Origin of the sequence: Chryseobacterium kimseyorum (genome assembly GCF_025971945.1) — a bacterium.
In the GTDB taxonomy this organism is placed as follows: domain Bacteria; phylum Bacteroidota; class Bacteroidia; order Flavobacteriales; family Weeksellaceae; genus Chryseobacterium; species Chryseobacterium kimseyorum.
In genome coordinates this window covers 343,562-458,904 of record NZ_JAPDHW010000002.1, presented here as the reverse complement: position 1 = coordinate 458,904, position 115,343 = coordinate 343,562, and the positions used below count along the sequence as shown (strand labels likewise).

Sequence of the window (115,343 nt, the reverse complement as noted above, 5' to 3'; positions counted from 1 at the left end):
AAACAATCTGGAATGACAATGCTTTTGTATGTGGGAATTCCAGGTGGCAATATCGTTATTGGGAATTTAACCCCGATGAAATAATGGTTTTATCTGTAAATTATTTAACTGGAAAAAATAGAGCAAAATTCAAAATATGGACAGGAAATTCTTCATCAGACGAATTTACAATGAATTATGACAAGCAAATCGTAAAAAATCAAAGAAATTATTTTGAAGTAAAATAAGAAAATCCGCAGAAAAAATCTGCGGATCTACTTTATATCAAGCCGTTCCACTTGGCTCTTATAACTTTTTACCTGGCTCTTTGCTTCCTAATCATTCAGCTTCAAAACAGCCATAAATGCTGATTGCGGCACCTCTACTCTACCAATCTGCTTCATTTTCTTCTTCCCTTCTTTTTGCTTTTCAAGTAGCTTTCTCTTTCTTGAAATATCACCACCATAACATTTTGCGGTAACGTCTTTTCTCAAAGCTTTGATGGTTTCTCTGGCGATAACTTTCGCTCCCAAAGCGGCCTGAACAGCGATATCAAACTGCTGTCTCGGGATCAGTTCACGCAGTTTCTCACACATTTTTTTTCCGATGTAATATGCATTTGAATCGTGAATCAATGAAGATAACGCATCTACCATATCTCCGTTGATCAGAATATCCATTTTTACCAGTTTGGAAGAACGCATTCCAATCGGTGAATAATCGAATGATGCATACCCTTTAGAAATAGATTTCAGACGGTCATAAAAGTCGAAAACAACCTCAGCCAATGGCATATTGAAAGTCAGTTCCACTCGGTCTGCCGTCAGATAACTTTGGTTAACGATCTCACCTCTTTTCTCAATACAAAGCGTCATTACAGGACCTACGAAATCAGATTTTGTAATGATTGATGCTTTGATGTATGGTTCTTCCACTCTGTCTAAAAGATTGGGATCAATCATTTCAGACGGGTTATTAATTAAAATGGTAGTTTCAGGATCTTTCTTGGAATATCCGTGGTACGACACGTTGGGAACTGTCGTGATCACATTCATATCAAATTCTCTCTCAAGCCTTTCCTGAACGATTTCCATGTGAAGCATTCCTAAGAATCCGCAACGGAAACCAAAACCAAGTGCTGCAGAACTTTCAGGTTCGAAAACCAGAGAAGCATCATTCAGTCTTAATTTTTCAAGTGAAAATCTCAATTCCTCAAAATCTTCAGATTCTATCGGGTAAATTCCGGCAAAAACCATTGGTTTTACTTCCTCAAAACCATCAATCGGAGCTTCAGCAGGATTCACAAAAGAAGTAATGGTATCTCCCACTTTTACCTCACGGGCATCTTTAATTCCGGAAATAATGTATCCCACATCGCCACATTCAATTGTTTTCTTCGGTACCTGCTTCAGTTTCAAAGTTCCTACTTCGTCAGCACCATACTCTTTTCCGGTAGCGAAGAATTTGATTTTCTCATTTTTAGAAATACTTCCGTTCACCACTTTGAAATACGCTTCAATTCCTCTGAACGGATTGTAAACCGAATCAAAAATCAGTGCCTGAAGCGGCGCTTTCGGATCTCCCACAGGAGCAGGAATTCTTGCAACGATCTGTTCCAGCAATTCGTGCACTCCTTCACCGGTTTTTCCCGAAACACGAAGAACATCCTCGTATTTACATCCGATAAGTCCCATAATTTCGTCGGTAACTTCTTCAGGGTTTGCAGACGGAAGGTCAATTTTATTCAGAATCGGAATAATTTCCAGATCATTTTCCAAAGCTAAATATAAATTACTAATCGTTTGTGCCTGAATACTTTGCGCAGCATCAACGATTAGAAGTGCACCTTCACAAGCCGCAATCGAACGGGAAACTTCGTAAGAAAAATCTACGTGTCCCGGTGTATCGATAAGGTTTAAAATATATTTTTCGCCATTAAGCTCATAATCCATCTGGATGGCGTGAGATTTTATCGTGATCCCACGTTCTTTTTCCAGATCCATATCATCAAGCGTCTGAGATTGTAATTCTCTCTGAGTCACCGTGTTGGTGTACTCCAAAAGACGGTCTGCCAAAGTAGATTTACCGTGGTCAATATGGGCGATTATGCAAAAATTTCGTATGTTTTTCATTTAAGAACTATGTAATTTGCAAAGATAAAAAAAAGAGAGACAAATCGCCTCTCTTAATTTTGCCGTATGAATTTATTTTATCGTTCCTTTTGATAATGTTGAAAATCTCAAATAAATCTCTAGTTTTATTCATTTGAAAAATCATATTCACCAGTTAATGGGTCAATATATATTTCTGTCAGTTCTCCTTTTTTCAGTTTTCTCTGTTGGATGCTCCTTTCAAAAACACTGATCAAACCAACTGCTGCACCTGTATGCATTCCCACTGCGCCTGGAGCAACACCGATAAATACACCTGAGCCACTGGCAGGAAGGACATATCCTCTGTTGCTTAACAGGTAAAATCCTTTTTCATTTTTTAATACTTCCATAAATCCTGAGAAAGTATGTTTATAAATTTTCCCATTTTCAATGTATACAAACATTTCATGTGCTGAAATCTTATCTTTTTTACCGTTTTCATCTTTCACAGCTCTTGTAACTTCATTTTTGCTGTTTCTTTCAAAAACATATTTTCCCTGTAATGGAATCTGACGGAGAAAAGACTGATGGTCTAAATAAATTCCATCTTTAAAATCATTGTTTAGATAAACTTCAGAATTATTTTTCACATAAGATTCGTAGTCAGCAAGAGCATCGAGGGAAACGGAGTTTTCACCTGGCTTTTTCATGTAGGTTTTCTTCACAAACATCGCAAAAACTATAGGAATATTTTTTACTACTGCATCTGAAATATTTTTACTCTTAAAGCTGTAGACCGTATCTCTTTTATACAAAAATGAATACCGGTCACCCTCCTTCAGAAAGGTTTGGGCAGAAAACTCTACGTCAGCCTCAGTTTCTTTACCGGAAGTTTCACCTGTTTTGGCTTTTAATGTTTTTAAAACTAAAACCAATTCCTTTTTTCCTCCTTTATGATTGCTGTCTGTGTACCATTTGCTTAAAAAATCATTTACAGTTCCAGGAAAAATAATTTCCTTTACTTTTTGGTCATCGCCAAAAGGCATTTCTCCTATTTTTTTATCATCTCTCTGATCAATTACTTCCAAAGATTTATAGATATTTCCTTTAGGATTTGAGAGATTTCCGCGCTCCTTAATCATCTCTTCATTTTGGGCAAAAGAAATCATTGAAAGGAAAACAAATGTGATTTGAATGATTTTTTTCATTACTTAAGGTTTATCCAAAAATAAGAATTAAATTAATTCATAATTTTTTTAATAGTACGATTCTTAGATTTATTTTAATCCATCAGTGATGTTTAGAAAAAATCACAAACATTTTTGTCATTCTGAAAGAATTTCAGCGCAGAATTTCCAATTTAACCTAACAGCGTTGTTCAGATCCCTTCGGGATGACAAACAGAGCGGATAGTGCGCGAAATAGAAAACTTATAGAAGATGACATTTAATTCAACGGAAAAATTAGTTTTAACCGAATAAAATTTCAAAATATTCTTCTAATCATTTAACATAAAATCTTTACCTTTTCATTCCAAAATTTCACATTAAGTTTAAACTTATTTTTAAAATGAAAAAAGCGCTTCTACTTCTTTTAATTATACCTTTTACTCAAATAAAATCTCAGTGGATAGAGAAAGCTCCGGAAAATCCTGAAGAATTTGTCAATCCTTTGATCGGAACGCTTTCAAAACCTTCACTTTCTAACGGAAACACCTATCCCGCTGTTGCCGTTCCCCACGGAATGAATCTGTGGACACCTCAGACAGGAAAAAACGGAAACGGTTGGCAATACACTTACGACGCCGACAAAATCAGAGGAATCAAACAGACGCACCAGCCTTCCCCATGGATGAACGATTATGGAATGTTTTCGATTATGCCTGTGACAGGTAAAATGCGTTTTAATGAAGAAGAAAGAGCAAGCTGGTTTTCACATAAATCTGAGGTTTCAAAACCGTATTACTACAGTGTCTATCTTGCCGATCACAATGTAAGTGCCGAATTGACACCTACAGAAAGAGCAGCCCAAATGCGTTTAACTTATCCGGAATCCGGTGATTCGTGGTTTGTAGTGGACGCTTTTGATAAAGGTTCCAGCATTAGCATTATTCCGTCCCAGAATAAAATTGTCGGCTACTCCACACGGTATTCCCGTGGAAAACTGGTAGGTTTTAAAAACTACTTTGTCATTTATGCCGATAAACCATTCACCAAATATTCCACCTGGAAAGACAAAGATTTTGTAAAAGATGCGCTTCAAATTACCGGAGATCATTGTGGCGCAGTAGTCGGTTTTGCTACAAAAACGGGTGAAAAAGTGAACCTGAGAATTGCTTCTTCGTTTATCAGTTTAGAGCAGGCTGAATTAAATTTACAGAGAGAAGTCAGTAAAGATTCATTCGACCAAACTTTAAATAAAGCAAAAACAGCGTGGAATCAAAAATTAAAAAGGGTGGAAATCGCCGGTGGAACGGTTGATCAGATGCGGACTTTCTACTCTTCACTCTACCGGATGCTTTGTTTTCCGCACAAAATGTATGAAGTCGATAAAGACGGAAAAATTGTGCATTACAGTCCGTATTCAGGAAAAACAGAAGCCGGATATCGCTTTGCAGGAACCGGTTTCTGGGACACATTCAGAGCACTCTACCCTTTTCTGAATCTTGTTTATCCCGACATCAATCTTGAAATGCAGAAAGGATTGATCAGTGATTACAGAGAAGGCGGCTGGCTGCCCGAATGGTCGAGTCCCTCCTATTCTGATATTATGATTGGAAACAATTCCGCTTCTGTGGTGGCAGATGCTTATCTCAAAGGTCTGAGAGGTTATGATATCGAAACGTTGTATCAGGCTTTGCTTCACGGTGCCAATAATGAAGGTCCGCAGGCAACAGGAAGACTTGGAATTGAATATTATAAAAAACTGGGTTACGTTCCTTACGATGTAAAGATTAATGAGAATGCTGCACGGACTTTAGAATACGCCTACGATGATTTTGCTATTGCACAGCTCGGAAAAGCCTTGGGTAAACCGCAATCTGAATGGAAAGAATATTACAGACGCTCACAGAATTTTCAGAAAGTGATCGATCCAGAAACAAAATTAGCGCGCGGAAGAAATCAGGATAGAAGTTTTCAGACACCTTTTAATCCTTTTAAATGGGGAGATGCTTTTACAGAAGGAAATTCGTGGCATTACACATGGTCGGTGTTTCAGGATATTGACGGACTGGCAAAACTGATGGGCGGAAGAAAAGAATTCTCGAAAAATTTAGATAAAATATTTGAACTGCCTCCGGTTTATGATGATTCTTATTATGGCTCCACCATTCATGAAATTCAGGAAATGGTGAATGCGAATATGGGACAGTATGCCCACGGAAATCAGCCTGCACAGCACATTATTTACCTCTACAATTATTCAGGTGAACCCTGGAAAACACAGTATTGGGTTCGGGAAACGATGAACCGCCTTTATCAGCCAACACCAGACGGATATTGCGGAGATGAAGACAACGGACAGACCTCGGCTTGGTATATTTTCTCTGCACTTGGGTTTTATCCGGTAACTCCTGCGACAGATCAGTATGTTTTGGGTGCTCCACTTTTTAAAAATGCAAAAATTCATTTGGAAAACGGAAAAACCATTGAAATTAAAGCGGACAAGAACAGCGAAGAAAACCGCTACGTCAATGCGCTGAAATTTAACGGAAAGAAATATTCAAAAAACTGGCTCAGTCATGAAGAACTCATGAAGGGTGCCACCTTGAAATTTGAGATGAGTTCACAGCCTAATAAACAGCGTGGAATTGATGAGAAAGATTTTCCTTATTCGTATTCGACTGATCAAAAATAATATAACAAAAAAAATTGCCTCACAATCGAGGCAATTTTTATTATTCTGTGAAGACAAAATCTCCTGTGAGCGGATCTATGTATATTCTTGTTACAGTCCCGTTTTTAAACCCATATCCTTTTGCCATTTTTCTGCCGGATCCGGATCCAGAATCGATGGCAACTCCGATAGCCGCTCCTACCATACCTCCGGCCATTGCTCCTACCAAAGCACCGGTTCCCATTTTTTCGGGATACATCTGAGCTCTCGAAGCCATAATATAACTTCCGAATTTATCTTTTTTAACTTCTTTAAATACCGTAGCCGTTCCTATATACTGAACTCCGTTATCTACATAACAGAAAACTTCAGCCATCGAAATACTGAGATCCTGCGCGTTATTGATCTTCTTTACTTCACCTTTCTTATTTTTTACTAAGGTATGATTGGGGTCAGGAGTCTGCTCAAAAAAACTTTTATTATTAAAATATACACCATCCTTTAAAACATTTCCCTTCAGTGATTTATTATTATTTGCTAAGTATGCACCGTAATTCTCCAGTTCTTTTTCAGGAATGTAATAAGATAAGACAGGCCTCGTGTAGCAGTTTTTGATAAATTCTGTGATGATATCAGAAGTCGTCTGCGCCAGATTTTTTGCAACTTTGGAATCACTGTTCAATTCCACAAATACATTGTCAAAACGGTCTATGAAATAATACTTATCATTTCTCTTCAGAAAACCTGAGATTTTTATTTTTGCTTTTGCATAAGTCATATTATCGTTAGGAGCCTGCTCATTATAGATTTTTACATCTTCGAGAAGTATCATGATATCGTTATTACCTGTGGTCTTATTATCTTCTGAAAATCTTTTCGAGAAAAAATCGGTTACATTCTCATCCACAAGTTTTACTTCAACAGTTCCCCGCTTATTGGTAATTGAGCCCACACTTTTGTCCTGACGAATGTCTTTTACAGTGAGGGATTTTGTACGTGAATTCTTGTCTTTTAAACTCTGTTTAAAATCGATGATAACCGTTTCCTGTGCAGAAAAAAGTACAGTGACAAAAAGGAATAAAATTATTTTCTTCATTTTAAATGTGATTAAACTTATGATTATACCTGATTTATTTTTTCATAAAATCCTGCGGCAAAATATAATTTCCGGTCAAAGGATCGAGAATTACTTCGGAACCTGCCATCGCACTTCTCTTCTTTGCGGCATTTGCATCAATTGCTGATATGGCAACATTGGCGACCATACTTCCGATCAAACCGCCAATGCCACCACCAAACATAATCATTGGAGAATTAGATTCAGGATAAAGCTCCTCTTTTTTAGCTTCAATGAATAATCCCTGCTCATCTCTGAAAATCTCAACATATCCTACAGGAATTACCTTAAACGGAATTCCGTTGTGTACAAATGCATAAAAGTTTCTGATAGACTCTTTTTTTTCTCCGTTAACCGCCTTCGTCACAACGCCTTTTTTGTCGGTTTCAATGGTAAAACCTGCTTCAGGATTGTGGGTAAAAAAGCTGTAATAATCTTTATAAACACCTTCTTTAAGTCCGTCAGCCTTTAAAATTTCAAGTTTATCTTTCAGAATGGTTGTGTAATCTGAAAGTTCACCTTCAGAGACGGGAAATTCCCACTGTCTGGCTTCGTATGATTTTTTCAGGAGATCGGTGAAGGTAAGCGTCAGCTTTTTAGAAAGATTTTGTGCTAAATAAGGCGTTGTACGCGACGATACGGTGGTAACAGTATCCTTTTTATACAGAAAATGATATCCATCGTCTTTCTTTATAAACGTACTTGCACGGATTTCAAGTTTACCAATAGAGTATTTTTCTTTTGTCTCTTCACTTAAAGCAATATTTTCAAGAAGCAGAACCAGCTCTTCATTTCCTCTCACAGGATTGTACTTGTAAAACCAGTTTTTAAAATCTGTATCGGCGTTATTTTCGAAAACCATATTAACCTGATCTTTGTGAAACTGTACTGCTCCAATTTCGGCAGACGCTCTCTGATCTATAACGGTAAAACTTTTATATGTCTTTTTACTGTCCTTAATCGATTTCGACAGATTTATTGTTTCTGTCTTCTGAGCAGTCACCATAATTGTAGCTAAAAGAAAAAACAGGATTTTTTTCATGACGGAATTTTTACAAAAATATAGAATCGCTTTGTAAAATCCTGCTAATATCTCTCTATCTCTGAAATTAAACGACCCTCACAATAAATTGTAAGGGTCGTCCAACATTAAAAAAATAAACTATTATGGGTTTTGTCTGGGTTTTGAGCCCTTATTATTCCCGTTGTGAGGTTTTTTCTCATTCATCTTATCTCTCATCATTACCTCAGACTGAAACAACTTCAAAACTTTCTGGCACGGAATGACGGTTTGCATCTTTTCCGCATATTTTTTTTTATTATCTAATAATTTCTGTCCTAAATCAAAACTCTGCTGAAGTCTCACCTTTGCCTCTTCTTCACTGAGTTTTTCAGGATCAAAATTTGAATCAAACTGATTCTGTATTTTTTTCTGATTATCTAAATACTCATTATATACTGTCGTAAACTCAGTCTTATCTTCCGGTGCAATCTGAAGAATATCAATAACCATATTATTTCTGAATTCTTTCAGGAGTTCTTTCCTTTGTTCAGGAGAAAAACTGTTAATGACTTCTTTCCTCTTTTCACGACTCATATTTTTCCAATCATAATTCTTGATTTGCGCATTGAGCCCAAAACCCGATATTATAAAAAGTATAAATATTATTTTTTTCATCTTTATTTTAATTATATAAGTCTAAATAAACATCCTGACTTGAATTATTGGCCAATTCTGCAATTTCAGAACTTGTAAGTGACTCAATATATTCATTCATCTGAGCTTCTGGTTTTGTAGAAACCGGTTTCAAAGTCTGTGGCTTTGTATCGGTTTTCTCAGGAATGTTGGCGACTGTTCTTATCTGTGTATTGATCTGCTGATTGTCAATTGTTTGATTGCTGCTTTCAACAGAAGTTAAATCTGATTGTAAGGTCTCATAAGCAATCTCACTTTCTTTTTTAGGTGCAGATGTACTGGCAAGATTTTCCGTTGCTCCCGCGTTGATATTTGAATCAGAAAAAGAATTATACAAAAATGTTGATCCAAAAATCAATGCCAGCGAAGCGGCTGCTGCATAACCCCAGTTTAATTTAAATATCGGAGCTTTCTTATCTGCTTTGATCTCGCTTAACACCTTATTTTGAATGTTCTCAAACATCTTATCCGGAACCTGATAAATGTTTTTACGTTCTAATATTTCCAAATCAAAACCATTCACTCTTTCCATCACGTTTTTTTGAATATTCTCAAAAATATGATCGTGAACTTGATAAATGTTTTTGCGTTCTAAATTATCCAGATCAAAATCATTCACCTGCCCCAATACTCTATCCTGAATATTTTCAAACATATTTTCAGGAACTTTGTAAATGTTCTTGCGTTCTAATTTATCTAGATCAAAATCTTTCATGTCGTTGGTTCTAAAAAATTATCTTTCGTAATTTTCTTTAATATATTCTTCTATTTTCTGCTTGGCATAGTGATAATTTGTTTTTAACGTTCCCACCGACATATCCACAATTTTAGATATTTCTTCATAGGGCAAATCATCATAATACCGCATCATAAATACCAGGTTCTGCTTCTCAGGCAGGCTTTGTATGGCTTTCTGCAGGAATATCTGTATTTCCTCAGCATCACTGTGCGTATTGTCAGCCACCAAGTTTTGCATATAATATTCCGGATCTTCATCCGTTTTCTGCATTTTCTTCAGTTTATTAATCTGTTGCAGAGCTTCATTGGTCGCAATTCTGTACAGCCATGTGTATAGCTGACTATCATTTTTGAACTGGTGAAAATTCTGATAAGCTTTGATGAATGTCTCCTGCAATGTGTCCTGAGCAAGGTCACCGTCAACAATGATTCTTCTGATATGCCAATACAATCTACTCTGATAAGCATCCATCAGCACACGAACTCCCTTCTCCTGAGTTCGGGGGTTTTGCATTAGCGCAATAATCTCTGCGTCTTTAATCTTCATAAGATGCTTTCATTGTTTTGGATTACAAAAGTATTTAAAAGTTAAATTACTTATTCAATTTTGAGTCCAAATGTTTTAATAATTAATTTAATACATATTATCAACAGCGAGCTCTTGCTTAAAAAACCTACAATGTGTAATCTTCAGCTTCTTTCCCCAGTCAACCTAAAATCTTATCTTTGTTTTATGCAAGTTGTTATTATCGGTTCCGGAAATGTAGCCTATCATTTGGCTAAAGCCTTTACGCAGAAAAATATTCCTTTGGCTCAAATATTTGGGAGAAATAAGGAAGCTTTAGGCAAAATATCTGAGGAATTACACATTCCTTTTTCCAGTGATTTTCTGGAAGATGCAGATGTATATATCATTTGCGTAAGTGACAGCTCTGTAGAAAATGTGTCTGAATTAATCACTAAAAAAGATTGTCTCGTTGCTCATACATCGGGTTCTTTACCCAAAGAAATATTGGCTGGAAACTACAGAAAATCAAGCTTTTATCCTTTGCAGACTTTTTCAAGGACTAAAGAACTGGATTATTCAAAAATTCCATTCTTTATTGAAACTGAAAATTTTGATGACCAAAAACTGTTAACTGATTTGGCATCTCTAATTTCAGAAAACGTAATGGAGAGCAGTCATGAAAAAAGAAAATACATTCACCTTACTGCAGTTTTTGCATGCAATTTTGTAAATCATCTTTTTTCGAAGGCAAAAGAAATTTCAGATGCTCAGGAAATTCCGTTTGATTATTTTTTGCCCTTAATTGATGAAACGGTGAAGAAAATTCATGAAATTGAACCGAAAGCAGCACAGACCGGGCCCGCTGTGAGAAACGATCAAAGAGTCTTAGAACTTCATGAGCAGTTGCTGAAAGACGAAAGTCTTGAGATTTATAAAACAATGAATCATTCTATAAAAAAAATGTATGATTTAGAATAAAAACACGGCAATTTGTTATCTTTGAGGAAATCACATCATAAAATGAAAACAAATTTCGTCCCTTCGCTGATCATCGGTATCGCAGTAATTATTACCGCATTTATTTTAGGTTCAAGTTTTAAAAACAGAAATGTAAAACAGGACACCATATCTGTCACGGGTCTGGGATCCAAAGATTTCATGTCTGATGAAATACGGTGGGGAGGAAGTTTTGATGCCTCGGCGATGGATGCAAAAGATGCGTACAACATAATTCTGCAGGATAAAGAAAAAGTAAAAGCTTTTTTCCAGAGCAAGGGTTTCAAAAATGGTGAATTTTCTTTTGGAGGTGTTAACTTTTCGAAATCTTACCGCACCGTGACAAGCAGAGATTCTGAAGGAGTCGAAAAATCTGAAGAGATTTTTGATGGTTACAAAGCCACACAAAGTATTTCTTTCACGGCAAGGAAAAATCCGGATCTGATGAGAAAAATAGAAACCGTAATGGATAAAACGGCAGAACTCATCAACAGTGGAGTACAGTTTGAGCCTGGAACGCCGCAATATACTTATTCTGATCTTGCTTCGCTGAAGCATAACCTTATAGAAGCCGGTGCAAAAGATGCCATGCAGAGAGCCGAAAAAATTGTTAATACTGCAGACGGAAGTCTTGGCAAACTGAAAGATGCTTCAATGGGCGTATTTCAAATTACAGCAAAAGGCTCAACCGATGAAGACAGCTATGGTGGAAACTTTGATACCTCAAGCAAAGCAAAATCTGCAAGAATCACGGTAAGGCTGACTTACAATTTAGATTAAATGATATTCAATACATGAGTTATAAAGAAAAATTAAAAGATATAAAGGCCTTTGTTTTTGATGTAGACGGAGTTTTTACTGATGGAAGCGTTTACTTAATGCCTGGCGGAAACATGAGCAGAGTGATGAATGTTTTGGATGGTTATGCCGTTGTAAAAGCTTTGAAAAACAATTATCTGATTGGCGTGATCACTGGAGGAAATGATGAAATGGTAAGACACCGGATCAATTATCTCGGAATTGAAGATTACTACGCAAAATCACATGATAAAATGATCGATTATGCTGATTTTAAAGCTAAATACAATCTCAAAAATGAGGAAATTCTGACGATGGGAGACGACCTTCCGGATATTCACATGATGCAGAACTCAGCGATATCTACCTGCCCGGAAAATGCAGTTCCGGAAATCAAAAATATTGCAGATTATATTTCACAAAAGCAGGGTGGAAGCGGTGCAGTACGCGATGTGATTGAACAGGTGATGAAAGTCCAGGGAAAATGGCATGATGACAATACACAATCTGTTTAAATTAAATATGAAAATACTTTTAGCATCACAATCTCCACGAAGAAGAGAATTGCTTAGCAGTTTAGGATTTGATTTTGAAGTCGTAAAAATTGACTGCGAAGAGATTTTGCCAGAAAATATAGCAATAAAAGATGCTGCAGCATATCTGTCTGAATTAAAAGCAGATGCATTCAGAAAATTAGAAAAGGATGAAGTTTTACTGACTGCAGATACTGTTGTAGCTATTGATAATCAGATTTTAGGTAAACCGAAAGATGAGGCTGACGCGAAAAATATGCTGCAGAAACTTTCGGGAAAAACACATCAGGTGTATACGGGAATTTCTGTTAAAACATTAGATAAAACCATTACAGAAACAGATGTTGCTGATGTAGAAATGGAAGAAATTTCAGATGATGAAATTGATTTTTATGTAAAAAACTACAGACCTTTCGACAAAGCTGGAAGCTACGGCATCCAGGAATGGCTCGGAATGGCAAAAATTAAAAACATGAACGGCAGCTTCTACACCATTATGGGACTTCCTACCCATTTGGTTTACAAAATTTTAAATGAAATATAAATAATTTCCCCACAAAATTTTATTATTTTTACAGAATCATCAATCTGATCGGATAATAAAAAGCAGATTAGAGAGTTATATTGAATAATGAAAAAGAATATTATATTCCTTTTGGCAGCGATTATCGTTGTTTCATGCAGTACAAAGGTAAAAAAGCCTGAAGCAAGATCTAAATTTCTGAAAGGTTTTTCCACATATTACAATACCCTTTTTAATGCAAAAGATGCATTGAACAGTGAATTTACAGACAGAGACAAAGCTCATAAAGATAATTTTTATGCGCCTTATATTCCTATTTTAACCTACGAAGACCAGCCTGTAGGAAGCGACCTGGGACAATCATCTGCTTTCGCAGAAAACTCTATGAAAATGGCGGAAGTTAACCGTCCTTCTCAGTCTGGCAGCAAAAGTGCACCGGGAATGCCTCCCAATGGGCCAAACGGAATGTCTGGAATGCCTCAGGATCCTAACAATCTGCAAGGAGGGAATAAAGGAGCTACAATACTTGAAATTGCTGAAGCAAAAGCCTTAAAGGCAATCGGGAAATATTCGGTTATCAGAAAAGGTGAGGAGCAGAATAAAACCATATTTGATGCGTATATTATTTTGGTGCAATCCCGAATTTATCAGGGAAAATCAAGACAGGCTCTCGATGCACTGAACTATGTTTTCACTCACATGAAGGAAGATAAAAGACTTCCTTTAGCGCGGGTTTATGAAGGTTTAGCCTATGCACAGCTTAAAGATTACTACAAATCTGATCAGGTTTTTGCAAAACTTAAAAGTGACGGAATCAGTAAAAATCATGATAAGCTTCTAAGTATTTACTACTCAGAATCACTTCTGGATGCCGGAAAAAAAGAAGAAGCCATCAAAGAACTTGACCGTGCATTTGAACTGAACGGAAACAGAAAACTGAAAAGCAGAATTGCCTTTCTGAGAGGTCAGGTTTTATCTGAATTAGGAAGAAACGAACCGGCCCGTGAAAGTTTTGCGGCAGCTTACAAATATGCCAATGATTTTGAATTTGAAGTGAAATCTCAAATAGAAATTGCTAAAACCTTTAACGGAAAAGGTAATTACGACGGCGCAAGAAAATATCTTGAGGATATCAGCAAAAAAGGTACTTACGCTTCAAGAAAAAATGAATTTTACTATGCACTGGGTCTGATGGCCAGCAAGGCCGGAAAACCAGATGAAGGACAGGAATATTTCAGAAGATCACTTTTGGAAAAAGTTTCAGATCCGCAGGTGAGAGGCTTAACGTATTATGAAATCGGAAGAAGATATTTAGATAAAAATGATTACATCGGCGCAGGTGCCTATTACGATTCTGCATTGGTTACAATGACCTATGAACCTTCAAAGATACTCTTAAAAGATCAGTCTGAAAACATTAAGAAAATCTCCAAAAACTATTATTTAATTAGAAAAAATGACAGTATTCTGACGATTGCTAAGATGTCTGATGCACAGAAAACTGATTATTTTGCCAAACATATCGAAAAACTGAAAGCTAAAGAGGCCAAAGATGAACTCGAAAGACTGCGTGCCGAAAGGAACAAAGGTTTTGATACAGGAGATTATAATGCAAACTCTCTTTTTGCCAACAGCTCAAATTCTTTTGAAGATTTTGGAACAGCCACTAAGGGTTTTTATTATGAAAATACAGGAACTGTAAGCAAAGGTACATCAACATTTAAGCAGGTTTGGGGTGACCGGGCTTTGGTAGATAACTGGCGATATTCAAAGAAAATGGCATCTATTGAAGATCTGAAAAATGAAGCTCTGGGAGTTAATACAGCACCCAACCCAAGACGTTTTGAGCCGGCTTATTATATCGAGCAGATCCCAAATGATGAGGGAAGACTGTCACAACTGAAAAAAGACAGAGATACTGCATCCTTAGGTTTGGGAATTATGTATCAGAACTATTTTACCAATACTCCTTTAGCCACAAAAACGCTCTATGATTTGGTTGATGTAAAACCTGAAGAAAAAGTAATGTTGCAGGCTTTATACGAGATTTTTGCAATGAATTACGAGAAAAATCCGCAGTCTTCTGCTAAAGCAAAACAGATCCTGCTGTCAGACTATCCTTACAGTTCTTATGCAGAATTTGCAAGAAATCCTAAAAATAATACGTTTGTAAAGTCATCTCCAGACACAGAAAATGATTATAAGATGGCCTATGCTTTATTTGAATCTGAAAAATTTACAGAGAGCCAAAACATGATTGATCAGGCAATTCAGAAAAATCCAAAAGACGCACTTGTTCCCAAATTATCTCTTCTGAATGCTTTTAATGCTGGAAAATCGAGTGGGAAAGAAGTAATGATCCTCCAGCTGGAACAGATTGTGCTCAATTACGGAAAAACTCCTGAAGGCGAGAAAGCTAAAGAAATGCTGAATTATCTGAAAAGCGAGATTGCATTTCAGTCGACAGATAACAAAGGGAATGTAATACCTCAAAACCCCGGAAATAATAGCGTTCCACAAACTCCTACAGGCTTTGGACAGCCTAGGCAAAATATGGGACAATCACAAAATATAACGGCACCCGGGAACCAGAATAATCCGCTTCCCAACAGTTCACAACCCGTAAACAATGCCATACAGACTGGTGTACCTAAAAAGCCCAGTATGAATAATCAACAGCTTCAGCCGGCAGTACAAGTCCCGGCACAGACTAAATAAAAAAAAGCGAAGATTAATCTTCGCTTTTTTTCTTTTTCACTCCGTGAAATTCTTTTAAATAAAAAGGTTCAAAGTAGGCAATATCTTCAAAGTCATTGCTTTTGATTTTTTCTAAACTTTTCTTAACTAAATATTTTGCAGAAGGGTAGAGGTCTTCACTAAACTCAGCATTTGGAAGCTGAAGAATCTCCTTAGCTTTTGCTGCTCCGTCGCCTACAAAAAGTACTTTTTTATCTGCAAATTCCTGAAAAGAACTTTCATCTAAAACTTTTGCTTCCGTAGGACTTAACTCTTCTCCTGAAACTCCGTCATAAACGGCAGTATAAACCTCCATTCGTCTTGCATCGACCAAAGGGATAATCAGATCGTAGTTTTGCCCTAAAAACGGCTCTTTCATACTTTCCATAGAATTTACCGCCATCAAGGGAATATTTAAGCCGTAACAAAAACCTTTCGCAGAGGCCGCGCCAATTCTCAAGCCTGTATATGAGCCCGGACCTTTGCCCAGACAGATTGCGTCCAGATCTTTTAACGAAATTTCTGCTCCCTCCAATGCCCATTCAACAAAAGAGTGAAGACTCTCTGACTGTTTATAATTTTCCGAAACTTCTTCACATACACAAAGCAACTTTTCATCATCCGAAATAGCGACTGAGCAGTTTTTTGAAGAGGTTTCGAGGTATAGTATTTTCATTTTTTCAATTCAATTTTAAAAGCAAATGAAATTGCTGAATTTGATGATGTAAATTTATAGCTTTATTTCCACACTTTGCCGGCTCCACAATTTCCATTGAAACTTGTTTTTAATCCAAATTTCGAGAAGCGATAAATTCATTTCAAAAAGTTCACTTTTATAAAACCCTGTCACTTTAATTTTTCTTCGGACGCTGAATGTATTTTTAAATTTTTTGATTTCTGAAACTCCTGTTTGTTTGATTTCTTTATAAACAACTTTTTTAGAAGAAAAATCTTTTTTAAAATCATCCAGATTCTGAATCCAGCCGTTAGAATGAGCGAAAGAAACATCCTTTTCAAAGAAATCTAAAATCTTAGAGTCATTATTCTGCATTAAAGAATCCAATCTATTTGCTTGAGAAAGCAATTGCTTTTCCTGCCTTGAATATTGTTGAGAATATCCAAAAACAAAAAACAGCTGAAAAAAGAAATAAAGAATACTCATTTTCAAATTTTCAAATTAAAAAATTTTCAACTTACCCTTTTCTATAGATCGTTCTCGGTTCACTCTGAGCGCTCGGATAGATCGTCATATCTGAAACCGTGACATGCTGCGGTGCATTTACACAGTAGGCAATTGCATCGGCGATATCTTGAGCCTTTAGAGCTTCGTATCCGGCATAGACTGTCGCTGCTCTTTCCTGATCACCTTTAAATCTGATCAGAGAAAAATCTGTCTCTACAGCGCCCGGCTGGATATTGGTCACTCTGATTCCGAATTCTGTGAGCTCAATTCTCATTCCTTCAGAAATAACGTCGACTGCTTTTTTAGTCGCACAGTACACCACACCATTGGCATAGGTCTGCCTTGCAGCCACAGAACTGATGTTGATAATCTGCCCCGAACTTCTTTCCTTCATCATAGGGATCAGCGTTTTTGAGACATATAAAAGTCCTTTCACATTTCCATCGATCATCGAGTCCCAGTCATGTGTACTTCCTGCCGATAACGGCTCTAAACCGTGCGCATTTCCTGCATTGTTGATGAGAACGTCAATATTTTTCCATTCTTCAGGAAGCGAAGCAATTGCTGTTTCAACTTCTTCTAAATTTCTAACATCAAACTTTAAACTAAATATTTCGGTATAAGCTGATAATTCTGTTTTCACAGATTCTAAAACCTCAGATCTTCTTCCGCAGATAATGATCCTGTTTCCCTGTTTTGCAAAAAGTTCTGCAGTGGCTTTTCCAATTCCGGAAGTGGCTCCGGTGATGAGTATTGTTTTCATAATCTTTTTTTGCTTTTGGCTAATAGCTTTTGGCTATTGGCTATCAATTGCTAATAGCCAGCTGCCATTAGCCATTCGCTAATTTGCATCGAATGCCTGAAAAGCATCCGGTATATGTTCTATTTCTAAATTTCCTTTTTGGTCTGGAAGGACGGAAATAATGTCAAATCTTACTTCCTGATCGCTGTTAAATTTTTCCATGAAATGATTGGCTGCCGTGACGATCAGTTTTATTTTCCCTTTTGTAACAGCTTCCTGCGGGAGAATAAAAAAATCGGTTGATCTGGCTTTCACTTCTGTTACAATAATTACATTATCTTTTTCAGAAATAATATCAATTTCAGCTTTCTGATAACGGAAATTCCGCACCAAAATTCTGTAGCCGTTTTTTATTAAATAATCCGCGGCTAAATCTTCTGCCTGCTTGCCAAGTTCATTGTGATCTGCCATTATTTTGTATGGGAATTAAGGTTTGAAAATATTGGTTTTACATGAAATGAAGGATGCGACGCTCTCAAATGATACTACTAAATTCCGTTACTTTCTGAATTGATACGCCCACCAGATCAAAACGATCTGCAACGGAAGTCTCAAAACGGTGAGCCAAAAATATTTGTGATGAATCAGATAAAACTTTCTTGCCATCTCTATATTTGCAGGAAAAACTGCAATAAATAATGCGATACAAAGGTACGCTCCAAGCTTTTGAGTTTCCGGAAATAGAAGGAGAGTTCCACACAAAATTTCTACCGCGCCACTGATGTACACCATCTGCAGATGCATCGGAATGTAGTCTGGCATAATTTTCATGAAAATCTGTGGCTTTACAAAGTGTATAATTCCGGCCAGAATCAGAGAAAATGCTAGTATAAATTTTGAGTAAAACATTATTTTATTTAAAGGTTAATGATACATTTTTTCCGGCTTTAAGAGAAACTTCTGCTCCTAAGATCAAAGGAATATTATTGTGAATATGCCCATTCGGAAAAGCAAAAACAGTAGGGAAGCTATATTTTGAAATTCTGTCTGAAATTAATTTGTAAGCAAACTCATCAAAACTTTCCTCGTACTGCTTATTTTCTTTTTCGTCACCCATATTCGTCATTCCACCGATGATTAAACCACTTATTTTTGTGAAGACTCCTGCCATTTCCAGGCTCATCATCATTCTGTCTAGCGCATAGAAATTTTCGCCAATATCTTCTATAAATAAAATTTTATCTTTAAAGTCAAAAGAATATTTGGTTCCTAAAAGCGCATAAACTAAGGCTAAATTTCCGCCAACCAGTTCACCTTCTACATTTCCTTCTTTGTTATAATGATTTGATTTCAAAGTGTATTTTAAAGGTTTACCTTTAAGAATATTAAACGTTAAGTCATAACTTTCATCAGTCACTCCGAAACTTGAAGTTTTAACAGTTTGTCCGTGAATAGAGGCAAAACCCTTTTTCAGTAAATAACTTTGGATCACTGTATTATCAGAATATCCAATGTACCACTTTGGATTTTTGCTAAATTGTTTTAAATTTAAGTTTTCAATTAAATGCTGACAGCCATAACCACCTCTTGACGCCCAGATTGCAGAAATTTCAGGATCATTCAAAGCCCAATTAATATCTTTCGTTCTCTGTTCTTCAGTTCCGGCATAATTGTATCCGTTCGAATATTTGGTGTAAAGATTTTCGCCCAAAACAGGTTCAAAACCTTTGCTTTTTATCAAATTTATTCCCTTTTCAAGCTGAGAAGGTTCCACTGCTCCGGCAGGAGAAATAACGGCAATTTTATCGCCTTTCTTAAGTGATTTTGGAAATATTTTTTTCATCTGTATTTTTGTTGTTTTTTATAAATCATCTGCAATCGCTAAAACGTTGTGAATACTTATTTCTTTAAGTCACTGCGATTGTAATTGATGTTTTTAATTGAATTAAATTGATCAGTGACTTTTCTTATATTTTAATTCTTTCTTTTCTGCTTCTTCCAGCTTTTTATCAAATTGATTAAATTTTTTGAAACTTTGGAGGAAAATAAAAAAACTAAATAAAATCAAAACGCATCCTACTCCTCGTCTGATATTATTGGCTAATTTTTGAGTTAATCTGTCATGAAACTGTTTGGCCAGAAAGATCTTCATAAAATCAATCATCAGATAGGTAGCAAGAACTAATCCGAGGTAAAGAATCATATTTCCTGTATCAGGATATTGATTTCTTACTCCTATGACGGTTACCAGCCAAAAAAGGACAACTCCCACATTCAAAAGATTTAAAAGAAAACCGTTGAGGAAGGTTCTAAAATAATTCTGACTGATAATTTTTTCTTCTCCAGGCAAATGCATTTTGGTTTTGGTGACCAACATAACAATACCGTAGGAAAGAATAAGAATGGATGTGATTCTATAAAAACCAGGGTGTTTATCGATAAGATTAACGATGTCTGCACTCGCGTAATATGCTGCTATAATGCACAATAAATCTGCTGTGATGACACCAAAATCTAGTGCTAAAGCATGTCTGGGACCTCTTGTAAAACTGGTTTCAATTAAGAGGAAAAAAATAGGACCAATGAAAACCAAGCTTAACATAAAGCCCAGACCCACGGCCGATAATACAAGTTCAAACATTCAAATTGTTTCTATCCCAAATTTAAAAATTATATTTCTATTTGCCCGCAAAAATGATTTTTTTAAGCAGAAATTGTATTTTAAAAACTTTTTTAAACTAAAAAGACTGCCACATAGGACAGTCTTTTATTAATTCTATATTGAAATTTAATCAACAATCTTAAAATCCAGTTGCTTTTGAATTAAATTGGCTTTCACTACTTTAATCTGAACTTCTTCACCCAACTGAAATCTTCTGCCTGTTCTTGAACCGTAAACTGCATGTGTAGACTTATCATACGTGTAAGAATCATCCATCAGATCACGTAATTTAATCAGACCTTCAGCGCCGTTTTCAGGAATTTGTACCCAGAAACCAAACTCAGCCACTCCGGAAATAACACCTGTGAAGGTTTCTCCCAAATGCTTTTCCATGAATTTTACCTGCATAAATTTGATCGAGTCTCTTTCTGCATCGGCTGCCAAACGTTCTCTTGCACTGCAATGCTTTGCTTTTTCTTCCAGTTCATTTCTATCCGGAGATTTTCCGCCATCCAGATAATGCTGAAGTAATCTGTGCGCCAATAAATCGGGATAACGACGGATAGGAGAGGTAAAGTGCGAATAATAGTCGAACCCAAGACCATAATGACCAATCGGTTCGGTAGAGTAAACTGCTTTACTCATACTTCGCATCGCCAAAGTTTCAATCATGTTTTCTTCCCCTTTTCCTTTAACTTCAGAAAGTAAATTATTCAGAGATTCGGCAACTTTTTTGGTGTTGGCCAAATCCATTTTATATCCGAAAGTTGAAACAAAATCTCTCAAAGCCTCTAATTTTGCAGGATCCGGATCATCGTGAACTCTATAAATAAAGGTATTTCCGTTAGGTCTTCCTTTTTTAAGCGAAACAAATTCGGAAACTTTTCTGTTCGCCAAAAGCATGAATTCTTCAATTAAATGATTTGAGTCTTTGCTGACTTTAAAATAAACCCCAATCGGCTCGCTTTTTTCATTTAAATTAAATCGAACTTCGCTTCTGTCAAAAGTAATCGCACCATTTTTTATTCTCTGGTCACGCATAATTTTTGCCAGTCTGTCAAGCGTTAGAATTTCTTCTGTTAAATCGCCTTCCTGAGTCTCGATTCTTTCCTGAGCTTCTTCGTAGGTGAATCTTCTGTCTGAATGAATCGCAGTTCTACCGAACCATTCTTTTACCACTTCCGCTTTATCGTTCATCTCAAAAACTGCAGAAAATGTAAATTTATCTTCGTTTGGACGTAAAGAACAGACATCATTACTCAAAACCTCAGGTAACATCGGCACCACACGGTCCACCAAATACACAGAAGTTGCTCTTTCATACGCTTCATCATCCAGCATCGTTCCCGGAACTACATAGTGAGAAACGTCGGCGATATGTACCCCGATTTCCCAGTTTCCGTTTTCCAGTTTTTGTATTGACAGGGCATCATCAAAGTCTTTTGCATCTTTCGGATCAATTGTGAATGTGCAGATTTTACGCATATCTCTACGCTTTGCAACTTCTTCATCCGTCACTCTTCGGTCGATTTTATCGGCATCTGATTCCACTTCTTCAGGGAAATTGTATGGTAAGCCATATTCTGCCAATATAGAGTGAATCTCTGTTTCGTGCTCGCCTGGTGCGCCGAGAACTTTTATAATTTCACCGTCAGGATTTTTGTCTCCCGCTTTCCATTCCAGCATTTTTACAACGACTTTATCGCCGTTTTCTGCACCGTTAATTTTACCTTTTGGTATAAAAATATCAGTGTTAATTGTTTTTTTGTCACAAACTACAAATCCGAATTCCTTGTGGGGTACCAATTGGAAAGTTCCTACAAACTCTGTACGGTTTCTTTCTAAAACTTCAAGCACAGAGCCTTCCATTTTTTTACCTTTAAAATTGTAGGTTACGATCAGTACTTTATCTCCCTGTAAAGCGTCTTTCACGTTTTTAGCATGAACGAAAACATCGTCTTTCAAATTCTCAACAGTAACATAGGCATTTCCACTTTGATTAAAGTCGATCACACCCGTCAAAGTTCCTTCAATATTAAGATTAATGCTGAATTTACCTTTCTCAGTTTCCTTGATTCTCTGATTCGCCAAAAGCTTGTGCAAAGATTGGATCACCAACTCACGCTGTCTCGGATTTTTATAATCAATTCCGTCTGAAATCTGTTTGTAGTTATAAATTTTTGTTTGGTTCTGATTCATGAAACGGAGAATTAATCTTCCTATTTCCATGAGTTTTGAGTCATTTTTCTGACTTATGTATTTATTTTTTTTTGGCATTTTATTCTTTTAAATTTTTAATATAATTATCAAATTTCTCTGATAATTCTTCATTATTTGGTAATAGCTTTTGATAATTTTTTGGAAGCTTTTCTGAGGTTGAATACGTAGCAATTCCTATTGGCAAATTGCTTGATTTCAATGAATATTCTACGATGGTACGGTCTTTACTTTTGCAAATAATAATCCCAATAGCTTCATTCTCGTGGGACAATTTTACTTTGTCATTCAGAAGATTCAGATAAAATTCCATCTTACCTTTATATTCCGGTAAAAATTCCCCTACTTTCAATTCTATCGCAACAAGACTTTGTAGCCTCCGATGAAACAGCAATAGGTCAATGAAATATTCTTTGTCAGACACAGCAACTTTATACTGGTTTCCGATGAAAGAAAAATCACTGCCGAGCTCAAGTAGAAATCCTCGGATATTTTGAATTAATTTAATTTCTAATTCTTTTTCAGAATGTTCTTCTTCAATCCCCAGAAAATCAAAAATATATTCGTCTTTGACTGAGAGAATTGCTTGATTTTTTATCTTCTCAGGTAAAGTCTCATCAAAATTGGTTTGGTTGACAAGATATTTTTCAAATGTTTTATTTTCAATCTGGTGAATGAGAACATTTTTTGTCCAACCAAATTTTCTGGTGGAAAGAATATAAAACTCTCTTTCTTTTGGATCCTTACATTTTTTTAAAATTGTAATATGTTTAGTCCAGCTAATTTCTCGTACCAATGGTACGAGATTTATATCTGACTGATATTCAGAATAAAACTGAGCCATCAACCACAAATTTCCAACCGAAAAACCTCCAACTCCAGGAAATTCTTTTTGCAATTCATTAGATAATGTAGCTACAACAGATTTTCCCCAGTTTTCTGTCTGGCTCTCCGATATTGATTTCCCAATCTCCCAATACAGGCTGATCAAGGCAACATTCACCGCCTTCATCGCTTCGTACTGTGCATTTCTTACTTTAGTTTTAATTTCAGAAATGAATTTTATTTGAGAATTTTCTAACATTGATGTTCTACACTCTACAGTTATGGAATCACTTTTATACGGTAAATTACTCTGTAGTTTTTATTTTTTTAAATGAAATTTTCGCTTAAAATGAAAATTTTAGTTGTATAAATTTAATACAAAAAAGGAGAAGTGGGAGGAAAACCTTTCAATAAATATCTAAATTATTTTCAGGCATTAGAATGGAATAAACAGATTGGTAATTTCTGTCTGATGATGCAAATATAAGAAATAAAAAATAAATAAGGCTTGCAAACTGAATTACAAGCCTTTATGTTTTAGCAGAATGCTATTTTATCAACTCTTGTCTGGTGTCTTCCACCTTCAAAATCTGTAGAAAGAAATCTGTTTGCAATTTCAATAGCAACTTCCTTAGAAATAAATCGCGCAGGGATAGAAATCATATTTGCATCATTATGCTGTCTTGCCAGTTCAGCAATTTCTGGCATCCAACACAATGCACATCTGATTTTCTGATGCTTGTTGGCAGTAATCTGCACTCCGTTTCCACTTCCGCAGATTAAAATTCCCAGTTCATTTTCGCCATTCTCTACTGATGTCGCAGCAGGATGCACAAAATCCGGATAATCAACGCTGTCTGTAGAAAAAGTTCCAAAATCCTGAACTTCAAAGTTTTCTTCCAAATGTTTTTTCAGAATTTCTTTATACTCAAAACCTGCATGGTCTGCGGCAATAGCTATTTTTCTTTTCATTTCTACTGTATATCTATTGTTATTAAAATCTTCATACAAAGTTACGTTAAATCCGAAATAATCTTCTCTGTTCAGTACGATTTATATCAATATTTAAGATTAGACAAAAAGATAAAATTTTAACAGCCTTATTAGGAGGTAAGCATTCATCTTTAAATTTTCAACTGCAGAAATCGTTTTTCACTCATTTGAAATGATTAAAAAATTGTTTCCCTTCAAACTCAGATGATCGAAAATGCAAAATTTTCATTTGTCAAAAAAACGAATTTAATCTATATCTAATATAATACATTGATTTTCCGTGTATTACAATTAGTTTAAAAAAGAAATATACAGTTACTCACAAAATGTGATTTATCTACTCATAAAGTGTGAAAAGCATTGTGAATAACTGTGGAAAACTTTTTTAAACTAAATATTTCCTAATCCAATTAAAACATTACTAAAAGTTGCCTCCAAATATATCGGCTAAAACTTCAAAAAACTTTCCTGTCAGAAATCTGGCATTTCTCCATAATCAAGAAACTAATATTTACCATTGTTCAAAAGTTACTAATATTTGTGAGTAAGTCTAAAATTTATCAGACGTTCAACCATTTACGTTGTTAATTAAATATGAATTGAATTCAAACTGTATGTTATGAAGTTTTAACAGGAAAGTTATCCCCGAAACTCACAACACTCAACAACAACTATCATTCTTTTTTTTATATATAAAGAAATTAATGTTGATTAGTGTGTGGTGGGTTTGTGGGAAGTTTTTTGAAAACTTTTGTCTCTTTGAATCTTTTGCAAAAGTTTAAAATCTTACATTTGTGAAACAAAAATTTAGAAAATATTGACGAATCCAAATGAATTCAGATCAGAAAAAAACTAATTCAGAAAAACGGTTTCAAAAAAGAAAAAATATTAAATCAGCATATGAAAACAATCAGTGATTTCAATTTTAAAGATAAAAAAGCTCTTGTACGAGTTGACTTTAATGTACCTCAGGATGACCAGCTAAAAGTTACAGACAATACAAGAATTTCTGCAGTAAAACCAACGGTTGAGAAAATCCTTAAAGACGGTGGTTCTGTAATTTTAATGACTCACCTGGGAAGACCAAAAGGAGAAGTTAAAGATGAATTTTCTTTAAAGCACATTGTTGAGGAAGTTTCAAACGTTCTTGGTCATCAGATTAAATTTGTAGAAGAATCAATAGGAGAGAAGGCTGAACAGGCTGCAGCAGATCTTCAGCCGGGAGAGATTCTACTGTTAGAAAATTTACGTTTTCATAATGAAGAAGAGAAGGGCGACGAAGCCTTTGCCGAGAAGCTTTCTAAATTAGGTGATGCCTATGTGAATGATGCTTTTGGTACAGCACACAGAGCACATGCTTCAACTGCAGTTATCGCTAATTATTTTACTTCAACTAAATTTTTCGGTTTACTAATGGCTAATGAACTGAAAGCTATAGATAAAGTTTTAAAAAGCGGTGAAAAGCCTGTTACAGCGATATTGGGAGGCTCTAAAGTTTCAACTAAAATTACCATTATAGAAAATATCTTACCTGCAGTTGATAATTTAATCATCGGTGGAGGTATGGCTTTTACATTCATTAAAGCTCTTGGAGGTAAAATTGGAAATTCATTAGTAGAAGAAGATAAATTGCCATTAGCATTGGAAATTTTAGGAAAAGCGAAGGAGCACAATGTAAAAGTGTATCTTCCTTCAGATACTGTGATTGCTGATAGTTTCAGTAACGAAGCAGAAAGAAAAGAAGCAGATATCTATGAAATTCCTGAAGGTTGGATGGGAATGGATGCTGGTCCAAAATCTCGTGAGCAGTTCAATGATGTTTTATTAAACTCAAGAACAATACTTTGGAACGGTCCAATCGGTGTATTTGAAATGTCTAATTTCTCAGCTGGTACAGTAGCTTTGGGTGAAAGCATTGCAGAAGCAACTAAATTGGGAGCTTTCTCATTAGTAGGAGGTGGGGACAGTGTAGCTTTCGTTAAACAGTTTGGCTATGCTGATAAGGTAAGTTATGTTTCTACTGGCGGTGGAGCAATGTTGGAGAGTTTGGAAGGCTTGGAACTTCCAGGTATTGCTGCAATTAACAAGTAAAATTTTCTACATTAAAATATATAAGACCTCTGATTTTTCAGAGGTTTTTGTGTTACTGATAGTCCTGTATTTTTGCTCTGAAATATCCTTTAGCATAGTATTCAACAGGTTTCGAAAATGTCTTTTCATCGACACATTTGAATTCTACAAAACCGTAATTACTGTCGTTTTTTTTATAATTTTCCCCATTTAAGATCAATCGACTAAAGCTGAATTTAAGATCCGGGCTGTTGAAACTTGAAGGTCCTGCATCCGAAAATGAAGTATATTTAATTTTGTATTTTTTTTTAAAAACTGAAATACTGAATCCATTTCCGGTTTAGCCATCCGAGTTAACCACATTAATTTTGAGTGTATCAGATTTCAAGTAATGTGCACTGCAAATTCTGTTCTTTGCAAACGAATTGTTTGGAATGTCTAGTGTATCCTTGAGGTCGATTTTTTCATCTGCCAGAAATATGATATTATTTGTTTTAGTCTGTAGAGTATTGCTATCAAATAGAATTGAAAATTCTTTTTCAAATAACATCTTTTTCAAATTTACATTACGTTGTATGTCTGAACTTATTTCGAAGGTTTGCCATTGCTCTGTTTCCATATTCTCGTTTTCATTTTTTAAATTACTGCATGAAATAATGAAAATACTTAGGGCCATAACTAGAGAATTAGTTTTCATTCAAAAATGAATTTTCACAATTAATATCATTTATCACTCAGTATAAAAATAATAAAATTGTAGGTTACTCCGGTTAAATTTTTCAAAAGGTTAAAAAAATGGCTTTCACAATTACCGAAAAAATGTAAAATCTAAAATTTTCCTAGGCTAACGTTGTATTTTTGATTTGAGTTTAAAAATGCTGTGTTTTTGTGATAATTACTTTTGAGAAATTCATTTTTTCCGAAAATTGGTGTTTCTGATAATGAATTTATTTCAGTTAAAAATTTTATGTGGAGTTTATAATTTTTAATTTTCAACTGATGATATTTTTCATCGACAAAAATAATATCATTAAGTTAGATTCAAGTAAATCATAATTTCACACAAATTGAAAAATTGAAACTCAAATGAATATAAAAATTTTAGTATTTCAAATTAGTACTATGATCAAACGGAAAATAAAAAATGAAAAACTCAGAAATATTTCTGAGTTTTTTGCTTTTTATGACGAAATGTGTGAAAATTGGCTTTCAGAAATGGTTTAAAAATCCATTTTCTACTTTTTTTCGATAATGTATATCAAACTTGAAAATTCATTGGAAAATAATGCTTTTACGTTAGAAATCGTTCCATAGAAGGTTGCTTTAAGCCAAAAAAGTGGTGATTTCTTATATTTTTCGCTCAGCATTGAGATGTAATACGAGTCTAAAACCAAAGGTTTGATTTTCCTCATTTTCCAATTGGGTTTCCTTGAAATTAAATTTTCCATTCCTCTTTTTGAGAAATGATATACATGTCTCGGAACATCATATGCTGCCCAATATTCTTTATAATGTTTTGCATCGTACGAAGTAGGGTTGGGGACGGCGATAATCAGCAGTCCTTTTTCTTTTAATTTTTTATTGAAAATTTCAAGCATCTCATCCTGATTTTCTACGTGCTCGAATACATGCCAAAGTGTAATGGCGTCTAAGCTATAATCTTCAATCGTATTGATATCATCAAGAATAGTAGCTTTAAAAATCTTTGACCTTGCTGCTTTTCTTGCATCAGAGTCGGGTTCAAATCCGTACGTGTTGAAATCATTCTCTATATATTTTACAAATTCTCCGGCTCCACAGCCGTAATCTAAAACTCGTGAACCTTTCTTGATCCTGTCTAAAAGAATTGTTTTTTTATACTGTAAATTGAATGACTGTAAGAATTTATATAATTTTTCTTTCAGACTTCCAGAATCCTGATGGTGCGAAATATAGTCTTCACTTTCATAATATTTTGAAATATTAGATGGAATGGGAGTAGTTTTAAAAACTCCTTTTGTATCTGTCTCTTCAATTTCAAATATTTCCTGAGAAAGAAAATGATCTTTTATTTTCATTTTTTCTTATTGTATTTTAAAAATAAAGGTATTCAGAAAGGTTTTAAAGCCTCTAAATACCCTTGTTTATTGTAGATGTTTCACGTGAAACATATTTGATTTATCGCCCTAAATACACCATTAAAACGTTAATATCGGCAGGTGAAACACCGCTTATTCTGCCAGCCTGTGCTAACGTTTTTGGACGGACTTTGTTCATTTTTTGCTTTGCTTCAGAAGAAAGGCTTGCTATCTTAATATAATCAAAATCTTCAGGAATCTTTACATTTTCAAGTCTGTTTAACTTGGCAACATTTTCTTTCTCCTTCTCAATGTACCCTTTATACTTGATATTTACTTCTGCCTGTTCCCTCACTTCATCACTGAATTGCGATGTGAATTCTTTGATCGAATCGATTTCATCCAGTTTATCCAATGTAATATTAGGTCTGGTTAAGAATTGAGAAGCTCTGTACGCCTGATCTACAGGATTACTTTCAATACTTTCTAAAATAGGATTAATAATACCAGGTTTTAAAGAAGTTTCTCGAAGATAGGTTTCAAGTTCCTGACTTTTAGTGATTTTCTCTTCAACTTTCTTTAATCTTTCTTCTTTTGCCAAACCTAGATTGTATGCTTTTTCTGTTAATCTGATATCTGCATTATCCTGTCTCAAAAGCAATCTGTATTCAGCTCTTGAGGTAAACATTCTATATGGTTCTTCAGTACCTTTTGTAATCAAATCATCGATTAGTACACCAATATATGCTTCATCTCTATTTAAGATAAATTCATCCTTTTCGTGAACCTTATTGTGAGCATTGATCCCTGCCATCAATCCCTGTCCGGCTGCTTCTTCATAACCTGTTGTACCATTAATCTGGCCGGCAAAATATAAATTATCAACCAGTTTCGTCTCTAAAGTATGCTTTAGCTGAGTAGGAGGGAAGTAGTCATATTCAATAGCATAGCCTGGTCTGAATACCTTTACATTTTCAAATCCTGGAATATGTTTCATAGCTTTGATCTGTACATCTTCAGGTAGAGAAGAACTGAAACCGTTTACGTAGATTTCGACTGTTCTCCAGCCTTCAGGTTCTACGAAAAGCTGGTGTCTGGTACGCTCAGCAAAACGGTTGATCTTATCTTCAATACTTGGACAGTATCTTGGTCCTAAACTTTGAATAGTTCCGTTGAACATTGGGCTTCTATCAAAACCTTCACGTAAGATGTCATGAACTGCTTCGTTGGTGTAAACAATATGACAGCTTAATTGTTTGGTTAATTTAGGACTGTCTAAATAACTGAATTTTTGAGGATTTTCATCCCCTTTCTGTTCTTCCATTTTAGAATAGTCAAGGCTTCTTCCATCTACTCTCGGTGGAGTTCCTGTCTTCATTCTGCCTGCTTCAAAGCCTAGAGAAACCAATTGCTCGGTTATTCCGAAGGCTCTAGGTTCGCCCATTCTTCCCCCGCCCAATTGTTTATCTCCGACGTGGATTAAACCGTTCAGGAAAGTACCGTTGGTAAGGACTACAGCGTTTGCTCTGATCTCAATTCCAAGAGAAGTTACTACACCAACTGCTTTATTATTTTCTATAATTAAGCTCTTCACCATATCCTGAAAGAAATCGAGATTGGGAGTATTTTCTAATGCATAACGCCATTCTTCTGCGAACAGCATTCTGTCATTCTGTGTTCGTGGCGACCACATTGCAGGACCTTTAGAAAGATTCAGCATTTTAAACTGTATCGCAGATTTGTCTGCAATAATTCCGGAGTAACCTCCCATTGCATCGATTTCTCTTACGATCTGTCCTTTGGCAATTCCACCCATTGCCGGGTTGCAGCTCATCTGTCCGATGGTCTGCATATTCATTGTAACCAATAAAGTTCTGGAACCTAAATTGGCAGCAGCAGCAGCAGCTTCGCAACCAGCGTGACCTGCACCTACTACAATTACATCATATATTTCTGAAATCATTTTAATTGCTTGTTTAAGCCTTAAATTTTTAAATTCTGTGTAAATGTTTCACGTGAAACATTGTATCGAAATAGGGCTTTAAATCGCCTCTATACCGAAGTTTTAGCCCCGATGGCAGCATTTGTTTGAGCTCTTTTTTCTTTGAAAAAGAAAAAAGCGAGTGCGGACAGCGGGAAATAGCTCCTAATTATATCTTGCAATATAAAAGTCTTCTTTATTTCGCATTTCCTTTTCTTGTTCTTCAGACTTATCTTTATAACCACATAAATGCAGAATACCGTGAGCCAAGACTCTTCTTAATTCTTCTTCGTAGTTTTTGGATAGGGTAAAAGCGTTGTCTGAAATACGCTGCAAAGATACGAAAATCTCTCCGCTTATCGTTTTGCCTTTTACAGAATCGAAAGTGATGATGTCTGTATAATAATCGTGCTGCAGATAATCCTGATTGATTTTGAGTAAATACTCATCATCGCAGAAGATATAATTGATGTCGCCTAATTTTTTTTCTTCTGAAAGAATGATTTCCTCCAGCCATTTTATGTAATCTGTATTTACAGATTCTGCCAGGTTTTCGTAAAAGAACTGTATCATTGTTTTAAAACCAGTGTCCTAGAATAACACTGAATATACCTTTTTGATTATTTTTAAGTGAATGGCTGAAGTTGAATTTAATCTGCCCGAAAGGAGATTTGTAACCAGCCGTCATTCCTAAAGAACTGTAATTTACTTTTACCGCGTCTTCGAAACTGATGTCATCCGAAAGATTGGCAAAAGAGAAATTTCCGCTCAGGAAGAAGTTTTTATTAAATTTAAACTGAATATCATTTGAAATCAATGCAACATTGTTGCTGTTCAACTGAGCAAAGTAGAAGCCGTTGAAAGTTTTGAAATTGATTACATTCTGTTCGAAAATTCCACCCAATCTGTACTGATAGAATGATGGAAGATTATCACCGATCGTTATTCCACCATACAGATTAAGATGATAGCTGAACTGTCTTGAGAGAGGAATGTTAATTCTAATATCAGCTTTGACCTGAACCACTCTTTTCTCTACTTCAGATTTCAGGAGATCGATAACTTTTCCTTCAGCGTTTAGATAGAATCCTCGGCGGGGAAAGTCTTTATCATCCTGAGTATCGCTTTTCAGAAACACATACGGATTGATGAAACGATTGTATCTTTTGTTGGTGCCATTCATTTCGGCTTCAAAATAATCATGGCTTAAGCCTGCTCCTACAGCATACTTATCTTTCCAAATGGATTGAATATAGACTTCATTTCTCAGCCACTGCCATTTATCGATGTTGATGTTGTCGTTTCCTTTTAAATCAAAACTCATCCCGGAAGAGTAAAAACCGAACCCAGGAATGTAGCCGTTATCGACAAAATAATTCAGATAAAATCTGGGTTTGTCGCCCACGACAAAATCTAGTGAGAGATTTGAATTTTTAAACAGTAATCGTTTCGCAGAATAATTCAGCAGTAATCCTGTTTTGAAAATCTCGTCATAGTGTAATCCAAATTTTAAGAAATGCCTGGCATCATCTTCGGTTACGTATAATTTGAGGTAATTGATATTATTTTCTGTCGCAATATCATAGTTGATGAAGCGGTAGTTATTAGTGGCAACTAATTTGTCAATTCCTTTATTCACACTTCCATAGGTCTGCATCGAAGGAAGACGAAGTCCCATCTTTCCTAAAACATAGTTTTTACCGTATATTTTGCTTCCAATTAAGTCAATGCTGTCAATCTTATAGACGTTGGAATAAATCGGATTTACGGGCTGTCTGAGACGGTCAAAAGAACGTTTTGGCAGATTATCCATAATATCTGCATATTTCAGACCTTCCACGAACCCGCTGTCAAGAATTTTCTTCTTATCATCATAGCTCGTAGCAGTCATTCCTTTTAAATTCGGTTTGATATTGATGTCGGTAAATTTGTATTGGCGTCTGGTATCTTTCTGAATTCCGAAGTCAATAACCTGATTTAGGATTGAAATAATATTATTTAAATCTTCTCTTTTTGAAAGATCCTGATTTAAATCTACACCTATGACGATATCAATACCTTTATCTTTTAAAGGTTTTGAAGGATAGTTAACCGTCATTGCGCCATCAATGTAAATGCTGTCACCTATTTTTACAGGATCCATAAGTGAGGGAAACGCCGAGCTCGCCATAATCGACTGCACCAAATCTCCTTTTTCGAAGATCTGCATATTGCCACTTTCTAAATTCGTAGCGACACACATAAAAGGAATTGGCAGCTTTGAAAAATCTTCAATCGTTGAAACATTTTTAAAAAGTTCTTTCAAAAGATAGACATTCTTCTGTCCTGAACTGATAGAGGAGGGGAGATTAATTTTCCCGTTTTTTAAAGGAATTGATAAAAGATATTTGTCAACTGATTTATTGTAGAATGTACTTTCGGTACGTGATTTCGGATCTCTGATTAAAGAATAGAAATCGGTGTCCATCACAATTTTCTCAATGTCTTTTCCCGTGTATCCGGAAGCGTATAATCCACCGACAATTGCTCCCATACTTGTTCCTGAAACATAGTCTATTTTTACGCCTAAAGAATCTAAGACTTTTAAAACTCCCACATGGGCAAATCCTTTCGCTCCACCTCCGGCTAAAGAAAGTCCGATCTTTGGATTTTTTGGGATGACCAAATCCTTTTTCACCTGCGAATGAACGATAAGCAATTGAAAAGCAAATAAAAGAACGAGGAGTTTCTTCATAATTAATCTTTTATATAGATCCGTTTCACACGAGGAGAAATTGAGGTTAAAACTTCGTAAGTAATCGTTTTGCAGTATTCTGCAAATTCTTTAAGACTTGGTTTGGCGTTAAAAACCGTGACGGTATCGCCTTCTTTTACATTTGGAATATCATCAACTTTAATCATCATCATATCCATACAGATGTTTCCAACAATCGGGGCAAGCGTTTTGTTGATGCCTACGTTTCCGATTTGGTTACCGATTAATCTTGGAATTCCGTCAGCATATCCTACAGGAATAGTTGCGATTTTCGTTAGATGGTCTGTCTTATATTTTCGGCTGTAGCCTACAGATTCACCATTTTCAACCAATGAAATCTGTGAGATCACGGTCTTAAAACTGACTGTCGACTGAAGTTGCTTTTGAATGTCAGCGTTCGCAGACTCTCCCAACATTCCAATGCCGATTCTTACCATATCGTAATGATGGCTGCTGTAGTTGGTAATTCCTGATGAATTTAGAATATGCCTGAGCGGTTGGTAGCCCAAATTTTTAATTAAATATCCTGAATTTTTTTCAAATATTTCCAACTGTTTTAATGTAAATTCTTTCTCCGAAGGAACATCTGCTGATGACAAATGACTGAAAATACTCTGAACCTTTAGATTTTTATATTCTAAACTCTGGCTGAGCTGATCTAATTCATATTCTTTAAAACCAAGACGGTGCATTCCTGTTTCCAGTTTAATGTGGATGGGATATTTTTTATCATATCCGGATTTTTGAACGGCCTCGTAAAACAATTCCAGAACTCTGAAACTGTAAATTTCCGGCTCAAGATTATACTGAATTATTGCATCATAACTGTGCTGCTCAGGATTCATTACTACGATAGGAGTGGTAATTCCTTTTTTACGGAGTTCAACTCCTTCGTCTGCGTATGCAACCCCAAGATAATTAATGTGATGATGCTGTAAAAACTCTGAAATCTCATAACTTCCTAATCCGTAAGCATTGGCTTTTACCATTGCCATCATTTTGGTGGAAGGTTTCAGGAGAGACTTATGGTAGTTAATGTTATGAAGAATTGCATTCAGGTTCACTTCTAAAACCGTGTCGTGTTTTCTGAGTTCTAAGAGATCTTTCAGTTTTTCAATTTCAAATTTTCTCGCACCTTTCAATAAGATAATTTGATTTTCTATTTCTATAAGATATTTATTATCAATTAATTCTTGAGTATCAATGAAAGTGAACGTTTTAGATTTAAACAAATCTTTAAACTTGGTAATTTCTTCTCCAATCAAAAAGACATTATCAAAATGCTGTTCGTTGACCAGTTCTGATACTTCTTCATACAGCTCTTTCGAATTGGTATTTACACCAATAATATCTGTCAGAACCAATGATTTTTTTGACTTCTTGTATTCATTGAGAAACTGAAGTGCGGTTTTCAAAGAATCCAGATCAAGATTGAAGGAATCATTGATGACAATATTATTTTTAATGCCTTCAATTGCTTCAAGTCGCATTTCTACGGCTTTCAGAGCGTTGATTTTATCAACAATCTTATCATTGCTGATGCCGAGTTCTTTCAGAACGGTTATAAGTGCCAAAGCATTCGTTAAAGTGGCTTCATCACGTTGATGGACAGGGAAGGTAATTTCCTCATCAAAATAGGTAACAACAACATCTTCGTTTTTTGAAATGTTGTTTTTAAAGGTGACATCATTATGCTGATTAAATCCGTAGGATATTAATTTTTTACTTGAATATATTTCACGTATTTTTCTGTTTACCAATATATTATCACCGTTAAAGATTATCACCTTTGAGTCTTTAAAAAGTTTTATTTTCTCATCAATTAAATCTTCTTCAGAATAAAAATTCGCGGCATGAGCGGTTCCAATGTGGGTGAGTAAGCCAATCTGCGGATGAAAAATATTTTCCAAAACGTCCATTTCATTGGGCATCGAAATTCCGACTTCAAATATCCCTAATTGGTGACTTTCATTGATCTGAAGCAGAGAAAGCGGAAGACCAATCTGAGAATTGAAACTTTTCGGACTTTTCACTGTAGGAAATTCATTCCACAGACATTGATAAAGCCATTCTTTAAGAATGGTTTTACCATTACTCCCGGTGATTCCGACTGATTTTAAATTTGAATTTTCGAAATGATGTTGAGCTAATTTCTGTAGAAATTCCACAGAATTTTTCACAATAATCCAGGTAATATTTTCAAACTGCGGATATTGATGTTCAGAGATAATAACGGTTATTCCACGGTCGACCGCCGATTCTATGAATTTTTCACCTGAATTTTTTTGAGTATTAATTGCAATAAAAGCAGCATTTTTAGTCGAATAAATAATTCTGCTGTCAAAAGCTATGTTTTTGATTAATAGATTTTTATCTCCAATAACCTGCGCATTGGTGATCTCTGCAATTTGTTGTACTGTATAATTCATTGGTGCCCTGTCTGCTCTGTTTTATATCTGATGTGTTTGATTCGTAATGTTTTAATTAGTTAATTGCAAAGCATTAGTTTATTTAAAATTTTGATTTTTAAGCGCAAGACAACTTCGATGAACACAGCATCAAAAATCAGCAATTTTTTATTGAGGAAGACTCTTACTCTTGATATTAACCTAAACTTTTAATTCAGCCTAAATTACTCATTATTTCTCTTAGAAAGCACTTCTTCGATAAAAACACGACGGCTTACTGCTTCATAGCTTTCTGTTTCGCCGAGTTCCACCAGATTATTTCCCTGAGAAATCCTCATGGAGTAGTTGGCAAGATTTCCTGTTCTTTTACAGATGGCATGCACCTTTGTGACATATTCTGCCGTTGCCATTAGATTAGGAATCGGGCCGAAAGGCCTTCCTAAAAAATCCATATCCAAACCTGCAATGACAACCCGAATTCCACTGTTTGCCAATTGATTAGCAACTTCTACGATGCTTTCGTCAAAAAACTGAGCTTCATCTATTCCTACCACATCGCAGTTTGAACCCAAAAGAATAATTTCATCAGGATTTTCTACTGCTGTACTTCGGATTTTATTTTTATTATGCGAAACAACATCTTCATCAGAATATCTTGTATCTGTTTTGGGTTTAAAAATTTCCACATTCTGCCCCGCCATTTCAGCCCTTCTCAGTCTCCGGATTAACTCTTCGGTTTTTCCGGAAAACATGGAGCCACAAATAACTTCCATCCAACCGCTTTGTTTGGAATGATTAATTGTATTTTCTAAAAACATTTGTTATTTTAGCCGTAATATTTTAAGACCAAAAGTAAGCAATTTTAATAAGATTCTTCTATGCAGAACATCCAAGATTTACAGGAAAAGATTTTTTTTGAATCTAAGAATATCATCAGTATTCTAGACAAAATAAACGACGTTGACGAGCTACTTACAAAGCAAAATCTTATCGATGAGCTTGCAGACCGAATTTCATTTTTAAAGCTGTTAAAAACCAAGGTAGAATACTACAGTGGTGATGATTTACAGTTTTTACAACCGTTATCCGGTTCACTTTTAGCGGATACGCCTACAGAATCTCAGGAATATTCTCACGAAGTAATGGAGGAAGAAGCAATTTTCAACAATGAACTGAATGAAATTGAGGGAAGTGAAAACAATCTGCCCAATGAAGTTATGGAGGAAGAGGCGATTTTTAACAATCAATTAAATGAGATTGTCGAAAATGAATACCATGAAAATATGGTCAATCAAGCAGAAGAAGAGAAAACTGAAGCTTCAGAGGACGATTTAAATAAAGAAGAAGAAAAAGAAGAAGTTTACAATACAGAAATTGTTGAAGAAAATACTGCTTTTAATGAGCAGCTAAACGAAATAGAAGAGGAAGAATCTTCAGAAGAGGTTTCACAGGTTCTGAGCTTTGTGGATGAAGACAGAATTCTTGAAAATTCTGTTCCGGAAGATGAGAATGATATCGATGAAGAAATATTTGACCAAAAAGTAACTGAAGAAGAGGCAATATTTAATAATCAGCTGAATGAAATTGATGAGTTTGAAAATGAAATTTCAGACGAAACTGTTTCCAATAATTTTGAGGAAGAAGAGCAAATTCTAAAAAATTATGAGTCTGCACAGACTTCTGATGCTTCTGCTGAAAAGATTCCCAGTATGTTTGAACCTGAGGAGCTTGATAATGAAATTTTAATTGAAGGATCTGAAAATGAATCAGTTTCTGATGATTTTAAATATGATGAAGATGAAATGATCACTGAAAATTCAAATGTTGAAAGTATTCTGACGGAAATTAAAAAAGATACTGAAACGAATGAAGCAGAAGCGGTAATCAATGAAGATGCAGACCGCCGAAAAATTGTCGAAATCGACAAGCCTGTCAATGAATCTGAAAAACCTGCCTCTGATGAGAGTTTTGAAAATCTCGAAGCCTACCGACAGGAGAAAAAGATAAGATTGGCCAATATCAGAGGATTAAAAAATATTCAGACTCTTTTCGATGACGATCCTTTGGAGAGAGAAGTTCCTCAGGAAAAACCGGCTCCAGTTGTAAAAGAAGAGACAGGAAGCCTGTTGAAAACAAATATTCCTACCGATTATATGGAAGCGGACAAGCAAAAACCTGAATTCAGACTGGATCTGAATGACAGAATGGCTTTTACCAAACTACTGTTCGGAGGAAGTCAGACTGACCTTAACCAAGCCGTTACTGAGCTGAACAGATGCAGAAATCTGGAAGAAGCAAAAGAATATCTAAGTGAACTGTACTACGACAGAAAATGGAATAAAGTAGACGAGTACGCACAACGACTTTGGATATTGGTAGAAAATAAATTCTTATAATTTTGAGTGGAATCCTATATTTCGTTCCCACACCCGTTGGGAACTTAGAAGACATGACTTTCAGAGCGGTAAAAGTGCTGAAAGAAGTCGATTATATTCTGTGTGAAGACACAAGAACTTCGGGAGTGCTTTTAAAGCATTACGAAATTTCAAAACCTTTAAAATCTTATCACCTCCATAATGAGCACACCGCGACGGAGAAAGTAATTACAGATCTTCAGAGCGGCCAGAATATTGCCATTATTACTGATGCAGGAACTCCAGGAATTTCTGATCCAGGCTATTTACTGGCGAAAGCCGGTTCAGATCACAATATTGAAATGATTTGTCTACCAGGTGCAACGGCTTTAATTCCGGCTTTGGTAGTTTCAGGACTGCCGAATAATGAATTTCTCTTTGCAGGTTTTCTTCCTCCCAAAAAGGGTAGACAGACAAAGCTGAAACAGCTGGCAGAAGAGAAGAAGACCATCGTTCTGTACGAAAGTCCGCATAAGATTAATACAACCTTAGAACAGATTAAAGAATTCTTTGGCGAGGAGACGAGAGCAAGTTTAAGCCGTGAAATCTCAAAAAAATTCGAAGAAACTAAAAGAGGAACAATCAATGAATTAATTGAATTCTCTAAAAGCAAAACTTTAAAAGGAGAAATCGTACTTATTGTGAATAATTCTTTGAAATAATGAATTTCCTGAAACTCTTTTTTCTGATGATTCCCGTTTGTTTCAGTGCTCAGATAAGCTATGAGGGAAAGATTGGGGATTATTCGGTAGAAATGGTTTTGAACCTGAACGATGAATCTGCGGATGGAGTATATGTCTATTCGACATACAATAATCCTATATCCATCGATGGAAATTATGTCAAGAAGAATTTGACGTTATTTGAATCTGAAGGTGATCGCAAAACAGCAAAATTTGTCTTTGAAGATTTTGATGAAAATAAAAACGAAATCTCAGGAAATTGGATTAATCTTAAGAAAGAAAATACTTCATTAGAAGTTTATCTAAAGAAAAAAGACAATCAGAACGAGATTTTGCAAGTTGAAAGTACAAGACAGTTTTACTTTAAAACTTTAAAAGAAACCAATGAAAATCCGGTTTTAATTTTTGAAAAGAGATCTGGAAATCTGGTTCAAAAGATGGAATTGGGAGAATGTATGCTGGGAAGTACTGGTGATATTTCAATCGGAGATTTTAATTTTGACGGTTACGATGATTTTTCGAGCTGTTTGCAGACTTATGCAGGACCCAATACTTCAAAAAGTTATTTCTTATTTGATCCGATAAAAAAAAGATTTTTTGAAAGTGATTTTACGGGCGTCTCGCTGGAATTTGATGCGAAAACGAAGCGAATTAAAGAAATAAACCAATGCTGTGCAGGCGCATCTGTTGTTGAAAATATTTATAAGGTTCAGAATAACCAAATGAAACTTATTGAAGAGCATTGCTATAAATATGACGAGAAGCGTAAAAAGCTGATTGAAAAGAAACCCAAAGACTGTTACTGACAAAAAGTGTATTTTTGCAAAAAAATAAAATAAATTCATAACAATAATGAAACTATTAGAAGGAAAAGTAGCGCTAATTACCGGAGCTACAAGAGGAATCGGAAAAGGGATTGCTGAAATTTTTGCTCAACAGGGAGCAAAAGTGGCATTTACCTACGCAGGTTCTGTAGAAAAAGCTAAAGAATTAGAAACTGCTTTGAGTTCTGTAACTCAAATTAAAGGATATCAGTCTGATGCATCAGATTACGACGCTGCTCAGAAATTAGTGGAAGAAGTACTTGCTGAGTTCGGAAAAATTGATATTTTGGTGAATAATGCGGGAATCACAAAAGATAACCTGTTGATGAGAATGTCTAAAGATGATTGGGACACAATTATTAAGGTTAATTTAGATTCTGTATTCAACCTTACCAAGGCGGTAATAAAGCCGATGATGAAGGCGAAATCAGGCTCTATCATTAATATGACTTCAGTAGTTGGAGTAAAAGGAAATGCCGGACAGGCCAACTATGCAGCTTCTAAAGCCGGAGTTATTGGTTTCACAAAGTCTGTAGCGCTTGAACTAGGTTCTAGAAACATCCGTTGTAACGCGATTGCTCCAGGATTTATTGAAACTGAAATGACAGCGGCATTGGACGAAAAAACAGTTCAGAACTGGAGAGACGGAATTCCGTTGAAAAGAGGCGGACAGCCAGAAGACGTTGCCAATGCATGTGTTTTCTTCGGCAGTGAGATGTCTTCTTACATTTCCGGTCAGGTTCTAAACGTTGACGGCGGAATGCTTACTTAAACAAGAAAATTTATCATACAATATAATCCCTTTCATCACTGTGATGAAAGGGATTTTTTTATTCAAAATCAATATAATTTCGCAACCAGATCTGCAGGTCTTTTTCGGGCGAAATGCCCAGCTTTTTTCTGAAATTATAACGGTTGTTTTCAATTGTTTTTACCGCTTTAAAGGTGTAATCTGCAATTTCTTTGGTATTAAATCCTAAGTAAATGTAGGCAGCAAAAGTGAGTTCTGAAACTTTGAACTGAGAATTGATCTCCAGCATTTTATTTCTAAAATGTGGATAAACATCCTGAAATCTGATGAAAAAATCGGGACTGTTTTCTTTAGCTAATTTCCTGACTTCTTCAAAGGCTTCGTTGAGCTGTAATTTCAAAGTGTCCTTCTCCTTTTCATTCATTGCTTTTTCAGATTCCAGCTGTTTGGTAATTTCTAAAGCTTTCTGATTTTTGGTTTTTGACTTTTGAAGTAGATAAATGATAAAAGCAGTAATCAAAACAAGGAGAGAAACAATGAACCACGTCATTGTCTGACTCTTCTTCACTTCATTCTCATGCTGTGCTTTTTCCTCTTTCATTACCTCATTCAGCACAAAATCACGTTCTTTTTTCTTCTGGGCATCCAGTTTATTATGTGCTGTGAGATACAAATCCTGGTAGTGCTTTGCTTCAGATGCTTTGCCTTCAGAAATATACAGTTCTGATATTTTTTTAAATAACTCGCTCTGGATATCCGGAAAATTATTCTGCTCAAAATTGGTGAGTGCTATATCGTAATACTGATGCGATTTTTCGTAATCTTTTTCGTGGGTGTAAAGATTTCCTAAACCAATAAGCGCTTCAATCTTACAGGGATGTTTTTTATCGCTAAAAATTGCCAGCGACTGGTTATAATAATACTGTGCAGAATCTACCTTATTCTGGTTTAAATGATAATTTCCGAAACCCAGACATGAACAGCCATTTTCTACATAAGCATTTTTGAATTTTACCATTCTTAAAATTTCTCTTTCCTTTTTAAGATAAAAATACATCGAGTCCGGCATATTGATATTCTGAAAAAGATAACTTAGATTAGAGTAGACCGCGCCTTCTGTAAGAGAATCTGTGATGTTTTTCTCCGTTTTGCTGTCTAAAATATTCAGTGTTTTTCTATAACTTTTTGAAGAAAGAGTGTATAATTCCAACAACAGATAATTTCCTCCCAGCAATGCTGAAATTCTGGCAGACTGTGTTTTGTCCTTGGCTAAATAAACGCCGTATTGTTGCGCTTTTTTAGCATGATGGATGCTTTCTTTAAATTCTGCGTTATCGTAATAATAGGTAGCTAAATAATAGTTACCGTAGGAAAGTCCTTTATCGTATTTCAAACTTTCAGATTCATCAATAATCTGTTTTGAAAATTTGAAAACACCATCCGTTTTTCCATCCAGATATAACTGGTTGGTTGTGGCAATTAACTGATCAATCTTTTGTGGAGTAACTATATTTTGAGCGTGGAACTTCACACTCCACAAAAGGAGCATCAGTAGAAGGAGATATTGTAAGGATTTTTTGAAACCCATTTGTGCTTAACGGTATTAATTTAAATGGTTATAATTTATTTTCAAGTCCGTATTACTAAAACCAAGCCATACTCGTAAGTTATTCGCCATCAATATAATTTTTGATCCAAAATTGAAGATCCTGGTCAGGGGAGAGGTCAAGTTTTTTTCTAAAATTATAGCGGTTATTCTCTATCGTTTTTACAGCTTTAAAGGTATAATCAGCAATTTCTTTTGTAGTAAAGCCTAAATAAATGTAAGACGCAAAAGTAAGCTCGGTTACTTTAAAGTTTGGATTTATTTTAAGCATTTTTGGAGTAAACTGAGGATAAATTTCCTGAAAGCGGATAAAAAACTCGGGACTGTTTTCCTTTGCCAGACTCATCACTTCATCAAAACTCTCGTTAATTTGAGATTTCAGAACATCTTTTTCCTTTTCCTGAACTGCATTTTCTACTTTAAGTTGATCTGTGATTTCATTCGACTGCACATTTTTCTTTTTATTTTTTCTCAGGAAAAATATCACAATAGCTGTAATGATCAGTAAAAGTGAAATAATTAAAGCAGTGTATTTTTTATTTTTATCTTTTTCAAATTCATTTTTCCTGGCTTCCTCTTTCATCACTTCATTGATGACGAAATCTCTTTCTTTCCTGCGATCCTCCTCCATCTCGACGTTTGCCTTCTGATAGAGATCCTGGTAATATTTTCCTTTTACGGTGTTGCCTTCCTGAATATAGGCTTCAGAGATTTTCTTGTACAGATCATTGACTAACTGTGGATAATTATTTTTTTTGAAACCATTTAGAGCTTCATTATATAATTGATATGCTTTTTTGTAATTTTTATTTTTAATTTCGAGATCAGCTAGGCCTGAAATTGCATCGAATTTACACTCATTGTCTTCATTTTGAAAGAATGCAACTGATTGATTTAAATAAATTTTTGCCGAGTCTAGCTGATTGGTTTTTAAATAGTAATGTCCAAAGTCATTGGAAGCACATCCGTTTTCTGCATATTGTTTCCCATTGTTGATTTTTGACAGACTGCTTTTCTCTTTCTTAAGATAGTAATACATTGAATCGTTAAGACTCATATTGTTATAAAGTATTGCCAGATAAGAGTAAGAAGTGCTCTCGGAAAGATAGTATAGGGTATTTTTTTTAGCGACGGTCTGTAGAATTTTTAATGACTGATGATAATTTTCAGCAGATAAAGAATACAGTTCGAGACTCAGATAATTGTCTGCCAATAAACCGTAAGTTCTGGAATGATGCATGATATCATGCTTCAGATAGTCTTTATAGTGTTGAGCTTTTTTAATGTAGTTGATGCTTTCACGGTATTTTCCAACGTTGTACAGACATGCTGCTAGATAATAGTAGCCACAGCTCAGTCCCATTTGGTTTTTGGCTTTTTCAGAAAGGGATATCAGTTTGTGTGATGAAGCCAGAAACTTTTCTGTGTTTCCCGCAAGATAAAGATTCTCTGTCTCATTGATTAATTCAGAAATTTTTTTGTCTTGTACATCAGTTTTTTGTGCAAACAGCAGAATGCAGCTTACGAGTGCTGCGAGTAAATATATTTTTGAGGACTTTATAAAATCCATATTTCTAAGAACTAATGTTGATTAAAAAAGATTCATTTTCATCAATTACCAAACGCTGTAAGGCGTGATAATCTTTCTGGGTATCATTAAATTTTTGCTTCTAACAGGGGGATTGCCGATTATTATTTCTTTATTTATAACAATTTAGTGTTTAATTAAATATTTGAAAGCAGGCTTTCTCAAACTTAAAAAATCTTAAAAAATCTTTTTTATTGGACTTAGTAAAATCGTTAAATATGATGACCATTATCAAATATTAAAGCATATTTATTTATTAATTTTATAGATGATCCCATATAAAGATAAGTTTTTTTTATTCAAATGTGATGATTATTACATTAAATATGATGTGAAGAGATCAATTTTAAATAAAATATATTCAATGATAATTCAATATTTTCAACAAAAATAAAAAGCTTTGCACTCAATTGTGCAAAGCTTTAATAAAAAAATGAACGAAAAATTGTAATCTTTTATTTCCAATAGTTCCAAACGGAACCATCAAAAACGGCTAAACTTCTACTTATAGTATCATAGCACATCATCCCTGGATATGGGCTTTTTACCGTAAGATGAGGATTCATAATCCTTGGGAGAATCATGGCTTTGTTCGGTGATTCCAAAACCAAAACGCCTTTTGCCGAGCTGGTTTCAGAGCCAATAATAACGCCCTGCTGAGCATCTGTATCGTTACTGGTATTGGCAGTAATCAAAGAAGAACTTCCTACATCGCTGAGAGAAACCCATGCGTTTTTCTCAAACATCTTTACTTTGTTATCCGATTTATCGAACAAAAAAGTTCCGTTGTTGACGGCAACGGTCGTGGCCAATGCACTGTTTAAATTATCCACCGCGGGCAAAATAATTCCTTTTGTGTTATTGTTCTCTGTCTGAATAGTACTTCCTGATAAAAATGGACTGTTGAAGTCCAGTATAGTAGAATTACCTTCAACATTATCTTTTCCGCCGATTGAGACCTGCGCGTTGGCAGAAACAGCGAATAACACTAGCGTGGTATATATTATTTTTTTCATTAGATTTAATTTTAAAAGGTGATTATTGGGTGTCGTTACAGGATTTCTTGATGCAGTTCCAGCTGTTTCCATTATATAATTTTACGCACGGTGTACTCATATCATAAATCAGCATTCCTGCTTTGGGATCAGAGATAGCAGCTTCGTTGGCAACTCTGGTGATGACAAAACCTTTCTGTCTGGATTCTAAAGTAACAAAGCCATTAGGTATGCTTTCCGGCCAGCCAGATTTCTTTTCCTGAACGGTAATCCCGAGTTTTGTAGGGTTTCCTGCTACTGTGAAATCTCCAGGTTTGGTACATACCGCATCGATAGGACCACCGCATTGTTGAGAATTAATATAAATTGAAGTAAATCTAACAACGCAGCCACCCCAAGTTATTTTCACATTGTACTGACCGTCATACGACGCATTGTAGTTGGCAATATGATAATCTTTTGTAGTTGCAACCATAGTTCCTGAAGGGTTTGTCCATTCATAAGTAGCACCTGCATAATCTGGTGCCGAAAGGGTATATGGCGAGTTCACGCAAGGGTTCACAGTATTGGAAACACTCATAGATCCCGGAGTCTGAATAATGATAGACGTTCTTATGGAATTCCCACAGCTGGTCACAACAAGTTCGTAGGTTTGATTAGGCGTTAGTCCGGTAATCTGAAATGATGTTGGTGCATTATTACTGAAGGTGATTAACGCTGAATCTGGTTCTGACTGTAATTTGTACTGAACAGTCAATGGCGCGGCACCGGCAATTTCAAAATAAGCAGTACCTGCGGAAAGAGGTACTCCCTGAGCGTTTTCGCAGACAATTCCTACTTTTTTTACAATCTGTGGGCCTGTCGACTGATTGGTAATAACAATTGAATTAGCATTTTCTATGTAGTATTTAAATGAAGTACATGTAGAAATTCTCAATCTTGTCTTATAAGTTCCAGGCGCAATATTGGCGAATGTTCCGGAAGTGTTTTCTGCAATAACCGTGTTGCTGCTGTTAAGTAATTCAACAACATTATTGAAAACGCCTGTATAGATAATCGTACTTGAAATACTTCCTCCACCTGAGCAGAACGATGTTCCTGTCGAATTCAGAGACTGCTGTAAAATCTGTGAAGACGGCGGAGATACATTAAAGTTTAGGTCGATAGGAGCGCCTGAACATCCACTGTTGATTCTGATAGTATACGGCCCAGGAATCACATTAGTCCAGACAAATAATGTGTTGTTGTGAATTTTTGCAGGGACACCAACATTGCTCGGTCCGGAAATAATAGTCACGACAGCATTTTCTCTGTTCGGAATATATCCGTTAATGGTCAGTGCAATCTGTGTTGCCCCGGTTAATGTTAAACTTCCTGAATTATCGTCAAAACATCTGTATTTGGTATAGGCTACAGAAACTGTAGGCGTTGTTTGGCTTCCTGTGTTAGGATTTGCCACCGTTCTGGTGTCTGTGTATCCGCAGGCATCTGTATATCTTACCGTGTAGTTGCCCATTGGCAGGTTAGCTGCAGCCCAGTTGTTTGTTTGCCAATCGTCATTTGCCGTGTAAGTATAGACTACCGTATTTGCAGCGTTTCTGATCTCTACCTGTACAGGATATTTCAAGAAAGTTGTAGATGAACCTTTTATTGACATTGTTTCTGAAGCTCCACAACCGGAGTTAGTACTTGCAACAGTAAAGGCTGGTGTAGCACCAGATACAGATTCATAACAAGATATTGACTCCTCTCCACATGGTGTTGTGATCCGTATTACATATCTTTTAGTATTGTTAATAGGAAGTACATATCCGGTGTTTGATGTTATAATCTGAGAAAAGATGGGTGCAGTAGCTGGTACACTTGTAGGACAGGCATTAGAAGGTCGTTCCCACATTTCTACTTTTATACCGCCAGAACCAGCGTAGGTGCTTAAATTTAATAAAGATCCATTGGCCGCATAGAACTGTATCGCAGACATTCCTGCAGATTGGTTACATACCTGATCATTGGCAACGTTCCAGCTCATGCTTGCGATTTTCTGCAGAGCAGGCTGTATATCTCTTGTCAGCGTTGTGGTCTGCCCACACTCATCTTTCACCCTGATCTGGTATTTTCCGAATGCAGTGATATTGGTAATCGTACTTATGGAAACATAAGTGCCTAAAGTGTCAGGAAAACTAGGGTCATTGCTTTGCACTACTTTATAGGTGTAAGTTTTCCCCGGAACAGGAGTAACGCTGATACTTAAAGTTCCACCTATGGTAAAAGTACTGTCACAAAGATCTGAAATGGTAATTTCTGGAAGAGGGATCGGAGTATAATTATTGGCAATCTGAAAAGGGTGTGTTTCGTTGAAAGATCCCTGTCCCGTCACATTTATTTGGTAGTTACCTGCATCCAGAGATGTGAATGTCCCACTGGTACTTCCGCTGCCAATGTTATTTCCGCTATTGTCTTTCAGTTGGAAAAGCGGCTGGGTAACTCCTGATGTTGTTACAGTAACGGCGCCGTTTCCTGGGCACTGCGCGGGTGTAGGGCTGATGTTGACCGATTGGGCAAACCATAGAAACGACAGGAAGCACAAAGCTACTGTCAGCATTTTTTGAAAATAATTCATATTTGATATTTATTTGTGTTTAATTTTTAAAATCAGTGATCTGAAAAGATAAATTGGACTTAGGAAAAAACAGGAGGTGGTCGAGACCGATAATCAGGGTGGTAATCGGAAGTGGCAATTCTCTTAAAATCTGAATTTTTTAAAGTTTTAAATGTTCTTTTTAAATCTGACTTTAAATTCAAGGTCTTTGAGAGTACTGCATTGTGTTTTAAAAGCGAAATGGAAATCATCGCACAGTACGACTCGTCATTTATTAAAAAAAACTCTTCTGATTTTGAATGAGGGTTGAACTTTACCGTGTTCTGTATTTTTTTTATCTCTGTTTTCTTCTCGGCGATGGTTCGTTCTACCGTCTTTGCAGCGTTTTTGGAAGGCTTAAAAGTATGATCATCACCGTTAAATTTTTCTTCTGCAATTCTATTTTCGATGGCAGTGTGAGGAAGTTTGCAGACTGAAGAATCAGCAATTAAGGCTGTGCTTTTTTCAGCATCGTAGATCATTGCACCTTCATTAATATAAATCTGTGCAAAAGAAAAATTGATTATGAAAGCAAAGGCACACAGAAAAATCTTTCTCCAGAATGTAGAGAAGTCAAATGTTATTTTTTCTTTTGTTTGTGTTTTGCTCATCTATGAGTTGGGATAAATCTCCCTCAGATCATTTTAATTAAGTTTTTTAAGTCTGATCAAAATTAAATTCTTACAAAAATTATGTTAAGTCTCTAAATAAAACCTCCCAATACTTAAGTACCGGGAGGTTAATTTTTATTTCCAATAATTCCAGACAGATCCATCAAAAACAGCAAGGCTCTTGCTCACCGTATCATAACACATCATTCCAGGATAAGGACTTTTAACATTTAGATGCGGATTTGCGATCTGAGGCAGAATCATCGCTTTATTCGTACTTTCCAAAACCAGGACGCCTTTCGCTAGACTGTTATCAGCACCAATAATGGCGCCTTGCAAACCGGTAGATTCTTCCGAACTGTTTGCTGTAATCTGTGTAGAATTTCCTGCATCGCTCAGATTGACCCACGAACTGTTTTGATACATCTTTACCTTACTGTCTGACTTATCGAACACAAAAGTTCCGTTGTTGTCTGACGTTGGTGATGTAAGGGCAGCATTGGTGTTGTTTACGCTAGGTAAGATAATTCCTTTTGTGTTGCCGGTAGTATCATTGAAATCTAAAATAGTACTGTTTCCATTCACGGTTTCCTTTCCGATCGCAACCTGTGCAATTGATAAATTGGCGATGAATGTAAAAGCAAGTATGATAAGTGTTTTTTTCATTGTTTTAAGTTTAAAATAGTTTAAAAATAGATTCAGATTACAACGTATCGTTACAGCTTCTGCTCAGACATTTCCAGATGGTTCCGTTGTAAAGTTTTACACACTGCGCATCTTTATCGTAGATCAGCATTCCAGGCTTAGGGTCTGCAATAAGAGTAGAATTCTGAACTCTCGTGATGACAAATCCTTTTTCTTTAGATTCCATGGCAATAAAACCGTTGGGAATGCTTTCCGGCCAGCCGGCTTTTCTTTGCTGTACAGTGATACCAATCTTGGTAGGATTGCTGACCGTCTGGAGATTTGCCGGTTTTGTACAGTAACTGACACATTCTTCACCTGATATTTTTGAAATGGTATAAGATCCTGTATATTCAGTATCATAAAATTCAAAAACAATCTTTGACACAGATAATCCGTTGAAATTAAAAACTACAGTACCTTCACGAGTATTACTTAAACTCTCAAAACCTACATTCGTCGGGTAAAATCGATTACCATTCCTTGATATATTTGCAGGATTATAAATGGTGTAGTTTGATGGGCTGATATTGATTAAATTATTGGAGGCATCATATGCATTAACAATAATATTGTCCCCAAGATCAACATCGCTCAGCGTAAAGCTTAACTTCTTCATAGGAGCATCAAACTGCAGCGTTGAAACAATTCTTTCAGCATAAGAAATACCGGTAACTACATTTTTGCTGTGTCCGATATGTATTCCTGTTTCACCTGTATAATGCACATCAGAAATTCGATTCGGACTGAATAATGCAGGATCTAACGTAGTTGTGTGAGTAAGATAAAGTCTGTTACTGCCGATTTTGATTTGGTTATTTGCAAAAACAGATTGCGAAGTAGGCGTTCCCGTGTAAGGTGCAACAGAAGTATTGTTGTAAGGTTGAAGATTGGCTGTGACAACAGAACATCCCGAACAGTTTCCTATTGATACTACCACTGGATTGGATGCAGGGCTAAAGCAACCTCCTTCTGCAGAAAAGTAATAAGCGTAATAAGTTCCAGCTCCAGCCGCTGCAACCTGTGTTGCAGTAAGCTGAGGTCCTGAATGCGAATTATTGGTATACCAAATCAATTCTGTGGTGTTAGGAACGGTTCCTGTATGGGCGTTATTCAGATTAACGGTTGTTGCCGGACAGGTGTTTGATAAATTAGAGTTTACCGGCGGTGCAGTAGTTCCGGAAGCACATACAATTTTAAATGTTACAGAACCGGTTTTACAACTGCTGTCGTATGTAGCATCAGGATCCTGATCACAGATTTTATAATAGTAAACAGGAGTTGTCCCAACCACAAATGTATTATAAGCAGGAACAGTTATCGTCCCGTCATCATTTACAGTTGCGTTTGCTGGAGTCCAAAGATCTCCTACAAATCTCACATTGGGATTCGCCAGAGTAAATGCACTTCCATTAAAACTGTCATTGGTAAAAATAGAAGGTAACGTAATTGGCTGGCCTTTCAGGATAGGAAATGCTGTAAGATCATCATCCTGTACACAGATAGGAACATATACGGTAATCTCTTTCGTAGATGAATAACATCCTGTAGATGAACGGAAAGCAGCATACACTTTTACAGTGCCGGCTACTGCGGTGGTGGTCAGTATTCGGTTGGCATCAGTAGCAGGCGTGCCCGTATGCCAGGTAAGATTAGTTCCGGCGGGAGCAGCAGGACTTGTTGTCAATGTAGATAAATTAGCCGTTGCACTGCCACACGGTATACTGAATGCACTGTTTACAGATGAATAATTAGCTGATGCATTGATTACAGGGGCAGATACCGAAGGAGTACATGTCTGAGCTATAGCGGTAAATGCTCCTAAAAGCGAAAAGAAAATCGCTGTCAGAATTTTTTTCATTGTATGTGTTTTTAAGTTTTGAGGCTGAGAAACAAAAATGTTATTCAGCATAAATAATTATTCTGTAGAGTCAGAGAAATCTGATTTAACAAAATGCAACTGAAGGTGGAGGTCTCACAGAAAATTCCGTAGAATAAAAGTTTCTACGATGTTCTGCAGAATACAATGAGGTAAGACAATAATTTTCATCATCAAAACTTGCAGGAATTGAATCTGATTTATTTAAAGTGATAAAATGGTGTTGATAATGGTGAGGAGAAATTCCTACTTCTCCACTGGAAAAAATAGAACGGAATACACTTTCAGATTCGGTATTCCCAATATCATAAGCACTCACCGCTTTCGTAATATTTGATGCAAGAATTTTAGCAGAGTTTTTGTGCGACTCTAACTCGCTCTTTTGCGGAGTGATTTTTTTTATGTCTGAAACTTCGGGTTGCGATAGATTTTCTTCAATAATTTCGAAATTTCCTGCAATAAAATCCATTCCCGAAATTTCGGTTTCCGAGTCAATATAGATTGTTGCATGGGTTTCTACCTGAATACTGTCGGTTGAAATTTTATTGATGGTGATTTCTTCATTTTCAGTACGAATTGATTCTAAATGATCACTTGTAATCTGAGCTTGAAACTGCTGTAAAAAACACAAAAGAAAAACTCCGAATACTTTTTTCCAATAGGTTAAAATATTCGGAGATGAACTTCTTCCGTCATTTGTGTTTTTGTGTTTCATTTGATGATGCAAATAGACACAAAAACCTGAAAAACACCAAAAAAACTGCCCCTCAACAAGCCCTCTAATTAATTAGGTATTTGTTATTCAATAAGTTATAAAAGTTTATTTTATTATTGATTTAAGTTGAAGCAATGATATTTAATCATTAAAAACCTGATTTTCCTGCTCCTGAACCCTGATAAATGTCGTCCTTTTTGACAATTCTTTGAGCGTTGAAGCGCCCACATAAGTGCATGTTGATCTCACTCCGCCCAAAATATCCTTTACGGTTTCAGATACATTTCCTTTGTATTTTATCTTTACGGTTTTGCCTTCCGAGGCACGGTATTCGGCTACACCTCCGGCGTGTTTATCCATTGCTGTTTTAGAACTCATACCATAAAAAAGTTTAAATTTCTTACCGTCTTCTTCAATCATTTCGCCACCACTTTCTTCATGTCCGGCAAGCATTCCTCCGAGCATTACAAAATCTGCTCCGCCACCGAAAGCTTTGGCAACATCACCCGGAACTTTGCAGCCACCGTCTGCGATGATATGACCTTTCAAACCGTGAGCAGCATCAGAACATTCAATAATGGCAGAAAGTTGGGGATAACCAACACCTGTTTTCACTCTTGTCGTACAGACTGATCCCGGCCCGATTCCTACTTTGATAATGTCTGCACCTACCAAAAGCAATTCTTCCACCATTTCACCGGTCACTACATTGCCTGCAATAATGATTTTATCAGGAAAATCCTGTCTTGCTTTCTTTACAAACTGCACAAAGTGTTCTGAATATCCGTTGGCGACATCAATACACAAAAATTCAATCTGCGGATGCTTATCAAGAATTTTTTTAATTTTTTCCTCGTCAGCTTTCCCTGTTCCGGTACTTAATGCAATGTACTGATGAATGCTTGTGTGCTGATTTTCAATGAATTCTGACCACTCTTCTACGGTGTAATGTTTGTGTACCGCAGTGATAATTTTGTCTTTTGCCAGCTCTACAGCCATTTCAAAAGTGCCCACCGTATCCATATTGGCAGCGATAATTGGGGTTCCTTTCCATTTTTTTTGGGTGTGAAGAAAGGTAAATTCTCTTTCCAGATCAACTTCTGAGCGGGATTTTAAGGTTGAACGCTTCGGTCTGAACATTACGTCTTTAAAACCCAGCTTTATATCATTTTCTATTCGCATTTTGGTGAAATTTATTTTTATTTAAATATTAAAATTAATAATTTACCTTAAATATACTACTTTTGGTCAGATGGATTTCCCTGTTACTTTTCAGATTTTTGGCAAAACAATTCTGGCACATCCCGTGTTCGAAACGTTGGGAATTTTCCTTGGAATGCGTTTTTATTTTTATTTAAAAAGAAAATCCTCCGAAAAACTGTCTTTCAACACTTCTGCAGCGGTTTTGATCGGTGCAACAGCAGGCGCTCTGATCGGCTCAAAAATCATCGGAAATCTTGAAAATCCTCATGTTTTTTTCAGTGATTTTAACTTTAAAAGATTCTGGACCAATAATACCATCGTCGGCGGTTTAGCGTTCGGCTTAATTGGGGTGGAACTGGCAAAAAAGATTGTCGGTCATAAAGAAAGTACAGGAAATTTAATTGTTTATCCTTTGATTTTAGCCATGATCATCGGCAGAATCGGCTGTTTTCTGACAGGAGTTCACGAAGAAACCTATGGCTTACCAACAACCTCAATTTTCGGAATGCATCTCGGTGATGAATATCTGAGACATCCTGTAGCTCTGTATGAAATTGCATTTCTACTTTTTCTTTGGTTTGAACTGAAGATGATTGCCCGGAAAAACAAATATGTTTCCGGATTTCTGTTTAAAATGTTTATGCTGAGTTATTTTTCATTCAGATTTCTTTTAGATTTTATTAAACCTAAAATTGACATTATCGGAAATCTCGGAACGATTCAACTGGTCTGTCTTTTAATGATTATTTATTATATTTATGTATTAAAAACGGAGAGAAATTTAATTAAACCTAAAAACACAGTTACATTATGAAAATGCTGACACTCTTGGAAGTTGGTGGTTTAGAAGGATTGGTTGCCATGATCATTCTGATGATTCTTGCTGTAGCTTTCGTTGTATCATTGGTGGTTGCCGTTTTCGCAAAACTTATTTACGAAAGTAAAGACGGACGAAAATTTTCTAAAAGTAAATTTTGGACAACCGTACTTATTTCAATGTTGATTTGCGGATTGATAAGCGGAGCTGTTTGTGGAGGAATGTAAAAAATTTAAATGGAAATCATCTTTGGAATTTTGATGCTTCTTTTGATGGGAGGAGCCATCGTTTTTTTCATATCTTTTGTCATTGCAAAAATTACAGAAGGTATTTTTCATTGGAGAAAGCAAGAATTTTCTTCAAAGCAGTTTTGGCAGACTATTGCAATAGCAGCCCTTCTTATTCTGATTATAAGCGGAATGGTCTGTGGCGGAGTACTTTAAAGAATAAATTATGCCTGTAAGAAATTATACCTATTACGATTATACAATAAGCCTTTGTCCCGAATGTCTGAAAAGGGTAGGAGCAAAGATTATCATTGAAGATGAAGCGGTTTTTATGACCAAAAGATGTCCGGATCATGGCTTTTTCAAAACGATGATTGCCTCGGATGTTGATTATTATAAAAATATCAGAAACTACAATAAAGCATCAGAAATGCCCGTTCACTTCGGAACTGACGTGGAATATGGCTGCCCTTACGACTGCGGATTGTGTGTAGATCATGAGCAGCACAGCTGTCTGTCGATTGTTGAGGTTACCGACCGGTGTAATCTGACATGTCCGACCTGTTACGCAATGTCTTCACCACATTACGGAAGTCACCGTAGTTTGGAGCAGATCGAAGCGATGTTTGATACGATTGTCAGAAATGAAGGCGAGCCAGATGTCGTGCAGATCAGCGGTGGTGAGCCAACAATACATCCTGAATTTTTTAAAATAATGGATATCGCCAAAACGAAACCCATTAAACATTTGATGCTCAATACCAACGGAATTCGTATCGCAAATGATCCCGGTTTTGCAGAAAAGCTGGCGACTTACGCTCCGGAATTTGAAATTTATCTTCAGTTTGATTCTTTTAAGCCTGAAGTTCTGGAAGATTTCAGAGGAAAAGATCTCACGAATGTCCGAATGAAAGCTTTGGAGAAATTGAATGAGTTAAATCTTTCCACGACGCTCGTGATTGTTCTTCAGAAAGGAAAAAATATTGATGAGATTGGGAAGCTGATTGATTTTGCTTTAAAACAGAAATGCGTCCGCGGAATTACCTTCCAACCCGTTGAGGTCGCCGGAAGAAACCGTGAAGATTCAGCGCACGAAAAAATTACGTTAACTGAAGTCCGGCAGGGAATCTTAAATCAGTTTCCGCTGCTGAATGGTGATGATATCATTCCTGTTCCATGTAATCCCGATTCTTTGGCCATGGGTTATATTTTAAAGCTCGAAGGTGAGACGATTCCTCTAACAAGATACATTAATCCTGCTGATCTTCTGAATAACGAAACGAAAAACACTATTGTTTACGAACAGGATCAAGGGTTACAGATGCAGCTTTTGGATATTTTCAGTACCGGTATTTCTGTGGATAAAGTTCAGCCTAAAGTAAACCAGTTATTGTGTTGTCTGCCAGAAGTTTCGGCTCCGAATTTGGATTATGATAATCTTTTCAGAATCATTATTATGAATTTTATGGATGCTCACGACTTTGATGTCCGGGCAATTAAAAAATCATGTGTTCACATTGTGAATAAAGATTTAAAAATGATTCCGTTTGAGACGATGAATTTATTTTACCGCGATGATAAAATTAAATATCTGGAGGAATTGAGGAAAGAGGATAAAATTCTATTCTAAATTCCACAGAACAATAACTTAAAGTAAAATGTTCCCACAGATTTCACCGATTTTTATATTGTGATGAATCAGAAACGACATAGGAAACTGAAGCGTTAAGAAAATTAAAATTTAATCCGTGAAAAAATTCCCACTGTTCGAAGCGCGGTAGAAATTTTGAATCGAAGAAAAAATATTCAATCGCGCAAGTTTTGGGAATTTTAGGATTAAATTTTAATTTTTAGCATTAGAGTTCCAAGTCTTGAATTTTTGTTTCTTTTGTTTCAAGACAAAAGAATAATTCTTTTAATCAAACTTCATCACCTCATTCAGCGTATTCATATATTCATAAGCCGTCATATCAAATTTAACGGGAACAATCGAGATATATCCGTTAGCCAAAGCGGTTTCGTCAGCATCTTCAGACTCATCCATATTGTTGAAATAACCTGTTAACCAGTAATATTTTTTACCGTGCGGATTGATTCTTTCGTCAAAACTTTCTTCCCATTTTGCGTTGGCCTGCTTACAGATTTTCACACCTTTGATCTCTTCTTTCGAAAGTTTAGGGATATTCACATTCAGCACAACACCTTTAGGCATTGGGTTTTCTAAAGTTTTTCTTACAATATTCTGAATATATTCCTTTGCCTGCGTAAAATCTGCTTCCCAACTGAAATCTAAAAGAGAAAAACCAATCGAAGGAAGTCCTTCCACACCGCCTTCCACAGCTGCAGACATCGTTCCTGAATAAATTACATTAATTGAAGAATTCGCACCGTGATTAATTCCTGAAACCACAATATCCGGTCTTCTAGGAAGAATTTTATCTAAAGCCATCTTCACACAGTCTACGGGAGTACCGCTGCACGAATAATCTTTTTGAGGTCCGTCAAGCTGTACTTCTTCAAAACTTAGAGTAGAGTTAATGGTAATGGCATGACCTTTTCCACTTTGGGGAGAGTTGGGAGCAACCACGATTACTTCTCCGATTTCGTTCATAAATTCTACAAGATTTCTGATACCGGGAGCTGTAATTCCATCATCATTGGTTACCAGAATAAGTGGTTTTTCCATATATTATTTTTAATTTGAACAAATTTACTAAAATGGAAATTGATTTTTGAGAGGGTGGGGTGAAGGTTTTGTTAAAATTATTGAGATACTTTTTATTTATTGAGGATATAATTGTAAGTTGTTAAACATTAAAAAAAATTTTAATCTAATAATTTGATTATCTTTTTTTCTACAAACAAACCAATCCATCATTAATCAATGAACTCACTTTTTTTATAGTTAATTTTTATCATTACATTTAATACAACTGGAAATGTAAATGTAACGATCCAAATAATTGTATTTATGGGTAAAATTTTTAGGATATGATTTAGGTAAAAAAATACAAAACAATATATAATGCAAAAAATAGAAAAGAGTCTTTTTGCTTGACTTTCAGAATACCGACCGTAATGATCTCTGATGTTTTCATGAAACAAAATATTGTCTTGATCTTCTTTCGATGGTATGAGCAGAAATAATAAAAAAAAGTTTTGAACTAAGTAAATACTACTCATCCCAAAAAGAAAATATTGAATAACAATCTTAAATGAATCAGAAAGACCATTCTGATCATCAAAACTAATATAATCCATCAAACCTATAAAATCATCTACACCTATTACAAATACTACAATTGTACTCCAAATACTTAAAATTAAACGGTTTAATTTAGAAAGTTTTACCAAAAACAATCCATTAATGACAGATATTAATAAAAACAATATAGTAACTGTTGTTATTATTGATGAGTACCAAGATTCAAAGTTCAGCAATTGCTTATATGATAGCCAATATATAAAAGAAACTGAAAGCAGAAGGGTTACTCCTTCGGTTAGTTTAGGGATTATTATTTTTTTATGGGAAGTAATTAGAATTACTAAATAGAAAAAACATAAAACATACGGTAATCGCTTAATTCTTTCTTCAAAATGATAAGCATTATTTCCCTGATCAGGAAAGAAAACTATTAAACTTATAAAATAGGCACATAATAAAATGTAAAAGATTGATTTACTTTTATTTGAAATAAGTAGGTATAATTTCTATCTGATGAGTATAGGCAGTAATAGAGATCATGATTGTAGCAATTAAACATATAATTCCTATTATTTTGATTCCGGTATTTAAAAGCTGCTTCAAAATTGTTTTATTTTCTAATAATTTCAAATTGGGATGAGCCTTTAGGCTTATGTATTAAGATTCCCCATCCGCTAACTCTTCCTTTTTCACTTTTACTTAATAATGCTGACCAATTTTTATATTGTCCGGATGCTATATTTAATGTTGCTAATCTTCCGTTGGCAAACAGCTCCAATGTATAATTTTCTAATGGAAGCATATCTCCTTTTGCTCTTAATATATTTTCTTTCTTTCTTGTGAGTTATAATACTCTAAATCTTCTCCATAAGTAGCAACAATTAATTCCTGATCTTTTTTTAATCCCAATTGTAGATATTCGTCAACCTTTCCCTCATTTAATAAAAGTCTTTGTTCCTCAAAGAATGCTACAACTTCTTTTTTCAACTCGTCTTGATTTACCTTTGATAAATCTTCACTTTCACTCCATCCTTTTAACTTATAGGGTAAGTCCTTAATTTCTAAATCCCATTCCTGTTCCCAAAAAGGGACTTTTTTGGTGGCGTTATAATATTCAAAGCACTACTTCCATAATCTATTTCATTGGTATACCCTAAAGGAGCTTCAGGGTCCTTGTTAAGCGAGACAAAGTAAATGTGCCATCTCGAATCTTTATTAAATATAATATCTTTAGGATCCAACAAACCATCCTGACTGTCAGACAATGGCAGATATCTAATTTTTAGTTTATGTGTTCCATTGTTTAAAAGATAAGTGTTTAAATCTGTACTACGATTCATATTATTTTCATAAAAACGATCGATCAATATATCATCGAGATAAAGTTCATATGGTGTTTTGGCATTCACATGCACGGCATAAGTTATGTGTTTATTTTTCTCAATTTGGGTTTTATTTTGAATGATTAATTTATTATCGTTAGATTTATTTGAGCAACTATAACTAGCTATCGTTGACAAAAATAATACTGTGCAGGTTAATATATTTATTGTATTATTCATCATCTGTATATTTCATTCTGGATCATGCCAAATTTTTTTCTGATGTCACAGATTCTCCCTATCGGCGGGTTTCCATTATTTGATAACTTTTCAAGACAAAAACAAAATGCTCTCATTTTAACATTTAATGAATTTTTACCTGACTGCTTTTAAACAAGTTACTTGTAATTCAGCAACTTACCAAGCTTTTAATTCAGAACTTCCTGTTGGGATATAGAGAAATAAAGGATCCCCACCCTCCACTTCTTTATCTGAAGCATTTTCACCTTTCATGTATAAGGCTGGATGATGATTTTTTTGCCAAAGCGCAACAATTTTGTTATTGGCATAAAACTGCATGTAATATTCTTCAATCGGTAAAAAGGTTCGGTTTTTCAAATTATTATCAACTATTCCAAAACGATTAGATTGCTGATCTTTTTTAATGTCTTCGAGGCTTGTGTAGGTAGTATTATAAACTAAAGCTGAAGGATGGCTTGATAATTTATTATATGCAGCAACATCTGATTTTTCACAAATTTCTTTCACTTGTTTGTAGTTACTCATTACTAAATCTTCAATATTTTTTATTTTGCTCAAATCTGCAGCTGAAGCGAGCTCTTTGCTGTAATCAAAAGGAACAACAGCTTCAAAATCAACGCTTTGTTCATAGTAAGGAAGTTTTTGAGCCTCCAAATGCTGTGGCAAAGTAAATTCTGCAATTTTCTTGTAATCCTTTAATCCACTTTCTTTTGTTGGAGCATTGAAAATATTGATTTGTACATGTGCATATTTGGTAAGAAACTGTTCACCGTCTTTTGGATATATTTTAATTTTTAACGTTTGCTTACCACTACTCGTAATCATAGCGTTTAAAGGGATTATCGTGCTTTCCCCATTATTTTCGACCAGTCGGTAATCGACATTGTTTTCCATTTCTACCACCAGTTTGCATCCGTGTTTATTCATTTGCAATGAATACATTGGCGTTGATGAATAATTGTGAACTTGGCTAATAATTTCTTCCGTTACATTTCCTTTTCCACTTGAAGTTGATGTTTCTATTTTTTGTTTATTTTCTTTTTCTTGGCATGACGTGATTAGCATCATTAAAACTAAATATATGCTTGTCTAAATCATTTTTTGCTTTTATAATGTAAAATTTATCTTTTAAAAAATCAGGTTCGCGTTTTATTGATTCGTAAGGTTTGTCTTCACATCCATTTTCCAAATACTCGCTTTTGCGGTAACAAAAATTTCGCAGGTAGAATTTCCTCTTTCGTTAATAGTGGTTTCAATGGGATAGACTGATTTTGAAATTCTGTCGGAAATAATTTCATTAATAAGATCCGGGCTGTGCTGGTTGTAGAAATGTTATCTTTATCAAAACGAATAAAACCAGTGCCATCGATGATTTGTAAATCAGCAACCACTTCATAGTCGATGCGTTTGTAGGGTTTTGCTTCATTTCCGGAAAAGTATTTTACAGAAACACCGTATTTTCGGGGCTTAAGACCTTTAGAATTGATCTTTATGCTGTTGAGCCGGTGCTGCAACTCTTTTTTGGAGAGCGTAATTTCTTTCATTTGTGTAATTTGTGTTTAAACAAAAATATAAATTATCCCGGCAAAATGAAATAGTTTAACTGCAGAATTTAATGAAGTCTGCTATTAAAAAATACTTAAAACTGCTTGATATTTCTAAATAAGGTATTACTTTTGATAGTTTGTAACAGCCTCATGGTTTTATAGACTAATTGGCAAACAATTTTTAGAAAATAATATTATACCTTAAAGATTTATGTGGAAAAATTTTAAACTGAATAAATTTTTACTCCTCATTCCATTAACAAGTCTTATGTTTTGTTTCAACTCGCCGAAGAATGACGATGAGAAAATGCAGACGATAATGGTGAGCGTTAAAAACACACTCTCATACCTACATTACAGCCCAAAACCAATCAATGATGCTTACTCAAAAGATGTTTATAAACATTATTTTGAAATGATCGATCCTGGGAAAAGATATTTTCTGCAGTCTGATATGACAGAATTTGCGAAGCATGAAACCAAGCTTGATGATTATCTGAACATGGGAGATTTATCATTCTACAAACTGACGGTTGACAGACTGTACCAGAGAGTAGATGAAATTGATAAGATTACTCAGGAAATCTTCAGCAAGCCAATTAATCTGGAAGAAGATGAAACTTTAACTTTAGAGGCTAAGCTTAAAAATGTACCTAAGGATAAGCAGGAGCAGTATAACGAGTGGAAAAAATTCATCAAATACAACATTCTTCAGGAAATTGAGTCGATGAACAGCAAAGAAGAAGCTCAGAAAGAAAAGAAAGATTCTGTACAGAAATTTAAACTGAAAGACACCATAAAACTTGAAATGCTTTCTCCTCAGCAAAAAATGACAAAGGCTACGGATGAAGTAAAAGATTTGGTAAAAGAAACTTTTACAAGATTTAAGAAAAGAAAGAAGATGGATTGGTTCACGGTGTATATGAATGCGTATACAGAAGTTTTCGATCCGCATACCAACTATTATTCTCCAAAAGATAAAGAAGATTTCGATACTCAGTTCAAAGGAAAGGTAATCGGAATCGGTGCAATTATTCAGGAGAAAAAAGGAAATCTTTTCCTTGGAGCATTAACGATAGGTGCACCGGCATGGAAATCTAAGAAACTTTCGGAAGGTGATAAAATTCTTAAAGTAAGATCCAAACCGAAAGAAGATGCCGTAAATGTTGTTGGAATGCTTTCTGACGAGGCGGTTAGATTGATCAGAGGTGAAAAAGGAACTCCGGTGACCCTTACTGTTCAGAAAAAAGATAAAACCATCATTGAAGTAACGATGATTCGTGAAGAGGTGGCTATTGAAGATACTTTCGCAAGAAGTATTATCGTCAACTCTCCAAATGGAAAAAAATATGGTTTCATCAATTTACCGAGCTTTAATGCAGATTTCGAAGATGAAAAAGGAAGAAATGCTTCTGATGATATCAAAAATGAAATCGTAAAACTAAAGGCTGAAGGAATTGAAGGAATTGTTTTAGACCTAAGAAATAATGGTGGGGGTTCATTAACCGAAGTAGGAGACATCATGGGATTGTTCATGAATGCCGGTCCTTACGTTCAGGTGAAAGACGGAAACGGAAAAATCCAGACTTTGAAAAATAAGCAGGAAACACCAATCTGGACTGGTCCTTTAGTTATTATGCAGAATGAACTGTCTGCTTCAGCTTCAGAGATTTTAGCGGGTGCAATGCAGGATTACGGAAGAGGAATCATTGTAGGTTCGCCACAGTCTTTCGGAAAAGGTACGGTACAGACTTTTGTTGATCTGAACAGATTCCTCAATACCGAAGATGATTTCGGATCGTTAAAATTAACAATCCAAAAATTCTACAGAATCAGCGGTGAATCTAACCAGAGAAAAGGGATTGTTTCAGATATCAGAATGGAGGATTTCTTTACCTACGCTGAAGTTGGTGAAAGATATGACGATTTTGCTCTGGCTTGGGACAAAATTCCTAGTTCAAATTATCAGAAACTGAGCTACTTCGATGTTAAAGCTTTAGAGAAATCCAGCAACGACAGAATGGCAAATAATAAAAACTATCAGTTATTGTTAGAGTCTGCAAAATGGAGAGAACAACTGGATAAGGAAGAGACGATCACTTTGAATATGACTAAATTCAATGAGTTAATGAAGCAGAGAAAAGCCCAGATCGAGAAATTCAAAGCATTAACTAAATTTGAAAATGGCCTGAAATTCTCAATGTATCCTGCAGAAATCGAAAGAGAGAAAAAAGATGAAGCATTCAAGAAAAAATCTGAAATGTGGATTAAAAATCTGAAGAAAGATACTTACCTACAGGAAGCGATGAACATCATTGCAGAAATGAAAGCGAAAGTATAAGATCAATAAAATTTTAAAAAGAAGCGGCGCCAATCATCGATTAGCGCCGCTTCTTTTATTTTAGAAAAGAAAATTATTTAATCTCGATACAACCCACTCTTCCGCCGGCATTTCCGGTAGGCTGAGTCTGGTAGTCATCTTTTCCTGCGTGGATGATTAAACCTTTCCCCATTATATTTTTAGCTTCTTCAGGACAATCCAAGCACCATTTATCGGTTTTAAACGTCAGTTTCGCTTTTCCTTCATGGTCGGCAACCAAATTTCCTATGTCTCCCATGTGGAAGTGTGCATTACCCCATTTTCCATGGTCAGATTTTGAGGGATTCCAATGTCCGCCGGCAGATTCTGCGGTCGGAGATGAGCAGTCTCCTTTTTCATGAATATGTACTGCGTGAATTCCAGGAGTTAAATTATTAACTTTCAAATTCAGTACGACATCATTTCCTTTTTGGGTAAATTCTGCCGTACCTTCAGTTTTTGTTCCGCTTTTTGCTAAAATGTTGTAGGTTTTACTCGTGCTGCAAGATGCTGCAATTAAAGCGCAACCCGTTAATAAAGTTAAAGTCTGTAGTTTCATAAAATATATTTTAATGTTGTAATTCTAAATTTAATAAACAATTTCAGAACAGTTTATGATTTGAAATCGTTTCCTGTAATAGCAATAAAAGACAAATCGCCATCAAATTATCTTGATACCTTTGCAAAAATTTTGCCTTGAAAGAGTAGAAAAAGAGAATGGTAAAAATCATTCAGTATATAGATAACAATCTTGATACCGAACTAAGTTTAGAAAAAGTTGTATTTAGCCTCTGTTAAAGTGTAAATTACGGTTCAGTTTCCAAATTCTACAGCTCAGCAACAAAAAATTCAGAACAGTAAAAATTCAGCATATTTTTGACTCGAATTAGTACAGCTATGAAAACAAAACTATTATTTCTTGTCTCTTTTTTCTCATTTATTCTGAGTTTTTCTCAGATTAAAATTACAGGAAAAGTTACTTTTAAAAACAGAGGTGTAAGTGAAGTCAATGTGACGCTGAAGGATACATACGACGGAGCAACCACAGATCTGCAAGGAAATTTTTCTTTTGAAACATCTGAAAAAGGCAGTCATATTCTCACTTTCGTACATCCAAAATATAATGACATTGAAAAGACTATTCTTATTGCAGACCAGGATGTTTTGATTAATGCGGAGCTCAAAGAACAGATTAACGAAATTGATGCAGTGGTAGTTTCTGCCGGATCAATCGAAGCCAGTGATAAAAAAAGAGCGACAGCTTTGTTAACACCAATTGATATTTACACAACAGCAGGAGCTGACGGACAAATCTCGTCGGCATTAAATTATCTTCCCGGAGTTCAAAAAGTAGGTGAGACAGAGGGTTTATTCGTTCGTGGCGGAACAGGAACAGAATCGAAAATTTTTATGGATGGAAGCCTAATCAATAATTATTTTTCAAATTCAGTTCCCGGAATTGCAGGGCGTGATCGATTCAATACTTCTCTTTTCAAAGGAAATATTTTCTCAAGCGGTGGATATTCTGCTTTGTACGGGCAAGCTCTGTCTGGGGCATTGATGCTTGAAAGTGTAGATCTTCCAGATCAGACTTCTTATGATTTCGGAGTTTCTCCAATCTTTGTAAATGGAAGTTTTCAGAAATTAAGCGACAGTAAAAATTCATCTTTCGGCGTTTCAGCAGGTTATTCCAATCTGAATCTGATGCAGAAAATCTTTAATTTTAATACAGATTTTATCAATGCACCGCAGGGTTTCAATGGTGATGCCAATTTCAGAATAAAAACAAAATCTGGCGGATTTTTAAAGTATTATGGAATGTTTGACAGCAATACAATGGGTGTGAAGACTGAAAGTTTAGAACCTGATTATGATTTCGCTTTGGTACACTTAAAAGGAAAAAACACCTATCATAATCTTTCATTCAGACAGAAATTTGGGAAATATCTTCTGAATGCTGGAACTTCTTATTCTTACAACCAGTCAGATTTAAAATTTTCAACAGAAACGGATGATGCAGAAAGTAGCAAATCGCAGGTATTGAATGACGGAAACTATGTCAACTTTAAAGCAGTCGTCGACAGAAAAATTAATAAAATAAGTGCTTTGCGAGGTGGTTTTGAGCTCAATTACGCTAACGAAAAACTTAAGTTCGGTGAAATCAATAAAAAGTACCGCGATCTGATTTCCTCTGCTTTCATGGAGACAGATCTTGGTTTCAGCAATCATTTATCGGCAAAAATCGGTGTAAGAGCTGAGAATTCTTCTTATTTAAATCAGACTAATATTGCGCCCCGTTTGGCATTAGCTTACCGTTTAGCAAAAGACTGGACAACCTCATTCGCTTATGGACTGTTCTTTCAAAATCCTGAAAGTAAATACATTAATTCATCTGCCCGGTTAGGTTTTCAGCAGTCGCAGCATTTTATTTTTCAGGTTCAGAGATCTACTGAAGGCAGAAGTCTGAGATTCGAAGCATTCTACAAAAAGTATGATGACCTGATCAAAACCCAGAATATGATTCCCAGTGCAGGTCAGAATCAACAGGTGCAGACTGCATTCAGCAACAGCGGAAATGGTTTTGCAAAAGGGCTCGAGCTATTCTGGAGGGACAAAAAAACAATGGAAAATATCGATTACTGGATCAGTTATTCATTTCTGGATTCCAAAAGAGATTTTCTAAATTATCCGGTAAGTTTAAAACCCAATTTTGCTTCTGAACACACACTTTCTGTAGTTGCCAAAAGATTTATCCCAAAATGGAAAACAGGAGTGAATCTCTCATACACTTATGCTAAAGGGCGGCCTTACTACGATATTATCACGCAAAATGACAAGAACATCATCAGAAATGAAGGACAGCTTAAAGATTACAATGCATTAAATCTGAGTGTTAATTATCTGCCGAATTTAGGTAAAAAAGATGCAAAAGCCTTTACCATTTTTGTGTTAAGTGTTTCTAATATTTTAGGTACTAAAAATGTGTACGGATACAATTTTTCACAAAACGGCAACAGGAGTTCAACTGTAGTTCCGCCAGTAAATACATTTGTTTTTGTAGGAATGTTTATCAGTTTCGGAGTTGATAAAACTCAGGATGCAATCAATAATAATCTTTAAATTTATTCAAAATATTAACCTTTAAATAATGAAATCATGAAAAAACAAATTTTAAGTTTTACTTTAGTTCTCTTCAGTTTACTGTCTTTTGCTCAGACGAATTACGAAAAAATAATGAAAGAGAAAATCGCCAAAGTTGAAAGCGGAAAATCTGCTGAAGATTTTCAGGCTTTAGCGAACGATTTTCAGAGAATTGCCGACAAAGAGAAGGGAAAATGGCAGCCCAGTTACTACACAGCCTTATCTTACATTCAGAAAGGAAGAGCTTTGATGAGAGAAAACAAAGTACAGGAATTGGATGAGGTTGCTGATCAGGCTCAGAAATATGTAGATGAAGCCAAAACTGTTGAAACTAATGCAGACATTCAGCTGTTGCAAAAAATGATTTATTCACTGAAAATGATGGTCAATCCAATGGAGAGATACATGACCTTTGGGATGAAAGCTACAGAACAGATGGCGTCAGCAGAAAAACTTGATCCAAATAACCCGCGTATTGCTTTGATTAAAGCTGAAGATGTATATTTTACACCGGAGCAATACGGTGGAAGTATAACAAAAGGAATGGAGCTTTTTAAGCAAGCTTTAGAAAAATTTAATTCTTACAAACCAAAATCAGATCTTGATGCGAACTGGGGGAAATCTGAAGCGGAGTATTTCGTGAGTCAGGCTACAAAATAATTAGTGCCTTTCCTGAATGTTTTGCTGTGACAGTCGAGTTTTAAAGAAATATTTAACACCAGCAAAAATTTTTGGCTCAAAATAATTTCATCTACTTTTGAATCTTGAAATTTAAATTGTGAAATCACGGTGATTTGTAAATTTAAACATTCACAAAAGATTCATGAATTGCATGACCCTAAAAATAGTATCTACAAATGAAACGTAAAGACATAATCATATTATTCTGGATCTCGGTGGGAACATCGCTTTTCTTCTTTTTCGCATTTACCAATGAGAAAACGTTTGAAAACTTTACGATCACCGTTCTGATTTCCTTTATGTATTCTTTCGTTTTAGGCGCAGGAAACGGAGTGATCAACAACTTTCTCAATAAACGGTTTCCCTGGTCGGAAGCGACCACAAAGCGGACTGTCATCAGCATTATATCGATACTTGTTGCCAACACATTTTTGGTCTATTTCTGCAACTATATGAATTTTGTGATCTTTCAGAAAGCGGTGTCAACAGAAGAATATTTTTCAGGGAGGTGTAATTTTATCAATTGGTTTACGATCAATATTGCGTTGCTGATTTCTACTTTCCTGCATGCAAAAGGCTTTATGGAAGAACTTAAAAAGACTTCCAGAAAAGAAGTGGTAGAGCAAAAATTAATTGCCAAATCTGCCAATGCACAGTTTGAAAGTCTCAAAAATCAACTTGATCCGCATTTCCTTTTTAATTCGTTGAATGTCTTGAGCGCTTTAATCGATGAAAATCCTAATCAGGCTCAGAAGTTTACCGCTTCAATGTCAAAGATTTACAGATATGTTTTGGAGCAGAAAGACAAGGAACTGGTGACTGTAGAAGATGAAATTGAATTTGCGAAAACCTATTGTGAATTGCTTAAAACCCGTTTTGAGGACAGCGTAGATTTTGAATTTAATGTAAAAAAAGATGACATGCGGAGATTTGTAGTTCCGCTGTCTCTGCAGCTGCTTTTGGAAAACTGCATTAAGCATAATTTTGCAACTTCTTCGAAGCCATTGTTAATCAAAGTTTTTTCAGAAAATGACACTTTGTGCATAGAAAATAACTTACAGGTGCGTGAACAGATGAAGGAGAGCGCAGGAATAGGTTTGTCAAATATCGTTCAGCGCTATTCTTTACTCACGAAAAAGAATGTTTTTATTGAAAAGTCTGAAGATTATTTTAAGGTGAAGTTGCCGATTCTTTCTGAAAAGCCAAATATCGTCAACACGGTCGTAGATACTGAGGACCAGGCGTATGAAAGGGCTCAGAAGCGCGTTAAAGAAATTAAAGGGTTCTACGGAAATTTGATTTCTTTTTGTATCGTCATCCCTTTTCTAGTAATTTTAAATTTAATAACAAACCCGAAAAACTTTTGGTTTTACTGGCCGATGTTAGGCTGGGGAATGGGCGTAGCTGCGCATGGAATGAGTGTCTTTACCATCGGAAAAGGTTGGGAAGAAAAGAAAATAAGAGAAATTTTAGAAAAAGATAGATATGGAAAATAAAAGAGAACAGGATATGCGCTACCGGGAAGCGGAGAAAAGGGTGAAAAAAATCAAAGGTTTTTACATTCATGCGATTGTTTATTTCTTTGTGAATATCTTCATCATTGCCTCAAAAGCAATTGACCGTGATCCGGGAGAGATTTTTTGGGACTGGGACTTAGTTAGTCTTCCTCTAATTTGGGGAATTGGTTTGGCAGCACATGCACTGAGCGTTTTTCTTCCCACTTTTATTTTGGGAAAAAACTGGGAAGAGAAGAAGATTAGAGAGTTGATGGGCAAAGACAAGTAGTTCATTTGTAATTTAAATTCAAAAAATACAAGTCCTGATTCTGTTGAGTCGGGATTTTTGCTGTTCAGTCGCCAAAACTGACGGTTCGGTTATATAAAGTTGAACCGCGTATGTTTTCTGACCTAAATTTGACTTAAGAAAAACAAACAAATACTAATTTTTAAAACAAAACATCATGGAAAATTTATCATTCAACAAAGAAAATTTAGCTTATGAAAGAGCATCTAAAAGAGTAAAAGAATTGAAAGGATTCTATGGAAATCTTACTTCGTACTGTCTTGTAATTCCGTTTTTACTGGTGATTAACCTTCTGACAACTCCAAGTGAATTGTGGTTTTACTGGCCAATGTTAGGGTGGGGAATCGGGCTTGCGGCGCATGCAGCAAATGTTTTCGGAATCGGGAAAGACTGGGAAGAGAAAAAAATACAGCAGTTGATGGAAGAAGAGAGAAGAAACAAAAAATCACTTTAATTAATAAACAATAAAAACTTACAGCAATGAACATTCAAACAGCACAACAAAGAGTTAAAGACCTGAAATCATTCTATAAAAACTGTCTTTGGTTTGGTATCGTGGCATTAATCATATTCTTCAGAAGATTTATGAAAAGCGGAGATCTGTCGCAATCGTTATTTTCCGGATCTGTTATCCTGACAGTTTGGGGGATTATCCTGGCCGTGAAAGCAGTTAAGTTATTTGTCTTTGATGAAGAATGGGAAAATAAAATTCTTGAAGAGGAGATGAAAAAAACTAAAAAACCAATTAATTTTTAGAAAATAAAAAGATTTAATTATTTTTATTGATATTTAAACGAATACAAGAAAATGATCAGAACTCTCATAATTGAAGACGAAAAACCTGCAGCAAGAAAATTGGAGCGAATGTTGAGTTTGTTTCCTGAAATTGAACTCGTTGCAAAGATCGAATCTGTAGAAGAAGGTGTAGAATGGTTTGCAAATAATGATCATCCGCAGCTTATTTTTTCAGACATCGTTTTAGGAGACGGTCTGTCGTTTGATATTTTTGAGAAAATTTCTACAAAAGCTTTTATCATTTACACAACCGCGTTTGATCAGTATACCTTAAAAGCATTTAAGCTGAACAGCATTGATTATCTTTTAAAACCGATTTTAGATGAAGATCTTTCCGGCGCCATTGAGAAATTTAAATCTTTTTTGCCGGACGGTAACTCGGGGAATGTGCAGGAAATAAAACAGCTGATCAAAAAAGATAAAACAACGCTTTCAAGAATTCTGGTGAAGATTGGTTATAATTTAAAGATTGTGCAGACGCAGGAAGTCAGTTGCTTTTTCAGTGAAAATAAAATTGTTTATCTGCAGACACAGGAGAGAAATTATCCGTCAGATTTTACTTTAGATGAGCTGGAAGATGTTTTGGACGAGAAGAAATTTTTCCGCGTCAACAGACAGTTTATTATTAATTCAGATTTCATAAAGAATATTCATACTTCACCGAATTATAAAGTTGAGCTTAATTTTCAGCCTGCAGATGAGATTACGGTTAGCCGTGAGCGGGTGAAAGATTTCAAAGATTGGCTGGTGGGAAACTAAAAACCCCGAATCATCAGTTCGAGGTTCTTTTAAAAATAGTTGATCATGATTTTTTTTATCTTCTGAAACCATCATTGTATGCCACTTTCTTATTTTTTTTAAAATCATTGTGCTGAGATTTTGTATACTTCGCATATTGATCTTTAGAAAGTATTTTTCTGATTCTCATCTCGTACTCCTTTTGGCTTAATCTTTCTCTTGAAAGGGCATTGATTTTTCTCTGCTGGTCAGAACTAAGTCTGAGACCACCGAAATCGTTGTTACTTTGGCGAAACTCTGTTTTATCATTTCTTACATCGTTTCTTCTTTGTTGTGCGTTGGCTGTAAATGCGATTACCAAACCTGCTACTAAAAATAACTTTTTCATAATACAAATTTTAAGATTAATTATTGATTGTTCTTGCTTTAGAAGAATCAATTGACATGCCTCAAAGTGCGATGAAATCGGTGTTATAGACGAATGGAGCTATTCTATAGACCAAATATAAAATTCTATAGACCAACAGAGTTTTATTTATTTATAAGCAATTCTATTCGCTTCGGTGTCTTCTAACTGTTTGATGATTGAATCAGGAATTTCGTCGCTGTCAATAGGAAAACTGATAGAATCTGGAATGAAATTTTTTCTCTCAGCTTTCTGAAAAATCTCAAAAAGAGCAATCGGCTCTTGGTTAAAACTAATACACGTACTTATAAAATGCAATTCATAGAGCTTATATTCTGGATTTTTAAGTTTCTCCTTGATATCTTTAATTCTTGAGATGAAATGTCTTTGGCGGATAAAAGTGTTGCTGTTCATGATTATAAAAACATAATCTGAATAGGCCGTTATCTTTCCAAAGTACTTGTGATGGTCGCCACCGCTTCTTTCCACAAAATATTCACCTGAAATTTCAGACTTGTAGATCTCTGTTGCGGAACGCCAGATTCTGTCTTCCTTGGCCTGTAAAGGGTTCTCCGGAAGATTTCTGTTGTATGAATACCAGCATCCCACCAGTCTGTCGAGCAAATCTGTGTTCTGTTTGACGTTGTTCATATCTATTCTCAAATCATTAAAGTTAAAGGACTCTGTATTGGAATTGATGAAATCAATATAATTTGAGTAGCCTAAAACTTTGACAATCTTACTTAGTTTTGCCAGATTCGGTTTGCTTAAAACTGAATTTTCATTTTGATAAAACCTCTTTAATTTATTGATAATCAAATGTTCATACAGATAATTCAAGCCTAATAATTCCGGTTTTTTATTGATGCTTTTATCTTCATAATCACTGATGATGAGGTCGTTGATTTCTGCAACGATGTAGGACCATTCGGTTTTGGTAACATCTTCCCAGTGGTTTTTCTTTAAAAAATGAAGACTCAGGAAATTCATCAGTTTCTCTAAATGTATAATATCTTCTTTTTTCATCTGAACATTTTTTTAGTAAGACTAATTTAAGATTTTTTTAAATCTAAAAAAGATTTTTGCAGGACTTTTATATTTTCGAAACGTTTGATATTTGAGTAGAAAAAATAAAAACAAACAAAATGAAAACAGAATTGGTATTAAGAAACGAAAATCTTTGGAAAAGAATTCAAGGCTTTTCATTAGACGCAGAGAATGCAACATTTCCATTCTCAAAAAAACTGGCAAAAGAAGAAAACTGGAGCTCAGACTTTGCCCAAAAAGCAATCGCAGAGTACAAAAAGTTTGTCTATCTCTGTTGCATCTCACCCAACGGCGCTTCACCTAGTGAAATTGTGGATAAAGTGTGGCATATGCATTTGATCTACACTCAAAATTACTGGGAAGATTTTTGCCCGAATATTCTCAAAAGAAGTCTTCATCACCATCCATCAACAGGCGGAGGTTCTGAAAGCGTGAAACATCAAAACTGGTTCTCGGAAACTTTGGAAAACTACAGAGCAGTTTTCTCTCAGGAGCCACCATCAGAAATCTGGAATCATCAGACTCCTAAACTTAAGGCCAAAACATTTTGGCTGAGACATCTGAAACTCATTCCTGTCGCAGCAGTTCTACTTCTTTTAGGATCCTGTTCAAATAAAGTGTCCAGTGTTTTACTTACTGTGTTCGTGTTATTTTTTGCCTCTTTTCTCATCATCTACATTATCGGAGGTGTTTTTGAAAGTCAGGTCAATAAAAACAAAGAAAACAATCAAAACGGCGATGGTGGAAGCAGCTGTAGTGGAGGAGGATCAAGTTGCAGCAGCGGATCGAGTTGTGGAAGCAGCTGTGGAGGCGGCGGTTGTGGTGGATGTGGAAGCTAAAACTGAATAAAATGAAAACGATGATTCTATACTTAGCTTCTGTAATTGTCAGCTTATTCTGGCTGTTCAGGTTTCAACATACTTTCAACCCGATTACAGTAAAAGGACCTGAATTTTTAAAATTTTATCTGATGATCTTAATAGGTTTTTACCTGTCTGTTCTGCTCAGCAAATTTTTAAAAATTTATCAACGCAATATGGTGTTCTGTTTTTTAGTAAGCATCATGCTATTAGGAATTGCAAAATTGATCAGAGGATTATATTTAGGAAAACCGGTAGGATATTTAATTATAATACTCATCATAGAAGTTATTGTGATTCTAATTTTTAAGTTCAATGACTTCAACCGAAAGTTGAAATAGCAACTACAAATTTTAATGAATACAAAAACCCCGAAACAAAGATGCTTCGGGATTATTTTTGGCCTATTTGTACACAGACATTGAATGAGGTAAATCTGTTCAAAACCGAAAATGTTTTTTCAAAATAGTTACATTTTTTAAATTACATATTCTCTCAGCTTTTTAACAATGTATGTCTCAGATAACCATCAATAAAGGCTACAGTTATTTAAGCATTTTTTTAGATAAACATGAGAATGCATCTACCGAATAGAAATTAGTTCATCAGACTGATATTTGTAAGACCACCGTCTGCAAGAATTTCTGTTCCTACGATAAACGATGACTCGTCTGATGCTAAAAATACTGCAGTACTTCCTATTTCAGAAGGCAAGCCCTGTCTTCCGATTGGTGTGATGTCACTCCAGGTTTTTTTTACCTGTTCCAAATGTTCTTCAGGTACCATTTTCCCGAAAGCCGGAGTGTCAATAGAACCGGGTGATAAAGCATTCACTCTTATTTTTCGCGGTAATAAATCTAACGATAAACCTTTTGCCAATGAAATGACTGCTGCTTTGGCAGCTGCATAGATCGCCATTCCTGGCGCTGCACGATGGGCTGCACTTGAGCCGATTAAAACGACTGAAGCTCCGTCATTGAGATATGGAAGTGCTTTTTGAACCGTAAAATATGCGCTTTTTAAATTTAATTCCATGTACTGATCGTAGCTTTCTTCGGTAACTTCATCAATGGAACCCATTGCAATACCATCAACAACACCGCCTGCGTTCACGACCAGTGCATCTATTTTGCCAAATTTTTCTACAGTCTGCTTAAAAGTATTTTCCAAATCATTAAGATTGGTGACATTTCCTGCAATGCCGATAAACTGTTTACCCAGAGAATCTACAGAACGACTGAGAGTTGTTTCATTTCTCCCGGTGATGGTACCTACCGCGCCTTCATTTTTAAAAGCTTCAGCGATTCCAAAACCTATTCCGCTGTTTCCGCCCGTAACTACTGCTACTTTATTTTGTAATCTGTTCATTTTATTCAATTTTTATAATCCATAAATTCCACCTGAAACGGCAATCTGTTCACCTGTAATCCACCCTGCATCATCTGAGGCAAGAAATACGGCAACCTTCGCAATATCTTCCGGTTGTCCGGTACGACCGAGTGGAGTGGTAGAGAGTAATTTTGTTTCAAATTCACTCCCGATAAATCCTGCGCTGCGAGAACCTTCTGTTTCTACAACACCCGGCAAAATAGAATTGATGCGGATATTTCTGCCTGAGAATTCTTTTGAAAGGGCGATGGTGAAAGCGTCTAATGCTGATTTTGTTGCAGAATATACAGAACCGGTTGCCAACGGTGATCTGCTTACTCCAGAACTGATATTGATAATGTTTCCTCCTTTGTCACCAAATAATTTCAGAGCCGACTGAATCGTAAAAATAGACCCCAAAACATTGATGTTAAATTGCTGGTGGAAAGTTTCTGCCGAAACCTGTTCGATAGGTTCGTAGTTGTAAATTCCGGCGTTGTTTACCAAAATATCCAAGGTGCTGAAAGCTTTTTTGGTTTCTTCAAAAATCCTGATGACATCTGCTTCGTTAGAAACATCTCCTTGTACGGCTATTGCTTTTCCGCCATTTTTGATAATGTCATCCACAACCTTATTGGCATCTTCTTTACTTGAAGCGTAGTTAACGACTACTTTTGCGCCTTCTGCTGCAAAGTATTTTGCGATGGACGCTCCTATTCCTTTTGATGCGCCCGTAATGACAGCTACTTTATTTTTTAGTTTACTCATTGTTGTATTTATTTTAAAAACTTTAGCAAAATTATCACATTAAGATTTATTTTGGTAACTTTGTAACGAAAAGTAACTGTAACAGCGGAGTAACACGGTAACAAAAAAGTAACCCATATGAACTGTAAACCCCTTATCAAAGAACAACATAAGAAAGAAATGATGGCCGTTCAGGACTCGATGGATGTATTGAGCGGAAAATGGAAAATAGCCATTATTTCGTCATTGTGTTTTTATAACAAAAGAAGATTCTCAGATATACTGAACGATGTAGTGGGTATTTCCAACAAGATGTTGAGTAAGGAATTAAAAGAATTGGAAATCAATAAATTAATCAAAAGAACTGTTTTGGAAACTCAGCCCATAACTGTTCAATATGAGTTAACACAGCACGGGAAATCCCTGAAAACAATTATCAGTCATCTTACAGAATGGGGAATTGCTCACAGGAAAGAAATTATTGGAAATACTTCTGAAACAATTGTTGACGCAGAATCACAGGAAACTGTAACAGCGAATTAATCTTATGAGAATATAAAAGAAAAAAGACCTTTAAAAAAGGTCTTTTATATATTTACGAAATTACTCCGCTTCCAATCAGTTCATCTTTCAGATACCACGAGGCAAACTGTCCTTCAGCAATAGCTGATTGAGGATTTTCAAATTCCATATAGAAAGTATTTTCAAACTGATGAATGGTTGCTTTCTGAAGTTCCTGTCTGTATCTGAATCTTCCGAGAACATCCATTGATTCACCATTTTTTAATCTTAAATCTTCTCGCACCCAGTGCAGTTCAGAATTGTCAATCTTTAAGGCTTTTTTGTGTAGTCCGGGAAAACTGTGTCCTTCACCCACAAAAATAATATTGTTTTCCATATCTCTCGAGACAATAAAACAACTTTCTTTGTGACCGCCGATTCCTAATCCTTTACTCTGACCAATCGTGAAAAATTGAGCACCCTGATGTTTGCCAATGACTTTTCCGTCAGATTTTTTATAATCGATTTTTCTGCTTAAAAATTCTAACTCTTCTTCCTTCGATGAAAAAGCCGGAATTTCCTGAGAAAACAATGGCGAATCTTTGAAAATTTCTACAATTTCGCCTTCTTTCGGAATCAATTGCTGTTGCAGAAATTGCGGTAAGCTCACTTTTCCAATAAAACATAATCCCTGAGAATCTTTTTTATCAGCCGTTACCAAACCGATTTCTTTGGCAATTTCTCTTACCTGCGGCTTCGTAAGTTCACCAATCGGAAATAATGCTTTTGACAATTGATCCTGATTCAGCTGACACAAAAAGTAAGACTGATCTTTATTATTGTCTTTTCCTGCTAAAAGATGGAAGATTTCTTTACCGTTTTCATCAAAAGTAGAGTCTACTCTTGCATAATGTCCGGTGGCTACTTTATCTGCACCCAAGGACATTGCGGTCTTCATAAAAACATCGAATTTCACCTCTCTGTTGCACAGAACATCAGGATTCGGAGTTCTTCCTTTCTGATATTCATCAAACATATAATCGACAATTCTTTCCTTGTACAGATCACTCATGTCAATTACCTGAAAAGGAATTCCCAATTTTTGGGCAACCATTAAGGCATCATTACTATCCTCAATCCAGGGACATTCATCTTCCAAAGTTACGGAAGCATCATTCCAGTTTCTCATAAATAAAGCCACCACTTCGTGACCTTGCTGTTGCAGCAAATACGCTGTAACACTCGAATCTACACCTCCTGAGAGGCCTACTACTACTTTCATTATTTCAATTTTACGAAACTCTTAACGGGAGTTCTTAGTTGAGCCGCAAAATTACAATAATCTTAATTGCGAAAAAAATGATAATTTTATGCATTGATAAAAACGATATTATCGTAAAATCACCTAAATTTCACCAGAAAAAATATTCAATATGAAAAAACTGTTTATTTCCTCCCTTATTTTTATTTCCGGATTATCCTTTTCTCAAATTGCAGTAGGAACACCAACGGTTGAACCCAATAGATGGACTTTTGGTGGCGGATTGGGAGTTGGCTTTGGAAGCAATTCTTATTTTAATCTTCAGGTTGCTCCAAGAGCGGGATATCGTCTGACCAATGATCTGGAAGCAGGTTTAATCGGAAGTGTTTCTTGGCAGAGTTCAGATTTTTATAAATCGACCATGTTTGGAATTGGCCCCTTTGTAAATTATTATTTTGCAAGATCTTTCTTTGTAAGTGGAAATTTGCAACATTACTTTGTTAACTACGAGGACAAATTATATGATTTTAAAAGTGATCAGCAGGAAACTGCATTATATCTTGGTGGAGGATATATGTTGCAGATAGGAGACCGCTCTTTTATGCAGATAGGCTTGATGTACAATGTTTTATATAAAGAAAATACAAGTATATTTTCAGGAGGACTAATCCCAAGTATTGGGTTTGTGGTGGGACTTTAAAAGTTTGCCGCGAATTACGATGATTGTCACACATTCTTGAGCATGTTTTTTTTCGAAATAATATTTTCATTAAAAACTCTCTTGCAGGCTTCACTGATCGATCAAGCTTAGTCCCATAGTCTGATTATTCAACAGCATCATCCGTGAAAATCTGTGTTATCTAAAGGAAAAATAAAAAGCATCAGGAAATCCCCGATGCTTTTATTAATTATTTAAAAATTGATTATTAAGACTTTTCAGTTGCCGATTTTTTCGTTTTCTGAGTTTTTCCTTCTAGTCCGTCTTTAGCTTCATTTACGTCTAAAGTGACTGTTTCACCTTCAGTTAACTGTTTGTTTACCAACATTTCTGCCAATAAATCTTCAATATACTTCTGGATGGCTCTCTTCAACGGTCTTGCACCAAAATCTTTGTCCCATCCTTTTTCTGAGATGAAATCTTTGGCCTCCGTAGTTAAATCTACTTTGTAACCTAATTTTTCAAGTCTTGAATATAGTTTACCTAATTCAATATCGATAATTTTAGAAATATCAGTTCTCTCCAGAGAGTTAAAGATAACGATGTCGTCAATTCTGTTTAAGAATTCTGGAGCAAATGCTTTTTTAAGTGCATTTTCAATCGTACTTCTGGTTCTGGAATCTGAATTGGTTTTCTTCGCATTGGTACCGAATCCTACACCATCACCGAAGTCTTTGATATCTCTTGTACCGATATTTGAAGTAAGAATGATAATTGTATTTCTAAAATCAATTTTTCTTCCTAAACTATCCGTTACGTGACCTTCATCTAAGATTTGCAGCAAGATGTTAAATACATCAGGATGCGCTTTTTCAATCTCATCCAAAAGAACAACTGCATAAGGCTTTCTTCTTACAGCTTCTGTTAACTGTCCACCTTCTTCGTATCCAACGTATCCCGGAGGCGCACCAACCAATCTAGAAACTGCAAATTTCTCCATGTACTCACTCATGTCAATTCTGATCAAAGCTTCGTCAGAATCGAAGAGTTCTCTCGCCATTACTTTAGCCAGCTCAGTTTTACCGACACCCGTTGTTCCTAAGAAAATAAATGTTCCAATCGGTCTGTTTGGATCTTTCAGTCCGGCTCTGTTTCTTTGGATTGCTTTCACAACCTTTTTCACAGCATCTTCCTGTCCGATCACTTTTCCGTTTAGGTTATTATCCATTCCTGCAAGCTTGTCTAGCTCGTTTTTACCAACTTTCGTTACAGGAACACCGCTCATCATCGAAACTACTTCAGCAACACTTTCTTCAGAAACTGTTTCTTTCTTCTCTTTGACGTCTTTATCCCACTGATCCTGAGCAGAATTTAATTCCATCTGCAAACGCTCTTCTTCGTCCTTCAGCTTTCTTGCTTCCAGATAATCCTGAGCTTTTACGGCTTTTTGTTTCAGTTCTTTAATGTCTTCGATTTTCTTTTCAAAATCAATGATCTCAGTAGGAACCTTCATGTTTTTAATATAAACACGAGATCCAGCTTCGTCCATCGCATCAATCGCTTTGTCCGGTAAAAATCGGTCTGTAATATATCTTGATGTCAAATTGACACACGCAAGAATTGCTTCCTCAGTATATACTACTTTATGGTGCGCTTCATATTTATCTTTAATCTGATTCAGAATCTGAATCGTTTCCTCAATATTGGTAGGCTCTACCATTACTTTTTGAAATCTTCTTTCTAAAGCACCATCTTTTTCGATGTACTGACGGTACTCGTCAAGCGTTGTAGCACCAATACATTGAATTTCACCTCTTGCCAAAGCCGGTTTGAACATATTGGAAGCATCTAAACTTCCTGTCGAACTTCCTGCTCCTACAATTGTGTGCAACTCGTCAATGAATAAGATTACATCACGGTTCTTTTCAAGTTCCGTCATGATGGCTTTCATTCTTTCTTCAAACTGACCACGGTATTTTGTTCCGGCAACTAAACTCGCCAAATCCAAAGTGATTACTCTTTTACCAAAAAGAACTCTTGAAACTTTCTTCTGTTGAATTCTTAAAGCCAAACCTTCAGCGATGGCAGATTTACCAACTCCTGGCTCACCAATCAATAAAGGATTGTTTTTCTTTCTTCTGGATAAAATTTGAGAAACTCTCTCGATTTCTTTCTCACGACCGATTACTGGATCTAATTTCCCGTCTCTTGCCAAAGAAGTTAAGTCTCTACCAAAGTTATCCAAAGTTGGCGTTTTACTTTTTGCAGAGCCTAAATTTCCTGTTGGCTTTCTCATCTGCTCAAATTCTTCTCTGTCATCATCATCATCGTAAGCCGAGTTTTGAGGGGTCTGGCCAGAATTTTTAAGCATGGTTTGGTATTCTCTTGAAACTCCTTCATAGTCAATGTCATAAGCTCCCAAAATACTTGAAGTAGGATCCTCATATTTGTATAAAATGCCCAAAAGCAAGTGAACGGTATTGATCTCGTTGCTCTTATATTGTCTGCATTCTAATTCTGCACGTTTAATGGAATGATCTGCCATTTTAGTGAATGAAATATTGGTAACCTCTTCAGAAATAGGATTTAGACTTGCTGTATTTAAAGTTTCAATTTTTCTTCTGATTTGTGTTAAATCGGCATTTAGCCCTTGAAGGATTTCTTTTGCAGAGTTTTCTGTTTTTATAATACCTAAAAGTAGATGTTCTGTATTAAGAAATTCACTTTTCAGCCGCTTAGCTTCATTTTTGCTCTGTTTGAACACTTGGCTCAAACCTTGTGAAAACTTATAATCCATAATATTGTATCTCAAATTGGAATAACGATAACATTTATCGTTTATTCTATAACTAAATTACAAATATTTTACCAAAAAACAATTAATGACTTTATGGCAGATAAAAGTTTTTTATCTTACTGAAAATGACTAAGTTTGTTATCCTCAAATTCCTTTCATGAGCTCCGAAATTACAAATTACATCGGCTATGCCGCTTCCGTTTTCATTATTTTAAGTTTTATTCTTAAAGATTTAACCAAAATCCGAATTGTCAATTTGGTAGGCTGTATCTGTTTTGTTGTCTACGGCATTTTCAACGGAATGCTTTGGCCGGTGATTATTCCCAACGGAATTATCTGCTTTGTACAGGTCTATCATTTACTGACAGCAAAGAAGAAATAATGGCTGGAAAAAAAGTATTGACTTCGGCATTCAGTAATCTTTATACGGATCAGAGAATCGAAAAAGTCTGCCGAACTTTACATGAAAATGGCTATGATGTCGAATTGATTGGAAATAATTGGGGTGGAGAAGAAAAAATGTCACGTCCCTATTCTTTTTCGAGAATAAATATTGTGTCTAAAACTTTAAAGACTGCCTATTTTGAATTTAATTGGAAGCTTTATCAGGAAATAAAGAAAAAAGCAGATCAAAATACGATTCTTCATGCAAATGATTTGGATGCATTGCTGCCGAATTATCTTTTAGCTAAAAAATTAAATATTCCTCTGGTATTCGACAGTCACGAAATTTTCTCGGAAATGCCTGCTGTTCAGGGGAAAATGTCTCAAAAACTTTGGCGCTATCTCCAAAATAAAATGGTTCCGAATCTGAAATTCATGATGACTGCTAGTGGAAGTTATGCAAAATGGTTTCAGACTAAGTATGGAATTTTGCCTGTGGTTGTTCAAAATGCGCCAAGAAAAATTGATTTTTCAATTGAAATACCAGAAAATAATCCGAAAATATTGTTGTATCAGGGTGCACTCAATCCATTTCGTGGAATTGATAAAGCCATTTTGGCAATGCATCATCTTGACAATGTTATTTTTAAAATTGCCGGCGATGGACCAAGGAAAATAGAATATGAAGATTTGGTTATGAAAGAAAATCTGCAGGAAAAAGTTCAGTTTTTAGGCAAATTACTTCCGCAAGATCTAAGAGAAATTACTTTAACAGCCGATATCGGAATGAGCATCGAAGAAAACGGAGGCGAAAGTTATGAGTTTTCTCTTCCTAATAAAGTGCTGGACTGCATTCAGGCAAGAGTTCCTTTAATTCTTTCTCCGCTTCCTGAAATGTTGAACATCAAAAATCAGTTTGATGTTGGAGAAATTATTGAAAATCACAACCCTGAAAATATCGCTAAAGCCATAAATAAAGTTTTAAATAAAGGAAGAAAAAACTATCAGCCTGAATTGGGAAAAGCTGCTGAACAACTTTGTTGGGAAAATGAAGAAGTAAAATTACTGGAGGTTTTTGAAAGAGCATCAAAATGATTTAAACCATTTCAGGAAATTAAGGATAAGAATTATTAAAGAAGCTTTGCTTAAAGATTAAATTGTATTTCGAAAATAAGCAAGGCGGCATTTTTTATCTTAAAAAATTTAAAACCATTCAAAAAATCTTTGTGTAACCTTGCGTTAAAAAATAAAAATTCAATCATTTAAAATAGATTTTCATATTAAATCAGTTTTAAATTATCTTTTTAAAATTGGTTATCTTTGCATAAAGAAAGTATAGAAATGACCATTAAAGAAAATCAGCAGGAAATAATTGATGAATTTGCGTTTCTTGACGACTGGGAGCAAAAATATGAGTACATCATAGACTTGGGCAAAGAACTCAAGGGTCTTCCGGACGAAAAGAAAACGGATGATAACCTGATCAAAGGTTGTCAGAGCAAGGTGTGGATTGACGCTGAATTTAAAGACGGAAAACTGTTTTTCAATGCTGATTCTGACGGAATTCTTCCAAAAGGAATCGTTTCTCTGTTGGTAAGTATTTACAGCGGTCATTCAACGCAGGAAATTCTTGATTCTGATTTTGAATTTATTTCTGAAATCGGGTTGCAGGAATTTCTGTCTCCTTCCAGAGCCAACGGATTGATGGCGATGACCAAGCAAATTAAATTTTACGCTGTCGCATATCAACTGAAATCTTAGTTGTGACCAGAATTTTAGCATACCGTTTTTCCGCTTTTGGTGATGTCGCTATGACAATGCCTGTTTTCCGAGAATTTCTGGAGCAGAATCCTGATGTTGAGATTGTCATGGTTTCACGGAAAAATTTTGAGAGCTTATTTGCTGATATTCCGAATGTTATCTTCCACGGAATTGATCTTGATGAGTATAAAGGTTTTTTAGGAATCAGACGGTTGGGTAAAGAATTGCTCAGACAATATCAGCCGGATTTTATTGCTGACTTGCACGATGTCATCCGCTCAAAAATATTAGATAAAATCTATGTACGAAAGGGTCTGAAGGTCTATAAAATCAATAAAGGCAAAGAAGAAAAAGAAAAGCTGACTGATGTTTGGGATTTAGATAAAATCCAGCTCAAAAAAACCGTAGAGCGCTATGCCGATGTTTTTCGAGATATGGGTTTTAAGGTTGAACTTTCGCATCAGTTAAGACCAAAATCTAACCAGAAATCAGGAATCGGTTTTGCGCCTTTCGCTCAGCATAAAGGGAAAATGCTACCCCTAGAAAAATCTTTCGAACTTGTTAAAATATTAGCACAGAAGCATACCATTTACTTTTTCGGTGGCGGAAAAAAAGAAACTGAAACCCTGGAAAGCTGGGAACAACAAATCCCAAACACCCAAAGTCTGGCCGGAAAACTCACTCTTTCTGAAGAATTGAACAAGATTTCTGAACTTGAAGTAATGATTTCGATGGATTCAGCTAATATGCATCTGGCGAGTATCGTAGGGACCCGTTGTGTTTCAATTTGGGGAGCGACGCATCCTTATGCCGGTTTTTTAGGTTTCGGACAAAGTGAAGATGATGTTGTTCAAATTAATGATCTTACGTGTCGACCTTGCTCGGTTTTCGGAGATAAAGAATGTTATCGGGGAGATTGGGCGTGTCTGGAGGAAATCAGCGTACAGAAAATTATTGATAAAATTTAAATTGAATGAAAATTTCTGTGTGCATTCCGGTTTACAATTTTGACGTTCGGGAGCTTGTTTTTGATCTGAAAAAAGAAATAAATGAAAAAGGAATCGATGCAGAAATTATTCTTATTGATGATGCTTCTGAAGATCAGTTTAAAACGATCAACAGAGAACTTCGGAACGAAGTAAAAGACTTTATTTTTCTGGAAAAAAATATAGGCAGATCAAAAATCAGAAATCTGTTTCTGGAATATGCCGAGGGAGATTATTTACTGTTTTTAGATTGTGACGCAAAAATCGACAGTGTAAACTTCCTCAGAAATTACTTAGATGAACTCGATAAAAACGATGGAGTAGAAGTTGTTTATGGAAACTTTAAAATATCGCCGTTATATTCCGACACTTTACGAAACCGGTATTCGGTTGAAAGAGAAATTTTCACACAAAGCAGAACGGATGACTTTTCGGTTTTTAAAACAGTCAATTTTATAGTCAAAACAGAAACATTCAGGAAATTTCCGTTTAATGAGGAGCTGATCCATTACGGATATGAAGATTACGTTTTTGCAAAAAAAATGGAACTTGCGAAAGTAAAGTTTTCTGCGATCAATAATCCCGTCATTCATATTGATGAGACCGTGAACGATGTTTTTCTAGATAAAACCAAAACCGCAATAGACTCGCTGTATCAATTATCTCTAAATTCTGAGAACCTGGTTTACATAAAGGATATTAAGGTGTTTTGGACAGCTCAAAAGTTGAAAAAAAATAATGTAGCCAACCTTTTTTTATTCTTCTACAATATTTTAGAACGTAAAATAATTAAAAATCTTGTTTCGGGTAAGCCCAATTTAAGAAACCTTGATTTTTTCAAATTAGGAATGCTTCTGCGCAGGATGAATTAGTCTTATTTAATCTAAAAAATTGATGGTTGCCGAAATGTATGCCTCAAAACCTAAAAAGAACAAAAAACCCACCTTCTCTGGAATTTCTACAAATTCTTAAAATCTCTGCAAAATCCCATGAATACTAATAAAATAAAAAACTCTCAGAATAATCTGAGAGTTTTTGTGGGCCCTGAGGGATTCGAACCCCCGACCCTCTGGGTGTAAACCAGATGCTCTGAACCAACTGAGCTAAGAGCCCTAGACGATTTCTCGTTTTGAGTGGTGCAAATATACACACTTATTTTATATCAGTCAAGTTTTTTTCTAAAAATTCTCCGACCACAAAGTTGCTTCCGCCAATAAAAATCAAATCTTCTGCTGTAGCTTGTTGTTTAGCAGAAAGATAGGCTTCCTGCACAGAATCGAAAATTTTATAAATTATTTTTGAATTTATTAGCAGATCTTCATATTCTTCAGGGTGACGGCCTCTGTTAATGGCCGGTTTCGCAAAATAAAACGCAGAATTTTCGGGAAGTAGGGTCATGACATCGTCAATTTTCTTGTCATTTACGAAACCTAAAACAACATGCTTGTACTTCGGAATAGAATTTAACTGTGAAAAGACTAGTTCTAATCCTGCCTGATTATGCGCTGTGTCGCAAATTGTCAGTGGATTCTGTGAAAATTCAAACCAGCGGCCGATAAATCCTGTATTGTCATGAACATTTAACAATCCCTGTTCTACATGTTCATCAGAAATTTTTAAATCTAATTTTTTCAGTTCGTCAACCAATGCCAAAACAACACGAATATTCTTTTTCTGATAGTTTCCTTTTAAATCTGAGTTTAAACCAGTTTTTACCAGTGTGGCATCAATGAAATGGGTGTTTTCCTTTGCTGCTTTGGCTTTAAAAATATTTTTTACTACTTCATTTTCTTCCCCGGAAACTATTGGAATATTGGGTTTTATAATTCCTGCTTTCTCGAACGCAATCTCTTCAATCGTGTTTCCTAAAATGTTCTGATGATCAAGTTGTGCATTGGTGATCGCTGAGATTAACGGTTTAATAATATTGGTGGAGTCTAACCTGCCGCCTAAACCGACTTCAATAATCGCAAAATCAACTTTCTTCTGATAAAAGTACTCAAACGCCATGATTGTGGTGAACTCAAAAAAAGAAGGCAGAATGTCTTCCGGTAAGGTTTTTAATTTTTGGATAAACTGAAAGACAAATTCTTTATCACAATTTTTACCATTGATTTTGATTCTCTCGGTGAAATCAATTAAGTGAGGAGAATTATAAAGACCAATCCTATAACCCGATTCCTGAAGAACAGAAGCCAGCATATTGCTGGTAGAGCCTTTTCCATTGGTGCCACCGATGTGAATGCATTTAATTTTATCTTGAGGGTTATCAAAAAAAGCACAAAGTCTTGTGATGTTATCAAGGCCTGGTTTATAAGCTTTCTCGCCATCAATCTGATAATTCGGAGCCTGCACGAAAAGCCAGTCAACGGCCTTCTGATATTCTTCGTTTGTCATATTGCAAAATTCCCAAAACTTTCATTAAAATGAAACAATAATTTTTCAAAATTGTAACTTTTTTACTTTCTCTTCGTCTAATGGAGAAAAAGCTGAATATGAAAAAAGTTTTGATGATTATTTTGGGATTATCTGGTCTGGGTCTGAGTGCCCAGAAGAAGTGGTCTTTGAGAGAATGTGTCGACTATGCAACAGAGCATAATCTTCAGGTTATTCAAAATCAATATTCAAAACAAATTCAGGATGTCAATCTGAAAATTGCTCAGAACAGTTATCTGCCATCGGTATCTGCCAATCTGGGAAATAATGTGAGTTTTGGGCAGGCTTCTTTGGGAACAGGGAGTATAAGAAACGATGTATTTAGAAATAATGCTAATGTCGCTGCAGATATTTTGGTATACAACAATGGAAGATTAGAGAAAACTATCAGAAAAACTCAGTTTGATGTAGAAGCAAGTCAGTATGATATCGAAACCATTAAAAATGATATTTCGCTGCAGATTGCTCAGCAATATTTAACGACTTTGCTCAATAAAGAAATTGTTAAAATTGCTCAAAGTGCTACTGAAAACGCTAAAAAGCAATTCGACAGAGCAAAAATCACTACAGAGGTCGGTACTACGGCGCAAACTATTGTTGCCGAAGCCGAAGCAGCCTGGGCAAGAGAAAAACAAAATCTGAAAACAGCAGAAATTAATGTTGGAAGAAGTTTGTTTGCACTGGCTCAGCTTTTACAGTTGCAGGATTATAAAAATTTTGATGTAGAAAATGTAGAAATTGGTGAACAGCTGAGTCCGCAGCTGATTTCTGTGGATGAGGTTTTAAATACAGCTTACGAAAGTCAGCCTCAGATCAAAGCTGCCGAAAGCCGCATCAAATCTGCAGAAGCTCAGACTGAAGTGACGAAAACTTCGTTTTGGCCAACCCTTACTGCAAGTGTAGGTATTGGGAGTTTCTATAATAACTTATTAAATACCAATAATGTAGGAAATGAATTTTTCTACGTTAATGAACGTTCGTTTTTCGGACAGTACAAAGATAACTTTGGCCAGCAGGGTGGGCTTTCTCTGAATATTCCGATTTTTAATAAGGGAATTACCAGGCTTCAGGTGGAGCAGTCAAAAATTAATGAAAATATTGCCAAAAACTCTTTAGATCAACAGAAACAGGCGGTAAGACAGAATGTTCAGAAGGCACAGTTTGATGTAGATGCAAACTACGAAGTGTATTTAGCGGCTGTAGAAGCTGAAAAAAGTACAAAACTCGCAATGGATTTTGCAGATAAAAGTTATGCGGCAGGAAGAGGAACAATTTATGATCTCAATATTGCCAGAAACAATTATGCAAATGCGCAGGGTTCTGTAGAGCAGGCAAAATACAATTATCTTTTCAGTCTTAAACTGTTGAATTTCTATGCGGGAATTCCACTAAGTTTGTAAGCTGTTTCTAGTAATTAGCTTATTTTTGGCCACGCAGCTAATTGATTTTCCGGATTTTCATTACATTAATCAGCCTAATCTCCTGAATTTGCCTGAGAATATATTCATGATTATTGGTAACACTGATTTATCTTGAATTAAATTTACACAAGCTCGTTATCAACTTTTGTACTCAATTGAAATGTCTATTCAGTCACTAGAAAAATATTTACCACAAAATACTTTAGGCCATCTCAGAAATTGGTTTTCGGATTATTCTATTCATATTAAAATTACAAAAAACAGAAACTCTAAACTTGGAGATTACAGAAAACTTCGGGATCTTTCGCATGAAATAACAATTAATTCTACCTTACAGCCACAGCTTTTTTTCTTTGTACTGACTCACGAACTAGCGCATCTCATTGCGTTTGAAAAGTTCGGCCGCAGAATTTCACCGCACGGAAATGAATGGAAGCACACCTTCAGACTTATGCTTCTGGAAAGTTTAGAAGTTTATGAAAATGATTTAAAACCGATTATCGTTCAGTTTTCTAAATCACCCAAAGCCAATTTTATGGCAAGTCCGGAATTGGTTAAATACTTTCACATTGAAAATCACGATGATGACGAAATTTATGTGGAACAGCTGGCGAAAGGCGATCATTTCATTTACCGGACAGAAAAGTATTTATTGGAAGGTCTGATTAAAAAAAACTATCTTTGTCTCAATCTGGCTACAGGAAGGAAATACTCTTTCAAACCATTGGCTAGAGTGAAAAAATGCAGTTAAATATGTCAAAATCAGATAAATACTGTGTGATTATGGCTGGAGGAATCGGTAGTAGATTCTGGCCTCTGAGCACGCAGAAATTCCCAAAACAGTTTCAGGATATATTAGGAACAGGCCGAACGATGATTCAGCAGACTTATGACAGGATAAGTAAAATGATTCCTGATGAAAATATATTTGTTATCACCAATACAGAATATGTAGCCCTTTCGCATCAGCAGTTGCCGGAGATTCCCACAGATAATGTTGTCGGCGAGCCTCTCATGAAAAATACGGCTGCATGTAATCTTTACATGGCCAATAAGATTGCTGAAATCAATCCTGACGCTACGATGGTGGTTTTACCGGCGGATCATTTAATTCTGAAAGAAGATGTCTTTTTAGAAAAACTGGAACTCGCATTTAAACAGGCTTCTGCACACGATTATCTTGTGACACTGGGCATTACGCCAACCCGTCCAGATACCGGTTACGGATATATTCAGTTTGTAGAAAAGAAGGATTCTGACTATTATAAAGTTAAAACATTTACCGAAAAGCCTATTCTGGAACTGGCAAAAAGTTTCATAGAAAGCGGAGATTTTCTTTGGAACGCCGGAATTTTTATCTGGAATGTGAAATCTATTCATAAAGCTTTTGAAATGTATCTTCCGGAAATGACTCAGCATTTTACAGCCTGCGAATACAATGCAGACAGCGAAAAAAGCTGTATTGAACTCATTTATCCTAAAGTTCAGAAGATTTCTATCGATAACGGAATTTTAGAGAAAGCTAAAAATGTCTATGTAATTCCTGCTGATTTGGGATGGAGCGACCTGGGAACCTGGACTTCAGTTTTTGAAAATAGTGAGCAGGATGAATTTCAGAATTCCATCAACACAAAAAATTCACTGACGTATCAAGCTGAAGGAAATATTATTCATGTGAAGAATAATAACAAGGCGATCGTAATCGATGGTTTGAAAGATTATATTGTGGTAGACACCGACAAGGTTCTTTTAATATGCCCGAGAGAACATGATCAGCTTATCAAAGACTACGTTTTAGATCTAAAAAGTTTAAAAAAGGGAGATAAATTCATGTAAATATTGGCATAATATCTGCCGCATTCTGCATTATGATACAAACAGCGCGACTCAGCATGATCTTTTTTTTGGTTTTGGGAACTTTTATATTTTCTCAGGAGAAAAAGAAGAATTTCAATACGCAGAATGTTTTGGCAAGGATTATCCCTAATGACAAAATTGATTTTTGGATCTTGGTTCAGAATAATTATGGTAAAAATGAAGAAATAAAAACTGCGGGAGCCAAAAAAGATTATCTGCCACAGTCTTCAGGATTTAATATTACTCCAACGGAAGACAGTTTTTATTACATCGTCTATTCAAAAGCAGGAAAACTTAATTATATCACCGAGATCAGCGGTCTCAAAGATTTTATCGGAAAGGCCGATAACGTAGAAGAAGCTGCCCTTGCTCAGGTTTTGGATGGGTATGTGATTGATGAACAGTTCGCCCACGTTGCAGGAAATTACTACGAAGATAAGACCAATTATTATCTTGATTTGGGGAAAGTTACTTCAAAAGAATGTCCGTACGAGAAAAAACATTTTACCCTTACCGTCAACAAAGCGACATCGCAAATCTCTGAGGTAAAAGAAAATGGAACTTACATTGAGCTGTACACCAAAAAATGCGCAAACAATCCGCGTCTTTTAAAAATCGAAAAGAAAGAAGAACCGAAAGATGAGCCAAAGAAAAAGCCTGTCAAAAAACGGAAGTAGAAGCTACGAAACCGAAAGATTAATCATCCGTCCTATGTCTCTGGAGGATGCGGATCTTATTTTGGAGCTTTACAACATGCCCAATTTTATTAAGTTTATTGGGGACAGAAATATTCGGACTCTTGAAGATGCTGAAAATTATATTCAGTCTAAGTTTCTTCCACAGTTTGAAAAATTAGGTTTTGGAAATTATCTGATTGTTTTGAAAGAAGGTAACCAAAAAATCGGTGGAGTAGGAATCTTCGAAAGAGAAGGATTGGATATTGTAGATATTGGTTTTTCTGTTTTGGAAAAGTTTGAAGGCAAAGGCTATATGTTTGAAGCTGCTCAAAAAGTGAAATCGATCGGCATGAATGATTTTGGCCTAAAGAAAGTTTCCGCAATTACCACAAAAGATAATATCTCTTCTCAAAAATTAATTGAAAGATTAGGGTTAAGATTTCAGAAATATGTCACTCTTCCCAATGAAGTTGAAGAGTTGATGTACTACGAAACAGAATAACGATCCACTCATTAGAAAATATCTCCACGAATAACCTTTCCAATTTATGCCATTCGTGAAGAACTATTTGGTGCAACTGTAATAAAAATTAATTCTCCAAAATCTGCTCAGCCGCCGTTTTCGAAGTCACCTTTTCAATTACTCGTGTACAAATTCCTTTTTCATCAAAAATAAACGTAGTTCTCACGATTCCCATATAGGTTTTTCCGAACGTCTTTTTCTCCTGCCAAACTCCGAATTTCTCGATGATATCACGATTTTCGTCTGCAATCAGATCATAAGGAAAAGCAAATTTGTTATGAAAATTCTTCTGTTTTTTCACAGAATCTCCGCTGACTCCCAGTAATTGAAATCCTGCTTTTTCCAATAGAGAATAATTATCGCTGAGGTTACAGGCTTCCACAGTACATGTCGGTGTATTCGCCTGCGGATAAAAGAAAATAACCAATTTATTTCCTTTTAATTTTTCAGAATTTACGGTCTCTCCGTCCTGATTGATTCCTTCAAAATCGGGTAATTTGTCTCCTACTTTCAGCATAATGATTTATTTTTGTTCAAATTTAATGGTTACATGACAAAAAAGCAAAGAGCAGCGCTTATTCAGCAAGAGTTAGAGAAATTATATCCTACCGTTCCCGTTCCTTTAGATCATACCGACCCTTACACTTTAATGGTTGCCGTCGCTCTTTCTGCACAGACCACCGATAAAAAAGTCAATCAGGTAACACCCGAACTCTTTGCAGTTGCAGGAACACCACAAAGAATGGCAAAACTGGAAGAGTATCAGATCAAAGAACTCATCAGAGAAATCGGACTGTCTAATACAAAAGCCAAGAATTTAAAGAGAATGGCCGAACTTTTACTTGAAAGACACGATGGAGTGGTGCCGCAAACCTTTGAAGAACTCGAAGCTTTACCAGGAGTAGGCCATAAAACTGCTTCTGTAGTCATGAGCCAGGGTTTCGGATTTCCTGCTTTTCCGGTTGATACGCACATTCACAGACTGATGACGCAATGGAAATTAACTTCCGGTAAAAACGTTGTAGAAACAGAAAGAGACGCCAAGACCATTTGGAAAGAAGAGGTTTGGAATAAACTGCACCTTCAGATCATCTACTACGGAAGAGAATACTCGCCGGCAAGAGGAAAAGGAGAGAAAGATTTCCTGACTAAAATGCTGTTTGAAAGGGAGTGAGAGATTTTCAGTCACAAAATTCCCCTTCCTCCGGGGGCGGGATAGATTTTGAAATTTAGACGGGGTGGTTTTAGAATGCAGGATTTAAAATAGATTTAGATCCATCAATCCTTCGGAAGAGAATATCTTACAAATGTTCAACGTATTTCTACGTTCCTTTGATATTCAATTTCTTTTTATTTGAATAAATTTTTTGAAAGATCTTAAGAATCAGCTGTCATTTTTTAAAGCTTTGTCCACTGTTGATTTCCTTTCAGATCATTCAGCAGATCATAAAAAATTCTGAGACCTCTTGTTCCCATTCCTCTGGAATCCCGTATTTTTTAATTTTTAAATTGTCATAGGTCACTTGAAGATGAGTGGTGGTGGCGTCAGAATAACCGACTTCATATTCATCTGCTAAATTTTCGAAATCGATATAATTCAGTAATTCTACAATTTCTTTAAATTTTGCCTGCGAAAGTTTTGCTGTGTAAGTTCCGGCTTGTATAAAACCATCACCTTCGCTTACCCATAGTATGTCTCCATTGGAAATTATTTCCATCTTAAAGAAAGATTTAATCCTGTATGAGCCAGCAGTTCTCGTTTGTATTTCCAGAATATTATGCCTTTTGGGTTTTGTATTTTCTTCAATAAATTCGCCAAACTTGTAAATAAGATTTTCACTTAATCTCCTTATAAATCCCTGACGATTAAGGATTTTGACACTGTGGTATTCTATTTTGTTACCTTTTACCAGAGAAAATGAACATCGCTCATAAAGTTCTCCTTTACTGAGATTTTTAGATTCAAAATGATCTCCTTTATCTAAAATATAAATCGTTTTTACTCCTTCGGAGATATTTCCGGTTACCAAGAGATCAGTTAATCCATTGTTATCGAAGTCTGCTTTTTCCCAGTTTTGTTTTAAATGGAGACTGTCAGCAATTAGTGTACAATACCGATCATAATTATTTTTTTCTTTAACGTTTAAATAATACTTTATTTTATTTTGATCATTATCAAGAAATTCCTGAACCTCCTTTGCTGTGTTGAGTGAATCGATTTTATTAAAAACCTTTTTATTCTGGCTGTAGAATAAAGTAAAGCAAAAAGAGAGGAGGAGTAAAGAAAAAATCTTTTTCATGTTAATAAAAATAAAAAAAACGAAGCAATATTACACTGCTTCGTTACATTATATTTGATTGTCTTTACAGGTTTATTTCTGCTTTTTCGCCCAAAGCTCCATTTTCCTGTTCAAAACATCCAAAGGCAGACAGCCCTGATTCAATACTTCATCATGAAATTTTGCCAGATTAAATTTATTACCAAGCTGTTTCTGGTATTGCTCTCTCAATTCACGAATTCTCAGTGAGCCGATTTTATATCCCAAAGCCTGTCCGGGCATCGCCATGTACCTTTCAACTTCGGCGGTTGCTCCTGCTTCGTCATAAGCGATGTTGCTTAGGAAATAGGTAATCGCTTCCTCTCTTGTCATCTTTCCGGTATGAATTCCTGTGTCGACAACCAGACGAACAGCACGAAGCATTTGGTCACTTAAATACCCCATTTTCTGATAAGGATCGGTGTACAGGCCAAATTCAGGTCCTAAAGTTTCACAGTAATGCGCCCAACCTTCGCCGTAAGCTCCAAACCACCCGAATCTCATAAATTTAGGAAGTTTTTCATTTTCCTGTTGCAGAGAAACCTGATAGTGATGCCCCGGAATGGCTTCATGTAAGAAAAGTGATTCCATTCCTGAAGTAACATTAAATTTTGAAGGATCGGGAAGTGGCATATAAAAAATACCAGGTCTTTTCCCGTCCGGAGTTCCCTGTATGTATTCCGCACTTGCGCTTGCTTCTCTGAATTTTTCGGTCTGTTTAATCTCAAATTTCGTTTTTGGCGTTACACTGAACATGGTTTTCAGCTTCGGACTTATTTTCGCTAAAATTCCATTAAAACCATCCAGAACTTCTTTTGACGTTTTGTAGGGCATTGCTTTTGGGTCTGCCGTCACTGATGTGATGAACTGTTCCAAAGTTCCAGTGAAGCCAACCTGTTGCTTTACTTTCTCCATTTCAGCACGGAGCATGGCAACCTGTTGCTGACCGATTTTATTGATTTCGTCCGGAGTTTTGTTGGTGGTAGTCCAGCTTTTTACATAATATCTGTAGATATTGTCTCCTTTGGGAAGGTTGTTATAACCATCTGTTTCTCTTGATTTTGGCAGGTATTCCTTCTCTAAAAATTCAGCCATTTTTGTGTATGCAGGAATGATGTTTTTGGCAACAGCATCTTTGTAAAGTTTGGTGAATTTTTCTTTCTGTTCAGCAGAAAAATCTTTTGGGAAATTCTTGACAGGTCCGGAAAATATGTTTTTTTCGAAATCTGGAGTGATAATCTCTTCCGCTTTCATCTGCGGGATCATTTTTAAAACCAATTTTCTCGGGAGAACGATTTTATTCGTCATTCCCTCACGGAAATTTTCTGTCGCCGCATTCATCCAATCCGGAAATTTTTCCATTCTTTTCAGCCAATCCTGATAATCTTTTTCTGTATTAAATGGCTGGCTTCCCTGACCGCTTCCGTACAGAGGGAAGTTCAGCGGCAGGCCTTCAAACTGGGAGAAAGGAATATATTCCGGATGATAACTGTATTTTTCAGTTTTGTCTTTTAAAGTAAAATCCAACACATCGTAAACTACTTTATCTTCATCCGAAAGCGCTTTATAATCAACGTTTTCCAGCTGTTTCTGCACGGAATTATAAAAAGCAATTTCCCCTGAAATAAAGTCTTTATCGATATTAATCGGCAATTGGTCATTGTATCTCAAATCTCCCTGTGATGTAGCTTCCAAAGGATATAATTTTAAATACTGCTCGTAATAGTTTGCCGCGATAGAGTCGAGATTGGTCGGGGTAATTTTCGTTAAAGGTGAATCGGTCTTTCTGCAGGAAGCAAGACTCAGTGCTAAACCTAAGCCTAAAACCGCTTTTGATATGATGTTTTTCATTTTAAGATCTTTAAAACACAAAAATAAAGAATATAAACACAAGAAAGATTTGGAGAATCGCTATTTATAAAAAAATAAATTTGAAAATATTTTAAACATTCGCACAATTTTTTATCTTTGCCTAAAGCATTTAACTATCATACTATTACAGTTCTTTTTTAAGAAATAATGAAAGGGATTTTAAAAATTTACCATCCGGACGAGACATTGAAGTACAATATAAAAAGCACTTATTGCAAGGCTGTTTATAGTAATCAAGAACATTTTCTAGAAGTAGAAATCATTACGGATGACGGGCTCGATCATGTAGATGATGATTCTTTACAATATAATTTTCCTCAACTTTCTTTGGAAGTTATCGAATTTCCGATTGATTCTTCTGAGATTGAAGGAAAAACGTTTACCATCAACGATTCTACAGACGAAGTTTATACTGAAGTAGATTTGTTTGATGATGAAGAAGCGTTCATCTATGACAACGAGCTTTGCTTTGAGAAAAATGAAGAAGACGAGCTTCAGGTAATCTGGAAAGGTAATATTGACGATTTCTACACAGGATCTGATACTCCACTTCCTTTCAGACTGAAATGCGAGTTTACTCCAGACGAAATTATCGTAGACGAAGACTAAGAACTACCCAATATTTACTGTAAATTTCTTTTCAAATATTTCTTTTGGAAAGAAATTTGCTGTTTTTAGGCGAAATGTTTATTTTGAAGTGATATTTTAAGCTTATTTTAAGATAAGTATTGATAATATTCCTTTATTTTTGTCGTTTAAATCCATTATAAATAAACTAATTAATGCTGTTAACGGAACTTACTCAGATTTTATTTGCACAGGTCGCTGTACCTACAGTGCCTGTTGAAAAACTTGAATTTTCATTTTGGGACATCCTATTTCACGGTGGTGCTTTTGCTAAAATAGTAATGGTAACTGTGCTGACGTTGGGTGTTTTCTCAGTGTATCTTTTCTTCGAAAGATTCTTCTATATCAAAAGAATGACGACAAAGACCGATTCAAACTTTATGAATAACATCGAAGATTTCATCAGAGACGGGAAAATAGATGCAGCAGCTGATTATTGTAAAACACAGAACTCTCCGGAATCAAGAATTTTAGAAAAAGGAATTTCGAGATTGGGAAGACCTGTCTCAGATATCGTAAGTGCCATGGAATCTCAGGCTCAGATTGAAGTAGCCAATATGGAAAAAAACCTGAATCTTTTAGCAGTAGTACCAAGTATCGCTCCGATGCTAGGACTTTTGGGAACAGTTATCGGGATGATCATTGCTTTCTTTGATTTATCACACGCAGAAGGTGCTTTCTCGCCGAAAACACTGTCTGAAGGTATTTACACCGCATTAGGACAGACGGCTGTCGGTTTGGCAGTGGCAATTCCGGCGAACTTCTTCTATAATATTCTGTTGACAAGAATCGATAAATTCGTTTTAAGAACGCAGAATGTTTCGGGAGAATTTTTAGATTTAATTAATAAACCTTTGTAATTTCTAACAGATGAAGATTCAAAGAAGAAATAAAGCACATCCGGAATTCAGCTTAGCGGCGATGACCGACGTTATTTTGCTGATGTTGATCTTTTTTATGATCACTTCGTCAGCAGCTAATCAAAGTGCGATAGACGTGAAGCTTCCTCAGACGGGAAGCGTAGAAGATAATATCCCGAATCCGATGACAGTAAGTGTAAAACCGGACGGGTCATATTTTGTAGATGACAGACCGATTGCGAGAGAATTGGTAGAACAGACAATCGTCAATGATCTTAAGAGCAAATCTGCAAAGTCATTTACCATAAGAGCTGATGAGAGTACGATGCATAAAGATGTAGTGTTCTTAATGGAAATTGCAGAAAAGCATAAACTGAATATTGCCATTGCAACGGTAAAAGAATAATAAAATGAGAGGTTACGCAATCAATAGAAACGAAGAAAATAAAGATAAGGCAAAAAGCGCTGTGCTTTCTGTCTTAATTTGGTCTGCTATTCTATTATTTGTTTTCATTTATAAAATGAAACCTACGGAGCGTCCAAAGGAAACTGAAGTCATCACTACAATGCTTGTGAATTTTGGAGACAACAGAAATGGAGCAGGGATTGATGAACCAGCCAATCAGGAAGGAAGCTTGGCTGCAAAAGCGGAAGAAAATGCTCCTGAGCCTGTAGAAAATGTTGTTTCAGAACCGAAAACGGTCATTACTCCGGAACCTAAACCAGAAGCTAAAAAGACTGAAGTAAAAGATAAAATCATTACAGGAACCAATTCTAAAGTCTCGGCTCCGAAAAAGGAAGAGTCAAAAACAAATAAGAAGTCAACCGCTACTTCTACAACAAAAACAAAAGCTAAAAGTTCTGCCACAACTGCTAACTCAAAAACAGGAAATGGTGACGGAAAAGGTACTGCCGCAATCGGAAATTTAATCAAAGGTCGTGGAACAAAAGCAGGAAGTCAGGGAACAGGCGATGGAATCGGTAACAATGGTGATCCTTTAGGTGGAGACGGAAACGGCGACAGCAAAGTAGGAATCGACAGACGATTGGTTGGCTACATTCCAGGAACGATGGGCAGAGGTGGAGCGCAACCAAGTCACAGCTGCTCTGCAAGTGGCTCGATCACGATAGCCTATGTTGTAGATAAAGCAGGGAATATCTCCTCGGCAAGAAGATCAGGTGGAATCTCTGATCCGTGTGTGGTTTCCACATCGGTAGCGTGGGTTAAAAAATATGTAAAGGCTGAAAAGGCCAGCGTTTCTTCCACCGGAAGTTACAGCATTACTTTCTAACATACAAAAGCACCTGATTCAGGTGCTTTTTTTATTATTTGTAGTAAGAAAACAATAGTTATTTTGGTAGAATTAAAAACACCTATCTTTTTGCGATTTCATTAATTCTGTTAATAATGGGAAGTGCAAAAATTCCACTGGTCTGAAGATACAGCTCATAGAAGGTTTTTGCTTTGTCTAAAAAGTCATTGTTGTTTAATACTTTCCCGTTGTAATAGAAAAGATTTCCGAGCATTTCATAGTAATCTTTGTGATCTCTTTCCTGTCTTTCTTTTACAATTTCAATCACTTCTTCTTTTGGTTTTGCCGAAAGTTCTTTAAAATCAAATTTAAAAATATCTTTCATTAAAGAATCGAAATCGAGTTCTTTCTGCATTAAACTTTCTTCGGGTTTGTCCAAAATCAGTTTTTCCAAAGCTTGAGATAGCTGACGGATAAGTCTTAGGGTGAATTCTTTATCTGTAATCATAATTTTTGTTTATTTAAAATTTTGAATTTAAAAAGATTAATCCTTCCAATTCATTTCTATGAACTTCAATTTCTTTTTTGAAGTTTATTTTATCAGATTTATCATTAATTTCCATTTCAAAATCAGCAATAAAAATTAATGTCTCTTCTTTTATTTCGGACAACACCATATCTAAAATTCTTAAAGGTGATTTACATTTTTTACAAAGTAGAAACTGTTCCTCATAATATCCTGCGTCAACATTGATTTTTCTTACTTCAACAAATTCTATTTTAGTACCATCAATTAAAATAAAATTGGAGTCTTTTGTCTGAAAATAGGATCTTATTGAAGGTTCTTTTTCTTTCAGTTGATTAGATTTAAAATCTATTCTGAATGTTTTACCAGTCTGGTCTTCTGTAATATTTTCAATTTTCAAATAACCCATATCCCATCCGCCCTGCGCAGATAAAATAGAATTAAGAGAAAGAGTGAAAAATAAGACTAAACCAAATTTAATTTTCATACGATTCCAAATTATAAGAAGTATCTCTTTTTAAGCAAAAAACAAATACGCCAATCCAATTGCAGTAATCACGCCCACTAAATCCGCCAAAAGCATAGCAACAACCGTATATCTCGTGTTCTTTACGGCTACGGCTCCGAAATAAACTGCAATTACGTAAAACGTAGTGTCTGAGCTTCCTTGTAGAACCGCTGCCAATTTCCCTTGAAAACTGTCTGCCCCGAAAGTTGCCATCGTATCCACCATCATTCCACGGGCTCCTGAACCCGATAGAGGTTTGATTAAAGCTGTCGGAAGTCCGTCAACAAACCGTGCATCGAGATTTGCTGCATAGGCAACCCATTTCATTCCATCGATAATAACGTCAAAAACACCGGAGGTTCTCAAAAGAGAAATGGCAATCAACATTCCGACTAAATAGGGAATAATCTTTACACAGGTCCAAAATCCTTCTTTGGCGCCGTCAATAAAGGCATCGAAAACATTGATCTTTTTGTAAACAGCACCAAGAACGATGGCTAAAAAAATGAAAAGTATTAAACCATTGCTCAAAACTTTACTGAAATCATCAAGTTCGTCTTTGCTCAGCTGAACCAGATAAACAACCAGAAGGGCAATTAATGCTGAAATTCCGCCAACATAGGCAAGGACGATAGGTTTTAAAAGATTTATTTTTTGGTATAATGATACGATAATCATTGCCGCCATTGTGGCTGTAAAAGTCGCAATCATGCAGGGAAGGAAAATGTCGGTAGGTGTTTTTGAACCCATCGAAGCCCTGATTGCAATAATGGAAACTGGTATCAGAGTCATTCCGCCTGCATGAAGGCAGAGGAACATAATCTGTGAGTTGCTCGCTGTGTCTTTATTTGGATTTAAAGTCTGTAAACTCTCCATCGCTTTTAAACCAAATGGCGTTGCGGCATTATCTAAACCTAAAAGATTGGCACTGAAATTCATCAGCATGTGCCCAAAAGCAGGATGATTTTTTGGAATTTCAGGGAATAGTCTTGAGAAAAATGGCTGTATAAACCGGCTTAATAAATTAATTCCGCCTGCTTTCTCAGCAATGCTCATGAATCCCATAAAAAGGGTCATGATTCCAATCAGACCGATACAGATTTTCACTGCCGTTTCGGAAGTTCCAATGACACCATCGGCCTCCTGTACTCGGTACACCTGAACGTTCTGTTTCAGAGAATCGGTTTTATAATGAATTCTGCTGTCTGCAAAATCATTTTTCTTCATCAGGCTGTCTCTCACGACTGGAGAAAGCATACTTATGTTTTGGGTTGCCACCTGAACAGTGTCGCCGCCTTTTCCGACAACCATATCGTTGAAAATGGTTTTGTAGTGGCTTGACGAGATGTATTTTATACTGGCAATGGCAATGGCGATAATGATAAAGGCCGACCAAATTCTGCTGAGAACCATTTGATTAAATTAATTGTTTAAACTTAGTTAAAAAAACTTCAGATTGCAAAAAGTGATGAAATATAATTTCTGTTGACGTGAATAAATTCCAAGAATGTTTGTTATTAACTACGTCAAATCTTAGATTTCCGAAGGAATCTCAACTGTTATTTTAAAAGAAATTGTCCTGACATTTCTTTGCAATGACAAACTATACGATAATGTAACGAATAAAAAATTATTTTTCATCCAGATAGACCAGCTCGCCCGCAAAATCATCATCCAAACTTTTCAAGACCTTAGCGTTAGCAGTCTTCTTTTGAAGCTCTTCGATAAAGAAATTTTTCTCAAAAAACTGGCGGTGAATTCCTGGCAAAAGCTCCATGAAATAATCCATACCGATTTTGTTGTTGTGGAGATCCATTTTGGTTTCTAATGGTTCGTTAGGGAATAATTCCTCGTGCAAATCTGTAATTTTTTTGCAGAACTCCAGTGCTTTTTCGGGTGAGGAAATTTTGCTGCAGTACATCATAATCAGGCAACACCAGAAAGCGTGTCTGAACGCGTTTCCTTCACCGTTTTTAGATGCTGTTTTCGGATACAGTTTTTGAGCAATGGAAAAAGCTTTTACCGTTGCGTAAAAACTCATCATGGAAAAAAGAGGATGTGGCAATACGGCAGATGAGAGCTTAAGAATTTTCTTAAAACTCATGCTTTTTATCGTGTTGAAAATTACTTTGAAAGTCCTCATAGATTGGCTTTTGGCAAATGGCTTACTGCTTTAGGCTTTAAATCAAGCCGTATTATTTTAATATAATATTTCCAATCATTCTTGATTGATGAAAATTAAATACTATTCACAGGGCGCTCCTCTGGAGCTCAAATTCTTAACATGACTTTTTCTACTAACATTACGCTCCTAAAGGAGCTAAATTAATCCCGTCGGGATTAACTGTCAGTAGAAAAGATGAAGTAACCACAAGAACGAGCTCCGGAGGAGCGAACTGTAGAGCTATTTCAAACATATGAAATTCGTCAATTTGTTTGTATTTTTTAAACAATTATTTATTGCTAATATCTAAACAAAAATCTCTCCCGAATAGAGAGAGATTGTATGATTTTCAGTTAAAATATTAAGCTTTTACCGCTAATAAATTTACTGTTTTTGAAACAACTTCTTTGATTTCAGTTCTTTTTACGATGAAATCTACGAAACCTTTTTCCTGTAAAAATTCAGAAGTCTGGAAGCCTTCCGGTAAGTCTCTACCAATGGTTTCACGGATTACTCTTGGTCCTGCAAATCCGATCAGTGCTTTTGGTTCAGCCATAATGATATCTGCAGTCATTGCGAAAGATGCGGTAATTCCACCGAAAGTAGGGTCACAAAGGTAAGCGATGTATAAAAGTCCGGCTTCTGAAAGCTGAGCCAGTTTCGCTTGAACTTTTGCCAACTGCATTAGTGAATACGTTGCTTCCTGCATTCTCGCACCACCAGACTGACAAATAATCATGTACGGAAGTCTCTTTTCGATACAGTAATCTATTGCTCTTCTGATTTTTTCACCCATCACAGAACCTAAAGATCCTCCGATAAACGCAAAATCCATACATGAAACCACCATTTCGGTTCCGTTTACGGTTCCTACTCCGTTTCTGATAGAGTCGGTAAGCTTGGTTTTAGCTTTTACTTCTTTCAGACGGTCGGTATACGATTTTGTGTCTTTAAAGCTAAGGATATCAATACTTTCAACATTTGCATCCAGCTCAGTGAATTTTCCTTCGTCAAAAAGAATGCTGAAAAACTCGGCACTTCCTATTCTTACGTGAAATCCGTCTTCAGGAGAAACATAATTGTTTTTCTTTAACTCGTCATGTTCCACTACTTTTCCTGACGGAGTCTGATGCCAAAGCCCTTTCGGTACATCTTTTTTCTCGTCGGTAGAAGTGGTAATATTTTGTGCTTTTCTTTTAAACCAGTCGAATGCCATATTATTGATTTGAAATTATTGATTTGAAGTTTGGAATTCAGGTTTGCCGATAAAAATTTTCATCTCAGACAATCTCAAATTTCAAACCTCAAATCTCAAATCAATTTATTTTAAAGTATTTACGTTATTTAAATCTTCAAATGCTCTTACCAATCTTTTAGAGAACGTTTCTTCGCCTTTTCTAACCCAAACTCTTGGGTCATAGAATTTTTTGTTTGGCTTATCGTCTCCGTCAGGATTTCCGATTTGAGTTTTCAGATATTCTACATTATCTACCATGTAATCTCTGATTCCCTCTGTATAAGCGAACTGAAGATCGGTGTCAATATTCATCTTAATTACCCCGTAATCAATCGCTTCTCTGATTTCTTCTAAAGTAGAGCCTGAACCACCGTGGAATACGAAATTAATCGGCTTCTCAGCAGTTCCGAATTTCTCCTGAACGAATTTCTGAGAATTGTCTAAGATTTTCGGAGTCAAAACTACATTTCCTGATTTGTAAACACCGTGTACATTTCCGAAAGCTGCTGCAATCGTGAAGTTATCAGAAATTGCTTTCAGTTTTTCGTAAGTGTAAGCTACGTCTTCAGGCTGCGTATATAATTTTGAATTGTCGATATCAGAATTGTCTACGCCATCTTCTTCACCTCCTGTTACACCGATTTCAACTTCCAAAGTCATCTGCATTTTTGCCATTCTTTCGAAATATTCCGCAGAAATCTCAAGGTTTTCTTCTAAAGATTCTTCAGAAAGATCAAGCATGTGAGAAGAGTAAAGAGATTTTCCGGTCTGCTTGAAGAATTCTTCGTTAGCTTCCATCAAACCGTCGATCCAAGGCAATAATTTCTTTGCAGCGTGATCGGTATGTAAAATTACTGTCGCTCCGTAAGCTTCAGCCAAAGTATGAATATGTTTTGCTCCAGCGATACCACCTAAAATAGCTGATTTCTGAGCGTCATTGCTCAATCCTTTTCCAGCGTTGAAAGATGCTCCACCGTTAGAAAACTGAATGATAACAGGTGAGTTTAATTTTGCTGCAGTTTCCATTACTGCGTTCACGTTGCTCGAACCGATTACGTTCACTGCAGGCAATGCAAATTTGTTTTCTTTAGCATACTGAAAAATATCTGTAACTAACTGACCTGTGGCAACTCCTGCCGGAAAAATTCTGCTCATGTTTACTTTTTATATAAAATTAGGGTATGTTTGAAAAATTCTTGTAAAGGTAATAATTTTTGAGAAATGATTAATTTCTTTTATCCCGTCCCCAAAGTAGCTTCTGGCGGATGGTTTCGTAGAAACTTAAATTGTTCGGCTGTACCAGTAACAGCTGGAAACTTGCTTTTCTGATCACAATTTCCTTATCCGTTTCAATATGAATTAATCTTGAATCTAAAGAAAGAGAATATTGTGGAACCCGGCTTTCTACTTTAAATTTAATCTCAACTTTATCGTTGACAACCAAAGGTCTTACATTTAAATTATGCGGCGCAATTGGAGTAATGACAAAATTTTCGTTGTTTGGCGAAATGATCGGTCCGCCGCAACTTAAAGAATAAGCGGTAGAACCTGTTGGCGTAGAAACAATCACGCCGTCGCCCCAGAAAACATTTAGAAATTCATTATTAATATAGGAATCTACCGTGACCATTGATGTGGTTTCTTTTCTGGAAATCGTCACATCATTTAAAGCATACGGAAAAAATTCGTCAGATTTTGGTGAAACAACTTCGATAACTGATCTTCGGCTGGTTTTCACATCACCTTTTAAAATAGAGTCCAGTTCTTTGAAGGCTTCTTCTTTGGTAAAACTTGCCAGAAATCCAAGTCTTCCGGTGTTGACACCCACAACAGGAATTTCGAGATCTTCGATAAATGTTAATGAATTTACAATCGTTCCATCGCCACCAAAGGTGAAAAACAGATCAACTTTTTTGTCGATGAGATCCTGTTTGTTGCCAAAAGTCTCAAATATTTTTGAAAATTGAAGCGCGTCAGCCATTTCGTCAAACAAAACAGATTTTACGCCTCTGCTTTCCAATTCAGAAATAAATTTGCTTAAATATAAAAAAGTATCAAGATCTTTTTTCTGAGAATATATGGCTGCCTTCATATTATATTTCGATAAATTTTTGTAAAAAACCTAAACGGTCTTTGAAAAGATCTGTTTTCTCATCAGAATAATATTTTTCAACAATTCTGTAATCATAACGGTCGAAAGTAGCGTCGATGGAAGCTAAATTTTCGTTGCTGATTTTAATGGTGATGTGAATAAATTCGTCTGACATGAAACTGATAAAACCGCCGTAGAACTTAGAATTGTTGCTCTCAACGATGTTGGCAATTTCTGTCATAGAATATTTTCTTGCCGGAGTTTCTATCGTTAAGGTAGCACCGGTTTCCGAAAACAGAGGGTATTTTGAAAAGGTCTGAAAAACATCGTCACAGCAGATGTAGCCCAGATATTTTTCGTTTTTATTGATCACAGGAATCACGTTGGCATTGAATGTATAAAAAAGACGGATGCTGTCCATGATATTATTGTCCTCCAAAATGGCGAAGCGCTCGATCTGATGTTCGAGGTTCTTTAAAGTACCTTCTTCTTCATAAAGAAAGTCTTTGGCGATGGCTCCGTAAAAGTGGTGTGATTTTTTGATGAAAATATGCGTATATCCAAATGCTTCTAGGGTTTCCCTAGCCGATTCGATGGAGTCAGTCAGATGAAAACACGGAAAATCTTTTGAGATATAGTCCTTGATAAACATTGTGCTAATTTATAAAATTAAAAACGAAACCTTCCTGCTTTATTGCAGTTTTTTTTCATAAAAATAAAAAAAGTGAAATAAAAATTTGCCCGTAAAGAAATTTGAAGTATCTTTGTCGCCTTTCATTTTTACTTTTTATTAGATTTATTTCAAACTGCACTGTCTTTTGACAGACGCAGTTTTTTTATTTTAGGGCATATTCTGATTTTCGAAAACTGAATTTTTCTGTTTTTATTTAAACGCAAAGTCCGCTAAGATTTTTTTGAACTTCTGAGTGCTGTTAAGATATACAAAGGCGTTCTACTTAGCGAAGCCTTCAAAGAATTAATTTAAAACAATTATTATTTAATTCCTAAAGCTTTTGCAAATTCCCACATCACGATTCCTCCGCATACACTTACATTTAAGGAATGCTTAGTTCCCAGTTGCGGAATTTCAATAAAAGAATCGATATCCTGAAGCGCTTCATCGCTGATTCCTTCTACTTCATTTCCTAAAATGACCGCGTATTTTTTTGAACTGTCAATTTTAAAATCAGTAATCATCGTGCTGTTGGTCGTCTGCTCGATTCCCACCACTTCAAATCCCTGACTTTTTAAATCATTGATCGTCACATTAATATCTGCTTCATGCGACCAATCCACACTTTCTGTCGCGCCCAAAGCAGCTTTGTGAATTTCACGGTGTGGCGGTTGCGGCGTAATTCCACATAAAATAATTTTCTCAACCAAAAATGCGTCTGCCGTTCTGAAAGTCGCCCCTACATTGTGCATACTTCTGATGTTATCCAGAACAACCACCAACGGAATTTTCTCAACCTTCTTAAACGTTTCTACATCAATTCTGTTGAGTTCTTCCAGTTTTAATTTATTTACCAAAATATATTTATTTCTAATTACAATTTACGAATTCTTCTGAATGAATGGATTTTAAAATTTTATTTCAAATTCATCTGTGAGAATCTGTGAGATCTGTGGGAGATTTCTTTGCCCACAGATTTACTTACTATTTCCCGCCCATTATCTGATGTACATTTCTTTCAATATTCTGCGCAATCGTCTCCATCGGAATATCATTTTCATCATTATTAAAAGGATCTTCGATTTCCTCAGCAATCAGTTCCAGACTCATCAACACGTAATAAACGAAAACCGTCAGCGGGATCATAAATAATCCAAGGTTAATTACATAGGCAACCGGCAAAGCCAATACATATAGAATAATGAATTTTTTAATGAAAGATGAGTAAGAATACGGAATCGGTGTGTTTTTTATTCTTTCGCAACCGCCACAAACATCCAGAAAACCGGAAATCTGCGTGTCTAAATACAGCATTTCAACATCAGAAATTTTACCCTGTTTTTTTAGCTGATATAATTTTTCAGTCAGCTGGATAATCAGATCATTGGGTCCGTGATTTTTCAAAGAATTTTTGATTTCTGAATAATCCTCATCCAAAGCCAGCCGCGTCGATTCCTGAGAAAGATGTTTTGCTAAGAGATGCGGAAAAAACTTCAGATATTTTGAAATCTGGTCAGCAGATTCTCTGTTGTCCGTAAGAATAATACTGATTTTGATGGCGAAATTTCTCGTGTCATTCACCAGTTTTCCCCAAAGTTTTCGGCCTTCCCACCAACGGTCGTACGCCGTGTTTGTCCTGAAAACCAAAAGCAGAGACAACACAAATCCCAATAAAGAATGAATCATCCCCACATTGCTGACCTTCGATTTTGAGGTTAAATGTAAATATTCAATCTCAAGATATTGGATTCCATAGGAGTAAAGCGCCATCAAAACCATCGTTGGAAACAGAATTTTCAGCGTATCACTTTTGTGTAAGCTGATCAGGATCTTCAGGAAATTTTTGGTGTTGTAGACTCTCATGGCTGATGTGCTTTTTGCAAAGATAAAATATTCGGATTATTGTTTTTCGTGGAAATTTTAATTTTCGAATTAAATAGCTCCCGCAGATTAGGCCGATGTCGCAGATTTTAATTAAATAATAGTTTTAAGTTGCCACGAATGCACGAATTTTAATGAATTAATGGCTGAATTCTGCATTTTAATTAAATAATAATTACAATTGTCGCAATTTGTCCTATTAAGAATAACTTGTATTTCCTTGCTAAGTTTGCGCCTTTATATAACTTAAAAAAGACGGATTAAATTTAAATTCTTTGTTTGGCTTTGCGTTTAATTAAAAAGTCGGGCAAAATTCGGTTGTTCAAATAATAAAGATTTATTCGTGCATTCGTGGCATTTTTTCACCATAATTATTCACAATCATCCATGCTGATCTGAGTATTCTGTGGCAACTAATCCCATCAAAATTTTTTCAAATTTCAAAAAAACACTATTTTTATTTCGCATTAAAAAACAAAACAGATGATTCTCGAAAACGTGGATGTAGTCAGCGACATCAGTAAAGAAGATTTTCAGGAAAATTATTTCAAGAAGAAAAAACCTCTTCTGATCAAAAACTACGCAAGTCGCTGGGAAGCTTTCGACAAATGGAATTTTGAGTTTATTAAAGAAAAAGCGGGCGAACAGGAAGTTCCACTCTACGACAATAAACCTGCGGATGCAAAGAAAAGTTCTGATGCACCAGTAACAAAGATGAAAATGAAGGATTATATCGACACGATAAAATCTAAACCTTCTGATCTGCGTATTTTCTTTTACATCATCACCGACAGGCTTCCTGAACTACTGAAAAACTTTACATATCCTGATTTGGGAATTAAGTTTTTCAAGCGGCTTCCGACTCTATTTTTTGGAGGAAGTGAAGCGCATGTTCTGATGCATTACGATGTTGATTTGGGAGATTTTATGCATTTCCATTTTGAAGGGAAGAAAAGAATTTTGCTGTTTGACCAGAAACAGTCAAAGTTTTTATATAAAGTTCCGCTTTCAGTTCATACGGTTTACGAAATCGATTACGAAAATCCTGATTACGAGAAATTTCCGGCTTTGAAATACGCCAAAGGCATTGAAATCTTTATGGAACACGGTGATGCGCTTTTTATTCCCGGCGCATTCTGGCATTTCAACAGATACTTGGAACCTGGTTTTTCAATGTCTCTCAGAGCTTTACCGAATAAACCTAAAGTTTTTGCGAATATGCTGTATCATGTTTTTGTTATGCGCTACACCGACAAAATTTTGCGGAAATTATTTAAATCTGAATGGGTAGATTATAAGCAGAAATGGGCGTATGAGAAGGCTACTGAGACTTTGGAAAAGCATTTAAGTAAAAAAAGAGAAGGTTTAAAATATTGACTTTAGCTAATGCAAAAAAATGGACTACAGATTTACTTTTCAGAAACATATTTTAATTGTTGGAAAAACTGAGGAGGAAAGACATAAAACTCTTGCCCAAATTCTTGAAAATAATAATCTTGAGCTTATTAGATTTCCCAAATCAATGAAGTCTCTCTCAGATTATCTAAATATAGTCCAGGCAAAAAAACTTTTCTCGCCGTTTTACGAAGCAAAACGAAAATATAATGATAACCAAATTTTTGATTTTCACATCGATTGGATTGCAGAAAACAATAGCCTTTTCGTTTTTGAAGAGTTTCAGAATGTTGATGATAAATTTAGCTTAGAAATAATGCGGATTGTAATTAATAATTTGGAAGCCAATCATCGATCAGGAACTAAAATAATAATGACTTTGGAAGATGAAACTGGTTTAATCAATCGTCTTGGTGAGATTGTAAATGAAACTGAATATAAAACAAAAACTCAGGTTGTAGAAAGTAATCTACAAATTATTGCATTATAAAATTATACTTAATTAATTATGTTCAATAAATATTTTGATGATGAAGTAGTTAAAAGTGAATACAAAAAGCAATTCATTTCGCTTTGGCCAGAATGGCTCGGTAAAGAAAACTATCATCTATTGGACGAAGTCACTGAGGCTGATTGGTCTAAATTTAATTCTTTAATAAATACTATTTTTAAGCATTACAGAATGCAACTCGTTGATTTAAAAGAGAGAAAATTAAATGAAATTAGTAACATTGATGAAACGCTTCCTAATTATGAAGATTCAATGACTAAAACATCAAATGAATTTTCAATTTATGTAATTCCGGAATTAGAATGTTTATTATCTGAAGATTGGGATTATACATTCATAATTTGGTACACCGATAAAAATGTCATCGAAAAGCTGAAACCCTTTATTGAAAAATCTGGATTGTATAGTTTTAGCTGATGTTACAGAACTTCTGTATGAGATTTAAAATCACCATTTCCCTCCTTCTTTTTTTATTCCTATTTTTACCAACCCAAATTTAAGTAAAACTCAATGGCAAAGGCGACGAAGAAAGAAACCCCGTTAATGACGCAGTACAACACCATCAAGGCGAAATATCCTGATGCGCTTTTGCTTTTCAGAGTGGGCGATTTCTACGAAACCTTCGGTCAGGATGCCGTAAGAACTTCTCAGATTTTGGGGATTGTTCTGACGAAAAGAGCCAATGGCGAAGGTCATATCGAACTGGCGGGTTTCCCGCATCATTCGGTGGATTCTTATTTGCCTAAATTGGTGAGAGCCGGCATTCGTGTGGCGATTTGTGACCAACTGGAAGATCCAAAAACCGTCAAAGGAATTGTAAAACGTGGTGTCACGGAATTGGTGACGCCCGGAGTGACTTTCAACGATCAGGTTCTGACTTCAAAAAAGAACAATTTCCTGCTTTCTCTTCATAAAGAAAAAGAAAAATACGGAATCGCTTTAGTCGATGTTTCTACCGGAGAATTTTTGGTGAGCGAAGGAAATTTAGATAAAATTTTACACATCATCAACACATTTGACCCGAGTGAAATTATTTACCAACGAAGTGTACAGATTCCCGATCAGCTGAAAAACAGAAACGTTTTCAAACTGGAAGACTGGGCTTATCAATACAATTTCGCTTACGAAAAGCTAACGAATCAGTTTAAAACCAATTCATTAAAAGGTTTTGGCGTTGAAGGTTTACCTTTGGCAATTACCGCAGCAGGAGCTATTTTCGCTTATCTGGTTGAAGATACGCATCACAAATTACTGGCGCACATTACCAAAATTCAGATTATTCCGCAGGAAGATTATCTGATGATGGATCATTTTACGCTGAGAAATCTCGAAATCGTTTACCCGAGCCATCCGAAAGGAAAATCACTTTTAGATATTATCGATAAAACTTCTACGCCTATGGGTGGAAGATTGTTGAGAAGAAGAATTATTCTGCCTTTAAAATCTGTTGAGGAAATTGGCAGACGGCTTTCATTAATTGACTTTTTAAATGAAAATGATCATTTAAAATATGAAATTTCACAATTACTGAGAGCGATCTCAGATTTAGACCGTTTGATGGGAAAACTGGCCGCAGAAAAAATTTCACCTAAAGAATTAGGTTATCTGCGTCAGAGTCTGATCAATATTCACAAAATTAAAGGATTGCTTCATCCTCACGCAGATGTCTTAGCCTGGTTGGAGCCTTTAAATTCATTAGATGATTTGATTCAACTGCTGGAAAATTATTTGAATGAAGAACTTCCTGTCAATTTAGCGAAAGGAAATGTGATCAAACAGAATATTTCCGAAGAACTCGATCATCTGAGAGGTTTACAAAACAAAGGACGTGGTTTTCTGGACGAAATGTGTCAGCGGGAAGTGGAACGCACCGGAATTACCAGTCTGAAAATTGATTTTAATAATGTTTTCGGATATTTTATTGAAGTAAGAAATACCCACAAAGATAAAGTTCCAAGCGATTGGATCAGAAAGCAGACGTTGGTGAATGCAGAAAGATACATCACAGAGGAACTGAAAGAATACGAAAGTCAGATTCTGGGCGCTGAAGAAAAGATCAGTGTTCTGGAAAATCAACTGTACCGAAAAGTATGTTCGGATACGATGATTTACATGGACAGAATCCAGGAAAATTCAAATATTATTGCGCAGCTTGATGTGGCAGTTGGTCTGTCTGAACTGGCGGTTTCTGAAAGTTATACCAAACCTGTTCTGAATGACGGTTTTAAAATTGACTTAAAGGAAGCCAGACATCCAATCATTGAAAATGCCCTTCCTTTAGGCGAAAAATATATTCCGAATGATATTTTTTTAGATAAAGATTCACAACAAATTATTATGGTGACCGGTCCCAACATGGCGGGTAAATCTGCGATTCTGCGTCAGACCGCAATTGTATGTCTGATGGCACAAATCGGAAGTTTTGTTCCTGCAAAACACGCTGAAATTGGAGTTTTAGATAAAATTTTCACAAGAGTTGGAGCTTCAGATAATATTTCTGCCGGAGAGTCAACATTCATGGTGGAAATGAATGAAGCGGCATATATTTTAAATAATATTTCAGACCGAAGTTTGATTTTATTGGACGAAATCGGCCGTGGAACTTCAACGTATGACGGGGTTTCCATTGCCTGGGCGATTGCGGAGTATCTTCATCAGCATCCTTCGCAGGCAAAAACTTTATTTGCAACGCATTATCACGAGTTAAATGAAATGACCGTGAATTTTGAGCGTGTGAAAAACTTTCACGTTTCCATTCAGGAGAATAAAGGGAATATTATCTTTTTGAGAAAACTTATTTCAGGAGGAAGCGAGCACAGTTTCGGTATTCATGTCGCAAAATTGGCGGGAATGCCTTCAAAAGTAGTGAACAGAGCCAACGAAATTCTGAAAACTCTGGAAGCCAGCCGTTCGCAGGGAGGCTCTTCTGAAGGTGTAAAAAGGGTTACCGGAGAAAATATGCAGCTTTCTTTTTTCCAGTTGGATGATCCTGTTCTGGAAAATATTAGGGAAGAACTCACGAAAATTGATATTAATACTTTGACACCGATTGAAGCTTTGATGAAGCTGAATTCGATTAAAAAGATGATTGGGAAGTAGTTAATTTCTGTTTTGAGTGAAATCAATAGAAATTAGGAAATTTCATTCTTCCGCGAACTTTCATCCCATTTACTTCACCGGGAATCCAGGTACCTTTAATTTTTAAAACAGATTTTACAGCTTCATTGTTGAGCTCTTCATTACTCCCAAAAGCTTCAACACCAGTTATAGAGCCATCTTTTTCAACTATAAATGTTACTTGTGAGCTTTCCTTTTTTCCGGTGTTTAAAATTTTTCTTGTCTTAAATTTTTTCTGTATCATCTTTAGGAAAGTTGCGTTACTTGACAAAACTCGGGAATTTTTTCCATTTCAATCTCAGTTTTTCCATTTTTTTCACGTAGAGCCAATTCATTGAGTTGACCGTAACTTTTTATGGAATCTTGTGCGAATACAATATAGGAGAAGAATAAATGAAAGACGATTAGTATTTTTGTCACAGTTATAGCTTTAACAAAGATAATTTTTATGGCCTAATATTCTTTGCTCGTCAAAGGAAAATACATGAGATAACGCACAGGTTCACCCTTAATGGTCGCGGGTTTCCAGCGTGCGAAAATTCGTTTTAAACCTAATTCAGCAGCTTCTGCATGTTTTTTATTGGTTCCGACGGCTGTTACGTTTCGGACATAACCGTTTTTTTCCACAATAAAATAAAGACGCGTATCTACTTTTTCTTTGATTTTTACATCCAGAGTTTCGATGCTTTCAAAGTATTTTCTTTTAAAAGCTTTAAGCCCACCGGGAAATTCGGGTATTGAATCTGCTTTTGTAACCACATCTTTCAGACTCATTTTGGTCTGCACTACAGAATAATCAGGATAGGCTGATGAGCTTTTGGTGCCTGTCGGTTTTGTCCCTGAAGTCTGAGCAGAGAAGGGTATGATGAATAATAAGCCAAGAAAAAAAAATGCTTTTTTCATGAAATTTAATTTAGTAATACTGATTCTGAAAATAAATTTCAGATGTATAGGTGACTTAAATTTCAGCAAAAAAGATACCACAAATATTTACATTTTATGAATTAATTTCTTTGAAGCGCTGGAATAGCGAAAATTATTAACAAAGTTTAACAGATTGTTTGCCATCAAGTTGTCAATGCTTTTTGCTAAATTTGAGAATGAAAAATTTTTTGGTTATTCTGTTACTAATTCTGGGATATTCTTCATCTCAAGCTCAGGTGCAGAATGATGTGACAGCAATGAATTATGAGGAGCTCGAACAGCGAATTCAAAAGGAGGGTGGCAAAATGGTGGTCGTTAATTTTTGGTCAACGACATGCGCGCCATGCGTAAGAGAGCTTCCTGATTTTATGATTATTAATGAAAAGTTTAAGAATAATCCTCAGTTTAAAATGATCTTAGTATCCTTAGACCGTGCAAAAGACAAGGAAAAAGTTATTCAGTTTATTAAAAAAAAGAATCTTACCGCAGAAGTTATTCTATTGGATGATATCAAAAGGATGAATACCTGGATTCCCAGATTTGATAAGAATTGGGAAGGCAATATACCGGTTACAGTTTTTTATAAGAATGGTGAGAAAGTACATTTCAATGACGGAGAAATGAGCAAAGAAGAATTAGAAAATACAGTTATTAAAAATTTATAAATATAAAAATGAAAAGATTCAAAACATTGTTTACAGCTTTTATGATAGGCTTCGCAGTGATGAGTTCTGCCCAGACAGCAAAAACAAGCTCTGAAACGCCGAAAGAAAATGCTGAGAAAAAAGGATATCAGGTAGGCGACAGGGTTCCCGACTTTAAGCTGAAGAATATAGATGGCAAAATGGTTTCGCTAAAAGATTTTGATGAAGCGAAAGGTTTTATCGTAATTTTTACCTGTAATCACTGTCCGTACGCTAAAAGTTATGAAGAGAGAATTATAGAATTAGATAAAACATATAAGAGAGATGGTTATCCTGTCATCGCTATTAATCCTAATGATCCAAAGGTTCAGCCTCAGGATGGTTTCAAAGAAATGGTAACAAGAGCTAAAGAAAAAGGATTTACATTTCCTTATCTCGTAGATGAAGGTCAGAAAGTTTATCCGCAATTTGGTGCTACAAAAACACCTCACGTATTTATTCTGAAAAAAGAAGGTGATACCAATGTTGTAAGATATATCGGCGCGATTGACAATAACTACGAAAATGCGGCTGAGGCTACAGAGCATTATGTAAAGGATGCTGTAAACTCTCTTATAAAAGGAGAACCGATAGCAACTACAAAGACTGTAGCGATTGGTTGCACCATAAAAGCAAAAAAATAAATTTCCTCAATTGGAATATTCAACAGAGCGGACTTTTGTCCGCTTTTTTTAAGCACAAATAAAAAAATACTTAAAAATTCAGTCAGATGAAATTCAAATTTAACCTGAAATATTTTCTCTTAACGACCTTTATTTTCCTTGTTGAAGTTCTGATAGCAACAGTTTTAAAAAATCAATTCTTTATCAGAGCCTATTTGGGCGACGTTATCGTTGTGATGCTGTTATATACTCTTGTGAAAAGCTTTTTCATAATTGACAGCACAAAACTAATTCTGGGAATTTTTGCATTTTCTTGCCTGGTAGAGTTTGCCCAGTATTTTAAGTTAGCAGACAAATTAGGCTTCCCGGAAGGAAGCCTGATGTATATTGTAGTCGGAAATTCCTTTTCGTGGATTGATATTGTATGTTATGGAGCGGGATGTTTAATTCTATATCTCATCGTTAAAATCAATTCCAGTCAGAAAAAACTAGGACAATCTGTATAATTTTTAGAAAAAATTTACCTGCCGAAAGAGTCATATTTATCTTCAGCATATTTTATAAAACGGTTCAGTAAAGCGACATTTTCTTTTTCCATCGGAGAAAGCTCACTGTCGACATTGTTAGAAACCGGAATATACCAATCGGTTTGTTCAAAAAAGGATCTGTACGTCTGCTTTTTAAATGAATAGCCATGTCTTGCGAAAACTGCATTTTTGATAATTTCCATATCCAGTTTTCTAAGATTTTTCAGGTCTTTTTCACTCAGTTTCTGTTTAGACGCATTGATTTTAAAAACCGCATCAGAAGCAATTCTGTTTTTTGATGAGGTGAACGTTTCTGTCTTACCGGTTTCTTCATCGGTATATTTTTCTTTAAAATCTCTCGGATTCTCCCAATCGATTAAGTCAGAATTTTCATCCAGCATAAAATTCGGATTGTAGACAAACTCTTTTTTAATCAGTTTTAAATTTTTCATTGGAGCTTTTACCGCAGACTTATTGAAGGCGGTCCACTTTCCTGTAATGCTGTCGTTATTCAGTTTGATTTCAAATCTTCCGTCGGTTTTATCACTTCCCGGTTCATCCAAAATAAATGACTGAGAACCTTCATTAAAAACACCTCTGAATGGTCGCTGAGTTCCATTCAAAACGGTCTGTCCGTAGACAGAATCCTGAGTAATCCTGTTGATTTTTAAGGATAGTCTTTTGTAATCTGTTCCTTCGTAATATTCTCCCGTTTCGTTATCATAAACCTCGCCTTTGCCTGCAAATTCTCCGGTGTAAATTCCATAGTATTCTTTATGAATTTCGGGAGCCACCACAGAATCTTTTGCTACAGTTAAGCTGTCAGCAGATTTTTTTTCGGTTGTTGCATCTTTTTTACAACTTGTTAAACCAACGGTCACCAGAGTGATTAAAGTAAATTTTAAAATTTTCATATTGATTAAATGTGTTTTTTGGTAATTAAATATTCTATCAAAATAATATTCGGAACCCAACCCAGCCATGCAATGATTTGGTAAACATCCATCGGATTTGGGTGAAATAAATATACAATAAAAACTTTCCACATTCTCAAAGTGATGGCAGAAATTGTGAATGCAAAACTTCGCCACATCCACTGTTTGTGTTCTGTGAATTTTTTCTGTCGCGCTAATTGATAAGCTTTAAAGGTTGAAAACCACCAAAGGCAACCTAAAATAACGAAAGAAATTTTAGATAAAAAACCGCCATTGGCGAAAATTCCCATGTAAATTCCGGATGGTGCCACAAGAAAAAGAATTAAAAAAATATATATCTTTCCTGCATTTTTATGAAAGTGTTTAATGCCAAAATCCTTTCTTAGAATGGCTAAAAATCCGGCTAACAAAACAAAAATACTCGTGTACACATGAGTGTAAAAAAAGTAAAGATATTCCGGTCTTTCCACCACTTCAGTCTGTTTAATCATTAAAAAGCTGACATTGGTATCTAAAGGGATATATTCTAAAGTGATTTTTAACATTAGCCAAAAGAAATATGCGAATCCAGCGGTGAGAAGGATCTTAAGAATGTAATTACTTTTTTTTCTAATTTCTAACAATGGTTATTGAATGTTAAAGATTCATAGAAATTGGTAATTTAAAAAGATATTTGACTGGTTCACCATTAAGTCGTGCAGGTTTCCATTTTGTTTTAGAAATAGTTTTTATAACTCTTTCCATTTCTTTATTCATCGATCTGTTTTCGCCTACCGCTATAATATCGGTAACATTGCCATCTAAATCAATAACAAACTGTGCTTCGGATTTTGCAGGTTTATTTGAATTTATTCGGCGAATGTCAAATGACTCGGAGAATTTTCGTCTAAACGCATTTATTCCTCCTGGATATTCAGGTAATATATCTACCTTTTCAAAAATATTATCACCAACACTGCTCTCGCTTTCTTTTTTATTGACTTCTTGAGAATAAATCGTTACTGAACTTATCATCAGCATAATAAAAAGTAGTTTTTTCATCACTGTATTTTATAAATTATTCAAATCCTGCGCAATCAGCCATGCTTCACTCCAGCAAGCCTGAAAATTAAAACCACCGGTTAAGGCATCTATATTTAAAACTTCTCCGGCCACGTAAAAGTTAGGCAAAATTTTCGAAGACATATTTTTAAAATTTATTTCTTTTAAATCTACACCACCTGCGGTTACAAATTCATCTTTATAAGTCGATTTTCCGGTTACCTGAAATTTCTTTTTGCAGAGGTTCTCCAAAATCGTCTGTATTTCTTTACCTGAAATGTTGGCAATCTGTTTATTTAAATCAACCTTTGAAACTTCTAAAATCCTTTGCCAAAAACGGTTGGTCACCTCAAAAATTTTTGATGATCCAATTGATTTTTTAGGATTTGAAATTTTAAAGTTCTGAAATAATTCTTCCGCCTCATCCATATCTTTAGAAATAAAGTTCACCTGAACTTCAAAATTGTATTTTACTTTTGCCAGATTAATCGCTTCCCAAGCCGAGATTTTTAAAATAGCAGGTCCGGAAAGTCCCCAGTGCGTAATCAAAAGCGGTCCGCTTTCTTCTGTTTTTAATTTGGGAATTGATGTTTCCGCCATTTCGAAGCTTGTTCCCAAAAGATCTTTCAGCAAGTCATCTTTTATATTAAATGTAAAAAGTGAAGGAACCAAATCGATGATTTTATGTCCTAAATTTTCAATCATCTTTAAAGATTTCGGCGAACTTCCTGTGGTGTAGATAACATAATCAGCGATGAAATCTCCCAAACTTGTAGAAACTAAGTATTGACCACCTCTTTCTATGATTTCTTTTACCGAACATTTCGTTTTTACGTCAACATTTTTCTGTTGAATTTCGTTCTGAAAAGTATTGATAATCGTCTGCGAAGAATTGCTTTCCGGGAAAACCCTGCTGTCGTTTTCAATCTTCAACGAAACTTTTCGTTTTTCG

Annotated in this window: 117 protein-coding genes and 1 tRNA gene (2 of these 118 running past the window's edge); 51 read left to right on the top strand and 67 right to left on the bottom strand. The window is 35.7% G+C overall.

All coding sequences use genetic code 11. From position 1 onward, the window contains the following. Positions 1-227 carry the 3' end of a hypothetical protein gene (locus OMO38_RS04770; RefSeq protein ID WP_264749073.1) on the top strand. 538 nt of this gene lie to the left of the window's left edge, so 227 of the gene's 765 nt are visible here — the last part of the coding sequence; the start codon falls outside the window, past its left edge; the stop codon is at positions 225-227. Positions 228-314: 87 nt separating this feature from the next. Here OMO38_RS04770 and lepA read toward each other — a convergent pair whose 3' ends face one another. Together lepA and OMO38_RS04760 are read right to left on the bottom strand one after the other, a co-directional pair. Next, positions 315-2,111, bottom strand: coding sequence for a translation elongation factor 4 (gene lepA / locus OMO38_RS04765; RefSeq protein ID WP_056083030.1), 1,797 nt, complete (start codon positions 2,109-2,111; stop codon positions 315-317). Between the two features lie 125 nt (positions 2,112-2,236). After that, the gene (locus OMO38_RS04760) at positions 2,237-3,280 is read right to left on the bottom strand and encodes a hypothetical protein (protein WP_264749072.1); all 1,044 of its coding nucleotides are present in this window, start codon (positions 3,278-3,280) and stop codon (positions 2,237-2,239) included. A 361-nt stretch (positions 3,281-3,641) separates the two neighbouring features. On the opposite strand from OMO38_RS04760, the gene OMO38_RS04755 reads away from it, so the two are divergent. After that, positions 3,642-5,930: a GH92 family glycosyl hydrolase gene (locus OMO38_RS04755; protein WP_264749071.1), complete on the top strand. Its 2,289-nt coding sequence runs from the start codon at positions 3,642-3,644 to the stop codon at positions 5,928-5,930. A gap of 40 nt (positions 5,931-5,970) precedes the next feature. Here OMO38_RS04755 and OMO38_RS04750 read toward each other — a convergent pair whose 3' ends face one another. The 5 genes from OMO38_RS04750 to OMO38_RS04730 all read right to left on the bottom strand — a co-directional run bounded on the left by OMO38_RS04750 (position 5,971) and on the right by OMO38_RS04730 (position 10,007). Next, the gene (locus OMO38_RS04750; protein WP_264749070.1) at positions 5,971-7,005 is read right to left on the bottom strand and encodes a glycine zipper 2TM domain-containing protein; all 1,035 of its coding nucleotides are present in this window, start codon (positions 7,003-7,005) and stop codon (positions 5,971-5,973) included. 34 nt (positions 7,006-7,039) lie between these two features. Continuing rightward, on the bottom strand, positions 7,040-8,068 hold the full coding sequence (locus tag OMO38_RS04745; protein ID WP_264749069.1) for a hypothetical protein: 1,029 nt from the start codon (positions 8,066-8,068) through the stop codon (positions 7,040-7,042). A gap of 123 nt (positions 8,069-8,191) precedes the next feature. Further along, positions 8,192-8,704, bottom strand: coding sequence for a hypothetical protein (locus OMO38_RS04740; protein ID WP_264749068.1), 513 nt, complete (start codon positions 8,702-8,704; stop codon positions 8,192-8,194). A gap of 7 nt (positions 8,705-8,711) precedes the next feature. Next, positions 8,712-9,437, bottom strand: a complete 726-nt coding sequence (locus tag OMO38_RS04735) for a hypothetical protein (protein ID WP_264749067.1) — start codon at positions 9,435-9,437, stop codon at positions 8,712-8,714. An 18-nt stretch (positions 9,438-9,455) separates the two neighbouring features. Then, positions 9,456-10,007 (bottom strand): RNA polymerase sigma factor, encoded by a 552-nt coding sequence (locus OMO38_RS04730; protein ID WP_264749066.1) that lies wholly within the window; start codon positions 10,005-10,007, stop codon positions 9,456-9,458. Positions 10,008-10,193: 186 nt separating this feature from the next. Between OMO38_RS04730 and OMO38_RS04725 the strand changes: the two genes are divergently transcribed. The 5 genes from OMO38_RS04725 to porW all read left to right on the top strand — a co-directional run bounded on the left by OMO38_RS04725 (position 10,194) and on the right by porW (position 15,536). Beyond that, on the top strand, positions 10,194-10,946 hold the full coding sequence (locus tag OMO38_RS04725) for a Rossmann-like and DUF2520 domain-containing protein (RefSeq protein ID WP_264749065.1): 753 nt from the start codon (positions 10,194-10,196) through the stop codon (positions 10,944-10,946). Positions 10,947-10,988: 42 nt separating this feature from the next. After that, positions 10,989-11,744: an SIMPL domain-containing protein gene (locus tag OMO38_RS04720; RefSeq protein WP_264749064.1), complete on the top strand. Its 756-nt coding sequence runs from the start codon at positions 10,989-10,991 to the stop codon at positions 11,742-11,744. Positions 11,745-11,758: 14 nt separating this feature from the next. After that, positions 11,759-12,277, top strand: a complete 519-nt coding sequence (locus OMO38_RS04715) for a KdsC family phosphatase (RefSeq protein ID WP_264749063.1) — start codon at positions 11,759-11,761, stop codon at positions 12,275-12,277. Positions 12,278-12,284: 7 nt separating this feature from the next. Continuing rightward, positions 12,285-12,839, top strand: coding sequence for a Maf family protein (locus OMO38_RS04710; RefSeq protein ID WP_264749062.1), 555 nt, complete (start codon positions 12,285-12,287; stop codon positions 12,837-12,839). An 87-nt stretch (positions 12,840-12,926) separates the two neighbouring features. Further along, positions 12,927-15,536: a type IX secretion system periplasmic lipoprotein PorW/SprE gene (porW, locus tag OMO38_RS04705; RefSeq protein WP_264749061.1), complete on the top strand. Its 2,610-nt coding sequence runs from the start codon at positions 12,927-12,929 to the stop codon at positions 15,534-15,536. 13 nt (positions 15,537-15,549) lie between these two features. Here the strand turns inward: porW and tsaB are convergent, their stop codons facing one another. The 10 genes from tsaB to rpiB form a co-directional block, all read right to left on the bottom strand. Further along, positions 15,550-16,230, bottom strand: coding sequence for a tRNA (adenosine(37)-N6)-threonylcarbamoyltransferase complex dimerization subunit type 1 TsaB (gene tsaB / locus OMO38_RS04700; protein ID WP_264749060.1), 681 nt, complete (start codon positions 16,228-16,230; stop codon positions 15,550-15,552). Between the two features lie 54 nt (positions 16,231-16,284). Then, on the bottom strand, positions 16,285-16,716 hold the full coding sequence (locus tag OMO38_RS04695; protein ID WP_264749059.1) for a hypothetical protein: 432 nt from the start codon (positions 16,714-16,716) through the stop codon (positions 16,285-16,287). 31 nt (positions 16,717-16,747) lie between these two features. Continuing rightward, a complete protein-coding gene (locus tag OMO38_RS04690; protein ID WP_264749058.1) occupies positions 16,748-17,500 on the bottom strand; it encodes an SDR family NAD(P)-dependent oxidoreductase in 753 nt (250 codons plus the stop codon). 78 nt (positions 17,501-17,578) lie between these two features. Then, positions 17,579-17,950, bottom strand: coding sequence for a YraN family protein (locus tag OMO38_RS04685; protein ID WP_264749057.1), 372 nt, complete (start codon positions 17,948-17,950; stop codon positions 17,579-17,581). A gap of 87 nt (positions 17,951-18,037) precedes the next feature. Beyond that, complete coding sequence (locus OMO38_RS04680) at positions 18,038-18,388, bottom strand: DoxX family protein (RefSeq protein WP_264749056.1); 351 nt, start codon at positions 18,386-18,388, stop codon at positions 18,038-18,040. 4 nt (positions 18,389-18,392) lie between these two features. Continuing rightward, positions 18,393-19,322, bottom strand: a complete 930-nt coding sequence (locus OMO38_RS04675) for a S66 peptidase family protein (RefSeq protein WP_264749055.1) — start codon at positions 19,320-19,322, stop codon at positions 18,393-18,395. A 111-nt stretch (positions 19,323-19,433) separates the two neighbouring features. After that, entirely contained in the window at positions 19,434-20,120 is a 687-nt protein-coding gene (locus OMO38_RS04670) for a LysE family translocator (RefSeq protein ID WP_264749054.1), read from the bottom strand. Positions 20,121-20,267: 147 nt separating this feature from the next. Then, entirely contained in the window at positions 20,268-22,418 is a 2,151-nt protein-coding gene (gene rnr / locus OMO38_RS04665) for a ribonuclease R (RefSeq protein WP_264749053.1), read from the bottom strand. A gap of 1 nt (position 22,419) precedes the next feature. Then, on the bottom strand, positions 22,420-23,442 hold the full coding sequence (locus OMO38_RS04660; RefSeq protein WP_264749052.1) for a PDDEXK nuclease domain-containing protein: 1,023 nt from the start codon (positions 23,440-23,442) through the stop codon (positions 22,420-22,422). Between the two features lie 278 nt (positions 23,443-23,720). Beyond that, on the bottom strand, positions 23,721-24,155 hold the full coding sequence (gene rpiB / locus OMO38_RS04655) for a ribose 5-phosphate isomerase B (protein ID WP_264749051.1): 435 nt from the start codon (positions 24,153-24,155) through the stop codon (positions 23,721-23,723). Positions 24,156-25,076: 921 nt separating this feature from the next. Between rpiB and OMO38_RS04650 the strand changes: the two genes are divergently transcribed. Next, entirely contained in the window at positions 25,077-26,267 is a 1,191-nt protein-coding gene (locus OMO38_RS04650; protein WP_264749050.1) for a phosphoglycerate kinase, read from the top strand. A gap of 319 nt (positions 26,268-26,586) precedes the next feature. Here the strand turns inward: OMO38_RS04650 and OMO38_RS04645 are convergent, their stop codons facing one another. The 7 genes from OMO38_RS04645 to OMO38_RS04615 form a co-directional block, all read right to left on the bottom strand. Then, a complete protein-coding gene (locus OMO38_RS04645; protein ID WP_264749049.1) occupies positions 26,587-26,943 on the bottom strand; it encodes a hypothetical protein in 357 nt (118 codons plus the stop codon). 538 nt (positions 26,944-27,481) lie between these two features. Then, positions 27,482-28,303, bottom strand: coding sequence for a class I SAM-dependent methyltransferase (locus OMO38_RS04640; protein ID WP_264749048.1), 822 nt, complete (start codon positions 28,301-28,303; stop codon positions 27,482-27,484). 100 nt (positions 28,304-28,403) lie between these two features. Continuing rightward, positions 28,404-30,266 carry a tRNA uridine-5-carboxymethylaminomethyl(34) synthesis enzyme MnmG gene (mnmG, locus tag OMO38_RS04635; RefSeq protein WP_264749047.1) on the bottom strand — a complete coding sequence of 621 codons (1,863 nt, stop codon included), beginning with the start codon at positions 30,264-30,266 and terminating at the stop codon, positions 28,404-28,406. A 183-nt stretch (positions 30,267-30,449) separates the two neighbouring features. After that, positions 30,450-30,857 carry an rRNA maturation RNase YbeY gene (gene ybeY / locus OMO38_RS04630; RefSeq protein ID WP_264749046.1) on the bottom strand — a complete coding sequence of 136 codons (408 nt, stop codon included), beginning with the start codon at positions 30,855-30,857 and terminating at the stop codon, positions 30,450-30,452. A 4-nt stretch (positions 30,858-30,861) separates the two neighbouring features. Then, positions 30,862-33,018, bottom strand: coding sequence for a patatin-like phospholipase family protein (locus OMO38_RS04625; RefSeq protein ID WP_264749045.1), 2,157 nt, complete (start codon positions 33,016-33,018; stop codon positions 30,862-30,864). 2 nt (positions 33,019-33,020) lie between these two features. Then, on the bottom strand, positions 33,021-35,468 hold the full coding sequence (locus tag OMO38_RS04620; RefSeq protein ID WP_264749044.1) for a bifunctional UDP-N-acetylmuramoyl-tripeptide:D-alanyl-D-alanine ligase/alanine racemase: 2,448 nt from the start codon (positions 35,466-35,468) through the stop codon (positions 33,021-33,023). A 203-nt stretch (positions 35,469-35,671) separates the two neighbouring features. Further along, positions 35,672-36,265, bottom strand: coding sequence for a thymidine kinase (locus OMO38_RS04615; protein WP_264749043.1), 594 nt, complete (start codon positions 36,263-36,265; stop codon positions 35,672-35,674). A 60-nt stretch (positions 36,266-36,325) separates the two neighbouring features. On the opposite strand from OMO38_RS04615, the gene OMO38_RS04610 reads away from it, so the two are divergent. From OMO38_RS04610 to fabG, 4 genes are read left to right on the top strand one after another with little or no spacing between them, the layout of a single operon-like run. Next, a complete protein-coding gene (locus OMO38_RS04610) occupies positions 36,326-37,843 on the top strand; it encodes a hypothetical protein (RefSeq protein ID WP_264749042.1) in 1,518 nt (505 codons plus the stop codon). 2 nt (positions 37,844-37,845) lie between these two features. Next, entirely contained in the window at positions 37,846-38,523 is a 678-nt protein-coding gene (gene rsmI / locus OMO38_RS04605) for a 16S rRNA (cytidine(1402)-2'-O)-methyltransferase (protein ID WP_264749041.1), read from the top strand. After that, entirely contained in the window at positions 38,523-39,350 is an 828-nt protein-coding gene (locus tag OMO38_RS04600) for an XAC2610-related protein (protein WP_264749040.1), read from the top strand. The genes rsmI and OMO38_RS04600 overlap by 1 nt, the downstream gene beginning before the upstream one ends. A gap of 46 nt (positions 39,351-39,396) precedes the next feature. Further along, the gene (fabG, locus tag OMO38_RS04595) at positions 39,397-40,140 is read left to right on the top strand and encodes a 3-oxoacyl-[acyl-carrier-protein] reductase (protein ID WP_264749039.1); all 744 of its coding nucleotides are present in this window, start codon (positions 39,397-39,399) and stop codon (positions 40,138-40,140) included. A 58-nt stretch (positions 40,141-40,198) separates the two neighbouring features. On the opposite strand, the gene OMO38_RS04590 is transcribed toward fabG, so the two are convergent. From OMO38_RS04590 to OMO38_RS04550, 9 genes are all read right to left on the bottom strand, one after another. Beyond that, complete coding sequence (locus OMO38_RS04590; protein ID WP_264749038.1) at positions 40,199-41,707, bottom strand: tetratricopeptide repeat protein; 1,509 nt, start codon at positions 41,705-41,707, stop codon at positions 40,199-40,201. A 79-nt stretch (positions 41,708-41,786) separates the two neighbouring features. Beyond that, positions 41,787-43,295, bottom strand: coding sequence for a helix-turn-helix transcriptional regulator (locus OMO38_RS04585; protein WP_264749037.1), 1,509 nt, complete (start codon positions 43,293-43,295; stop codon positions 41,787-41,789). A 473-nt stretch (positions 43,296-43,768) separates the two neighbouring features. Then, positions 43,769-44,329, bottom strand: coding sequence for a hypothetical protein (locus OMO38_RS04580; protein WP_264749036.1), 561 nt, complete (start codon positions 44,327-44,329; stop codon positions 43,769-43,771). Between the two features lie 22 nt (positions 44,330-44,351). Continuing rightward, on the bottom strand, positions 44,352-46,928 hold the full coding sequence (locus OMO38_RS04575; RefSeq protein ID WP_264749035.1) for a hypothetical protein: 2,577 nt from the start codon (positions 46,926-46,928) through the stop codon (positions 44,352-44,354). Positions 46,929-46,987: 59 nt separating this feature from the next. Beyond that, positions 46,988-47,557: a hypothetical protein gene (locus tag OMO38_RS04570; protein ID WP_264749034.1), complete on the bottom strand. Its 570-nt coding sequence runs from the start codon at positions 47,555-47,557 to the stop codon at positions 46,988-46,990. A 135-nt stretch (positions 47,558-47,692) separates the two neighbouring features. After that, positions 47,693-48,223 carry a hypothetical protein gene (locus tag OMO38_RS04565; RefSeq protein ID WP_264749033.1) on the bottom strand — a complete coding sequence of 177 codons (531 nt, stop codon included), beginning with the start codon at positions 48,221-48,223 and terminating at the stop codon, positions 47,693-47,695. A gap of 37 nt (positions 48,224-48,260) precedes the next feature. Further along, complete coding sequence (locus tag OMO38_RS04560) at positions 48,261-50,102, bottom strand: hypothetical protein (RefSeq protein WP_264749032.1); 1,842 nt, start codon at positions 50,100-50,102, stop codon at positions 48,261-48,263. Positions 50,103-50,187: 85 nt separating this feature from the next. Next, positions 50,188-50,835: a hypothetical protein gene (locus OMO38_RS04555; RefSeq protein ID WP_264749031.1), complete on the bottom strand. Its 648-nt coding sequence runs from the start codon at positions 50,833-50,835 to the stop codon at positions 50,188-50,190. Positions 50,836-50,976: 141 nt separating this feature from the next. Then, positions 50,977-52,017 carry a GMP reductase gene (locus OMO38_RS04550; protein WP_264749030.1) on the bottom strand — a complete coding sequence of 347 codons (1,041 nt, stop codon included), beginning with the start codon at positions 52,015-52,017 and terminating at the stop codon, positions 50,977-50,979. A gap of 70 nt (positions 52,018-52,087) precedes the next feature. Here OMO38_RS04550 and OMO38_RS04545 point away from each other — a divergent pair, with 70 nt between their 5' ends. Genes OMO38_RS04545 through OMO38_RS04530 form a run of 4 tightly spaced genes read left to right on the top strand, consistent with a single transcriptional unit; the run spans position 52,088 to position 54,712 of the window. Next, positions 52,088-52,852 carry a prolipoprotein diacylglyceryl transferase gene (locus OMO38_RS04545; RefSeq protein ID WP_264749029.1) on the top strand — a complete coding sequence of 255 codons (765 nt, stop codon included), beginning with the start codon at positions 52,088-52,090 and terminating at the stop codon, positions 52,850-52,852. Then, complete coding sequence (locus OMO38_RS04540) at positions 52,849-53,082, top strand: hypothetical protein (RefSeq protein ID WP_194698920.1); 234 nt, start codon at positions 52,849-52,851, stop codon at positions 53,080-53,082. The genes OMO38_RS04545 and OMO38_RS04540 overlap by 4 nt, the downstream gene beginning before the upstream one ends. 9 nt (positions 53,083-53,091) lie before the next feature. After that, the gene (locus OMO38_RS04535) at positions 53,092-53,298 is read left to right on the top strand and encodes a hypothetical protein (protein WP_264749028.1); all 207 of its coding nucleotides are present in this window, start codon (positions 53,092-53,094) and stop codon (positions 53,296-53,298) included. 10 nt (positions 53,299-53,308) lie between these two features. Next, on the top strand, positions 53,309-54,712 hold the full coding sequence (locus tag OMO38_RS04530) for a radical SAM protein (protein WP_264749027.1): 1,404 nt from the start codon (positions 53,309-53,311) through the stop codon (positions 54,710-54,712). 285 nt (positions 54,713-54,997) lie between these two features. Here OMO38_RS04530 and surE read toward each other — a convergent pair whose 3' ends face one another. Further along, positions 54,998-55,768, bottom strand: coding sequence for a 5'/3'-nucleotidase SurE (gene surE, locus OMO38_RS04525; RefSeq protein ID WP_264749026.1), 771 nt, complete (start codon positions 55,766-55,768; stop codon positions 54,998-55,000). Positions 55,769-56,449: 681 nt separating this feature from the next. Between surE and OMO38_RS04520 the strand changes: the two genes are divergently transcribed. Next, complete coding sequence (locus OMO38_RS04520) at positions 56,450-56,635, top strand: hypothetical protein (protein ID WP_264749025.1); 186 nt, start codon at positions 56,450-56,452, stop codon at positions 56,633-56,635. A gap of 262 nt (positions 56,636-56,897) precedes the next feature. On the opposite strand, the gene OMO38_RS04515 is transcribed toward OMO38_RS04520, so the two are convergent. The 5 genes from OMO38_RS04515 to OMO38_RS04495 all read right to left on the bottom strand — a co-directional run bounded on the left by OMO38_RS04515 (position 56,898) and on the right by OMO38_RS04495 (position 59,414). After that, complete coding sequence (locus tag OMO38_RS04515; protein WP_264749024.1) at positions 56,898-57,089, bottom strand: hypothetical protein; 192 nt, start codon at positions 57,087-57,089, stop codon at positions 56,898-56,900. Between the two features lie 14 nt (positions 57,090-57,103). Beyond that, the gene (locus tag OMO38_RS04510) at positions 57,104-57,274 is read right to left on the bottom strand and encodes a hypothetical protein (protein ID WP_264749023.1); all 171 of its coding nucleotides are present in this window, start codon (positions 57,272-57,274) and stop codon (positions 57,104-57,106) included. Between the two features lie 74 nt (positions 57,275-57,348). Next, entirely contained in the window at positions 57,349-57,852 is a 504-nt protein-coding gene (locus OMO38_RS04505; RefSeq protein WP_264749022.1) for a hypothetical protein, read from the bottom strand. A 174-nt stretch (positions 57,853-58,026) separates the two neighbouring features. Beyond that, complete coding sequence (locus OMO38_RS04500) at positions 58,027-58,938, bottom strand: hypothetical protein (RefSeq protein ID WP_264749021.1); 912 nt, start codon at positions 58,936-58,938, stop codon at positions 58,027-58,029. 104 nt (positions 58,939-59,042) lie between these two features. Next, complete coding sequence (locus OMO38_RS04495; protein WP_264749020.1) at positions 59,043-59,414, bottom strand: hypothetical protein; 372 nt, start codon at positions 59,412-59,414, stop codon at positions 59,043-59,045. A 214-nt stretch (positions 59,415-59,628) separates the two neighbouring features. Here OMO38_RS04495 and OMO38_RS04490 point away from each other — a divergent pair, with 214 nt between their 5' ends. Next, on the top strand, positions 59,629-61,758 hold the full coding sequence (locus tag OMO38_RS04490; protein ID WP_264749019.1) for a carboxy terminal-processing peptidase: 2,130 nt from the start codon (positions 59,629-59,631) through the stop codon (positions 61,756-61,758). Positions 61,759-61,831: 73 nt separating this feature from the next. Here the strand turns inward: OMO38_RS04490 and OMO38_RS04485 are convergent, their stop codons facing one another. Then, on the bottom strand, positions 61,832-62,335 hold the full coding sequence (locus tag OMO38_RS04485; protein WP_264749018.1) for a superoxide dismutase family protein: 504 nt from the start codon (positions 62,333-62,335) through the stop codon (positions 61,832-61,834). Positions 62,336-62,673: 338 nt separating this feature from the next. On the opposite strand from OMO38_RS04485, the gene OMO38_RS04480 reads away from it, so the two are divergent. From OMO38_RS04480 to OMO38_RS04450, 7 genes are all read left to right on the top strand, one after another. After that, positions 62,674-64,896, top strand: a complete 2,223-nt coding sequence (locus OMO38_RS04480) for a TonB-dependent receptor (protein WP_264749017.1) — start codon at positions 62,674-62,676, stop codon at positions 64,894-64,896. Between the two features lie 36 nt (positions 64,897-64,932). Next, positions 64,933-65,577, top strand: a complete 645-nt coding sequence (locus OMO38_RS04475; RefSeq protein ID WP_264749016.1) for a hypothetical protein — start codon at positions 64,933-64,935, stop codon at positions 65,575-65,577. 197 nt (positions 65,578-65,774) lie between these two features. Continuing rightward, a complete protein-coding gene (locus OMO38_RS04470; RefSeq protein ID WP_264749015.1) occupies positions 65,775-67,094 on the top strand; it encodes a 2TM domain-containing protein in 1,320 nt (439 codons plus the stop codon). Continuing rightward, entirely contained in the window at positions 67,084-67,383 is a 300-nt protein-coding gene (locus OMO38_RS04465; RefSeq protein ID WP_264749014.1) for a 2TM domain-containing protein, read from the top strand. Before OMO38_RS04470 ends, OMO38_RS04465 begins: the two co-directional genes overlap by 11 nt. Before the next feature lie 175 nt (positions 67,384-67,558). Then, positions 67,559-67,855 carry a 2TM domain-containing protein gene (locus OMO38_RS04460; RefSeq protein WP_264749013.1) on the top strand — a complete coding sequence of 99 codons (297 nt, stop codon included), beginning with the start codon at positions 67,559-67,561 and terminating at the stop codon, positions 67,853-67,855. A gap of 26 nt (positions 67,856-67,881) precedes the next feature. Further along, the gene (locus OMO38_RS04455) at positions 67,882-68,157 is read left to right on the top strand and encodes a 2TM domain-containing protein (protein WP_264749012.1); all 276 of its coding nucleotides are present in this window, start codon (positions 67,882-67,884) and stop codon (positions 68,155-68,157) included. 51 nt (positions 68,158-68,208) lie between these two features. After that, entirely contained in the window at positions 68,209-68,955 is a 747-nt protein-coding gene (locus tag OMO38_RS04450) for a LytR/AlgR family response regulator transcription factor (RefSeq protein WP_264749011.1), read from the top strand. 55 nt (positions 68,956-69,010) lie between these two features. Here OMO38_RS04450 and OMO38_RS04445 read toward each other — a convergent pair whose 3' ends face one another. Together OMO38_RS04445 and OMO38_RS04440 are read right to left on the bottom strand one after the other, a co-directional pair. Then, the gene (locus OMO38_RS04445) at positions 69,011-69,322 is read right to left on the bottom strand and encodes a hypothetical protein (protein WP_264749010.1); all 312 of its coding nucleotides are present in this window, start codon (positions 69,320-69,322) and stop codon (positions 69,011-69,013) included. A 147-nt stretch (positions 69,323-69,469) separates the two neighbouring features. Beyond that, entirely contained in the window at positions 69,470-70,366 is an 897-nt protein-coding gene (locus OMO38_RS04440; protein WP_264749009.1) for a hypothetical protein, read from the bottom strand. A gap of 119 nt (positions 70,367-70,485) precedes the next feature. Here OMO38_RS04440 and OMO38_RS04435 point away from each other — a divergent pair, with 119 nt between their 5' ends. Beyond that, positions 70,486-71,226: a glycine-rich domain-containing protein gene (locus tag OMO38_RS04435; protein WP_264749008.1), complete on the top strand. Its 741-nt coding sequence runs from the start codon at positions 70,486-70,488 to the stop codon at positions 71,224-71,226. A gap of 20 nt (positions 71,227-71,246) precedes the next feature. Then, positions 71,247-71,588 carry a hypothetical protein gene (locus tag OMO38_RS04430; RefSeq protein ID WP_264749007.1) on the top strand — a complete coding sequence of 114 codons (342 nt, stop codon included), beginning with the start codon at positions 71,247-71,249 and terminating at the stop codon, positions 71,586-71,588. 256 nt (positions 71,589-71,844) lie between these two features. On the opposite strand, the gene OMO38_RS04425 is transcribed toward OMO38_RS04430, so the two are convergent. Both OMO38_RS04425 and OMO38_RS04420 read right to left on the bottom strand, forming a co-directional pair. Next, the gene (locus tag OMO38_RS04425; protein WP_264749006.1) at positions 71,845-72,615 is read right to left on the bottom strand and encodes an SDR family oxidoreductase; all 771 of its coding nucleotides are present in this window, start codon (positions 72,613-72,615) and stop codon (positions 71,845-71,847) included. A gap of 12 nt (positions 72,616-72,627) precedes the next feature. After that, positions 72,628-73,383 (bottom strand): SDR family NAD(P)-dependent oxidoreductase, encoded by a 756-nt coding sequence (locus tag OMO38_RS04420; RefSeq protein ID WP_264749005.1) that lies wholly within the window; start codon positions 73,381-73,383, stop codon positions 72,628-72,630. A 117-nt stretch (positions 73,384-73,500) separates the two neighbouring features. On the opposite strand from OMO38_RS04420, the gene OMO38_RS04415 reads away from it, so the two are divergent. Next, entirely contained in the window at positions 73,501-73,905 is a 405-nt protein-coding gene (locus OMO38_RS04415; protein ID WP_264749004.1) for a winged helix-turn-helix transcriptional regulator, read from the top strand. Positions 73,906-73,957: 52 nt separating this feature from the next. On the opposite strand, the gene mnmA is transcribed toward OMO38_RS04415, so the two are convergent. Continuing rightward, positions 73,958-75,145 carry a tRNA 2-thiouridine(34) synthase MnmA gene (mnmA, locus tag OMO38_RS04410; RefSeq protein WP_264749003.1) on the bottom strand — a complete coding sequence of 396 codons (1,188 nt, stop codon included), beginning with the start codon at positions 75,143-75,145 and terminating at the stop codon, positions 73,958-73,960. Positions 75,146-75,296: 151 nt separating this feature from the next. On the opposite strand from mnmA, the gene OMO38_RS04405 reads away from it, so the two are divergent. After that, entirely contained in the window at positions 75,297-75,824 is a 528-nt protein-coding gene (locus OMO38_RS04405; protein WP_264749002.1) for a transporter, read from the top strand. A 226-nt stretch (positions 75,825-76,050) separates the two neighbouring features. On the opposite strand, the gene OMO38_RS04400 is transcribed toward OMO38_RS04405, so the two are convergent. Then, positions 76,051-78,579: an ATP-dependent Clp protease ATP-binding subunit gene (locus OMO38_RS04400; protein WP_264749001.1), complete on the bottom strand. Its 2,529-nt coding sequence runs from the start codon at positions 78,577-78,579 to the stop codon at positions 76,051-76,053. A 157-nt stretch (positions 78,580-78,736) separates the two neighbouring features. On the opposite strand from OMO38_RS04400, the gene OMO38_RS04395 reads away from it, so the two are divergent. From OMO38_RS04395 to OMO38_RS04375, 5 genes are all read left to right on the top strand, one after another. Beyond that, on the top strand, positions 78,737-78,961 hold the full coding sequence (locus tag OMO38_RS04395) for a uroporphyrinogen decarboxylase (protein ID WP_264749000.1): 225 nt from the start codon (positions 78,737-78,739) through the stop codon (positions 78,959-78,961). Then, on the top strand, positions 78,961-80,058 hold the full coding sequence (locus OMO38_RS04390; RefSeq protein ID WP_264748999.1) for a glycosyltransferase family 4 protein: 1,098 nt from the start codon (positions 78,961-78,963) through the stop codon (positions 80,056-80,058). The genes OMO38_RS04395 and OMO38_RS04390 overlap by 1 nt, the downstream gene beginning before the upstream one ends. A 246-nt stretch (positions 80,059-80,304) precedes the next feature. Beyond that, positions 80,305-80,724, top strand: coding sequence for a SufE family protein (locus tag OMO38_RS04385; protein ID WP_264749126.1), 420 nt, complete (start codon positions 80,305-80,307; stop codon positions 80,722-80,724). 2 nt (positions 80,725-80,726) lie between these two features. Next, on the top strand, positions 80,727-81,692 hold the full coding sequence (locus tag OMO38_RS04380) for a glycosyltransferase family 9 protein (protein ID WP_264748998.1): 966 nt from the start codon (positions 80,727-80,729) through the stop codon (positions 81,690-81,692). Positions 81,693-81,697: 5 nt separating this feature from the next. Beyond that, a complete protein-coding gene (locus OMO38_RS04375; RefSeq protein WP_264748997.1) occupies positions 81,698-82,582 on the top strand; it encodes a glycosyltransferase family 2 protein in 885 nt (294 codons plus the stop codon). 166 nt (positions 82,583-82,748) lie between these two features. On the opposite strand, the gene OMO38_RS04370 is transcribed toward OMO38_RS04375, so the two are convergent. Together OMO38_RS04370 and OMO38_RS04365 are read right to left on the bottom strand one after the other, a co-directional pair. Continuing rightward, positions 82,749-82,823: transfer RNA gene (locus OMO38_RS04370), tRNA-Val, on the bottom strand. A gap of 39 nt (positions 82,824-82,862) precedes the next feature. Beyond that, positions 82,863-84,107: a bifunctional folylpolyglutamate synthase/dihydrofolate synthase gene (locus tag OMO38_RS04365; protein WP_264748996.1), complete on the bottom strand. Its 1,245-nt coding sequence runs from the start codon at positions 84,105-84,107 to the stop codon at positions 82,863-82,865. A gap of 98 nt (positions 84,108-84,205) precedes the next feature. On the opposite strand from OMO38_RS04365, the gene OMO38_RS04360 reads away from it, so the two are divergent. From OMO38_RS04360 to OMO38_RS04340, 5 genes are all read left to right on the top strand, one after another. Beyond that, a complete protein-coding gene (locus OMO38_RS04360) occupies positions 84,206-85,546 on the top strand; it encodes a TolC family protein (RefSeq protein WP_264748995.1) in 1,341 nt (446 codons plus the stop codon). 181 nt (positions 85,547-85,727) lie between these two features. After that, positions 85,728-86,318, top strand: coding sequence for a SprT-like domain-containing protein (locus tag OMO38_RS04355; protein ID WP_264748994.1), 591 nt, complete (start codon positions 85,728-85,730; stop codon positions 86,316-86,318). A gap of 2 nt (positions 86,319-86,320) precedes the next feature. Next, complete coding sequence (locus OMO38_RS04350) at positions 86,321-87,403, top strand: mannose-1-phosphate guanylyltransferase (protein ID WP_264748993.1); 1,083 nt, start codon at positions 86,321-86,323, stop codon at positions 87,401-87,403. A 56-nt stretch (positions 87,404-87,459) separates the two neighbouring features. Beyond that, positions 87,460-88,101 carry a hypothetical protein gene (locus OMO38_RS04345; RefSeq protein WP_264748992.1) on the top strand — a complete coding sequence of 214 codons (642 nt, stop codon included), beginning with the start codon at positions 87,460-87,462 and terminating at the stop codon, positions 88,099-88,101. Beyond that, positions 88,064-88,603: a GNAT family N-acetyltransferase gene (locus tag OMO38_RS04340; RefSeq protein WP_264748991.1), complete on the top strand. Its 540-nt coding sequence runs from the start codon at positions 88,064-88,066 to the stop codon at positions 88,601-88,603. The genes OMO38_RS04345 and OMO38_RS04340 overlap by 38 nt, the downstream gene beginning before the upstream one ends. 88 nt (positions 88,604-88,691) lie before the next feature. On the opposite strand, the gene bcp is transcribed toward OMO38_RS04340, so the two are convergent. Further along, positions 88,692-89,141: a thioredoxin-dependent thiol peroxidase gene (gene bcp / locus OMO38_RS04335; protein WP_264748990.1), complete on the bottom strand. Its 450-nt coding sequence runs from the start codon at positions 89,139-89,141 to the stop codon at positions 88,692-88,694. Between the two features lie 33 nt (positions 89,142-89,174). Here bcp and OMO38_RS04330 point away from each other — a divergent pair, with 33 nt between their 5' ends. Continuing rightward, on the top strand, positions 89,175-89,798 hold the full coding sequence (locus OMO38_RS04330) for an endonuclease III domain-containing protein (protein ID WP_264748989.1): 624 nt from the start codon (positions 89,175-89,177) through the stop codon (positions 89,796-89,798). A gap of 262 nt (positions 89,799-90,060) precedes the next feature. Here OMO38_RS04330 and OMO38_RS04325 read toward each other — a convergent pair whose 3' ends face one another. Together OMO38_RS04325 and OMO38_RS04320 are read right to left on the bottom strand one after the other, a co-directional pair. After that, positions 90,061-90,924, bottom strand: a complete 864-nt coding sequence (locus OMO38_RS04325) for a DUF6438 domain-containing protein (RefSeq protein WP_264748988.1) — start codon at positions 90,922-90,924, stop codon at positions 90,061-90,063. 72 nt (positions 90,925-90,996) lie between these two features. Further along, positions 90,997-92,793: a DUF885 domain-containing protein gene (locus OMO38_RS04320; RefSeq protein WP_264748987.1), complete on the bottom strand. Its 1,797-nt coding sequence runs from the start codon at positions 92,791-92,793 to the stop codon at positions 90,997-90,999. Between the two features lie 168 nt (positions 92,794-92,961). On the opposite strand from OMO38_RS04320, the gene OMO38_RS04315 reads away from it, so the two are divergent. The 4 genes from OMO38_RS04315 to OMO38_RS04300 all read left to right on the top strand — a co-directional run bounded on the left by OMO38_RS04315 (position 92,962) and on the right by OMO38_RS04300 (position 95,593). Beyond that, the gene (locus OMO38_RS04315) at positions 92,962-93,423 is read left to right on the top strand and encodes a hypothetical protein (RefSeq protein WP_264748986.1); all 462 of its coding nucleotides are present in this window, start codon (positions 92,962-92,964) and stop codon (positions 93,421-93,423) included. A gap of 173 nt (positions 93,424-93,596) precedes the next feature. Then, a complete protein-coding gene (locus OMO38_RS04310; RefSeq protein ID WP_264748985.1) occupies positions 93,597-94,301 on the top strand; it encodes a MotA/TolQ/ExbB proton channel family protein in 705 nt (234 codons plus the stop codon). A 10-nt stretch (positions 94,302-94,311) separates the two neighbouring features. Then, positions 94,312-94,707, top strand: coding sequence for an ExbD/TolR family protein (locus OMO38_RS04305; protein ID WP_264748984.1), 396 nt, complete (start codon positions 94,312-94,314; stop codon positions 94,705-94,707). A gap of 4 nt (positions 94,708-94,711) precedes the next feature. After that, complete coding sequence (locus OMO38_RS04300; protein ID WP_264748983.1) at positions 94,712-95,593, top strand: ferric siderophore ABC transporter substrate-binding protein; 882 nt, start codon at positions 94,712-94,714, stop codon at positions 95,591-95,593. Positions 95,594-95,675: 82 nt separating this feature from the next. On the opposite strand, the gene OMO38_RS04295 is transcribed toward OMO38_RS04300, so the two are convergent. From OMO38_RS04295 to OMO38_RS04250, 10 genes are all read right to left on the bottom strand, one after another. Next, positions 95,676-96,062, bottom strand: a complete 387-nt coding sequence (locus OMO38_RS04295) for a hypothetical protein (RefSeq protein WP_264748982.1) — start codon at positions 96,060-96,062, stop codon at positions 95,676-95,678. Positions 96,063-96,075: 13 nt separating this feature from the next. Continuing rightward, positions 96,076-96,567 carry a hypothetical protein gene (locus OMO38_RS04290; protein WP_264748981.1) on the bottom strand — a complete coding sequence of 164 codons (492 nt, stop codon included), beginning with the start codon at positions 96,565-96,567 and terminating at the stop codon, positions 96,076-96,078. Positions 96,568-96,597: 30 nt separating this feature from the next. Then, positions 96,598-98,001 (bottom strand): nucleoside recognition domain-containing protein, encoded by a 1,404-nt coding sequence (locus OMO38_RS04285; protein WP_264748980.1) that lies wholly within the window; start codon positions 97,999-98,001, stop codon positions 96,598-96,600. 217 nt (positions 98,002-98,218) lie between these two features. After that, positions 98,219-98,731, bottom strand: coding sequence for a DUF6973 domain-containing protein (locus OMO38_RS04280; RefSeq protein WP_264748979.1), 513 nt, complete (start codon positions 98,729-98,731; stop codon positions 98,219-98,221). A gap of 382 nt (positions 98,732-99,113) precedes the next feature. After that, positions 99,114-99,968 (bottom strand): acetyl-CoA carboxylase, carboxyltransferase subunit beta, encoded by an 855-nt coding sequence (gene accD, locus OMO38_RS04275; protein WP_056083262.1) that lies wholly within the window; start codon positions 99,966-99,968, stop codon positions 99,114-99,116. Positions 99,969-100,073: 105 nt separating this feature from the next. Then, positions 100,074-101,144, bottom strand: a complete 1,071-nt coding sequence (fbaA, locus tag OMO38_RS04270; protein ID WP_264748978.1) for a class II fructose-bisphosphate aldolase — start codon at positions 101,142-101,144, stop codon at positions 100,074-100,076. A gap of 70 nt (positions 101,145-101,214) precedes the next feature. Continuing rightward, positions 101,215-102,081 (bottom strand): NAD kinase, encoded by an 867-nt coding sequence (locus OMO38_RS04265; protein WP_056083258.1) that lies wholly within the window; start codon positions 102,079-102,081, stop codon positions 101,215-101,217. Between the two features lies 1 nt (position 102,082). Continuing rightward, entirely contained in the window at positions 102,083-102,733 is a 651-nt protein-coding gene (locus OMO38_RS04260) for a CBS domain-containing protein (RefSeq protein ID WP_056083255.1), read from the bottom strand. Positions 102,734-103,074: 341 nt separating this feature from the next. Further along, entirely contained in the window at positions 103,075-103,611 is a 537-nt protein-coding gene (locus OMO38_RS04255) for an RNA methyltransferase (RefSeq protein ID WP_264748977.1), read from the bottom strand. Positions 103,612-103,738: 127 nt separating this feature from the next. After that, complete coding sequence (locus tag OMO38_RS04250) at positions 103,739-104,617, bottom strand: bestrophin family protein (RefSeq protein WP_264748976.1); 879 nt, start codon at positions 104,615-104,617, stop codon at positions 103,739-103,741. 501 nt (positions 104,618-105,118) lie between these two features. Between OMO38_RS04250 and OMO38_RS04245 the strand changes: the two genes are divergently transcribed. The 4 genes from OMO38_RS04245 to mutS all read left to right on the top strand — a co-directional run bounded on the left by OMO38_RS04245 (position 105,119) and on the right by mutS (position 109,640). Next, positions 105,119-106,012, top strand: coding sequence for a cupin-like domain-containing protein (locus tag OMO38_RS04245; protein WP_264748975.1), 894 nt, complete (start codon positions 105,119-105,121; stop codon positions 106,010-106,012). Positions 106,013-106,031: 19 nt separating this feature from the next. Beyond that, entirely contained in the window at positions 106,032-106,520 is a 489-nt protein-coding gene (locus OMO38_RS04240; protein WP_264748974.1) for a hypothetical protein, read from the top strand. An 18-nt stretch (positions 106,521-106,538) separates the two neighbouring features. Then, entirely contained in the window at positions 106,539-106,958 is a 420-nt protein-coding gene (locus OMO38_RS04235) for a hypothetical protein (protein WP_264748973.1), read from the top strand. 93 nt (positions 106,959-107,051) lie between these two features. Next, positions 107,052-109,640 (top strand): DNA mismatch repair protein MutS, encoded by a 2,589-nt coding sequence (gene mutS, locus OMO38_RS04230; protein WP_264748972.1) that lies wholly within the window; start codon positions 107,052-107,054, stop codon positions 109,638-109,640. Between the two features lie 22 nt (positions 109,641-109,662). Here mutS and OMO38_RS04225 read toward each other — a convergent pair whose 3' ends face one another. Together OMO38_RS04225 and OMO38_RS04220 are read right to left on the bottom strand one after the other, a co-directional pair. Continuing rightward, a complete protein-coding gene (locus OMO38_RS04225) occupies positions 109,663-109,902 on the bottom strand; it encodes an energy transducer TonB (protein ID WP_264748971.1) in 240 nt (79 codons plus the stop codon). A gap of 209 nt (positions 109,903-110,111) precedes the next feature. Further along, complete coding sequence (locus OMO38_RS04220) at positions 110,112-110,561, bottom strand: energy transducer TonB (RefSeq protein WP_264748970.1); 450 nt, start codon at positions 110,559-110,561, stop codon at positions 110,112-110,114. A 197-nt stretch (positions 110,562-110,758) separates the two neighbouring features. Between OMO38_RS04220 and OMO38_RS04215 the strand changes: the two genes are divergently transcribed. From OMO38_RS04215 to OMO38_RS04205, 3 genes are all read left to right on the top strand, one after another. After that, a complete protein-coding gene (locus OMO38_RS04215; RefSeq protein ID WP_264748969.1) occupies positions 110,759-111,247 on the top strand; it encodes a TlpA disulfide reductase family protein in 489 nt (162 codons plus the stop codon). 8 nt (positions 111,248-111,255) lie between these two features. Continuing rightward, positions 111,256-111,909 carry a thioredoxin family protein gene (locus tag OMO38_RS04210; protein ID WP_264748968.1) on the top strand — a complete coding sequence of 218 codons (654 nt, stop codon included), beginning with the start codon at positions 111,256-111,258 and terminating at the stop codon, positions 111,907-111,909. Positions 111,910-111,995: 86 nt separating this feature from the next. Beyond that, the gene (locus OMO38_RS04205; RefSeq protein WP_264748967.1) at positions 111,996-112,394 is read left to right on the top strand and encodes a ribosomal maturation YjgA family protein; all 399 of its coding nucleotides are present in this window, start codon (positions 111,996-111,998) and stop codon (positions 112,392-112,394) included. A 14-nt stretch (positions 112,395-112,408) separates the two neighbouring features. Here OMO38_RS04205 and OMO38_RS04200 read toward each other — a convergent pair whose 3' ends face one another. From OMO38_RS04200 to OMO38_RS04185, 4 genes are all read right to left on the bottom strand, one after another. Beyond that, a complete protein-coding gene (locus tag OMO38_RS04200) occupies positions 112,409-113,329 on the bottom strand; it encodes a YARHG domain-containing protein (RefSeq protein ID WP_264748966.1) in 921 nt (306 codons plus the stop codon). Between the two features lie 5 nt (positions 113,330-113,334). Then, positions 113,335-113,895 carry a DUF2306 domain-containing protein gene (locus OMO38_RS04195; RefSeq protein ID WP_264748965.1) on the bottom strand — a complete coding sequence of 187 codons (561 nt, stop codon included), beginning with the start codon at positions 113,893-113,895 and terminating at the stop codon, positions 113,335-113,337. Between the two features lie 91 nt (positions 113,896-113,986). Further along, on the bottom strand, positions 113,987-114,391 hold the full coding sequence (locus OMO38_RS04190; RefSeq protein WP_264748964.1) for an energy transducer TonB: 405 nt from the start codon (positions 114,389-114,391) through the stop codon (positions 113,987-113,989). Positions 114,392-114,400: 9 nt separating this feature from the next. Further along, on the bottom strand, positions 114,401-115,343 hold the 3' portion of the coding sequence (locus OMO38_RS04185) for a BaiN/RdsA family NAD(P)/FAD-dependent oxidoreductase (RefSeq protein ID WP_264748963.1). The gene runs 260 nt beyond the window's last position; the window shows 943 of its 1,203 coding nt (coding positions 261-1,203); its start codon lies off the right edge, out of view — the gene reads right to left on this strand; its stop codon occupies positions 114,401-114,403.

Excerpts from the sequence above, each read along its gene's own strand:
- lepA (WP_056083030.1), bottom strand. The coding sequence starts at position 2,111 with ATGAAAAACATACGAAATTTTTGCATAATCGCCCATATTGACCACGGT.
- OMO38_RS04440 (WP_264749009.1), bottom strand. The coding sequence starts at position 70,366 with ATGAAAAAAGAAGATATTATACATTTAGAGAAACTGATGAATTTCCTG.
- OMO38_RS04475 (WP_264749016.1), top strand. The coding sequence starts at position 64,933 with ATGAAAAAACAAATTTTAAGTTTTACTTTAGTTCTCTTCAGTTTACTG.
- OMO38_RS04400 (WP_264749001.1), bottom strand. The coding sequence starts at position 78,579 with ATGGATTATAAGTTTTCACAAGGTTTGAGCCAAGTGTTCAAACAGAGC.
- OMO38_RS04355 (WP_264748994.1), top strand. The coding sequence starts at position 85,728 with ATGTCTATTCAGTCACTAGAAAAATATTTACCACAAAATACTTTAGGC.
- OMO38_RS04550 (WP_264749030.1), bottom strand. The coding sequence starts at position 52,017 with ATGCGAATAGAAAATGATATAAAGCTGGGTTTTAAAGACGTAATGTTC.
- OMO38_RS04300 (WP_264748983.1), top strand. The coding sequence starts at position 94,712 with ATGAGAGGTTACGCAATCAATAGAAACGAAGAAAATAAAGATAAGGCA.
- OMO38_RS04465 (WP_264749014.1), top strand. The coding sequence starts at position 67,084 with ATGGAAAATAAAAGAGAACAGGATATGCGCTACCGGGAAGCGGAGAAA.
- OMO38_RS04755 (WP_264749071.1), top strand. The coding sequence starts at position 3,642 with ATGAAAAAAGCGCTTCTACTTCTTTTAATTATACCTTTTACTCAAATA.
- OMO38_RS04405 (WP_264749002.1), top strand. The coding sequence starts at position 75,297 with ATGAAAAAACTGTTTATTTCCTCCCTTATTTTTATTTCCGGATTATCC.
- OMO38_RS04710 (WP_264749062.1), top strand. The coding sequence starts at position 12,285 with ATGAAAATACTTTTAGCATCACAATCTCCACGAAGAAGAGAATTGCTT.
- OMO38_RS04240 (WP_264748974.1), top strand. The coding sequence starts at position 106,032 with ATGGACTACAGATTTACTTTTCAGAAACATATTTTAATTGTTGGAAAA.
- OMO38_RS04540 (WP_194698920.1), top strand. The coding sequence starts at position 52,849 with ATGAAAATGCTGACACTCTTGGAAGTTGGTGGTTTAGAAGGATTGGTT.
- OMO38_RS04490 (WP_264749019.1), top strand. The coding sequence starts at position 59,629 with ATGTGGAAAAATTTTAAACTGAATAAATTTTTACTCCTCATTCCATTA.
- OMO38_RS04645 (WP_264749049.1), bottom strand. The coding sequence starts at position 26,943 with ATGAAAACTAATTCTCTAGTTATGGCCCTAAGTATTTTCATTATTTCA.
- OMO38_RS04675 (WP_264749055.1), bottom strand. The coding sequence starts at position 19,322 with ATGAAAAAAATATTTCCAAAATCACTTAAGAAAGGCGATAAAATTGCC.
- OMO38_RS04565 (WP_264749033.1), bottom strand. The coding sequence starts at position 48,223 with ATGAAAAAAACACTTATCATACTTGCTTTTACATTCATCGCCAATTTA.
- OMO38_RS04210 (WP_264748968.1), top strand. The coding sequence starts at position 111,256 with ATGAAAAGATTCAAAACATTGTTTACAGCTTTTATGATAGGCTTCGCA.
- OMO38_RS04190 (WP_264748964.1), bottom strand. The coding sequence starts at position 114,391 with ATGAAAAAACTACTTTTTATTATGCTGATGATAAGTTCAGTAACGATT.
- OMO38_RS04205 (WP_264748967.1), top strand. The coding sequence starts at position 111,996 with ATGAAATTCAAATTTAACCTGAAATATTTTCTCTTAACGACCTTTATT.
- OMO38_RS04505 (WP_264749022.1), bottom strand. The coding sequence starts at position 57,852 with ATGATGAATAATACAATAAATATATTAACCTGCACAGTATTATTTTTG.
- OMO38_RS04610 (WP_264749042.1), top strand. The coding sequence starts at position 36,326 with ATGCAGAACATCCAAGATTTACAGGAAAAGATTTTTTTTGAATCTAAG.
- tsaB (WP_264749060.1), bottom strand. The coding sequence starts at position 16,230 with ATGAAAATACTATACCTCGAAACCTCTTCAAAAAACTGCTCAGTCGCT.
- OMO38_RS04450 (WP_264749011.1), top strand. The coding sequence starts at position 68,209 with ATGATCAGAACTCTCATAATTGAAGACGAAAAACCTGCAGCAAGAAAA.
- OMO38_RS04600 (WP_264749040.1), top strand. The coding sequence starts at position 38,523 with ATGAATTTCCTGAAACTCTTTTTTCTGATGATTCCCGTTTGTTTCAGT.
- OMO38_RS04745 (WP_264749069.1), bottom strand. The coding sequence starts at position 8,068 with ATGAAAAAAATCCTGTTTTTTCTTTTAGCTACAATTATGGTGACTGCT.
- OMO38_RS04580 (WP_264749036.1), bottom strand. The coding sequence starts at position 44,329 with ATGAAAAAAATAATATATACCACGCTAGTGTTATTCGCTGTTTCTGCC.
- OMO38_RS04590 (WP_264749038.1), bottom strand. The coding sequence starts at position 41,707 with ATGGGTTTCAAAAAATCCTTACAATATCTCCTTCTACTGATGCTCCTT.
- OMO38_RS04695 (WP_264749059.1), bottom strand. The coding sequence starts at position 16,716 with ATGAGTATTCTTTATTTCTTTTTTCAGCTGTTTTTTGTTTTTGGATAT.
- OMO38_RS04670 (WP_264749054.1), bottom strand. The coding sequence starts at position 20,120 with ATGTTTGAACTTGTATTATCGGCCGTGGGTCTGGGCTTTATGTTAAGC.
- OMO38_RS04545 (WP_264749029.1), top strand. The coding sequence starts at position 52,088 with ATGGATTTCCCTGTTACTTTTCAGATTTTTGGCAAAACAATTCTGGCA.
- OMO38_RS04215 (WP_264748969.1), top strand. The coding sequence starts at position 110,759 with ATGAAAAATTTTTTGGTTATTCTGTTACTAATTCTGGGATATTCTTCA.
- OMO38_RS04375 (WP_264748997.1), top strand. The coding sequence starts at position 81,698 with ATGAAAATTTCTGTGTGCATTCCGGTTTACAATTTTGACGTTCGGGAG.
- OMO38_RS04435 (WP_264749008.1), top strand. The coding sequence starts at position 70,486 with ATGAAAACAGAATTGGTATTAAGAAACGAAAATCTTTGGAAAAGAATT.
- mnmG (WP_264749047.1), bottom strand. The coding sequence starts at position 30,266 with ATGATTTCAGAAATATATGATGTAATTGTAGTAGGTGCAGGTCACGCT.
- accD (WP_056083262.1), bottom strand. The coding sequence starts at position 99,968 with ATGGCATTCGACTGGTTTAAAAGAAAAGCACAAAATATTACCACTTCT.
- OMO38_RS04555 (WP_264749031.1), bottom strand. The coding sequence starts at position 50,835 with ATGAAACACAAAAACACAAATGACGGAAGAAGTTCATCTCCGAATATT.
- ybeY (WP_264749046.1), bottom strand. The coding sequence starts at position 30,857 with ATGATACAGTTCTTTTACGAAAACCTGGCAGAATCTGTAAATACAGAT.
- OMO38_RS04280 (WP_264748979.1), bottom strand. The coding sequence starts at position 98,731 with ATGAGGACTTTCAAAGTAATTTTCAACACGATAAAAAGCATGAGTTTT.
- OMO38_RS04485 (WP_264749018.1), bottom strand. The coding sequence starts at position 62,335 with ATGAAACTACAGACTTTAACTTTATTAACGGGTTGCGCTTTAATTGCA.
- OMO38_RS04720 (WP_264749064.1), top strand. The coding sequence starts at position 10,989 with ATGAAAACAAATTTCGTCCCTTCGCTGATCATCGGTATCGCAGTAATT.
- OMO38_RS04295 (WP_264748982.1), bottom strand. The coding sequence starts at position 96,062 with ATGATTACAGATAAAGAATTCACCCTAAGACTTATCCGTCAGCTATCT.
- OMO38_RS04200 (WP_264748966.1), bottom strand. The coding sequence starts at position 113,329 with ATGAAAATTTTAAAATTTACTTTAATCACTCTGGTGACCGTTGGTTTA.
- OMO38_RS04310 (WP_264748985.1), top strand. The coding sequence starts at position 93,597 with ATGCTGTTAACGGAACTTACTCAGATTTTATTTGCACAGGTCGCTGTA.
- OMO38_RS04480 (WP_264749017.1), top strand. The coding sequence starts at position 62,674 with ATGAAAACAAAACTATTATTTCTTGTCTCTTTTTTCTCATTTATTCTG.
- fabG (WP_264749039.1), top strand. The coding sequence starts at position 39,397 with ATGAAACTATTAGAAGGAAAAGTAGCGCTAATTACCGGAGCTACAAGA.
- OMO38_RS04345 (WP_264748992.1), top strand. The coding sequence starts at position 87,460 with ATGATCTTTTTTTTGGTTTTGGGAACTTTTATATTTTCTCAGGAGAAA.
- OMO38_RS04495 (WP_264749020.1), bottom strand. The coding sequence starts at position 59,414 with ATGAAAGAAATTACGCTCTCCAAAAAAGAGTTGCAGCACCGGCTCAAC.
- OMO38_RS04500 (WP_264749021.1), bottom strand. The coding sequence starts at position 58,938 with ATGATGCTAATCACGTCATGCCAAGAAAAAGAAAATAAACAAAAAATA.
- OMO38_RS04575 (WP_264749035.1), bottom strand. The coding sequence starts at position 46,928 with ATGAATTATTTTCAAAAAATGCTGACAGTAGCTTTGTGCTTCCTGTCG.
- rpiB (WP_264749051.1), bottom strand. The coding sequence starts at position 24,155 with ATGAAAAGAAAAATAGCTATTGCCGCAGACCATGCAGGTTTTGAGTAT.
- OMO38_RS04305 (WP_264748984.1), top strand. The coding sequence starts at position 94,312 with ATGAAGATTCAAAGAAGAAATAAAGCACATCCGGAATTCAGCTTAGCG.
- OMO38_RS04740 (WP_264749068.1), bottom strand. The coding sequence starts at position 8,704 with ATGAAAAAAATAATATTTATACTTTTTATAATATCGGGTTTTGGGCTC.
- OMO38_RS04430 (WP_264749007.1), top strand. The coding sequence starts at position 71,247 with ATGATTCTATACTTAGCTTCTGTAATTGTCAGCTTATTCTGGCTGTTC.
- OMO38_RS04425 (WP_264749006.1), bottom strand. The coding sequence starts at position 72,615 with ATGAACAGATTACAAAATAAAGTAGCAGTAGTTACGGGCGGAAACAGC.
- OMO38_RS04725 (WP_264749065.1), top strand. The coding sequence starts at position 10,194 with ATGCAAGTTGTTATTATCGGTTCCGGAAATGTAGCCTATCATTTGGCT.
- OMO38_RS04570 (WP_264749034.1), bottom strand. The coding sequence starts at position 47,557 with ATGAGCAAAACACAAACAAAAGAAAAAATAACATTTGACTTCTCTACA.
- OMO38_RS04420 (WP_264749005.1), bottom strand. The coding sequence starts at position 73,383 with ATGAGTAAACTAAAAAATAAAGTAGCTGTCATTACGGGCGCATCAAAA.
- OMO38_RS04750 (WP_264749070.1), bottom strand. The coding sequence starts at position 7,005 with ATGAAGAAAATAATTTTATTCCTTTTTGTCACTGTACTTTTTTCTGCA.
- OMO38_RS04365 (WP_264748996.1), bottom strand. The coding sequence starts at position 84,107 with ATGACAAACGAAGAATATCAGAAGGCCGTTGACTGGCTTTTCGTGCAG.
- OMO38_RS04685 (WP_264749057.1), bottom strand. The coding sequence starts at position 17,950 with ATGGCAGATCACAATGAACTTGGCAAGCAGGCAGAAGATTTAGCCGCG.
- OMO38_RS04530 (WP_264749027.1), top strand. The coding sequence starts at position 53,309 with ATGCCTGTAAGAAATTATACCTATTACGATTATACAATAAGCCTTTGT.
- OMO38_RS04415 (WP_264749004.1), top strand. The coding sequence starts at position 73,501 with ATGAACTGTAAACCCCTTATCAAAGAACAACATAAGAAAGAAATGATG.
- OMO38_RS04730 (WP_264749066.1), bottom strand. The coding sequence starts at position 10,007 with ATGAAGATTAAAGACGCAGAGATTATTGCGCTAATGCAAAACCCCCGA.
- OMO38_RS04385 (WP_264749126.1), top strand. The coding sequence starts at position 80,305 with ATGACCATTAAAGAAAATCAGCAGGAAATAATTGATGAATTTGCGTTT.
- OMO38_RS04520 (WP_264749025.1), top strand. The coding sequence starts at position 56,450 with ATGACAGATATTAATAAAAACAATATAGTAACTGTTGTTATTATTGAT.
- OMO38_RS04260 (WP_056083255.1), bottom strand. The coding sequence starts at position 102,733 with ATGTTTATCAAGGACTATATCTCAAAAGATTTTCCGTGTTTTCATCTG.
- OMO38_RS04290 (WP_264748981.1), bottom strand. The coding sequence starts at position 96,567 with ATGAAAATTAAATTTGGTTTAGTCTTATTTTTCACTCTTTCTCTTAAT.
- OMO38_RS04660 (WP_264749052.1), bottom strand. The coding sequence starts at position 23,442 with ATGTTAGAAAATTCTCAAATAAAATTCATTTCTGAAATTAAAACTAAA.
- OMO38_RS04395 (WP_264749000.1), top strand. The coding sequence starts at position 78,737 with ATGAGCTCCGAAATTACAAATTACATCGGCTATGCCGCTTCCGTTTTC.
- OMO38_RS04560 (WP_264749032.1), bottom strand. The coding sequence starts at position 50,102 with ATGAAAAAAATTCTGACAGCGATTTTCTTTTCGCTTTTAGGAGCATTT.
- OMO38_RS04585 (WP_264749037.1), bottom strand. The coding sequence starts at position 43,295 with ATGGATTTTATAAAGTCCTCAAAAATATATTTACTCGCAGCACTCGTA.
- mutS (WP_264748972.1), top strand. The coding sequence starts at position 107,052 with ATGGCAAAGGCGACGAAGAAAGAAACCCCGTTAATGACGCAGTACAAC.
- OMO38_RS04325 (WP_264748988.1), bottom strand. The coding sequence starts at position 90,924 with ATGAAAAAGATTTTTTCTTTACTCCTCCTCTCTTTTTGCTTTACTTTA.
- OMO38_RS04330 (WP_264748989.1), top strand. The coding sequence starts at position 89,175 with ATGACAAAAAAGCAAAGAGCAGCGCTTATTCAGCAAGAGTTAGAGAAA.
- OMO38_RS04220 (WP_264748970.1), bottom strand. The coding sequence starts at position 110,561 with ATGAAAAAAGCATTTTTTTTTCTTGGCTTATTATTCATCATACCCTTC.
- OMO38_RS04340 (WP_264748991.1), top strand. The coding sequence starts at position 88,064 with ATGAGCCAAAGAAAAAGCCTGTCAAAAAACGGAAGTAGAAGCTACGAA.
- OMO38_RS04390 (WP_264748999.1), top strand. The coding sequence starts at position 78,961 with ATGGCTGGAAAAAAAGTATTGACTTCGGCATTCAGTAATCTTTATACG.
- mnmA (WP_264749003.1), bottom strand. The coding sequence starts at position 75,145 with ATGAAAGTAGTAGTAGGCCTCTCAGGAGGTGTAGATTCGAGTGTTACA.
- OMO38_RS04615 (WP_264749043.1), bottom strand. The coding sequence starts at position 36,265 with ATGTTTTTAGAAAATACAATTAATCATTCCAAACAAAGCGGTTGGATG.
- OMO38_RS04315 (WP_264748986.1), top strand. The coding sequence starts at position 92,962 with ATGAAAGGGATTTTAAAAATTTACCATCCGGACGAGACATTGAAGTAC.
- OMO38_RS04650 (WP_264749050.1), top strand. The coding sequence starts at position 25,077 with ATGAAAACAATCAGTGATTTCAATTTTAAAGATAAAAAAGCTCTTGTA.
- porW (WP_264749061.1), top strand. The coding sequence starts at position 12,927 with ATGAAAAAGAATATTATATTCCTTTTGGCAGCGATTATCGTTGTTTCA.
- OMO38_RS04195 (WP_264748965.1), bottom strand. The coding sequence starts at position 113,895 with ATGTTAAAAATCACTTTAGAATATATCCCTTTAGATACCAATGTCAGC.
- OMO38_RS04715 (WP_264749063.1), top strand. The coding sequence starts at position 11,759 with ATGAGTTATAAAGAAAAATTAAAAGATATAAAGGCCTTTGTTTTTGAT.
- OMO38_RS04350 (WP_264748993.1), top strand. The coding sequence starts at position 86,321 with ATGTCAAAATCAGATAAATACTGTGTGATTATGGCTGGAGGAATCGGT.
- rnr (WP_264749053.1), bottom strand. The coding sequence starts at position 22,418 with ATGCCAAAAAAAAATAAATACATAAGTCAGAAAAATGACTCAAAACTC.
- OMO38_RS04235 (WP_264748973.1), top strand. The coding sequence starts at position 106,539 with ATGTTCAATAAATATTTTGATGATGAAGTAGTTAAAAGTGAATACAAA.
- OMO38_RS04320 (WP_264748987.1), bottom strand. The coding sequence starts at position 92,793 with ATGAAAAACATCATATCAAAAGCGGTTTTAGGCTTAGGTTTAGCACTG.
- OMO38_RS04625 (WP_264749045.1), bottom strand. The coding sequence starts at position 33,018 with ATGAAGAAACTCCTCGTTCTTTTATTTGCTTTTCAATTGCTTATCGTT.
- OMO38_RS04285 (WP_264748980.1), bottom strand. The coding sequence starts at position 98,001 with ATGGTTCTCAGCAGAATTTGGTCGGCCTTTATCATTATCGCCATTGCC.
- OMO38_RS04680 (WP_264749056.1), bottom strand. The coding sequence starts at position 18,388 with ATGTTTTACTCAAAATTTATACTAGCATTTTCTCTGATTCTGGCCGGA.
- OMO38_RS04455 (WP_264749012.1), top strand. The coding sequence starts at position 67,882 with ATGAACATTCAAACAGCACAACAAAGAGTTAAAGACCTGAAATCATTC.
- OMO38_RS04690 (WP_264749058.1), bottom strand. The coding sequence starts at position 17,500 with ATGAAAACAATACTCATCACCGGAGCCACTTCCGGAATTGGAAAAGCC.
- OMO38_RS04640 (WP_264749048.1), bottom strand. The coding sequence starts at position 28,303 with ATGAAAATAAAAGATCATTTTCTTTCTCAGGAAATATTTGAAATTGAA.
- OMO38_RS04735 (WP_264749067.1), bottom strand. The coding sequence starts at position 9,437 with ATGAAAGATTTTGATCTAGATAAATTAGAACGCAAGAACATTTACAAA.
- OMO38_RS04445 (WP_264749010.1), bottom strand. The coding sequence starts at position 69,322 with ATGAAAAAGTTATTTTTAGTAGCAGGTTTGGTAATCGCATTTACAGCC.
- OMO38_RS04225 (WP_264748971.1), bottom strand. The coding sequence starts at position 109,902 with ATGATACAGAAAAAATTTAAGACAAGAAAAATTTTAAACACCGGAAAA.
- surE (WP_264749026.1), bottom strand. The coding sequence starts at position 55,768 with ATGGAAAAACCACTTATTCTGGTAACCAATGATGATGGAATTACAGCT.
- OMO38_RS04515 (WP_264749024.1), bottom strand. The coding sequence starts at position 57,089 with ATGCTTCCATTAGAAAATTATACATTGGAGCTGTTTGCCAACGGAAGA.
- OMO38_RS04265 (WP_056083258.1), bottom strand. The coding sequence starts at position 102,081 with ATGAAGGCAGCCATATATTCTCAGAAAAAAGATCTTGATACTTTTTTA.
- OMO38_RS04360 (WP_264748995.1), top strand. The coding sequence starts at position 84,206 with ATGAAAAAAGTTTTGATGATTATTTTGGGATTATCTGGTCTGGGTCTG.
- bcp (WP_264748990.1), bottom strand. The coding sequence starts at position 89,141 with ATGCTGAAAGTAGGAGACAAATTACCCGATTTTGAAGGAATCAATCAG.
- OMO38_RS04760 (WP_264749072.1), bottom strand. The coding sequence starts at position 3,280 with ATGAAAAAAATCATTCAAATCACATTTGTTTTCCTTTCAATGATTTCT.
- OMO38_RS04535 (WP_264749028.1), top strand. The coding sequence starts at position 53,092 with ATGGAAATCATCTTTGGAATTTTGATGCTTCTTTTGATGGGAGGAGCC.
- fbaA (WP_264748978.1), bottom strand. The coding sequence starts at position 101,144 with ATGAGCAGAATTTTTCCGGCAGGAGTTGCCACAGGTCAGTTAGTTACA.
- OMO38_RS04250 (WP_264748976.1), bottom strand. The coding sequence starts at position 104,617 with ATGAGAGTCTACAACACCAAAAATTTCCTGAAGATCCTGATCAGCTTA.
- OMO38_RS04245 (WP_264748975.1), top strand. The coding sequence starts at position 105,119 with ATGATTCTCGAAAACGTGGATGTAGTCAGCGACATCAGTAAAGAAGAT.
- OMO38_RS04620 (WP_264749044.1), bottom strand. The coding sequence starts at position 35,468 with ATGAATTATACAGTACAACAAATTGCAGAGATCACCAATGCGCAGGTT.
- OMO38_RS04470 (WP_264749015.1), top strand. The coding sequence starts at position 65,775 with ATGAAACGTAAAGACATAATCATATTATTCTGGATCTCGGTGGGAACA.
- OMO38_RS04460 (WP_264749013.1), top strand. The coding sequence starts at position 67,559 with ATGGAAAATTTATCATTCAACAAAGAAAATTTAGCTTATGAAAGAGCA.